At 48.2% G+C, this 96258-nt stretch carries 92 protein-coding genes and 2 riboswitches (1 of these 94 cut by a window edge); of the genes, 34 read left to right on the top strand and 58 right to left on the bottom strand.

What is annotated here, in order from left to right; translation table 11 throughout:
• Positions 1-57: 57 nt before the first annotated feature.
• Both QMA09_RS01320 and QMA09_RS01315 read right to left on the bottom strand, forming a co-directional pair.
• Positions 58-621: an NADPH-dependent FMN reductase gene (locus QMA09_RS01320; protein ID WP_135500861.1), complete on the bottom strand. Its 564-nt coding sequence runs from the start codon at positions 619-621 to the stop codon at positions 58-60.
• 121 nt (positions 622-742) lie between these two features.
• Positions 743-2566 carry a cation:proton antiporter gene (locus tag QMA09_RS01315; protein WP_290211733.1) on the bottom strand — a complete coding sequence of 608 codons (1824 nt, stop codon included), beginning with the start codon at positions 2564-2566 and terminating at the stop codon, positions 743-745.
• 160 nt (positions 2567-2726) lie between these two features.
• On the opposite strand from QMA09_RS01315, the gene QMA09_RS01310 reads away from it, so the two are divergent.
• Positions 2727-2909, top strand: coding sequence for an SE1832 family protein (locus QMA09_RS01310; RefSeq protein WP_135500862.1), 183 nt, complete (start codon positions 2727-2729; stop codon positions 2907-2909).
• A 147-nt stretch (positions 2910-3056) separates the two neighbouring features.
• On the top strand, positions 3057-4616 hold the full coding sequence (locus QMA09_RS01305; RefSeq protein ID WP_135500863.1) for an ABC-F family ATP-binding cassette domain-containing protein: 1560 nt from the start codon (positions 3057-3059) through the stop codon (positions 4614-4616).
• Positions 4617-4699: 83 nt separating this feature from the next.
• Here the strand turns inward: QMA09_RS01305 and QMA09_RS01300 are convergent, their stop codons facing one another.
• The 4 genes from QMA09_RS01300 to QMA09_RS01285 form a co-directional block, all read right to left on the bottom strand.
• Entirely contained in the window at positions 4700-6151 is a 1452-nt protein-coding gene (locus QMA09_RS01300; protein ID WP_290211725.1) for a phospholipase D family protein, read from the bottom strand.
• 108 nt (positions 6152-6259) lie between these two features.
• Complete coding sequence (locus tag QMA09_RS01295; protein ID WP_290211724.1) at positions 6260-6796, bottom strand: RNA polymerase sigma factor; 537 nt, start codon at positions 6794-6796, stop codon at positions 6260-6262.
• A 348-nt stretch (positions 6797-7144) separates the two neighbouring features.
• Positions 7145-8197 carry a YkvI family membrane protein gene (locus tag QMA09_RS01290; protein WP_290211723.1) on the bottom strand — a complete coding sequence of 351 codons (1053 nt, stop codon included), beginning with the start codon at positions 8195-8197 and terminating at the stop codon, positions 7145-7147.
• A 215-nt stretch (positions 8198-8412) separates the two neighbouring features.
• The gene (locus QMA09_RS01285; RefSeq protein WP_290211722.1) at positions 8413-9666 is read right to left on the bottom strand and encodes a hemolysin family protein; all 1254 of its coding nucleotides are present in this window, start codon (positions 9664-9666) and stop codon (positions 8413-8415) included.
• A gap of 150 nt (positions 9667-9816) precedes the next feature.
• On the opposite strand from QMA09_RS01285, the gene QMA09_RS01280 reads away from it, so the two are divergent.
• The 4 genes from QMA09_RS01280 to QMA09_RS01265 all read left to right on the top strand — a co-directional run bounded on the left by QMA09_RS01280 (position 9817) and on the right by QMA09_RS01265 (position 13986).
• A complete protein-coding gene (locus QMA09_RS01280) occupies positions 9817-11190 on the top strand; it encodes a dipeptidase (protein ID WP_290211721.1) in 1374 nt (457 codons plus the stop codon).
• A gap of 88 nt (positions 11191-11278) precedes the next feature.
• Entirely contained in the window at positions 11279-11845 is a 567-nt protein-coding gene (locus QMA09_RS01275) for a glycerol-3-phosphate acyltransferase (protein WP_290211720.1), read from the top strand.
• 137 nt (positions 11846-11982) lie between these two features.
• Positions 11983-12843 carry a DegV family protein gene (locus QMA09_RS01270; RefSeq protein ID WP_135500143.1) on the top strand — a complete coding sequence of 287 codons (861 nt, stop codon included), beginning with the start codon at positions 11983-11985 and terminating at the stop codon, positions 12841-12843.
• Positions 12844-12966: 123 nt separating this feature from the next.
• A complete protein-coding gene (locus QMA09_RS01265) occupies positions 12967-13986 on the top strand; it encodes a DUF2804 domain-containing protein (protein WP_290211719.1) in 1020 nt (339 codons plus the stop codon).
• A gap of 509 nt (positions 13987-14495) precedes the next feature.
• Here the strand turns inward: QMA09_RS01265 and QMA09_RS01260 are convergent.
• The 3 genes from QMA09_RS01260 to QMA09_RS01250 form a co-directional block, all read right to left on the bottom strand.
• The gene (locus QMA09_RS01260; protein WP_135500141.1) at positions 14496-15209 is read right to left on the bottom strand and encodes a glycerophosphodiester phosphodiesterase family protein; all 714 of its coding nucleotides are present in this window, start codon (positions 15207-15209) and stop codon (positions 14496-14498) included.
• 11 nt (positions 15210-15220) lie between these two features.
• The gene (kynA, locus tag QMA09_RS01255) at positions 15221-16075 is read right to left on the bottom strand and encodes a tryptophan 2,3-dioxygenase (RefSeq protein ID WP_135500151.1); all 855 of its coding nucleotides are present in this window, start codon (positions 16073-16075) and stop codon (positions 15221-15223) included.
• Positions 16076-16148: 73 nt separating this feature from the next.
• The gene (locus tag QMA09_RS01250; RefSeq protein WP_290211718.1) at positions 16149-17000 is read right to left on the bottom strand and encodes a GNAT family N-acetyltransferase; all 852 of its coding nucleotides are present in this window, start codon (positions 16998-17000) and stop codon (positions 16149-16151) included.
• A 144-nt stretch (positions 17001-17144) separates the two neighbouring features.
• On the opposite strand from QMA09_RS01250, the gene QMA09_RS01245 reads away from it, so the two are divergent.
• Positions 17145-18194, top strand: coding sequence for an acyltransferase family protein (locus QMA09_RS01245; protein WP_183736435.1), 1050 nt, complete (start codon positions 17145-17147; stop codon positions 18192-18194).
• A gap of 57 nt (positions 18195-18251) precedes the next feature.
• Here QMA09_RS01245 and QMA09_RS01240 read toward each other — a convergent pair whose 3' ends face one another.
• The 5 genes from QMA09_RS01240 to QMA09_RS01220 form a co-directional block, all read right to left on the bottom strand.
• Positions 18252-20075 carry an ABC transporter ATP-binding protein gene (locus tag QMA09_RS01240; RefSeq protein ID WP_290211717.1) on the bottom strand — a complete coding sequence of 608 codons (1824 nt, stop codon included), beginning with the start codon at positions 20073-20075 and terminating at the stop codon, positions 18252-18254.
• The gene (locus QMA09_RS01235; protein WP_290211716.1) at positions 20068-21795 is read right to left on the bottom strand and encodes an ABC transporter ATP-binding protein; all 1728 of its coding nucleotides are present in this window, start codon (positions 21793-21795) and stop codon (positions 20068-20070) included. The genes QMA09_RS01240 and QMA09_RS01235 overlap by 8 nt, the downstream gene beginning before the upstream one ends.
• 135 nt (positions 21796-21930) lie before the next feature.
• On the bottom strand, positions 21931-22842 hold the full coding sequence (locus QMA09_RS01230; protein WP_290211715.1) for a DMT family transporter: 912 nt from the start codon (positions 22840-22842) through the stop codon (positions 21931-21933).
• 59 nt (positions 22843-22901) lie between these two features.
• Positions 22902-23951 carry a copper resistance D family protein gene (locus QMA09_RS01225; RefSeq protein ID WP_290211714.1) on the bottom strand — a complete coding sequence of 350 codons (1050 nt, stop codon included), beginning with the start codon at positions 23949-23951 and terminating at the stop codon, positions 22902-22904.
• Positions 23948-24496, bottom strand: a complete 549-nt coding sequence (locus tag QMA09_RS01220) for a copper resistance CopC family protein (protein WP_290211713.1) — start codon at positions 24494-24496, stop codon at positions 23948-23950. The genes QMA09_RS01225 and QMA09_RS01220 overlap by 4 nt, the downstream gene beginning before the upstream one ends.
• A gap of 196 nt (positions 24497-24692) precedes the next feature.
• On the opposite strand from QMA09_RS01220, the gene QMA09_RS01215 reads away from it, so the two are divergent.
• Positions 24693-26714: a bifunctional diguanylate cyclase/phosphodiesterase gene (locus tag QMA09_RS01215; RefSeq protein WP_290211712.1), complete on the top strand. Its 2022-nt coding sequence runs from the start codon at positions 24693-24695 to the stop codon at positions 26712-26714.
• A 23-nt stretch (positions 26715-26737) separates the two neighbouring features.
• Here QMA09_RS01215 and QMA09_RS01210 read toward each other — a convergent pair whose 3' ends face one another.
• The 5 genes from QMA09_RS01210 to QMA09_RS01190 all read right to left on the bottom strand — a co-directional run bounded on the left by QMA09_RS01210 (position 26738) and on the right by QMA09_RS01190 (position 32739).
• A complete protein-coding gene (locus QMA09_RS01210) occupies positions 26738-27205 on the bottom strand; it encodes a threonine/serine exporter family protein (protein WP_135500134.1) in 468 nt (155 codons plus the stop codon).
• 13 nt (positions 27206-27218) lie between these two features.
• On the bottom strand, positions 27219-28004 hold the full coding sequence (locus QMA09_RS01205) for a threonine/serine exporter family protein (RefSeq protein WP_290211711.1): 786 nt from the start codon (positions 28002-28004) through the stop codon (positions 27219-27221).
• Between the two features lie 85 nt (positions 28005-28089).
• A complete protein-coding gene (locus tag QMA09_RS01200; RefSeq protein ID WP_135500132.1) occupies positions 28090-29229 on the bottom strand; it encodes a zinc-dependent alcohol dehydrogenase in 1140 nt (379 codons plus the stop codon).
• A 93-nt stretch (positions 29230-29322) separates the two neighbouring features.
• The gene (locus QMA09_RS01195; protein ID WP_290211710.1) at positions 29323-31485 is read right to left on the bottom strand and encodes a beta-propeller domain-containing protein; all 2163 of its coding nucleotides are present in this window, start codon (positions 31483-31485) and stop codon (positions 29323-29325) included.
• Positions 31486-31542: 57 nt separating this feature from the next.
• A complete protein-coding gene (locus QMA09_RS01190) occupies positions 31543-32739 on the bottom strand; it encodes an alanyl-tRNA editing protein (RefSeq protein ID WP_290211709.1) in 1197 nt (398 codons plus the stop codon).
• A gap of 104 nt (positions 32740-32843) precedes the next feature.
• Between QMA09_RS01190 and QMA09_RS01185 the strand changes: the two genes are divergently transcribed.
• Positions 32844-33761: a diacylglycerol/lipid kinase family protein gene (locus QMA09_RS01185; RefSeq protein ID WP_290211708.1), complete on the top strand. Its 918-nt coding sequence runs from the start codon at positions 32844-32846 to the stop codon at positions 33759-33761.
• Between the two features lie 60 nt (positions 33762-33821).
• On the opposite strand, the gene QMA09_RS01180 is transcribed toward QMA09_RS01185, so the two are convergent.
• Genes QMA09_RS01180 through QMA09_RS01170 form a run of 3 tightly spaced genes read right to left on the bottom strand, consistent with a single transcriptional unit; the run spans position 33822 to position 37705 of the window.
• Complete coding sequence (locus tag QMA09_RS01180; RefSeq protein ID WP_135500129.1) at positions 33822-35015, bottom strand: acyl-CoA dehydrogenase family protein; 1194 nt, start codon at positions 35013-35015, stop codon at positions 33822-33824.
• Positions 35016-35040: 25 nt separating this feature from the next.
• The gene (locus QMA09_RS01175; RefSeq protein ID WP_290211707.1) at positions 35041-36204 is read right to left on the bottom strand and encodes a saccharopine dehydrogenase family protein; all 1164 of its coding nucleotides are present in this window, start codon (positions 36202-36204) and stop codon (positions 35041-35043) included.
• A gap of 19 nt (positions 36205-36223) precedes the next feature.
• Complete coding sequence (locus QMA09_RS01170; protein ID WP_290211706.1) at positions 36224-37705, bottom strand: aldehyde dehydrogenase family protein; 1482 nt, start codon at positions 37703-37705, stop codon at positions 36224-36226.
• Positions 37706-38402: 697 nt separating this feature from the next.
• Between QMA09_RS01170 and QMA09_RS01165 the strand changes: the two genes are divergently transcribed.
• The 6 genes from QMA09_RS01165 (at position 38403) to QMA09_RS01140 (ending at position 44914) form a co-directional block, all read left to right on the top strand.
• Positions 38403-39245 carry a MerR family transcriptional regulator gene (locus QMA09_RS01165; RefSeq protein WP_290211705.1) on the top strand — a complete coding sequence of 281 codons (843 nt, stop codon included), beginning with the start codon at positions 38403-38405 and terminating at the stop codon, positions 39243-39245.
• A 211-nt stretch (positions 39246-39456) separates the two neighbouring features.
• Positions 39457-41043 carry an ATP-binding protein gene (locus QMA09_RS01160; protein WP_135500125.1) on the top strand — a complete coding sequence of 529 codons (1587 nt, stop codon included), beginning with the start codon at positions 39457-39459 and terminating at the stop codon, positions 41041-41043.
• A complete protein-coding gene (locus QMA09_RS01155) occupies positions 41040-41717 on the top strand; it encodes a response regulator (RefSeq protein WP_290211704.1) in 678 nt (225 codons plus the stop codon). Before QMA09_RS01160 ends, QMA09_RS01155 begins: the two co-directional genes overlap by 4 nt.
• Positions 41718-41843: 126 nt before the next feature.
• Positions 41844-42869 carry a Bug family tripartite tricarboxylate transporter substrate binding protein gene (locus QMA09_RS01150; RefSeq protein ID WP_175580247.1) on the top strand — a complete coding sequence of 342 codons (1026 nt, stop codon included), beginning with the start codon at positions 41844-41846 and terminating at the stop codon, positions 42867-42869.
• Positions 42870-42919: 50 nt separating this feature from the next.
• The gene (locus QMA09_RS01145) at positions 42920-43369 is read left to right on the top strand and encodes a tripartite tricarboxylate transporter TctB family protein (RefSeq protein WP_135500123.1); all 450 of its coding nucleotides are present in this window, start codon (positions 42920-42922) and stop codon (positions 43367-43369) included.
• 18 nt (positions 43370-43387) lie between these two features.
• Complete coding sequence (locus QMA09_RS01140; protein WP_135500122.1) at positions 43388-44914, top strand: tripartite tricarboxylate transporter permease; 1527 nt, start codon at positions 43388-43390, stop codon at positions 44912-44914.
• A gap of 43 nt (positions 44915-44957) precedes the next feature.
• Here the strand turns inward: QMA09_RS01140 and trhO are convergent, their stop codons facing one another.
• The 4 genes from trhO to QMA09_RS01120 all read right to left on the bottom strand — a co-directional run bounded on the left by trhO (position 44958) and on the right by QMA09_RS01120 (position 48802).
• The gene (gene trhO / locus QMA09_RS01135; RefSeq protein WP_183736436.1) at positions 44958-45920 is read right to left on the bottom strand and encodes an oxygen-dependent tRNA uridine(34) hydroxylase TrhO; all 963 of its coding nucleotides are present in this window, start codon (positions 45918-45920) and stop codon (positions 44958-44960) included.
• Positions 45921-46048: 128 nt separating this feature from the next.
• Entirely contained in the window at positions 46049-46999 is a 951-nt protein-coding gene (locus tag QMA09_RS01130; protein WP_290211703.1) for a 2-hydroxyacid dehydrogenase, read from the bottom strand.
• A 90-nt stretch (positions 47000-47089) separates the two neighbouring features.
• A complete protein-coding gene (locus QMA09_RS01125; protein WP_135505722.1) occupies positions 47090-47707 on the bottom strand; it encodes a DedA family protein in 618 nt (205 codons plus the stop codon).
• A gap of 12 nt (positions 47708-47719) precedes the next feature.
• Entirely contained in the window at positions 47720-48802 is a 1083-nt protein-coding gene (locus QMA09_RS01120; RefSeq protein WP_135505720.1) for a metallophosphoesterase, read from the bottom strand.
• Between the two features lie 173 nt (positions 48803-48975).
• Here QMA09_RS01120 and QMA09_RS01115 point away from each other — a divergent pair, with 173 nt between their 5' ends.
• The 5 genes from QMA09_RS01115 to QMA09_RS01095 all read left to right on the top strand — a co-directional run bounded on the left by QMA09_RS01115 (position 48976) and on the right by QMA09_RS01095 (position 52374).
• Positions 48976-49317 carry a lmo0954 family membrane protein gene (locus tag QMA09_RS01115; protein WP_135505718.1) on the top strand — a complete coding sequence of 114 codons (342 nt, stop codon included), beginning with the start codon at positions 48976-48978 and terminating at the stop codon, positions 49315-49317.
• A gap of 12 nt (positions 49318-49329) precedes the next feature.
• Positions 49330-49965, top strand: a complete 636-nt coding sequence (locus QMA09_RS01110; RefSeq protein WP_290211702.1) for a PspA/IM30 family protein — start codon at positions 49330-49332, stop codon at positions 49963-49965.
• A 63-nt stretch (positions 49966-50028) separates the two neighbouring features.
• The gene (gene liaF / locus QMA09_RS01105; protein WP_290211701.1) at positions 50029-50721 is read left to right on the top strand and encodes a cell wall-active antibiotics response protein LiaF; all 693 of its coding nucleotides are present in this window, start codon (positions 50029-50031) and stop codon (positions 50719-50721) included.
• Entirely contained in the window at positions 50718-51764 is a 1047-nt protein-coding gene (locus QMA09_RS01100) for a sensor histidine kinase (protein WP_135505712.1), read from the top strand. Before liaF ends, QMA09_RS01100 begins: the two co-directional genes overlap by 4 nt.
• On the top strand, positions 51739-52374 hold the full coding sequence (locus QMA09_RS01095) for a response regulator transcription factor (protein ID WP_290211700.1): 636 nt from the start codon (positions 51739-51741) through the stop codon (positions 52372-52374). The genes QMA09_RS01100 and QMA09_RS01095 overlap by 26 nt, the downstream gene beginning before the upstream one ends.
• 63 nt (positions 52375-52437) lie before the next feature.
• Here the strand turns inward: QMA09_RS01095 and QMA09_RS01090 are convergent, their stop codons facing one another.
• The 7 genes from QMA09_RS01090 to QMA09_RS01060 all read right to left on the bottom strand — a co-directional run bounded on the left by QMA09_RS01090 (position 52438) and on the right by QMA09_RS01060 (position 59137).
• A complete protein-coding gene (locus QMA09_RS01090; protein WP_290211699.1) occupies positions 52438-52980 on the bottom strand; it encodes a hypothetical protein in 543 nt (180 codons plus the stop codon).
• A gap of 23 nt (positions 52981-53003) precedes the next feature.
• Positions 53004-54653 (bottom strand): solute symporter family protein, encoded by a 1650-nt coding sequence (locus QMA09_RS01085; protein WP_135505706.1) that lies wholly within the window; start codon positions 54651-54653, stop codon positions 53004-53006.
• 3 nt (positions 54654-54656) lie between these two features.
• A complete protein-coding gene (locus tag QMA09_RS01080; RefSeq protein WP_135505704.1) occupies positions 54657-54926 on the bottom strand; it encodes a hypothetical protein in 270 nt (89 codons plus the stop codon).
• A gap of 250 nt (positions 54927-55176) precedes the next feature.
• Positions 55177-57318, bottom strand: a complete 2142-nt coding sequence (locus tag QMA09_RS01075) for a histidine kinase dimerization/phospho-acceptor domain-containing protein (RefSeq protein WP_290211698.1) — start codon at positions 57316-57318, stop codon at positions 55177-55179.
• A gap of 2 nt (positions 57319-57320) precedes the next feature.
• The gene (locus QMA09_RS01070) at positions 57321-57482 is read right to left on the bottom strand and encodes a hypothetical protein (RefSeq protein WP_158290636.1); all 162 of its coding nucleotides are present in this window, start codon (positions 57480-57482) and stop codon (positions 57321-57323) included.
• Positions 57460-58152 carry a response regulator transcription factor gene (locus QMA09_RS01065; RefSeq protein ID WP_135505700.1) on the bottom strand — a complete coding sequence of 231 codons (693 nt, stop codon included), beginning with the start codon at positions 58150-58152 and terminating at the stop codon, positions 57460-57462. The genes QMA09_RS01070 and QMA09_RS01065 overlap by 23 nt, the downstream gene beginning before the upstream one ends.
• Before the next feature lie 118 nt (positions 58153-58270).
• Positions 58271-59137, bottom strand: coding sequence for a DMT family transporter (locus QMA09_RS01060; protein WP_290211697.1), 867 nt, complete (start codon positions 59135-59137; stop codon positions 58271-58273).
• A gap of 170 nt (positions 59138-59307) precedes the next feature.
• Between QMA09_RS01060 and QMA09_RS01055 the strand changes: the two genes are divergently transcribed.
• On the top strand, positions 59308-59538 hold the full coding sequence (locus QMA09_RS01055) for an excisionase family DNA-binding protein (RefSeq protein WP_135505696.1): 231 nt from the start codon (positions 59308-59310) through the stop codon (positions 59536-59538).
• Positions 59539-59581: 43 nt separating this feature from the next.
• On the opposite strand, the gene QMA09_RS01050 is transcribed toward QMA09_RS01055, so the two are convergent.
• From QMA09_RS01050 to QMA09_RS00975, 16 genes are all read right to left on the bottom strand, one after another.
• The gene (locus QMA09_RS01050) at positions 59582-60256 is read right to left on the bottom strand and encodes a DUF4309 domain-containing protein (RefSeq protein WP_290211696.1); all 675 of its coding nucleotides are present in this window, start codon (positions 60254-60256) and stop codon (positions 59582-59584) included.
• Positions 60257-60370: 114 nt separating this feature from the next.
• Positions 60371-61153: a hypothetical protein gene (locus QMA09_RS01045; protein WP_290211695.1), complete on the bottom strand. Its 783-nt coding sequence runs from the start codon at positions 61151-61153 to the stop codon at positions 60371-60373.
• A gap of 42 nt (positions 61154-61195) precedes the next feature.
• Positions 61196-62452 (bottom strand): hypothetical protein, encoded by a 1257-nt coding sequence (locus QMA09_RS01040; RefSeq protein ID WP_290211694.1) that lies wholly within the window; start codon positions 62450-62452, stop codon positions 61196-61198.
• A gap of 23 nt (positions 62453-62475) precedes the next feature.
• Positions 62476-63192: a YciC family protein gene (locus QMA09_RS01035; protein WP_290211693.1), complete on the bottom strand. Its 717-nt coding sequence runs from the start codon at positions 63190-63192 to the stop codon at positions 62476-62478.
• A 20-nt stretch (positions 63193-63212) separates the two neighbouring features.
• Positions 63213-63401, bottom strand: coding sequence for a hypothetical protein (locus QMA09_RS01030; protein ID WP_290211692.1), 189 nt, complete (start codon positions 63399-63401; stop codon positions 63213-63215).
• Between the two features lie 9 nt (positions 63402-63410).
• Entirely contained in the window at positions 63411-64160 is a 750-nt protein-coding gene (locus tag QMA09_RS01025; protein WP_135505684.1) for a pilus assembly protein TadG-related protein, read from the bottom strand.
• Positions 64157-64540: a TadE/TadG family type IV pilus assembly protein gene (locus QMA09_RS01020; protein WP_158290634.1), complete on the bottom strand. Its 384-nt coding sequence runs from the start codon at positions 64538-64540 to the stop codon at positions 64157-64159. Before QMA09_RS01020 ends, QMA09_RS01025 begins: the two co-directional genes overlap by 4 nt.
• Before the next feature lie 89 nt (positions 64541-64629).
• Positions 64630-66039, bottom strand: coding sequence for a VWA domain-containing protein (locus QMA09_RS01015; RefSeq protein ID WP_290211691.1), 1410 nt, complete (start codon positions 66037-66039; stop codon positions 64630-64632).
• A 42-nt stretch (positions 66040-66081) separates the two neighbouring features.
• A complete protein-coding gene (locus tag QMA09_RS01010) occupies positions 66082-66303 on the bottom strand; it encodes a hypothetical protein (protein WP_135505678.1) in 222 nt (73 codons plus the stop codon).
• 19 nt (positions 66304-66322) lie between these two features.
• The gene (locus tag QMA09_RS01005; RefSeq protein WP_290211690.1) at positions 66323-67261 is read right to left on the bottom strand and encodes a type II secretion system F family protein; all 939 of its coding nucleotides are present in this window, start codon (positions 67259-67261) and stop codon (positions 66323-66325) included.
• A gap of 9 nt (positions 67262-67270) precedes the next feature.
• Entirely contained in the window at positions 67271-68200 is a 930-nt protein-coding gene (locus QMA09_RS01000; protein ID WP_135505674.1) for a type II secretion system F family protein, read from the bottom strand.
• Positions 68191-69555, bottom strand: coding sequence for a TadA family conjugal transfer-associated ATPase (locus QMA09_RS00995; RefSeq protein WP_135505655.1), 1365 nt, complete (start codon positions 69553-69555; stop codon positions 68191-68193). The genes QMA09_RS01000 and QMA09_RS00995 overlap by 10 nt, the downstream gene beginning before the upstream one ends.
• A gap of 25 nt (positions 69556-69580) precedes the next feature.
• Positions 69581-70720, bottom strand: a complete 1140-nt coding sequence (locus tag QMA09_RS00990; RefSeq protein ID WP_290211689.1) for a CpaE/TadZ family protein — start codon at positions 70718-70720, stop codon at positions 69581-69583.
• Between the two features lie 12 nt (positions 70721-70732).
• Positions 70733-71557, bottom strand: a complete 825-nt coding sequence (gene cpaB, locus QMA09_RS00985) for a Flp pilus assembly protein CpaB (protein WP_290211688.1) — start codon at positions 71555-71557, stop codon at positions 70733-70735.
• Positions 71558-72001: 444 nt separating this feature from the next.
• Positions 72002-73015, bottom strand: coding sequence for a homoserine O-acetyltransferase MetX (gene metX, locus QMA09_RS00980; protein WP_290211687.1), 1014 nt, complete (start codon positions 73013-73015; stop codon positions 72002-72004).
• Positions 73016-73027: 12 nt separating this feature from the next.
• The gene (locus tag QMA09_RS00975) at positions 73028-74317 is read right to left on the bottom strand and encodes an O-acetylhomoserine aminocarboxypropyltransferase/cysteine synthase family protein (protein ID WP_290211686.1); all 1290 of its coding nucleotides are present in this window, start codon (positions 74315-74317) and stop codon (positions 73028-73030) included.
• A 103-nt stretch (positions 74318-74420) separates the two neighbouring features.
• A riboswitch (SAM riboswitch) is annotated at positions 74421-74536 on the bottom strand.
• A 133-nt stretch (positions 74537-74669) separates the two neighbouring features.
• On the opposite strand from QMA09_RS00975, the gene QMA09_RS00970 reads away from it, so the two are divergent.
• From QMA09_RS00970 to pepT, 6 genes are all read left to right on the top strand, one after another.
• On the top strand, positions 74670-75311 hold the full coding sequence (locus QMA09_RS00970; protein ID WP_183736438.1) for a glycerol-3-phosphate acyltransferase: 642 nt from the start codon (positions 74670-74672) through the stop codon (positions 75309-75311).
• Between the two features lie 104 nt (positions 75312-75415).
• Positions 75416-75529: riboswitch (SAM riboswitch) on the top strand.
• 139 nt (positions 75530-75668) lie between these two features.
• The gene (locus QMA09_RS00965) at positions 75669-76700 is read left to right on the top strand and encodes a methionine ABC transporter ATP-binding protein (protein ID WP_183736439.1); all 1032 of its coding nucleotides are present in this window, start codon (positions 75669-75671) and stop codon (positions 76698-76700) included.
• Positions 76690-77340, top strand: coding sequence for a methionine ABC transporter permease (locus tag QMA09_RS00960; protein WP_290211685.1), 651 nt, complete (start codon positions 76690-76692; stop codon positions 77338-77340). Before QMA09_RS00965 ends, QMA09_RS00960 begins: the two co-directional genes overlap by 11 nt.
• Before the next feature lie 338 nt (positions 77341-77678).
• Positions 77679-78515 (top strand): MetQ/NlpA family ABC transporter substrate-binding protein, encoded by an 837-nt coding sequence (locus tag QMA09_RS00955; RefSeq protein WP_135500868.1) that lies wholly within the window; start codon positions 77679-77681, stop codon positions 78513-78515.
• A gap of 19 nt (positions 78516-78534) precedes the next feature.
• The gene (locus tag QMA09_RS00950) at positions 78535-79734 is read left to right on the top strand and encodes a M20 family metallopeptidase (RefSeq protein ID WP_290211684.1); all 1200 of its coding nucleotides are present in this window, start codon (positions 78535-78537) and stop codon (positions 79732-79734) included.
• A 221-nt stretch (positions 79735-79955) separates the two neighbouring features.
• On the top strand, positions 79956-81173 hold the full coding sequence (gene pepT / locus QMA09_RS00945) for a peptidase T (protein ID WP_135500870.1): 1218 nt from the start codon (positions 79956-79958) through the stop codon (positions 81171-81173).
• Positions 81174-81316: 143 nt separating this feature from the next.
• Here pepT and QMA09_RS00940 read toward each other — a convergent pair whose 3' ends face one another.
• Positions 81317-82336 (bottom strand): STAS domain-containing protein, encoded by a 1020-nt coding sequence (locus QMA09_RS00940; protein ID WP_290211683.1) that lies wholly within the window; start codon positions 82334-82336, stop codon positions 81317-81319.
• Between the two features lie 175 nt (positions 82337-82511).
• Here QMA09_RS00940 and QMA09_RS00935 point away from each other — a divergent pair, with 175 nt between their 5' ends.
• The 3 genes from QMA09_RS00935 (at position 82512) to QMA09_RS00925 (ending at position 84242) form a co-directional block, all read left to right on the top strand.
• Positions 82512-82739, top strand: coding sequence for a hypothetical protein (locus tag QMA09_RS00935; RefSeq protein WP_135500872.1), 228 nt, complete (start codon positions 82512-82514; stop codon positions 82737-82739).
• 96 nt (positions 82740-82835) lie between these two features.
• Positions 82836-83732, top strand: a complete 897-nt coding sequence (locus QMA09_RS00930; RefSeq protein ID WP_175580264.1) for an EamA family transporter — start codon at positions 82836-82838, stop codon at positions 83730-83732.
• Positions 83733-83819: 87 nt separating this feature from the next.
• Positions 83820-84242, top strand: a complete 423-nt coding sequence (locus QMA09_RS00925) for a pyridoxamine 5'-phosphate oxidase family protein (protein WP_135500874.1) — start codon at positions 83820-83822, stop codon at positions 84240-84242.
• Between the two features lie 33 nt (positions 84243-84275).
• On the opposite strand, the gene QMA09_RS00920 is transcribed toward QMA09_RS00925, so the two are convergent.
• The gene (locus QMA09_RS00920) at positions 84276-84710 is read right to left on the bottom strand and encodes an RrF2 family transcriptional regulator (protein ID WP_135500875.1); all 435 of its coding nucleotides are present in this window, start codon (positions 84708-84710) and stop codon (positions 84276-84278) included.
• A gap of 93 nt (positions 84711-84803) precedes the next feature.
• Between QMA09_RS00920 and hmpA (QMA09_RS00915) the strand changes: the two genes are divergently transcribed.
• Together hmpA (QMA09_RS00915) and hmpA (QMA09_RS00910) are read left to right on the top strand one after the other, a co-directional pair.
• Positions 84804-85982, top strand: a complete 1179-nt coding sequence (gene hmpA / locus QMA09_RS00915; RefSeq protein ID WP_290211682.1) for an NO-inducible flavohemoprotein — start codon at positions 84804-84806, stop codon at positions 85980-85982.
• A 175-nt stretch (positions 85983-86157) separates the two neighbouring features.
• Positions 86158-87339: an NO-inducible flavohemoprotein gene (gene hmpA / locus QMA09_RS00910; RefSeq protein ID WP_135500877.1), complete on the top strand. Its 1182-nt coding sequence runs from the start codon at positions 86158-86160 to the stop codon at positions 87337-87339.
• Between the two features lie 70 nt (positions 87340-87409).
• On the opposite strand, the gene QMA09_RS00905 is transcribed toward hmpA (QMA09_RS00910), so the two are convergent.
• On the bottom strand, positions 87410-87790 hold the full coding sequence (locus tag QMA09_RS00905) for a VOC family protein (protein WP_290211681.1): 381 nt from the start codon (positions 87788-87790) through the stop codon (positions 87410-87412).
• A gap of 115 nt (positions 87791-87905) precedes the next feature.
• Between QMA09_RS00905 and QMA09_RS00900 the strand changes: the two genes are divergently transcribed.
• Positions 87906-88586, top strand: coding sequence for an IucA/IucC family C-terminal-domain containing protein (locus tag QMA09_RS00900; RefSeq protein ID WP_290211680.1), 681 nt, complete (start codon positions 87906-87908; stop codon positions 88584-88586).
• Positions 88587-88621: 35 nt separating this feature from the next.
• On the opposite strand, the gene QMA09_RS00895 is transcribed toward QMA09_RS00900, so the two are convergent.
• The gene (locus tag QMA09_RS00895; RefSeq protein ID WP_135500881.1) at positions 88622-89467 is read right to left on the bottom strand and encodes a VLRF1 family aeRF1-type release factor; all 846 of its coding nucleotides are present in this window, start codon (positions 89465-89467) and stop codon (positions 88622-88624) included.
• Positions 89468-89628: 161 nt separating this feature from the next.
• Between QMA09_RS00895 and QMA09_RS00890 the strand changes: the two genes are divergently transcribed.
• Entirely contained in the window at positions 89629-89940 is a 312-nt protein-coding gene (locus QMA09_RS00890) for a DUF3243 domain-containing protein (RefSeq protein WP_135500883.1), read from the top strand.
• 32 nt (positions 89941-89972) lie between these two features.
• Here QMA09_RS00890 and QMA09_RS00885 read toward each other — a convergent pair whose 3' ends face one another.
• From QMA09_RS00885 to QMA09_RS00865, 5 genes are all read right to left on the bottom strand, one after another.
• Positions 89973-91244, bottom strand: a complete 1272-nt coding sequence (locus QMA09_RS00885) for an MDR family MFS transporter (protein ID WP_290211679.1) — start codon at positions 91242-91244, stop codon at positions 89973-89975.
• Between the two features lie 46 nt (positions 91245-91290).
• Positions 91291-93417: an ATP-dependent helicase gene (locus QMA09_RS00880; RefSeq protein WP_290211678.1), complete on the bottom strand. Its 2127-nt coding sequence runs from the start codon at positions 93415-93417 to the stop codon at positions 91291-91293.
• A 183-nt stretch (positions 93418-93600) separates the two neighbouring features.
• A complete protein-coding gene (locus tag QMA09_RS00875) occupies positions 93601-93801 on the bottom strand; it encodes a YwbE family protein (protein WP_135500887.1) in 201 nt (66 codons plus the stop codon).
• Positions 93802-93886: 85 nt separating this feature from the next.
• Positions 93887-95113 carry a DUF2382 domain-containing protein gene (locus QMA09_RS00870; RefSeq protein ID WP_135500889.1) on the bottom strand — a complete coding sequence of 409 codons (1227 nt, stop codon included), beginning with the start codon at positions 95111-95113 and terminating at the stop codon, positions 93887-93889.
• A gap of 138 nt (positions 95114-95251) precedes the next feature.
• On the bottom strand, positions 95252-96258 hold the final stretch of the coding sequence (locus QMA09_RS00865; protein WP_290211677.1) for a catalase. The gene runs 1042 nt beyond the window's last position; the window shows 1007 of its 2049 coding nt (coding positions 1043-2049); its start codon lies beyond the right edge, outside the window — the gene reads right to left on this strand; its stop codon occupies positions 95252-95254.

Below are 96258 nucleotides of genomic sequence, written 5' to 3'. Positions count from 1 at the left end.
CCCTTATAGAGCGTATCCAACAAAAAAAACCTCCCACAGGAGGTTTTTTCAATTTGCTTATGGATTATCGATCGTTTCCTTTGATAAATGAGTGCTCATCTTCGCGTATTCTGCGAATACACGCGCCAACTCGCGCAGACGGTCATGCACGTCTTCATTGATGATGGAGTTGGTTTCGTCGAAATGGCTCGTGTGCGTGTAGACGTAGTTCGGCGTCACGAGGCAGCGGAAATAATCGAGTATCGGCTTCAGCTGGTTCTCGATGACCAGGTGGTGTTGGTATGTGCCGCCGTTTGCGACAATCGATACCGGCTTGTAGCGCATTGTGCGCGGATGCAGCATATCGAATGCGTTTTTCAAGACGCCTGGAATCGAGCCCTGGAAAATCGGCGTCGCGATGATGTAGCCGTCCGCTTCCGTGAAACGGCGCACCATTTCGCGCATGTCTTCGTTGTAATCGCCAAGCGGGCGGCCATCGACGAATTGATGCTCGAAATCACTGAGATTCATGATTTCCAACGTCAATTCGGGATTGGTCTCCTCGATATACAATTTCACCTGTTCCAGGATTGCCCCTGTTTTTCTTCCAATAATCGTTCCGTCCACCAATAAAATTTTCATCGTTGAATCCTCCTCAAATACGTATATGACAGGCGGCCGCGCCGCCCTTCTCGTAACCCTCACTTCATGATAGCAAACCCGGTTTCATTATACGCATCTAAAAACTTTCAGACAGTAGATTTCATTCTTTAGACTGAGATTCGATGCGGCTGCGATTCGATTCCAGTTTGCCTTGGACACGGATTTCCTGATGCTCTGGCGGTGAAAAGCTGACTAGGGTATCGCCTTCTTTCGGCTCGAGTTCAGAATCCGCGGTAATGAATTCAAGTTTGCCTTGCGCGCGCTTGATGAACAGCGGAATCGTGCCTTCAATAGACCGTTCCTTGAATTCTTCGTACGTGAACTGGCCAGTGATTTGCGTTTTGCGCATCGCATATCCCTGTTCAGCTTTCCAGTCGAGTTCATGGATATTCCAGTCGTTGCCGAACAGTGTCCGGCCGCTCAACGATGCATGGAAATCAGCCGGGTCGCCCGTGTGGATAGCGGTTTGGTAAAGGTTCAACCGTCCCATCTCCGGAACGTAATTATTGACGACCAGCGCGTTATACGAATCCGTCTCGGTCGCGACGACCATCATTTCATATGGCGTCAAATCGACTTCGTAATCAGTGTGTTCAGACAGGATTTCACCAGTGAAATTCGGCAATTCCGCTTGGCGCGCCTGCTGCAGCCGGCCCCATGATGGATCCATGATGAGCACTTTTTGATTCATTTCCTTCAATACCTTGCCGAGGCTAATGGTGAAGCGGCTGCCTCCGACTATGAGCACGCCTGGCGCTTCAGATGAAGCGAGCCCCAGTTTGCGCCCGAGCCAGCCAATCGTGAAACCGTGCGCGACAACGGTCGAAAACACCAGCGCAAATGTCAACGCGGTCAATAGTTCCGCATCTTCGAACCCCGCATCCAATAAGGTGCTGGCGAAATAGCCCGACACCGTCAACGCGACAATGCCGCGGGGTGCAATCCAGCCGATCAAGGTTTTCTCCTGCCAGCTCAGATCGGTGCCGATCGTCGACAGCCAAATCGACAGCGGCCGCACGATGAACAGCGTCGTCAAGACGAATGCGATGATGCGCCAATTAAAGATTTCCAGCAGCACGTCGAGGCTGAGCGACGCCGTTAGCATGACGAAGATGCTCGAGATGAGCAGCACCGAGATGTTTTCTTTGAAGTGGCGCATGTCATTGATGGACGTGATATTCATATTGGCCATTGTCATCCCCATCGCCGTGACCGCGAGCAAGCCGGTTTCGTGCATGATCAAATCTGAGACGACGAATGTCAGCAGCACAACGCCAAAGACCATTGGCGATTTGAGAAATTCGGGCACTTGCCCTTTTTCGAACATCCTGCCCATGCCGAATCCGGCGCCGACCCCAAGAATGACCGCAAACAACGAGGCCAGGAAAAATAGGCCGAATGCCGCAGCGGTTTCGTCGCCGATTGCGAACAACACGAATTGGAAAGCGAATAATGCCAGCAAGGCGCCGAACGGATCGACAACAATGCCTTCCCATTTCAGGATGGCAGCTGGCCGTGCGTTCAGCTTCGCCTGCCGGAGCATCGGCAAAATCACTGTCGGGCCTGTGACAATGAACAATCCGCCGATGACAAACGCCACCGCCCACGACAAGCCCGCCATATAATGGGCGGCAAGCGATCCTGCAATCCAGGCGATCAACGCGCCGATGGATACAATCCGCCCTACCGGCTTACTGAATCCCCTTATTTCTTTGAAGTTCAGGTTCAAACTGCCTTCAAACAGGATAATGGCTACCGCCAATGAAATAAATGGATTGAATAAGTCGCCAAAGCTTGTGGCCGGGCTGATGATGCCGAGCAGCGGCCCTGCTAAGAGGCCAGCGATCGACATTAGGACAATTGCCGGCAGCTGCAAACGCCAGGCAATCCATTGGGAAATCACTCCCAGAAAAATGATCAGCATTAAATCGAACAATAAACTATTAATGTCATGCGGCCCCCTTTCTGAAGTATTGCCTATTATATCGGTTATACCCCAATTTTTGAAAGCACAAGCCCGATGCTTAAGGATTTAAATTTTGTGGATTTGTGATACAATAAGGAAAAACTAAGGGTGGATTTCTTTGACTAGAGAAGAATTGGAATATGCAATCGCTGAACTGAAGATGGATTATGTGCGCCACCAAGGCGACATAGAGAAGCTGGAGACGACCGGACATCATCAAATGGTGGAAAAAGCGGAACAGCGTTTAGCGAAAATGGAACAAAACCTTGCGGAATTGAACAAACAACTCGCGGAATTGTAGACCGCGATTTTTTTTTGACATCTTTTATGCCGGTGCCTTTGCCAAGCGCCTGTGCCGGATTCGGCGCAACTGGATTTTTTCGGCACATCCGCATTCAAAGAATATAGAAACACCTTAATAGCGTTAAAAAATGGAGGAATTTATTAAATGGCTTTATTAACAGTAGAAAACCTTAGTCACACATTCGGTGACCGCACCTTGTTCAACGAAGTGTCGTTCCGCTTGGTTGAAGGCGAACACGTCGGCCTGGTCGGCGCGAATGGCGTCGGCAAATCGACAATGATGAATATTTTGACGGGCAAGATCATCCACGATGAAGGCCGTGTCGAATGGCAGCCGAGAACGCATTACGGCTATTTGGATCAGCATACACAATTGACGCCGGGGCGCACAATCCGCGAAACGATGCAGGATGCATTCAAGCCTTTGTACATTAAAGAAGCGGAATTGAACGACATCGCCATGCAAATGGGCGACCCTGATGCGAACCTTGAAGAATTATTGGAAGAGATGGCGGAAGTGCAGGATGCTTTGGATGCCGGCGATTTTTACACGCTTGACGTGAAAATCGAAGAAATTGCACGCGGCCTTGGCCTCGACGCTATCGGACTGGAACGCCCTGTCGAAGCTCTTTCAGGTGGGCAGCGTACGAAATTGCTGCTGGCGAAATTGCTGTTGGAAAAGCCGAAAGTATTGCTGCTGGATGAGCCGACCAACTATTTGGACGAAGAGCATATTCAATGGCTCGTCAATTATTTGAAAAACTATCCGCACGCGTTCTTGTTGATCTCGCATGATACGGAATTCATGAGCAGCGTCACAGACGTCATTTTCCACTTGGAATTCTCGCGCCTGTCGCGCTATACAGCGACTTACGAGAAATTCATCGAACTTGCGGAACTTGCGAAAAAGCAGCATATGGACGCTTATGAAAAACAAGCCGACATGATCAAGAAAACCGAGACGTTCATAGCTAAGAACAAAGCGCGTGCGTCATCTGCCGGGCGTGCAAAATCCCGCCAGAAGCAATTGGACCGCATCGATCGCATCGACAAGCCGGAAGTTGCGGCAAAACCGCAATTTTCGTTTAAAGAAACACGCAGCCCAAGCCGTTACGTCGTCGAAGCGGAAGCTTTGACGATCGGCTACGACAAAGCGCTATTGCCGCCGTTGACATTCATGATTGAACGCGGCGAGAAAATCGCTTTGGTCGGCATGAACGGCGTCGGGAAATCGACGCTGCTGAAAACGATGCTCGGCAAGATCAAACCGCTTGACGGCGACGTCATCCGCGGCGAATACTTGACGCCAAGCTATTTCGAGCAGGAAGTCAAAGCTCCAAGCCATACACCGCTTGATGAAATCTGGTCTGCTTACCCGAGCATGGAACAAGGCCAAGTGCGCGGAGCTTTGGCCCGCACAGGTTTGAAAAATGAGCACATCTCCCGTTCGATGACGCAATTGAGCGGTGGCGAACAAGCGAAAGTCCGTTTGTGCAAATTGATGATGGAAGAAAGCAATTGGCTCATTTTCGATGAACCGACAAACCATTTGGACATCGACGCCAAAGCCGAATTGAAGCGTGCTATGCAGGCGTACAAAGGCACGATCGTCCTGGTCAGCCACGAACCTGAATTCTATGAAGGATTGGCGACGAAAGTCTGGAACGTCGAAGAATGGATCGAAGCCGGAAAACAATCAATCTAAGCACCAAAATATAAAGAAGCCCCGAGATTTTTTCTCGGAGCTTCTTTTTGTTTTATTCGCAGAAATGCTTCTGCGTACCGAACTCAATAAGTCGTCAGTTTGAATATTTTCTGGAAAGCGTAGATGCCGCGCTGCCAGAAAGTGAAGTCATCCTGGTATTCTTCAACCTCGAGGGTGTACATTGCCCCTTCATTGTCCCACAGCATATTGAAATAGCTATCCACATTTTCTGTCAGCTCGCTGTCGTTCGGAGCGATGATGCGGATATCGCTTTCCAAATTGTAATTATCCAATGTCCGTTCGGTATAATTTGCCGAACCGCCGTAGATATAGGTTTCTTCCGCTGTTTTGACCATCAAAGTTTTCGTGTGATATTGGCCGACAACTGCGTTATACCAGCGCACTTTCACTTTATTGCCGGAATTCTCCAGAATTTCATTGACCACAGGCCGGTTCGGAAGGCCGGTTTTTTCCGTGCCGAAGGCATTTTCGTTCGGGTCAAGGATCATTCTGACCTCGACGCCTCTCTTCGCAGCTGCTTCCAAAGCATCAACCACTTCCGCTTGTGCGATATAGAACATGCCAAGCCAGATGGCATCCCCGTCCTGTGCTTTTTCGATATCCGCGAGAAGGCCATTCTGGATTTTCTTTTCCGTCAAATACTGCGCCTGGTACTCCCCTGTTTGTTCGTCCGCATCGATTCTTGGAAACTCCGGACCACCGGAAAACTTCGAAACGGCTTCTTCCGCTTCAAGCAGGTCATTGATGATTTCTCCGCTTACTTTAAACGCCATATTGCCATGGAGGCCGCTGGCGTTATGGGGATTTGCCGAGCTGACGATTGCTTCTTTTTCCGTAATGACCACTTTCCGGTGATTGGCTTTGATGTTCAGCATCGTTAAATAAGAGGCAATGGATAAATCCGGTGCGTCACTGGACATGCCATTCGGAACCCAGCCGCGGCCGCCCGTATCGAACCACTGAAAAATCACACGGTAAAAGCCTGAATACAGCGGCATCGAGTCGCGCAGTTTATCCAAATCCGTGATGATGATTTCGATTCCCGCCTTGTCCATCGTATCAAAAAACTGGTTTTGATAAGAGCCGTATCCTATGTTCAATGGATCGCTGATAAAATAAATCGGCATATCCGGATTTTCTTCTTTCTTTTTCAATAAATGCTCTGTCAGCAATTCCGATACGGCCGGAAACTCTATTTTCTGGTCGTTGTAATTATCAAACAAAAAAAGGTCGATTACGATAAATTCTTCCGCTTCATCAATCATCGTAAAAATTTCATCGAATATCTCCAAATGATATTCGGTTTGGGTGCCTTCTTTATCCTGTGCAAATGATAGGTCATACAGCATTTCCACGTTCTCTAGATTGCGCAATTCGCCTTCATACGAAATCCCTTCAGGCAAAGGCTTATATGTATGCCAAATGATGACGCTTATATACATTAATGCCAATATCCCTGCAGTCGCGTAGACAATTCTTCTGCGCTTGCTCCACCCTTTGACTTTTTTACGCATAAATTCGTTCCCCCTCTCCTTCATTATAGCAAGAAGATGTAGAAACAATGCATTAATTTTATGGAAAAAAAACCCACCTGTCGGAAGGTGGGTTTTGAAAATCCGGCATTAAGCTGTAACGACGTATTCGCGTGTGCGGGCGTCTTCCATCAGCATATCTTTCAGGCGCTGTTTGCCGCGGAACAAACGGGATTTAACTGTGCCGATCGACACTTTCATCGTTTCCGCGATTTCAATCAGCGATAATTGATGTACATAGAAGTAAAGAATGGTTGTGCGGTAAATCGAATCCAATTCTGATATCTTGCCGCGGATCATGTCGGAAACATCCTGTTGTTCCAATAGTTCCGCTGTGCCTGCTGAGTCAGATGGAATCAGATCCAGCAAGGAGACGTCTAGCCCTTCCGGCTGTTGGACCATATGCTTGCTGCGGCGCACATTTTTGCGGTAACGGTCACGGAAAGTGTTCATACAGATTGTCGTGAGCCAAGCTTTTACGTGGTCGACATCTTTAATCGATGATTCATAGCGCACGACTTTCAGCCACACCTCTTGCATCAAATCTTCCGCCTCAGCTTTATTGCGCGTTAATTTCAGGCATAAATGATAGATATAGCGATTGTATTCCACATAAACATTTTCCATGATCGTTTCCTCCATCCGTTTACTTACCGGTTCCTGTTTTTTCTTGTTAAGCTTATTGTGCCGCACCGCAACCTTTCCCTCTATCGCATTCACTTTCATTTCACTTACATTTATGTAATGAAGAAAAGTGCAGATGCCCACGCAAGCCCCGACAAGCGCTGGAGGACTGGGGATGAATGGCGCTTTTTGCCATTCACCTCCAGTCCGAAGCGACCTCGAGGGGCTGGGCATCGGAACTGGACAATTAGAAAAGTGCAGATGCCAACACAACCGGAAAAAAGCAGCGCCTCAGACATCCCGAATCCCGGGTTGCCAGCAGCGCTGCTTTCTCTCTTTCATTTAAAACGATTATTTTTCTTTCCCAACTTTGCGGATATCTGCCAATATCAATGCACCTACAAGGAGCAATCCCAGATAGCCGACAACCGGATAGAACCAGTTGACCAATTGCGTAAAGCCGACAAAGCTTAAACCGAACGCGATGATCCCTGAAACAATCACGAAAATTCTGAAGCGTTTCGTGCCCATTTCAGTGAATCGCGCGGAAAACGACAGCAGCAAACTGACCGCTGTGTTGTAAATCATGGCGAAAATGACGATGGCCATGACAATGCCCAGAAATGGTGAAATATTGTCTGCCAAGCGCAGCATCGGCAAATCAGAACCGCCCACAATATCCACTTTCGAGAAAATAGCCAAATAGCTCAGCAAAATCAATACGCCGAAAACGATTCCACCGATCATGCCGCCGCGGGCAGCAATTTTAGAATCTTTTTCCGCACCGCCCATGACCAGTGCCATGGAAGTCGTCAATGCGATCGACAACGAAACGTAATTGATCGCCGACATGAACCAATTCGGTGCTGCTGATAATTGCTCTTTCGCGACCGGATCGAGTTCAGTAAAGCTGGCATCCATCGTCAGCAAACTGTACGCCGCTATCCCGACAACCATCAAAATAAGGAATGGCGTGACACTGCCGATGATTGTAATGACTTTTTTAACATTCAACATGATGGTCAGGATGACGATCACCGTCATTACTGCCCGGCCAAATGCCGGAGCCAAACCGAATTGCTGGGAGAATATTGAACCCGCTCCCGCAATCATGACGACTAAAATGCCGAATAATGTGAGGATCAGGGTGTAATCGATGATCCGTCCAAGCACTTTGCCGCCGATTTTGTAAACGACTTCCTCATGGGAGACTGTTTGCAGCCTGCTTCCGAGCCCCGTCAGAACCTTCCCCAGGTAGCCGAATAATACAGCTGCCAGTGCTACCCCTGCCAGTCCCCAATAACCGAAGCTGGTGTAATACTGCAGAATTTCCTGGCCGGAGGCAAAACCTGCGCCGACCACAATTCCGATAAATGCACTTGCAATTTTTAAACTTTTCTTCATCCTATTCTCCTTCCGTTTTAAAGACATTCCAGCCGCACGTTAAACTTAGCTCTTATATCCTTTACCTTTAGAAATCAACGATAAACAATATATCGGCGATTAACTTGAAAATCGGGCTTTCTTCGTCTATAAATCCCAGTGAATCCCTATTTTCAGGCAATAGAAAAGAACCCCTCGGCGAATTATCGGATTCGCCCGGGGGTTCTCAGCTAGCTTTATAGTGAATTGGCCACTAATTCTTCATCAACGTTTTTTGTAATCGTCAAACGCATGATGCGGTTGCGGTCCATTTCATTAATTTTGACGTGAAGGTTTTCATACGTAAACTCTTCGCCTTCTTCCGGTACATGCCCGAGCTGCTGCATGACAAAACCGGCAATCGTATCGTGGTCATTCGGCACTTCGACATGGAACATTTCATTGACGTCTTCGATTTCGAGGCGCCCGTGGCACGTCAGCTGAGTGTCGGTCATTTCAAAGACCAGTTCGTCTTCTTCTTCGTCCGTTTCATCTTCAATGTCCTGTCCGATCATTTCTTCGATGATGTCTTCGTGAGTGACGATGCCGAGTGTGCCGCCATATTCATCAAGAATGACAGCCATGTGCTTTTTCTTCGCCATCATCATTTTAAAGACTTTTTCCACACTGACCGACTGAACAACGAATAACGGATTATCATCCATCAACTCTGCCAGCGTCAGGTTCGGGTTCATTGACCATTCGATCAATTTCTTTGATAAAAACAAGCCGACGATATTGTCGAGGCTTTCTTCGTAGACCGGATAGCGCGTATACGAGGAATCCAAAATTAAATCACGCACTTCTTCATACGTCGAATCGAGCGGGATGCCTACCGTATCCGTACGGTGGGTTGACATGACGTCTGAAACGTCCTTATGCGGAAAATCAAGCACACCTTTGATGCGCTCGGATTCATCTTCTTCAAACGTTCCTTCCGTCGAAGCGATGTCGACCATTGTCCGCAATTCCTCTTTGGTCATCGTCGCTTCTTTAACGGTGCCTTTTGAAATGATGCGGATAAAGATATTCGTGAATTGCGCCAAAATCCATGTCAGCGGCTTGAAAATGACAACGAGAAAAGAAATAACCGGGAACACCAAGTATGCGACTTTATCCGAGAAAGTGGCCGCAATTGTCTTCGGCAAGACTTCTCCGAAGATGATCAGCACCAAGGTCAAAATAGCCGTCGCAATTCCGACTTCCCACCCTCTTGTCAAAGCGATTGTCGTCACTAACGTCGGCAGCATAATATTGGCAATGTTATTTCCGATTAATAATGTAGTGATCATACGGTCCGGCTTCGCGATCAATTTTTGCAGCTTTTGTGATCTCACATCACCCTGCTCCGCGCGAAGATGGACCTTCATCCTATTTACAGCTGTCAAAGCCGTTTCGCTTCCCGAGAAGAAGAACGACATCGCCAAAAATAATCCCAATGCAATAAACAAATTTATTTCCTCCAGTGCCTTAAAACACATTTTTTAAACGAGCTATTTCCGTAGCAACAATTATATCACAGCCATTTTCCAAATGTCGAAAACCATATCTTGTATGTTATAATTTTTCCATAATTAAAATTTATGGAATAGAGGGATCATATGAACGCAAAGCAGATTGATCAATATTTTAAAGATTACCGAGAACAGCATCTTGAAGAATTGAAAGCATTTTTGCGCATTCCTTCTGTCAGCTCACTGTCAGAGCACAAAGACGATGTCCGCAAAGGGGCGGAATGGCTGAAAACGTCGATACAGGAAGCAGGTCTTGAAAACGCGGAAATCTTCGAAACCGATGGCCATCCTGTCGTTTACGCCGACTGGCTCCATGCGGAAGGAAAACCGACTGTTCTTGTATACGGCCATTACGACGTGCAGCCTGTGGATCCATTGAACCTGTGGGAAACGCCGCCATTCGACCCGCATGTTCGGGACAATAAATTATACGCACGCGGTGCCAGCGATGACAAAGGCCAAACGTTCATGCACGTAAAAGCGGTCGAAGCCTTGCTCAAACTGAATGGCGAATTGCCGGTGAACATCAAATTCATCGTCGAAGGCGAAGAGGAAATCGGCAGCCCGAATCTCCCGAAATATGCGGAACAGAACCTGGAGCAATTGAAAGCCGACTTGATCGTCATTTCCGATACAGGCATGCAAGGTCCGGGGCGTCCGGCTGTATGCTACGGACTGCGCGGGCTTGCCGGCATCCAGATTGATGTCAAAGGGCCAAAAGGCGATTTGCATTCCGGTCTTTACGGCGGGGCTGTACAGAATCCGCTGCATGCCATTGTTGAAATCCTGCAGTCGTTCCGCGATAAAGAAGGCGTCATTCAAGTCGAAGGCTTCTATGACGATGTTCTTGAAGTTTCTGACAAAGAACGCGCTGAATTCGCCGCTCTTGAATTCGATTTGGAGCAGGAAAAGAAAGACCTGGGCATCACAGAAGATTTCGGTGAAAAAGGCTATTCGTTCATCGAGCGCACTTGGATCCGTCCAACGCTCGAAATCAACGGCATCACTGGCGGCTTCTCCGGCGAGGGGATTAAAACCGTGCTGCCTGCCGAAGCAAGTTCTAAAATCACTTGCCGCCTTGTACCCAACCAGGATCCGGATGACATTGTCGCCAAATTGCGTGCGCACGTCGAAGCGCATAAACCAGCGGGCGTCACTGTGAACATTTCAGAATTCGATAAAGGCCAGCCATTCCTGACGCCTTACGACCACCCGGCAATCCAAGCCGCAGGCCGTTCGTACGAAAGGGTCTATAACGTCAAAACCGCTTTTACGCGCATGGGCGGATCCGTGCCGATTGTTGCCGTATTCGACCAAGTCATGGGCTTGCCGGTCGTTTTGATGGGCTTCGGCTTATCATCTGAAAACTTCCATGCGCCAAACGAACATTTCCATCTTGAAAACTTCGACAAAGGTCTTCGCGTCATCAGCGATTACTTATTCGAAGCTGCAAAACTGTAAGATCAAACCATGGCCTTCCTTATGAACAGGAAGGCCATTTTTTTGACTTTGCCTTTTTTGAATCAATTATCTTTTCCCGGAGGTAAAAATGGCCATTTATTGGATTGCATCGTATTTAATCGGAAATATTCTGACAGCCTGGTGGGTCGGCAAGTGGAGAGGGGTTGACTTGCGAAACGAACTCAGCGGCAACCTGGGCGCACGCAATGCAGGTGCTGTTATCGGCAAAACTGCTTTTTTCCTGACATTCTTTGGCGATGCGGCTAAAGTCGGCATCGTCATCTGGCTTGGCCATTATTTCGATTTCCAAACCTGGATAATTGCAGTTGGCGCGCTCTCAGCCATCTGCGGACATCTCTTCCCTGTCTGGCTAAAAGGCCGCGGCGGCAAAGGCATCGCTTCATTTATCGGCGCTGCGCTGATCTTAACACCGTCTTTATTCCTCGTGATGGCTGCAGTGTTCGCTGCTTTTTTGCCGTTCGTCAAGAGCGCAACCCTGACCATGCTGTTCAGTTTTCTTGCGTATGCCGTCTCGATGTTCTGGTTCGGCGAGTTTCCCGAGTTCTGGCCGCTGCTGGCTGCCATGGCACTGATTCTCATTAAGCACGTTCCGGATATTAAAGAATCATTCCGAATCAGATTCAATAAACAATAAATACTATCCATTCACTAATATTAGAATCTACCTAAAACCGCGTATTCACTCGATTCCAAGATAGTACTATGTCCTTAAAGCTATTCATGTTATAGTTTATTTATTCAAAAAACTTTAATGATAGGATGTTATGACACATGAAAAAACCTATTGCCTGGATCCTTGACTCGACAGGATTTGTCACCGAAGAATTCAAAGCCCATCCTGACGTATATATGGTGCCATTGAACATCCATTTCGGCCAAGAAGAATTCATAGACGATGGCGTCGATTTAACGAATAAAGAATTGTATGCGCGCATTAAAAGCTCTGCTGAATTTCCCAAGACATCCCAGCCTTCTGCCGGCAAATTCGCCGAACTCTATGAAAAGCTGAAAGAAGAATACGAATGCGCAATTGCCGTCCACGCTTCTGCTAAATTGAGCGGCACGATTGCATCGTCTACGGCGGCTGCTGAAATGACCAGCTTTAAAGTCTATGCAATCGACTCGCTGGCATTGTCTTATGGCTTGTCCGGTTTGATTGACCGCGGCCTTGTGTTGCAGAAGCAAGGCATGGAGGCTGAGGAAATTGCCGAGCGCCTGCAAAAAGAGGTACATGACCTGCGCAATTACATTTTGATCGGCAACCTGTCCCAATTATACAAAGGCGGCCGCATGAGCGGAGCCCAGTATTATATCGGCAGCCTGCTGAAAGTGAAGCCGATCGTCCAATTGAGCGCGGAAGGCGAATTGGTGCCGATCGACAAAGTCCGCTCCCATAAAAAAGCGGTCCAATATCTGCTGGACCGTGTAAAAGAAGACCATGAAAAATACGGCACCGACACGTTCCAGATCATGCACGGCAATGTGCTGGACGAAGCCGAAAGCCTGAAACAGGACATCCTGAAAATTGTGCCCGGAGCCAAAATCCTAGTCGGAGACCTAAGCTCATCGCTTGCAGTGCATGCAGGCGAGGGAACCATCGCCCTGCTTTGGAGAAAGCCGCCACAGAACTAATTGAAAGCCCCGGGCATGAAAAATGTCTGGGGCTTTTTTCCACCTTACCGACGGCTATTTTGTGAAAATTCTGCTACAATGGAATTACCATTTACAATGATCGCTGAAGGTGAGGTGGATTCAATGCAACATATGGAACGTGAAATTACGGAACATGTCATGCTATGTGATGCAAAAGGACAATTAAATCCGAATGCGATAGGTTTTGCACGCCAGCCACTGGTAGTCAGCAATCTCCGTGGCAATTTCATGCGCAAGAAAAAATGGAATTACTGGTGTGTTTTCGGTGAAGAAGTGATGTTTTCAGCGACGATCTGCCATTTGGATTACTCGACGGTGTGCTTTGTCTATTTCCTGAATTACGAAACGCAGCGTTTTTATGAGAAAACTGTCATTATGCCCTTCACCCGCCAAATTAAATTGCCCAATAAAGTTCTTGATACCAGCCACTTCCGCCATGAAGAGATGAATATAAAGTTTGAATATGAGCAAAATGAAACCTGCATTTCAGTAGAAGTGGAAGACTTCGATGGAGAGCCGCTGGAAGCTTCATTGCGAATCCGCCACCCCGAAAACCACGATTCACTTAATGTAGTGATCCCTTGGAACCGCCAGACTTTCCAATTCACAGGCAAGCACCTGTCCCTTCCTGCTGCCGGTTCGGTCAAGCTTGGCAACCGGACCTATAAAATGGATCCGGGTGACAGTTTTGCAGTCCTCGATTACGGCAGAGGCATCTGGCCGCGGGAGTCCTCGTGGAATTGGGGGGTTGCTTCGCAGCGCTCTGACGGCAAAACCATCGGCTTGAATTTTGGGGGCAAATGGACAGATGGCACCGGCATGACCGAAAACGCTTTTTTTGTCGATGGCAAGATGACGAAACTGCACGAAGACGTCCTTTTCCATTACAATAGCGAGAATTACAAAGAGCCCTGGTTTATCCAGAGCAAGTTTTCAGATGACGTTAAACTGACTTTCACGCCGTTTTTCGAGCGCGAATCGAAAACAGACTTGAAGCTGGTAAAGTCAGAAATCCATCAATTGATCGGCTATTTCAATGGCTATGTCCGTTACCCTGACGGCCGGAAATTGAAAATCTCCCAAATCCTCGGAGCGGTCGAGGAGCATTTCGCGAAATGGTGAAGCCTGCATGCACAAAGTACCCAATATGAACAATAAAAACAGGACCCGGCGCAGTTTGCACCGGGTCCTGTTTTTGTTGAGAAAGGTAAATCATTTTTCTGATGGAGTCGATATTCCGCAAAACAGCTCCGCTTGCCGCGGGCGAGCACCAAGTCTCCTCAGTCGCTGCGCTCCCTGCGGGGTCTCGGCTGTCTCGCTTTCCCGCAGGCGTCTCCGCTGTTTTGCTCCATATCTAGAGAACAGGAAAGAAACTGCAAAAAGTATATCTTTTGTGTTCTTCAGTAAAAGAAATGACTCTCTATTTAGAAATACCTTTGAATGAAGCGGAAGGCGGCGACTCCAGCGGGGACAGCACGAGCTGAAGACCCTGGACTGAGCAGAGCGAGGGAAGCGGCTGAAGCCGTGCCCGCGGAACGCGTCCGCCTGAAGCGAAATGCATAACCAACATCTAAGTTTCTCGACAACATGAAAGGACCCGGCGCAGTTTGCACCGGGTCCTGTTTTTGATATCATTTCAACTTTTCAAGCATACGTTCCGGGTAATCCGTGAAAATGCCATGAATGCCGATTTGCTGCAATTGTTCGGCGTATTCAATGGTATTGACGGTATACACGTAGACAATCGACCCTTTTCTTAAAGCATCGCTCGTCATTTTCCGGAATGCAGCCGGCAGCGAGACATGGATTTGTTTGGTTCCGATGACCCGGGCATAATCGTAAACATCCACGTAAATCTGGGAAGTCAGTATTGCCGACTTCACTTCCGTTTCACGGCAAATATGGAGGACGTCTTCGTGGTTGAACGAAGACAGCAGCAGCCTGTCCATCAGCCCCCGCTTGTTGGCAAGGTTGATGACTTTATCTACGAGCGTATCGTATGGAAAAACATCCGATTTGATCTCGATATTCAGTCGATGAGGCGTGTCTTCGAAAATTTCAAATACCTCATCAAGTGTCGGGATGCGTTCGCCGCTCCACTCTTCCGAGAACCAAGAACCCGCATCGTATTCCTGCAATTCGTCCATTGTCATGTCTTTCACATAGCCTTTGCCGTCAGTTGTCCGATTGATTCTTTCATCATGGATGACAGCAATCTCCCCATCTTTAGTCAAATGCACATCGATTTCTACACCGTCGATAGGCAATGCCGCAGCTGCTTTAAAAGCAGCCAGCGTGTTTTCCGGATGTGTTCCGGAACTTCCTCTATGTGCAAAAATCTTCATCACGTGGCCTCCTAAATTTCCGTCCGAATTTCCCATAGTTCCGGGAAGAAGTATTGGTCGAGCACTTTCTTCAGGTAGTTGACTCCTGACGAGCCGCCTGTACCTTGTTTAAAACCGATGATGCGTTCCACTGTTTTCATGTGGCGGAAGCGCCATTGCTGAAGCCAGTCTTCGATATCGACGAGTTTTTCAGCCAATTGGTATAATTCCCAATGCGTTTCCACATCGCGGTAAACCGTTTTCCACGCCTCTCTGACGCTTTCATCCGATTCATAGACTTTCGTAACGTCACGGTTCAAGACATCAGGATTGATATGGAAACCGCTTCGTGCCAGTTTCTGGATAGCCGCGTCATAAAGGCCGGGTTTGCCGAAAGCTTCCAGCAGCGTTTGATGCAGCGCATCATCTTTTTCGTAGATTTTCAACACATGCTGTGTTTTATAGCCCAAGGCAAATTCAATCATCCGGTATTGATACGACTGAAAACCGCTGGCATTTCCAAGATCTCCGCGGAATTCCATGTATTCTGCTGGCGTCATCGTTGCGAGCACGTCCCAGCCTTGGATGATCTGGGATTGGATTTTCGAAACGCGCGCCAATTGCTTGAAGGCCGGCTGGAGATCATCATTGCCGATATGGTCGATTGCCGAGGTCAATTCATGCAAAATCAGCTTCATCCATAGTTCCGACACTTGATGGATGATGATGAATAGGGTTTCATCGTGATGTCCGCTGACCCCGCCTTGTGCGTTCAGCAATTGGTCCAGATGCAGATATTCCCCATACGTCATGCTTTCTTTGAAATCCGTGCGGATGCTGCTTTCATTTGCAGCTGCAATATTTTGGCCGTTTTTGTAATCGTTCATGGATTGGGCTCCGTCCTGCTCATCTTCAGCTGTCCTCATCTGCTATACCCGCTATGCTCGTATTCCATACCAATTATGCCGCTTCTGCAGCCTTTTTCCAATAGGCCACGGTGTCTACTGCATGGAAGCCGGATTTCCCATAAACTTTCAGTGCATCGTTTTCCGTTTCGACATCCAGCAGGACTTTGCGCTTGCCAACAGCAAATGCATGATGCCTGCACCATAATAAGAAAGCCTTGCCATAGCCTTTTCCTTGCTGTTTCGGATCGACAGCGAATGCCGTCACCCATAAATCCGCTCCTTCCTCAAGAAGTGTCGCAGCAGCCACCATCTTGCCGTCCCGTGCCATCACCCAAACGTTCCGGTCGGGCGACTCGATATTATGCGAAATCACGGATAAGATCCCTTCATCAAATGCCGCCTCTAACAGCGCATCGAGTTCTTCCCGTTCGCCGTTATAGGGCCGCACCTCCAAATCTTTCGGCAATGCCATCTCCTCCATCGGTTCCGCCGCCATCAGGATTTCCTTGAAATCGAGCCTGTAGCTGAGGCTTTCCAGAAATTGTGCAGCTTCCGGCGTTTCAATGGATGCAGCCAATACACTTTCTGCCTGGCGCTGGCTATGGCCATGTTCAATGCCTTCTGCCAATGCGGTGCCAAGCGACATCCGGCGGTAATCGGTGTGCACAAGCACGGACCACTCATAATGATGCAAACCGACGATATCTGCCGAAGAAGCAAATCCTGCTAATTTCCCGTCATCTGTATAAGCAAGAACTGCAAATCCTCGGGCTTCGGGGTTTTGCCATAGCGGTCTATGGAGCACTTGGCTGTAATCTGTTTGAAATAAGGCTAAAAAATCTGAGGCATCCTGAACGGTCTTGCCATCCAACGGAAATGACTCTATTGATAGGGAAATATTCATTTTCCACCATCCCTTCGCTTGATTATTTTCATGGTATCACAAGATTACAGAATTAAACGAACTTTTACCGTTGTGTATCATCGGTTTAAAGGCGCTTTAGATAGGCTATAATGTGTTGATGAATTTATTTTCGGAGGTCAGATTATGGCGAAAGAACGTTTAACGTGGGTGGATGCAGTAAAAGGTTTCTTGATGGTGCTTGTTGTCATCGGACATTATTCAGGGCCGATGCCTGTTGAATCCCCTTTAATCACATATATATATTGGTTCCACATGCCGGCATTTTTCCTTTTGAGCGGCTTGTTCTTTAAACCGATAGCTGACAATAGCCAATTAAAACCGGCAATCCATAAACGCTTCATGCAGCTGATGGTGCCTTATCTATTTTTCCTGCTGTTATTGACGTTCTTTAAATACGGCATGATGATCGGCGATGGCACCCTTACTTCAGCTTTCCTTAGGCAAGACTTGATCGAATTGACTGTCGGCGGACGATTCTTGCGCGGCGAACATGGCGTCTTTTGGTTTGTGACGGTCATGTTCGCGACCTACTTGCTGTTCTTATGGATTACACGCCAAAAGCGCTGGCTGCAGTTCACCATCTTGGCTGCCTGTTATATCGCCGCACAGCTGGAAGGGACATTCGCTATGGGGCTCGCCTCGGAACCCGATGCTGCCTCTGCCCAGATTCCAATGATCTGGAACTTGGACGTTGTGCTTATTGCCGTTGTCTATTTTGCAATCGGCTATTATTTCAAGGCATTTTGGATGAATATCCCGAAAGCTGCAATTGGCATCGCCGCGGCAATCGCTGCTCTGGCGATGGCTGCAGATGGCATCGGATTTATCAATTACCATTTAAGCCTGAAGTTTTTGCGCTACGACCATTTCTTGCTGGATCTCATCATACCGATTGCGATGACCGCTTTAATCGTCGGCATCTTCCAGCAGATGACAGCCATCAAACGGCTGCCTTGGTTTGAGAAAATCGAGAAACATTCAATTTCTATCATGTATTTGCACATCTTCATCGGTTTTGTTGTCAAAGACATGCTCCCTTATAATATTTTGACCTATACATTAGCGGGGTTATTCGTGCCGATCGTCTTGTCCATCTTGATTCCCAAGACGATTCCGCTCGGCGAAATCCTCATCGGCCGTTTCAATCCGCGCAAACATATGCACTTGAGCTAATCAAAAAAAGACAGAACCGCAGGACTTTCCTGCGGTTCTGTCTTTTTTGTTAGAAAGTCACAGCTTCGCATCCGCGAGCATTGCTGTGTATACTCCGCCCATATCGATCAAGTCCTGCTGTTTGCCGAACTCGACCAATTCCCCCATCTCCATCACCAGCACCAAATCAGCCTGCCGCACTGTATTCAAGCGGTGTGCAATGACGAAACTGGTACGGCCTGACATGAGATGCTCAAGCGCTTCCTGTATTTTCAGCTCTGTGACGGTATCGATGCTGCTGGTCGCTTCATCCAATAACAGGATGACCGGATCTGCAATCAGCGCTCTTGCAATCGACAGCAATTGCTTCTGCCCTTGGCTGATCATCGAGCCGTCGCCTTTCAACACCGTGTCGTAGCCTTCCGGCAATGCCTCGATAAAGTCATGGGCATTGCTCCTTTTCGCAGCCTCGACCACTTCTTCGTCGCTGGCATCGAGGCGGCCATAGCGAATATTTTCCCGCACCGTTTCCTCGAAAAGGAATGGGTCTTGCAGCACAAAAGCGATTTGTTTGCGCAGCGTCTCCCGCGGCATCGCTTCGATCGGTGTGCCATCAAGGCGAATCTGCCCTTCCGCTGCGTCATAGAAGCGGGCAAGCAATTGCATAATCGTCGTTTTCCCTGCACCCGTCGCTCCGACCAATGCGGCAGTCTGGCCAACGCCTACGGCAAAACTGACATTGCGGATTGTCCATTCCTCTTCTGCGCCTTCGTATTTGAAGGACACGTCGTCAAATTCAACCATCCCACGCAGTTTCTTATCTGCATTCAATACTATTTCGTCTTTTTCTTCCGTTTCTCCCATGATTGAAAATACCCGCTCTGCACCCGCAATAGCTGATAGGACTGTATTAAACTGGTTCGCCAGGTCGTTGAGCGGACGCGTAAACTGGCGTGCATACTCGGTAAAGATGACAATGACGCCGATGGAAATCGATCCGTTCAGCGCAAGAATTCCGCCGACGCCGGCGACAATCGCAAAACTGCCGTTGTTCAAAAAGTTCATCACTTTCGGAATAAACCCAGCAAAAGTCCATGCCCAAAAGCCTGTACGGCGAAGATTCTCACTTTTCACGAGAAACTCCTCCATTACGCGCGGCTCCTGTGAAAAAGCTTTGACTATTTTCTGCCCCGAAATCGATTCCTCGATCAAGCCGTTCAATTCGCCGATGGCTTGCTGCTGTTCTTTATAAAGGCGCCCTGTGCGTTTGGTGATCCATTGCATCGCCACATACATGATTGGAATGATGACCAGCGTCAAAACCGTCAGCAGTGGGCTCAGCCACAGCATGACAATGATGGTTCCCGTCAATGTCAGGATGCTCGAAAACACCTGGATGAACGTGCTGTTGAGCGTCGTCGAGACGTTCTCGATGTCATTCGTCATGCGGCTCATCAACTCGCCATGCTGGCGTTTGTCGAAGAACGATACCGGCAAGCGTTGAAGATGCTCAAACAGCCTCGTGCGCATCCGGTAAATCACCGCTTGGGCAATCCCGACCATCCAATAGTTTTGCAGGTATAACGAAACAGAATGCCCGATATAAACGGCAATGAGCCAGAAGATGACCGTTCCCATTCCGCTGAACGTTTGGGGGACGATGAATTCATCAATGATATAACCGATCAGGTAAGGGCCAAGCAGCGCCAAAGCTGAACTGACGAACACCAAGGCAAGCACGGTCATTAATAGCAAACGGTGTTCATCCACCAGTTTCCAGATGCGCAGCAGCGTGGATTGCCAATTCTCCGCCCGCTCGCTTTTTTTGCTGTCTTTCTTTTTTAAGTCTTCTTTCCGGATTACCGGTTCGTAGCCGAATGGACGGCGAATTGCATCAAACATACTCGTCCACCTCCTGTTCCTGCTGTGAAAAGGCAATCTGCCGGTAAAGCGAAGACGCCTTCAAGAGCTGTTCGTGTGTTCCATAGGCCGAAATTTCGCCATCCTCCAAAAGCAGGATGCGGTCTGCTTTCATCGCTGTGCGGATTTTTTGTGTAACCATGAGCATCGTCGCATTTTCCCGCTCGAGCTCCTGCCACAGCGCCGCTTCTGTTTTCACATCAAGCGCGCTTGTACTGTCATCCAAGATCAGTACGGATGGTTTGCGTACGAGTGCACGTGCAATCGACAAGCGCTGCTTTTGGCCGCCGGATAAATTAACGCCTTTCTGTCCGACACGCGTATTATAGCCATCCGGAAAACGCATAACGGTATCGTGAATCTGGGCTTTTACCGCGGCATCGGCAAGTTCACTTTGCTCCGACTGCTCTTTTCCCCACGACAAGTTGTCTGAAATGGTGCCCGTGAAAAGCATCGATTGCTGCGGCACGATGCCGATGGTTTTTCGCAATGTCCGCAGCTTCCATTTCTGCACGTCGCTGCCGTGGACTTTCACCATGCCATCCGTGGCATCGTAAAAGCGGGGAATGAGCTGCAGGAGGGTCGATTTCCCTGACCCAGTCGCACCCATAATCGCCAGTTTTTCATTTGCTTTTAAACTGAATGAAATGTTTTTCAGCACCAAGCGGTCCGTTCCGGGATAAGCAAACGACACGCCATCGAATTCGACAGCTCCGCGGTGCAGCATATTGTCTTCGCCATGTTCGTCTTTTTCGCGCACGTCTTCCGCAAGCAGCACTTCTTCAATTCGCTCCGAAGAAGATTTCGCACGCGCAAACGCCATAATGATGAATGAGAACATGGAGAAAGCGCCGGTCATGCGCATTGCGTAATTGACGATCGCCACCAATTCACCGATTTCAGCACTGCCTTGCCGAATTTCAAATGCACCGAACCACAGCACTGCCAATAACGACAAGTTCATGCCAAATAAAAGAATCGGCAAAATGATTTCCATGACGCGGAATGCTTTCACGGTATCGATTTTCAGCGAATCGGCTACGCCCGAGAAACGGTTCGATTCGTGTTTGCCGCGCAAATAAGCTTTGATCAGCCGGACAGCCTGCAGGTTTTCCTGAACCATCCGGTTAAGCTGGTCGAGCCGCTGCTGGACAAAACTGAAATGCGACACCCCTTTTTTCACCATGACGTATAAAAACACCGACAGCACCGGGAATACAATCACCAGGTAAACTGCCAACTGGGCGTTGACGACAAATGCCATGGCGATGCTCCCGATAACGAGCAGCGGCGCGCGAAGCATGATGCGCAAACTCATGAACAGCACCTGCTGGACTAAGTTGACATCGCTGGTCAGCCGCGTGATCAAGCCCGACGCAGGGAAGCGGTTGAACGTTGCCAGCGAAAAAGACTGAATCCGTGCGTAAACGACCTTCCGCAAATCGAACGAAAAGCTTTGCGAGACATGCGAAGCAAAATAGGAGTTCACTACACCCGACAAAAAGGCGATGGCTGAAAGCCCCATCAAGATGATTCCGTATTCGATGATTTGATTGCGGTCGCCCGCCAGAATGCCGTCGTCGATGATTTTTGCGATGACCAGCGGCTGCAGAAGCTCCACTGTCAGTTCAAGCAGCATAAGAGACAAGGCGATGGCGATTAAAAATTTATATGGTTTGGCGTAAGAAAAAACAGTTTTCACTCGCATAGCCTCCTTGAACATTTCGATACACGAACTTTTATCTTGTTATTATGACATAATTCTCTGACAACAGACAGTATATTTCCTTGGAAATAAAAAAAACGGCGCTTCTGTAAAGCGCCGCTTTTTCTCTTATCAGACTCTGCGTTTTTTCAGTTTCACATTGCCGGCCAGCGACAGGAATGTCACAAAAACCAGCATGATGAGAGCTCCGGCCAACTGGGTTGGCGCTAGTATTTGATGGAACCAGAACGCTGAAATAATCATGGCCGTAAGCGGCTCTACCGCTGACAGCACGCTCGTTTCCACCGGTGTGATAAAGCGCATGCTGCTTAGGAACAGGACAAACGCCAGCGTCCCTGCAATGACCAATGCTAGAAAAATCAAGAGCGCTTTTGGATCCATGAGGCTTCCCCAATCATCCGCAAGGAATACCGGATCCACAATCGCAAGGAATAGTCCGCCAATCAGCATCGACCAGCCTACAACAAGCAGCACACCCCATTCCTGCATCAAGCGCGCAGGGTATAGGGTATAAAAAGAAAACGTCAGTCCGACTAAGATGCCCCAGAACAGCGCTTCACCGCTGATGGCCAGCTCATCGGGACGGCCGTTCGTCAAGAGCAGGAACAACCCCATCAGCGTGCCCGCCATGCCGATCACCTGATAAAGCGGCGGCAATTTTTTTTGGCGCAGCGCAATGAACAAGATGATGTAAATCGGCCCTAAAAATTGGAGCAGCGTTGCGACAACTGCATCACTGGCCGCAATGGCTGAAACAAATGTGAATTGCGCACCGAGCATGCCAAAAATCGAGAACAGGACAAGTGGCCGGATCCAAATGCGCCCTCTGAAAATCGATGTGACCTTCACTCCTTTCATTTTCACAAAGATGAGCAACATCACCCCTGCCAGCATCAGGCGCAGTGTGGACACAAATGTAGGCGTCAAGCTATATTCATGCATCATCCACTCCATCATCGGGCCGGTCGCTCCCCAAAATACCGAACCCGTGATGATCATCGCAATTCCTTTAATACGGTTCATGGCTAATCTTCCTTTCTACAGGAAAAACCAATCCCGGAAGATTGGTTTTCTGGCATTCGTTAAAAAGTGGTGCTCAGCATCAAACCGCCATACGCGGCCGCGATAAAACCGATGCCGAACAGCACAGAAAATCCGGCAGGCACGCTGCGTTTATAAGACAGCGGCACCATCACCAAACAAAGAAGCGCAATTCCAAGCAGCAACAGCCCATTCAATGAAAAATCCGGTACCGCGCTGATTGGAATATACACCGGCCCCATGAACGCTTCAATAAACGGCGCCGCCCCTTCAAAGCGTAATGTCTCATTGACATCGTGCGGAGGTGCTTCTTTGCTCATGAACGCGGTCAACGCCAGCGTTGCTAGAAGCAAAATGCTCTCGGCTTTCAGCCATGCCTGTTGATAAAGGCGTTTTTTATTCAAGAAGCCATTGATAGCTGCTGCCAATAAGAGCGGAATAATGCTCAAATGTTTCAACAACAGCAACTGGCCGTAAGGCAGAACCCATGAATTGGCGTAATCAGCGGGAGCCACAAAGAATAGCATGATGATAAATCCACTGATCAGCAAGATCGCGACACAGGCACTGGCAAATGGCGTGAACCACGCCAAGAACCGCTCCCATTGCCCGCCATTTGAAAACCATGCCGCCTGCAATAGTACCCCGGCCCATAACACCAGTACCAGGAAATGCACGGTATGGCTGATGAAGCCGCCCCATAAGTTGAGGGTTGAAGCGTGGCTGAAAAATCCGACAGCCAGAATCAGTGCCAGTGTGTAGTATGCAGCCATATATTTTGAGCCGCCAAAATAAATCGTGATACCAAGAAGCAGCGAAATCAATGCGGTAATCACCCAGCCGTGGCCGGTCCGGTAATCAAGAAGGATGGCAAAGAACGTCCCGAAACCGCCATCCAAAAACACCAGCAATTCAATGACCGGCGCCAGCGAAAACAGCGCAATCCCGATGACGCTTAACATCAGCAGCCACCGCGGTTCACGGATTTCCGGCTTATGGGAGTGCGGGATGAATTTCAACAACACCGAGCCCGCAATAATGGAGAATGCCACATACAGCAAAAAATCGGAAATCGAAGTAAAAAAGTTCATCGTTTCTTTTTGATCAGCAGGACAGCGCCGAACCCTATTAAAATTACAGCCGCAACAATCAATAAAATAGTCAGGAGGGTTCCGCCTTCTTCCTCGTCCACTGCAGCCCTTTGCTGATCTGCGGCGGGCTCTGCTTGAGCTGCCTCTTGTTCTATAACTTCTTCAGCTGGTTCTTCCGATACTGGTTCTTCGGCAGAAGGCGCCTCCAAACTGAATAGGATTTCCCCTTCGATCGGATGGCCATCTTCACCTATAATTTTCCACGAAATTATGTATTGACCATTCACTAACTCTTCATTGATTAAGCCTTTCATCACGTTTTCAGAAATCGAAATATCATCCAGCGCAACGTCCGTTTCCGGTCCTTTGAGCGTCATCGTGCTGCCTTCTTCGATAATTGTGCCGAACGCCAATTCAAGTTCCTTCGGGGCTTCAGCCAATTTCTGCCCTTCTGCAGGGTTAGACGATGTCAATGCTGTATGGGCATGCGCCGTGAAAGGCATCACGAGCATCAGCAGCAATGCTGCCACAATTATTTTCTTCATTTTTTTCCCTCTTTTTCTTTATTTTCATTTTTTCTTTCCCCATTCTCTCATGCTTGTTAAAATAAGCATAGTCATTGTATCTTACAAAAAAATACGGGTAATATTTTGAAAAGGATGACGATAGTCCTTTTCTTCTTTATAATGGAATTAGACTACGGATTAATGGAATTAATTTACGGAGAAGGAGCGTCATGGAATGAGTGAATTACAAGAACTGTTAGCGGATAATCTCGTTTTTAACCATATCCCTTTTCCCATTATCATTATGGACAAAGACGGACTTGTTGTATGGTGCAGCCGCCATGCAGAACGTGTTTTCCAAATCGAAACCGATAAAATCAAAGGCCAAATTTATCCATATATGAATCCAGAAAGAGCTGCTCTTTATAAGCATTCTTGGGAAACGGTTATACATAGTAAAGATCCGATACGGTTTGAAGATGTAGAAGTCGGGTTAGGAAGCGGAACGCTGACGTATACGACCATCGTCACAAAAGCGTTCACTGCTGACAATGAACCATTCATCATGGCGATTTTCGAAGTGGATGATGCTGATGAAGAAGGTTCGGCAAACCGTGAATTGAACAGCCTGCGGAGCGGATTGGATAATTCGTTCATGCTCTTATACTTTGATGAGGAATTTTTGATTACTTATGCAAATCCTTTATTCCTGAAGCTGAGCAAGTGGACGCCAAAACGGATTCTCGGTAAACCGGTCTGGCAGATGTTCGGTGAAGAAAGCGCGGATATCCGTTTTGTAGAAACGCTTGTGGCCACATTGAAGAGCGGCAATGTCTGGAACGGACAAACACGAAAAGTGAAAAAAGACGGCGAAGAATACTGGGTTGACCTGACTGCAATTCCGATGCAAATCAAAGGCGATGACACTTATTACATATTCCTTGAAAAGGATATCACCGCTGCTAAAAAAGTTCAGCTCCACTTGGAAGAAATCGCCTTCATCGATCCTATCACAGGATTGGAGAACCGCCATCGCTTAGAGCAAGTGGTCAATGAATTCATCGAAGAAAAGAAAAACTTCTCGTTTGTTTATCTCGATATCGACCGTTTTTATACACTTCGCGATGTGTCGGACACCGATACTGAAAACGAATTACTCATCGAATTCACGAAGCGGCTGCGCATGTATTTCTCAGATACCATCATCACCCGTGCGGGATTGCATGAATTCGCATTAGTGACACCGCTCAGCAACTGGTTTATCGAAGGGTTCCTCTACTACCTTCAGCAGCACCCGATTTATATTGACGGTCTGTCGATTCCAATGACCATCAGCGGTGCCATCACGCGCTATCCTGAAGACCAGCAATCGTTCGTGCACCTGATTAAAGCGTCTCACGCCACTATCAAAAAAGTCAAAGAACGGGGCGGCAGCGCCATTTCTGCGCTGACTTCCGATGACCATGAGCGCTTGAGCCGGAAATCACTGATTGAAAAACGCTTGATCCACGCGCTTGACCGGCATAATTTGCATTTGCTGTACCAGCCGCAAGTCAATTTGAAGACCGGCAAAGTGGAAAGTGTCGAAGCGCTCGTGCGATGGGAAGATTCCGAAATCGGCATTGTCACGCCGGACGAACTGATTCCGATCGCCGAAGAAAATGGCATGATCAACGAAATCGGACTTTACGTCCTTGAATCGGTGTGTACGCAGCTGAAAGACTGGCAGAATCGCGGAATCGATATGAAAGTCAGCATTAATACGTCCATCCGGGAGTTCCGTGATAAGGATATGGCAAAAATTTTCCTTGAGCAGATCCAGTTGAATGGCTGCGACCCTTCTTCGTTGGCGATTGAAATCACCGAACGCTTCGCTTTGGAAGCAGAAGCCGAACGGTCAATCGTTAAGCAGATGCAGCAGCTGAACGCAGCCGGCATCTCTTTCTCACTCGATGATTTCGGAACGGGCTACGCTGCATTCCGCTATATGCTGATGCTGCCGATCACCAACTTAAAAATCGACCGTTCCATTATCAAGTCCATCACGAAACAGGAAAAAATGCAGAAGCTAATTAAAGGCATGATCCAATTCGGCAAGAGCTTGGACCTCCAAGTCACTGCGGAAGGCGTCGAAACGAACGAACAACTGGAATTATTGCGCGCCATGGACTGCGATTTGATCCAAGGCTACATTTCCGGCTACCCGATGACAGCGGCAGATCTGGAGAAATGGCTGAAAGTTTCAGAAACAACATGATAAAAAAAATCGGCATGCCCCAGTCAATTCTGGGTCATGCCGATTTTCTTTTGGACGCGCTTGGCCATTTGCTTAAAGACTATTTGCATCAATACTTCCGCGAATACCAACCCCATCGCGACAGCGCCTGATATCATCAATGCTTCAGAAGCAAAGGTTATGGCCTCCAGATAATTATTCTCCACGATATTGCGCATGGCATTATATGCCTTGCTGCCCGGCACAAGCGGGATGATCCCTGCCACACTGAAAATGATCATGGGCATCTTGAATTTTTTCGCCAGCAGATGCGCTGCCAGCGCCACGCCGAATGCACCCGCAAAAGTCGCCTGTACGGGGTCGTCGAGGAAAATGACGCCTGTCCGGTAAATCAGCCAGCCCGTCATGCCTACCAGCCCACAGCTAAGCAACGTCCTTCTCGGCGTATTGAAAATAACGCCGAACGACGCTGCTGCCAGAAAACTTAAAAACGCTTCTAATGGCCAGTTCATTGAACCCCTCCTTTTAAAATGACAATACAAGCGCGATGCCGGCTCCAATGGCGAACGCTGTCAGAAATGCTTCCGCTCCTTTGGAAAGGCCCGAAACGAAATGCCCAGCCATCAAATCGCGAACAGCGTTTGTAATCAGCAGGCCCGGTACAAGCGGCATAATCGAACCGATAATGATCGTGTCCAGATTTTTGCCGAAGCCGGAATAGACGGCTAGCAGCGCGAACACACCAATGGCCAACGCTCCGACAAATTCCGCAAAAAATTTCACCCGCGTTTTCTCCAAAATTGTTTCCACTATGATAAAGCCCGTTCCGCCGAAAACAAAAGCGAACGGCAAATCACTCCAATTGCCGCCCAGCAAGATCAGGAAACATCCGCTCGCCGTCGCAGCCGCCAGAATCTGAAGCCATATATTGAACATATAATTGGTCCGGTCGATAGTTTTCAATTCTTCGTATGCCTCTGCCAGCGACAATTCACCAGCCACCAATTTCCTGGACACCGAATTCACTAATGCAACACGCTCCAGGTCGGTGCGGCGGCTATTGATGCGCACAAAGCGCGTCGCCAGCTCGTCACTCGGGGAAAACATGAGGCCGGTGGGTGTTACAAAACAATGGGAGTCTGTCATTTTCTGTGATATGGCCATGCGAATCATTGTATCTTCAACACGGTAAGTTTCCGCGCCATTCTCCATCAACAGCTTGCCGGCCAACAGAAAACAATCGAGGGCAAGCTCGCGTCTAGTTTCACCTATTTGAGTCACAGGCTCTCCCCCTTCTGTATTATTCCTCATGATAACGCATCCGGACAAAAATTAAAACGCTCCGCATAGGCGGAGCGTTTTTTTAGATTATTGGGAAACTTGAATTCTATTGAGCTTACGGTTTCAGGACGACCTTCGTGCAGTCGTCTGTGTGGTCATTGAAAATCTTATAAGCATCCGCTGCCTGTTCAAGCGGCATGATGTGCGAAATGATTTCACGCGGATCAAATTCGCCTTTCTCGATTTTCTCGTACAGCATCGGCATCAAGTGGATGACCGGTGCTTGGCCCATTTTCATCGTTACGTTGCGCTCGAAAATATTGCCGAGCGGGAATTGGTTGTATTTCTGGCCGTAGACGCCGGTTAACTGGATTGTCCCGAATTTGGCGACTGCATCTTTTGCGATATCAATTGCGCTCAATGTACCGCCCTGCAGCATTAATTTCTGCTGGATTGCTTCTGCCGCCGATTTTTTGCCATCCATGCCGACGCAATCAATGACTACTTGCGCGCCGCCGCTTGTCAGTTCATGGATGTGCGCACCCATATTGTCGTATTGGCTGAAATCGAACACTTCCACGTTATTCATGCGTTTGGCTTTTTCCATACGGTATGGAATTTCATCCACTGCGATGACGCGTTTTGCGCCTTTCATCCAAGCGAATTTCTGGGTCATCAAGCCGATTGGCCCACAGCCAAGAACCACGACTGTGTCACCCGGTTTTACGCCGGCATTTTCAACACTCCACCAGGCAGTCGGCAGAACGTCCGAAAGGAATAGCACCGATTCATCTTCAAGCTCGGAAGATTCAGGAATGACAAACGGCATGAAGTTGCCGTACGGCACACGCAGGTATTCCGCTTGCCCGCCGGAATAATCGCCATAGCGTTCAGTAAATCCGAAATAGCCGCCGGTATCGAAATGAGGGTTGCCATTTGAATTGTCGCATTGGCTTTCCATGTCATGGTCGCAATAGAAGCAGTGGCCGCAGCTGACGTTGAATGGCAGCACGATGCGGTCGCCTTTTTTCACTTTTGTCACTTCGGGGCCGACTTCTTCGACAATGCCCATCGGTTCATGGCCGATGACGTAATCTTTTCGCGCAGGCAAGGCGCCTTGATAAATATGCAAATCCGAGCCACAAATAGCGGAAGAAGTTATTTTGACAACAATATCGTCTTTTTTCTCAATCTCTGGGTCCTTGACGTTTTTCACTTGCATGTCTTTTACACCTTGGAACGTTACTGCTTTCATCCAATCGCCTCCAAAATTTTTAGAATACTATAGTACTTCCCTGATTTTCTGAATAAAAAACCGCACATCCGGAAATTCCGGATGTGCGGACGGCTAATAGGCCAATGTGTCTTTCAATTCAAAGGTTTCGAGTTTATAGCTTTTCACTTCGCTATTGGCCACGGTATAGAGGTTGTCGCCGCTATACAGGATACGCTGCACGCTTTTCGCCCAATCTTCATATTGCATATCGGACGGTGATATTAGATTGGCCGCTTCTGTAATGCCGTCAGGAGTTATCGTGTAAATCATCGCACCTTCACCTTCGAACTCCACATACTTGCCATCTGTTTCACTGTACATCGTCAGCGGAAAGCCGTATAGGTTCTTTTCCGGATGGATGAACAGCGCTTTGTGGTCGTATTGCAGCTGGGAATAAGTTCCGGGACCGCCAATGATTTCGTTGTCTTTTTCCTGAGGGTTCGAAAAATCACTGATATCAAAAAGCGAGATTTTCATGCCGCCGGTCACCACCCGCGGCTCTCCGCCTTTCACCGGTTCCAGCTTCGTATCAGCACCAAACCCGATCAAGTGGTTTTCATCCAACGGATGAAGATAATTCGAGAACCCGGGAATTTTCAGCTCGCCCAGCACTTTTGGCGCGGATGGCGCGGATACATCGATGACAAACAAGGGATCGGTTTCTTTGAACGTCACCATATATGCTTTGTCTCCGATAAAACGGGCTGAATAGATCCGCTCTCCTTTTGCCAAATCTTCCACTGCTCCAACCTGTTTCATGCCAGCATCCAGAATGAACAGATGGTTTTTCGAGGGTTCATTAACATTCCAGGCAAACCCTTCAGTTGTTGCTATACGGAAATAGCCATTGTGTTCATCCATGGAAAACTGGTTCAAAAGTGAACCCGCCACTTCGCTAGAGGCTATGAATTGGACATCTGTCCCTTCCAATGCAAATTTGAAAATCTCTGTATTTGCCGTCTGCGGCATCCAGATTGCAATGTCGGCATTGCTGTCGGTCACTGTGCCGTCTTCGCTTTCTGCTGGAATATAAGCGGCTGCTGTCAAATAGAGGTGGTCTTTCGACATATACATTTGCTCGCTGCCGCCTAAAAATCCTTTCGTGCTAATGTCGTTCTGGGAAGGCTCCGCCAAATCGATAGTTGATATGACACTATAGCTGCCTTCCATTGTTCCAGGCAGGATGGAAAGGCTGTCATAGGGCATCGGTGTCAGCGTACCGCCATTTTTCGAGTCGTAGGTATGGGGACGCAATTCCGCATCATTTTGCTGCTCCATGATCCAGAAATCCGGGTAGACATTGGTGACATAGTATAAGACATTGCCAGCCAGCCTTGCGCCATTCAAATTTCCTTCCGTCCCGAACTCCCTCAGCAATTCCGGCGATGCCGGATTATCAATGTCGTAAAGGTGTACGGTTGTCATTCCCATATGCGGAAAATATTCACGTTCCATGCCATCCATCGGCATAATCGAATACTTGCTGCCGATTACCACAAGAACGCCATCGTTCAAGAACAATTGCTGCGGATATAATTCTTTCTCGAAAACCAGTTCATCCGCCACAGCCAATTCGTCCGGATTTCGGACATCCGTAATAATGACGCGATTTTCGCTGATTGAATAAATGAATGACCCATCGGTTTTCACCAAATCGGCTTCATCCACACCTTCAACTTGTTTATTGGTGGTCGAGTAATCGCCGCCATTCCCGCCTTCTCCGCTGGCTTCTCCGCTTCCGCTGTCCGCAGACTCTTCTGTGGCACCGCTTTTGTCTGTGAAAATGCCGTCTTCTTCATTGCTTTGCTGCAGCGCCAGTACTTGGGCGAAATATGCTCTCAACTCTTCAGCATCCGTCAATGTCTGGATTTCTTCCTGGACAGAAAAAGTGAGCTCTTTTCGGTCAAGTGATTTGAAAAAGCTTCCTTTGATTGCTGATTCCTTGATGTGAAGCTCGTATTGCCCAGCCGGAAGCTGCGAAATTTCAATGGTTTTTCCATTTGGCCGCAATTCCATTGAAGCTTCCACCCGATTCCCTTCCGCATCCGTCAGATAAATATCACCTTTTTCGATCGCATTTCCTTGGACTGCGGATGAGAAATTCGCGCGCCATCCTTGCTCAGTCAAAGCGAGCGCGGGTGCATTGACAGTCACTTTATCGAACATCAAAACGCCTGCAATTGCGATGGCCGCAAACAATACTGCAGCCAATAGCCATATCCCTCTTTTCTTCACAACCGACCCCGCCTTTCAAGGCTTCTTTTCCAATTAGACACTAGCCACAGGAAAAAGTTACAGATTTTCCCGGAACTTTTTTACAGCCTTTTGGAATGTGCAGATAAACTGCTCATTTTCGCACTCCGAATTCCCGCCGCCTTGTACAAATCCCGGATTTCCGCCGCCTTTGCCATCCGTCAATGCCAGCAACTCTCCCAGCACCTCCCGCATATCTCCCTGTGCCTCTTCCCCTTTTGCACAGACAAATCGCACGCCTTTGCCTTCTGCCGATAAAAGGAGTATGTATGAATGTTTTTCGCGCGCTGCAACCATACGCGCCAATTGCTGGAGTTCTTTTACTGGGCGGTTGTAAAATATACGCTCTGCAGTAGCCGTATTTGCCGCTGATTGTATGCCGAAAGATTCCGCTTCCAATAATTTTGAACGCGTGTCTTTTAATTCTTTTTCGATTGCCGCTTTTTCTTCAAGCAACGCATCAGCAGCACCCGGCAAATCCTTCAACGGGGAATTTAGCTGGCGCACCAGTTCATCAGTGGTTTCAATCAGCAATTTGAAATGGCCGAATGCCCGCCCTCCACATAAAAAATAAACCCGTGTGCCGCCTTTCGCCTTCTCAGCAGTAATAATTTTAATGAGGCCTATGTCAGAAGTGTTTTTAGGATGGGTGCCTCCGCAGGCGTTCAAGTCGACACCATCGATTTTTACGAGCCGAATGTCTCCTTTCACTGCAGGCGGTTTTCTTAAGGGCATGGATTTAGCCTGCTCTTCCGTCACCCACTCCGTAGTGATCGGCAAATGGCGGCGTATGACATCATTTGCCGCAGCTTCCGCAGCAGCGAGAACTTCCTGTGGAATTTCAGCAGCGTCCAAATCAATCGACACACGTTCTTCCCCAAGATGAAAGCTCGTAGTATGCAAATTATGCCGGTCAGCAAACACGGCACTCAGCACGTGCTGGCCAGCATGCTGCTGCATATGGTCAAAGCGCTTGTTCCAGTCCAGCTGCGCCGGGTATTCCCCGTTGCTAAGCGACATATCCGTATAATGCCGGATCTCCTCCTGCGAAGATTGGACGTCCAGTACTGCAGCGCCGCCAATGAAGCCGGTGTCTGCAGGTTGTCCGCCGCCTTCCGGATAGAAGATTGTTTGGTTCGTTAGTATGTATTGCCCTTTTTCGTCCTGTCCCGACCCAATTACTTCCACTGTGGCCTGCGCAATTTCCGGGTCGCCATAATACATTTTCAATGTCATTATCGTTCCTTCTTTCCGCTGCTTCAGTATGCAGCCTTCTGTTGTTTAGGGATCTCCGTTTAGTGGAAATGAATCATTACAAGAGATTTTAGGAGGTAGCAAGCATGCCGAGATTTGAACGTTCCATATTATTGTATAACGGCGCAGCTGGAGCGGCAACGACAGACACGGTAATCCCTTTGGCTGTTCCCGCTCTCGCGCGGGCGTCAAAACATCTTGAGCTGATTCAAACAGCATCACCAGAAGAATTCGAAGCGGCATGCCGCAACTCCTGCAATAACGCCGATGCGCTTTTTGTCGCTGGAGGAGACGGCACCGTACACATTGCGGTACAAGTGCTTTCCACCATGGACGCTCCTCCAGTACTTGGAATCCTTCCAAGCGGAACGTGCAACGATTTTGCCCGGACACTGGAGATTCCATTGCTGCTTGACCAGGCGGCAGAAACTTTGGCCGCTGGAGATATTCAGGACATCGACACCGCACAAATCAATCATCGGATTTTCCTGAATTTCGCCGGCCTCGGATTGATTACCGATACGTCTTTGAACATTGACCCTGATTTAAAAGAGCGCTACGGTAAAATCAGTTATTTCATGAGTGCGCTGCAGACAATGCGCCAATCGATTCCTTTTCCGATCCATCTCGAAATCGATGGCGTCCAATCCGTGGAAGAAGGGGTTGCCGCATTGATCATGAATGGAAAATCCATCGGTACACATATGTTTCCGATGGATTCGATCAGCCCTTCCGACGGCTTGCTTGATGTGTTCATAATCCAGTCTTCGACACTCACTGCGATCCGCGAATGGTTTTCGCTTGCCAAACCTGATGTGACGCCAGATGAACTGGAGCACATCGCGCATTTCCAAGGACAGCACATCAAAATTTGGACAGATGAAGAAAAAGAAGTGGATACAGACGGTGAAATTTACTTGAAGACGCCGCTCGATATTCAAATCCAACCGAAGAAACTTCAGATGCTGGTGCCGAAGCCTTCATTTGACAGCATTCCTGATTAATCGATTCCATAGAAAAAGCCGTACGCCAAGTCATTTGCCATGACCTGGCGTACGGCTCTTTTATTCTTCAAACGGCCATTGCGGCAGCATGTGATTCAATTTCTTGTCCTGGCGGTTGCCGAGAACATAATCCGCTTGCATGAGCGTATGGATTTCGCGCGTGCCTTCGTAAATGACCGGAGCTTTCGAGTTCCGCAAGAAGCGGGCAACCGGATATTCGTCCGTATAGCCATAAGCGCCGTGGATCTGAACCGCATCATCCGCCGCTTTATTGGCAAAATCACAAGCCTGCCATTTTGCCAGCGATGTTTCCCGTGTGTTGCGCTTTCCTTGATTTTTCATCTCGCCTGCGCGGTAGACAAGCAGCCTGCTCATTTGATAGCCGGCCTCCATATTGGCGAGCATCTGCTGGACAAGCTGGTGCTCGCCGATCGGTTTCCCGAATGTCGAACGGCTATGGCAGTATTTGACGCTTTCCTCTATGCAAGCCATCAGCAAGCCGCAAGCACCAGCAGCAACCGTAAAGCGGCCATTATCAAGCGCCGACATGGCGATTTTAAAGCCTTCTCCTTCTTGCCCCAACAAGTTTTCAACCGGCACCCGCAAATCATCGAAGAATAATTCTCCGGTATTGCCGGAGCGGATGCCGTACTTTCCTTTTAGCGCTTTAGAAGAAAACCCTTCCCATGTCCGCTCGACGATAAACGCGCTGATTCCTTTATGCTTTTTCTCTTTGTCGGTATAAGCGAAAACGATGAAATGGTCGGCAGCGTCGCATAACGAAATCCAGGTTTTCTGGCCATTCAAAATATAATGCTCGCCGTCTCTCACTGCTGTCGAAGCCAAAGCCGCGACATCTGAGCCTGCGCCCGGTTCCGTCAGGCCGAATGCCCCGATTTTCTCACCTTTTGCTTGGGGAACGAGGTATTGCTCTTTCTGCTGCTCGGTCCCCCATTGCAAAAGGGACATCGAATTAAGGCCCGTATGGACGGAAACCGCCGTGCGGAAAGCCGTGTCTCCCCGTTCCAATTCTTCACAAATAATCGCCAGCGAATTATAATCCATGCCGCTGCCGCCGTATTTTTCCGGTATGCATACACCCATAAGGCCCATATCTTTCAGCCGCGTCCAGATGGCCGGATCAAAAGCACCGGCTGCATCCCATCCAGCTATATACGGAATGATTTCTTCATCGACAAAATGCCTGACGGTTTTCCGAAGCAGCTGCTGTTCTTGAGTGAATTCGAAGTCCATAGCCGTTCCCCCTTATGCGGTTTTTTTAATTCTGATACGCGGAACGATGCACTGTTTCTTTGATGAGAACTCCGCGCTTCGCCATTTCCGCGATGTATTCATCGCCTGGCACGATCATTTCAGGCGGATAAGAACCTCGCTTATCGATAATGCCGCTGCCGATCATCTGCGCCACAACTGAAATCGTATAGGCAGTTGCCCGCGCCATAGCGGTGACCCCCGCATCTTCCCTCATTGTGATCATATTGTATTCATAGGTAAGCCCTTCGCCTTCTTTGGTGCCCGACACCATAACGCGCAATAAAACAGCATCCTGTTTATCGCCAAGTTCCGTAAGCGGCTTCAGCACTTCACGCAAAACGTCCCGCGGCTTCACGATAAGCCCGTTCACATTTACCGTTTTTTCCCGATCCGTGAATCCGAGGTCGACGAGGATTTGGAACTTTTCGGCATGCCCTTTATAGCGAACCGTTTTATACTCCAATGTATCGACGTCGCTGAACGTGTCGATAAGCGTAGATGTTCCGCCAGATGTATGGAAAGCTTCAAGTTCCCCAAAACCCTCGAATTGGACAAACTCGATTTCCGACAGCGAAGCGACTTCCTGTTCACGCCCTTCGCGGATGACAAACGACGGGTCCGTATAATGGTCGAATACGCCTTCCAATGAAAAAACATGATTGTACATTAATGGCGGTTCGGGTTTCACCGGTATTCCGCCGACAAAAATCCGGATTTCATGGACTTGATCCAATTTACTGGCTCCATGCCCAACCAATATATTCATCATTCCGGGAGCCACACCCAAATCCGGAATGAGCGTCACGCCGCGCTGCTCCGCTTGTTCATGCAGCGACAAAACGGCGTCAGTAGCTCCGCCGATATGGCCGCCCAGGTCCACAGAATGGACTCCGCATTGCACGGCAAGACGGGCTACCTTCTCATTGAAGGTGTAAAATAAGGCGTTGATGACCACGTCAGCCTTTTCCATGATGGCCAAAAGCTGCAGATCGTCATGAGCATCCAAGTAAAGAACTTCGACTTTATCGCTGCCCAGCTGTTGCTTGAACAGCTCAGCCTGGGCTGGATGGAGATCTGCCAAAAACACTTTTTCCACTTCGCTATTGGCAGCCAAGTCCCCTGCTGCCTGCTTGCCCATCAACCCTGCACCCAATACCGCGATTTTCATGCCGACGCCTCCTCTTTAATCAGATTTCGTTGTCGATTTGCGCACGCTGCAACTTGCCGCTGAAATCAATGTATACGCTCTTCCACTCTGTAAAGACGTCGAGCGCCGCAACCCCTGAATCGCGATGGCCGTTGCCGGTCCCTTTCGTCCCGCCGAATGGCAAATGGATTTCCGCGCCAGTGGTCCCTGCGTTGATGTAGACGATTCCCGTATCCAAATCCCTTTGCGCTTTGAAAGCCCGATTGACATCGCTAGTGTAAATTGAACTGGATAAGCCATATATGACGCCATTATTCACTTCAATCGCCTCTTCAAAGCTCGACACCTCGATGATTGATACGACCGGACCGAAAATTTCCTCTTGCGCGATCCGCATATCCGGCAGCACATCCGTAAACACTGTCGGAGCGTAATAGTTTCCTTTATCCAGCGGTGCATCGTTCAAAACCGCTCCGCCCACCAGCAATTTTGCACCTTCCTGCTGGCCGATCTCTACATAGGAATGGATTTTCTCTAATGCTTTTTTATTGATGACCGGGCCGACTTTGACCGTTTCATCCAATCCATCTCCTACCGTTAGCATTTCCACTTTTTCAAGCAGCCTTCTTTGCAGTTCATCTTTTATGCCCTTATGGACAATGACCCGGCTGCAAGCTGTGCATCGCTGGCCAGCTGTTCCGTATGCGCTCCATAAGATTCCTTCGACTGCAAGATCCAAATCTGCGTCGTCCATGACAATCACGGCATTCTTGCCGCCCATTTCCAGCGATACTTTCTTCAGGTTCCGCCCTCCGGCCTCAGCCACTTTGCGGCCAGTCTCTGTTGAACCTGTAAACGAAATCACTTTGATATCCGGATGTTCGATCATTGCTGTGCCGACTTCAGCGCCAGAGCCGAATACAATATTCGCCACGCCTGGAGGCAAACCTGCGGCCTCGAAGATTTTAGCCATTTCAAAAGCCATCATCGGCGTTTCTGTTGCCGGCTTCCAGAGAAACGCATTGCCCGCTACGATAGCCGGAAACGACTTCCATGTCGCAATCGCAACCGGAAAGTTCCAAGGAGTGATCAAGCCGACAACCCCGATTGGAGAACGGACGCTCATCGCAAATTTGTCTGCCAGTTCAGATGGCGTCGTTTCGCCGAACATGCGGCGCCCTTCGCCAGCCATGTAAAAAGCCATGTCTATGCCTTCCTGAACTTCGCCGCGTGCTTCTTCGATGACTTTGCCCATCTCCTTGGTCAATACTTGCGCCAAATGTTCTTTATCTTCCTTCATCAACCGTCCAATTTCATATAAATAATCCGCTCGTTTGGGTGCTGGAACTTTCGCCCATTTCTTCTGCGCTGTTTTTGCCGCCCGGGCCGCCGCTTCTACATCTGCAGCTGTAGACATTTGGACTTGAGCCAATTGTTCGCCCGTTGCTGGATTCAGTACTGGAGTAAAATCTGAATTAACCGCTTCCTGCCATTCGCCGTTCACGTAATTCGTCAATTTCATTTCCCATTCCTCCTTGGCACGCCGTATTTGAAACCCCTATCATAGTCATTATTTCATACGGATTTTGAAACTGCCAGCTTTAATGAGAAATATTAGAATTTTCTTTCTATATAATATTTCTAGAAATTGAACAAAAGAATAAATATTTTATACACCGCTTCGGACGCTTTAGGCAGAGCAAAGACAATTGCTCCTGCGCAAGCTCGTCGCAAAGGAGTTGCCAAGCCCTTTGACGCGCCTCAGCTAAGATATCTTTCGATATGGAGCAAAACAGCGGAGAAAACCTTTCTGCTCCTGCAGCGCTTGGCGCTTCGTCGCAAAGACATGGCCTCGCTAGCTTCGGCCAATATCTTGCCTGCGGGAAAGCGAGACAACCGAGACCCCGCAGGGAATGATTGGCCAAATGGAATTTAGCCAATCATTTGCGACGAAGCTAGCGAAGCGATGCAGGAGCACCGGTTTTCGAAGCGACTGAGGAGGCTTGGCGCTCGCCCGCGGCAAGCGCAGCTGTTTTGCGGAATATCAGCAATTAGAATCTATAGTTCACCCTGCGAATATTAATTAAGATAATAGACCCGAATTAGAAAGTGCGTTCCCCTGCCGGGTTGTGTAGTTTGTGCCATTTAAAAGAATTTCTCCGTATTCTATTGACACTAACGGTTCGTCATAGTCTAATCAGTAATTAGAGGTGATAGTCATGTACAAAGTACAGGAAGTGGCAAAGATTGCAGGAGTCAGTGTTCGCACACTCCATCATTACGACAGTATCGGGCTGCTCAAGCCCTCAAATATCGGTTCTAACCGTTACCGTTACTATAACGACGAAGATTTGAAGCTGTTGCAGCATATCCTGTTTTTCAAAGAACTAGGCTTCTCTTTGAAAAAAATACAGGAAATTGTAGCCCAGGGCTTTGATGCGAACTTCGCATTGGCGCAGCACATTGAGTTTTTGCGCTTGAAAAAAGAGCGCATGGAATCACTGATTCAAAGCGCAGAAATGACGTTGCTGGAAAATGCAGGTGCGGAAACACTTTCCAATGAAGACCGTTTCGCAGCCTTCGCTGACAAGAAAAATGGAGACGATATCTCAAAATACAAAATGGAGATCCCAGAACTCTTGGAAGATGAAGTGTCTGAAGAAAGCATTGATGCTGCAGAAGAAGCGGAAGTACTTGTGAATATGGCAGTAATCGACGAAGCCGCCGCGATCGAAGAACCTGAACAGGTGGAAACGGCAAAGCCTGAAAAAGAAGAAGAAGATTTGGATGAGATCAACCGCGAAGGAAACCGGATTTATAATGCGGTTGCAGCATTAATGCATCTGCCTGCCGATGCGCCAGAAGTGCAGGTTGAGATGAAGGCGTATTACACGCTCTTAAACCGCTTTTACGATTGCACGCCACGAATGTTCCGCGGCCTTGCAGATTTATACGCGTCTGACAGCCGTTTCGCAAACAATATCGACCAGCATGGAAAAGGCCTTTCAACTTACTTGAAGGAAGCCATGTACGTTTACGCGGCTGCTTTACAAGATGCGTGAACTCATCGGCCCCTGCAGCAATTGCGGAAAAGACATCTTTTGCCTTGACGGCTTTTTGAACGGCGTCTACATAGACGGTGAGCTCTTTTGTTTTGACTGCTCAGAGGAAGAGGAGGAAATGGCACAAAAGTAGACACTTTTGTGCCATTTCTTTTCCGTTCTTGCAAATTCAGAATTTTATTTCATCTTTCAAAGAAATGAGTGGCGCATCATGTCTCTTCAAAAAAGAATATTCTTATACGGCGCTTTATTCATTTCCGCCATCATGGTACTGGCGGGCTGGCTTTTTTACGTCACCATATCCGGCGCCATTGAAGAGCAGGTCGGCCAGCGGGCTTTGGATATTGCTGTCACTTCCGCTGAGCGTCCCGATATCATCGAAGGGTTCAGCGCGAGCGACCCTGCGGCGGAGATTCAGCCGATCGCTGAGAAAATCCGTGCCCAAACCGGCGCTGAGTATGTTGTGGTCGGCAACACGGAAAGCATCCGCTATTCCCATCCCGTTGTTGGCAGGCTTGGCCAGAAGATGGTCGGCGATGACAATGAAAAAGCGCTGCGGGACGGCGTTGCTTATATTTCTGAAGCGACTGGTTCCCTCGGCCCCGCATTGCGCGGAAAAGCCCCTATCTTTGACCAAAATGGCAGCATCATTGGCGTCATTTCAGTCGGTTTCTTAAAAACGGATATGGCCGGCACATTCCACGCGTATTTAGATTCCATCAGCAGCATCGTCTTGGCTGCAGCTGTTATCGGCGCGTTCGGTTCCATGCTGCTCGCACGCAGCATCAAGAAAACCTTATTCGGCCTTGAGCCTGCTGAAATCGCAAACCTGTACAATGAACGGAACGCGGTAATTGAATCGGTCCGTGAAGGGATCATCATGGTGAATAAATCCGGGGAAATTACGATGGCCAATGCTTCAGCGCACGAGATGCTTGCGCTGCCCGAAGACTTGAGCCTGCTGGGAATCCCCATCGAAGACATTTTGCCGAACACGATGCTTCCCCAAGTGCTCGAGACCGGCGAATCCCAATTTGACCGCCCGATGACGATTCGCGGCAAAAAAACCATCGTTAACCGCATCCCGATCAGTTTTGATGATGAAATCGTCGGGGCCGTTTCCAGTTTCCGGCTGCAATCGGATATTGAAGGCCTGCGCAGCGAACTGTCGCAAGTCACGCAATACGCTGAAGCGCTGCGTGCCCAGACCCATGAGCACCAGAATTTCCTTTACACGATATCGGGTTTGATCCAGCTCAACTCGCTCGAAGAAGCGATGCAGCTGATCCACCACGAAACAGAAGAACAGCAATCGCTCGTCCAGTTCGTGACGCAGCGGCTCCAAGATCCATTTTTGGGCGGCTTGGTCATCGGTCTGTTCAATCGCGCGCGGGAACTGAAAGTGAAGCTGCTGCTTGATGAAGAAAGCAATATGAAACAATTGCCTCCCCACCTTGAAAAAAGTTTATTTGTGTCGATACTCGGCAATTTGATCGTCAACGCATTTGAAGCGGTCGAGCATTTGCCGGAAAACGAACGTACCGTGCGTCTTCTGCTTGTGGATAACGGCAGCGAGATTTTGATGGAAGTGGAAGATTCCGGGCCTGGGCTGGATCCCGAATTGATGCCTCTTCTTTTCAAAGAACGCGTCTCCACTAAACAAGGCGGCGACCGCGGTTATGGCATGGTCAAAGTGTACGAAAGCGTCCGTGACCTGCACGGAGAAATCGCTATCGAAACCGGCGATTTGGGCGGTTCACTATTTATCATTTCAATAAAATCGGAGGAACTAGCATGATTGAGATTCTAATCGTTGAAGACGATAAACGCATTGCTGACATCCACAGGCGCTTTATCGAAAAAATGGACGGTTTTCAAGTTGTCGGCTCTGCCCATAACGGCGCGGAAGCAAAAGATTGGATCCAGGCGCTCCAGCCTCAGCTGGTTTTGCTGGATGTCCATTTGCCTGACATGAAAGGCACGGAATTATTGCCGTTCATCCAACAGGAAAGCCCCGATTCGGATATCATTTTCATCACAGCGGCTTCTGAAACGGACATCGTGAAAAAAGCGTTCCGAGCCGGTGTCGCCGATTACATCCTCAAACCGCTTACTTTCGCCCGGTTTGAAGAAAGCCTGGTTGCTTATAAGGAAAAAAGACGGTCGTTGGAAAAAAGCGGCTCGCTGGATGAGGAGTCGATCCAAAAATTATGGAATTCGAACCGTACTGCCTTAAGCGAACCTTTTGCCACACCGAAAGGCATCGATCCGAATACCATGGCCCGCATCAAAGAACGTTTGGCACTTGCTGAACTGGGAATGACTGCGGAAGAAATGGGCTCCGCGTGCGGCATGAGCCGCTCTACTGCCCGCCGTTACCTGGAACACTTGGTTTCTGAACGTTTGGCGGCGGCAGAATTGCTTTACGGCACAATCGGCCGGCCAGAGCGCCGCTATTTTTCGCAGCCGTGAACTTTATGAACAAAATTGATTAATTGAACAATATCCCTCTTATTTCCATAAACGATCAATTGAATAAAAGTTCTGATAAATTAAAGACAGCGCATGAAAGCGCTGTCTTTTACTATTTCAAAGGGGATGATTAATGTGTTGAAAAAAATGATTTCTGTTTCATTGGCCGGTGTCTTGGCTTTAAGTTTGGCAGCCTGTTCTTCCGGAGGGGAAACACAAGGCGCGAAAGAATCAGCGAATTATCCAGAACGCGGAATGGCAATTGTCGCCCCTTCAGGAGCTGGCGGCGGATGGGATTTGACAGCGCGGTCCATTGCTAAAACCATGAACAATACAAAATTGATCGAAGAGCCGATCACGGTTGAAAACAAACCAGGCGGCGGCGGTGCAGTATTCATGGCGGAATATGCCACAAAAGAAGTTGACAACGATTATATGCTGATGGTGAAATCTCCGCCAATTTTGATCAACAACAATAAAGCTGAAGGCAATAGCCCATACGGCTATAAAGATACAACTCCACTGGCGCAATTGACGCGTGATTACGGTGCAATCGTTGTGAAAGCCGATTCGGAATTCAATACGCTCGAAGAATTGCTGGAAGCCATTAAAGCGGATCCAACTTCCATCACTTTGGCCGGCGGGTCAGCTCCCGGTTCAATGGATCATCTAGTCGGCATCCTGCCTGCGTTCGAGTATGGCATCGATCCAAAGTCAGTAAAATACGTATCGTATGACGGCGGCGGTGAAGCAGTGGCATCATTGCTGGGCAATAACGCAGACGTCATTGCAACAGATGCTTCGACGATCGCTGAATACGTTCGTTCAGGCGACGTGAAAGTTCTTGCAGTCAGCTCTCCTGAAGCGCTTGAAGGCGAATTGAGCGATGTCCCTACTTTTAAAGACGCTGGAATCGATGCAGAATTCACGATCTGGCGCGGAATTTTCGGACCTAAGAACATGTCAGATGGTGCAGTCGATTATTGGTCTGGAAAACTGAAAGAAATGTCTGAGTCAGAAGAATGGACAAAAGAATTGGAACAGAACGGCTGGCAGTCTGAATACAAAGATGCCGCTGGTTTTGAAGAATACTTGAAAACACAAGAACAAGTGATTGTTGAATTATTAACAGCGCTTGACATGCAAAAATAATGAAGGAGCGGCTTCGGCCGCTTTCTTGATTTTGAAAGGAGTAGAAAGCAATGAGTAAAACGTTCGACCGCTTTGCAGGCATCACCTTCTTGCTGATTGGGCTGCTGTTCGTGCTGGAAAGCCGGAAAATATCCGAAAGCTCATATGGCTCAGAAGTGGGACCGGATATCTTCCCGATCGGCCTTGGCATCCTGTTAATTTTATTGAGTGCACGGTTGATTTATGAAACTTTCCGCTACCAGGTGAACCAGGGAGAAATGGAAAAAGTCCAATACGGCAAGTTTATCGTGCTGTTTGTCAGTGCCGTACTTTATGCAGCACTGCTTGAGCCCCTCGGTTATGTCATTACGACTTTCCTGTTCCTGGTAATTGCATTTCAGACGATGGAGCGGGGCAAATGGATTCAAACCCTTGTCATCGCCAGCGTTTTTTCTTTCGGAGTCTATTATTTATTCGCTGAATTCCTAGGCGGTTCGTTGCCAGGGTTTCCAGTATTCTAACTTGAGAGGCGGAGAATTATGAGTACATTACAATTTCTTATGGATGGATTCGGTGTCGCTTTTCAATGGCAAAATATCCTCTTTGCATTTGTCGGCGTGTTGATCGGAACAGCGGTCGGGGTGCTTCCGGGCATCGGCCCGATGAGCGGTGTTGCGCTGCTGATTCCTGTTACAGCTACCTTGACTGCTGGCCTCCCTCCTGAAGCTGCCGCCGCCAGTTCCATCATCCTATTGGCAGGCGTATACTACGGAGCGATGTATGGCGGTTCAACAACCTCCATCCTGCTGAACACTCCTGGAGAATCCTCATCAGTCGTCACTACGCTCGACGGCTACCAAATGGCACGGCAAGGACGCGCTGGTGCAGCATTGTCCATCGCTGCCATCGGTTCGTTCGCCGCAGGCATCATCTCACTGATCGGCCTTGTGCTGTTGGCAAAACCATTATCGAACATCGCATTGGAATTCGGTCCAGCCGAATACTTCTCGTTGATGCTCCTCGGACTTGCCGCAGTCAGCGGACTTGCCGGAAAATCAATGACCAAGGCACTGATGATGACGGTCTTCGGCCTTATGCTCGGAACCATCGGCATCGATGCTGTTTCCGGCATTGCGCGCTTCACTTACGATTTGCCGATTTTGTATTCAGGACTTGAATTTTTGACCATCGCTGTCGGCTTGTTCGCGTTAGGGGAAGTATTCAAGACAGTCCTTGAACGCGATCAGGAAGAAGGCGCTATCGCTAAAATCGGCCGCATTTTGCCGACCAAACAAGATTTAAAAGACAGCACCGTACCCATATTGCGCGGTTCGTTCCTGGGCTTCTTCATCGGTGTTTTGCCTGGCGCCGGCGCTACATTGGCTTCATTCTTCTCTTACATCACAGAAAAGAAATTCAGCAAAACGCCTGAAAAGTTCGGCACTGGCGCAATTGCCGGTGTAGCGGGCCCGGAATCGGCTAATAATGCTGCTTCCGGCGGCGCGTTGATCCCGTTGCTGACACTTGGGATTCCTGGATCAGGCACAACCGCCATCCTTATGGGCGCATTGATCATGTACAACATCCAGCCAGGCCCACTGCTTTTTGATGACCATCCTGAAGTCGCTTGGGGATTGATCGCCAGCATGTTCGTCGGGAACTTGATGCTGCTGGTGCTGAATATGCCATTGGTAAAAGTATTTGCCAAGATTATTCAAACACCGAAGAAATACTTGCTGCCGATTATCATCGCCATTTCGTTCTTCGGCGTATACGCCGTGCAATACACGACATTCGATTTGTATTTATTGCTTGCTTGCGGTGTGCTCGGCTATCTGCTTGTGCGCAATGATTTCCCGGTCGCTCCATTGGTTCTTGCATTGGTGCTTGGACCGATGATCGAAAACAATATGCGCCGCGCATTGACGATTTCGAACGGTGACTTCTCGATTTTTGCCACCAAACCGATTTCGCTTGTGCTCTTGATCGTCGCTGCTGCTTGGTTGCTCGTCCCTTTGCTATTGAAATTCAAAGGCCGCGCCATTATTGTCAATGAAGAAGATTGAAACAGAAAAAAGCCGCCCCTAGGGACGGCTTTTTTTCTGCTTCTTACACTTCAGTTGTTGTTTTCAATGCGTCAAGGCGCTCCTGGACTTGTGCTCCATCCAAGCCATGCTCGAACGCATAGCGGTTGCGCGGATGTTCACGGCATTCATCCGAACATGACCGCATATACTTGTGTTCATTTTCTTCTGAAGCAAGGATTTTCGCGTTGCATTCAGGGTTGGCGCAGTTTACATAGCGTTCACAAGGTTCGCCTGTAAAATGGTCTTTGCCGACGATGACATGTTCTTTTTGGTTGACGGGTACTGCGATGCGCTCATCAAACACGTAAAGCTGCCCGTCCCATAGTTCGCCTTGCACTTCAGGGTCTTTGCCGTAAGTAGCAATCCCGCCGTGCAATTGCGATACATCTTCAAAGCCTTCTTTTTTCAGCCAGCCAGAGAATTTTTCACAGCGGATTCCGCCTGTGCAATACGTCAAAATTTTCTTGCCTTCGAAGATTTCTTTATTGTCGCGGACCCATTCAGGCAAATCGCGGAAGTTTTCAATATCCGGCCGCACCGCACCGCGGAAATGGCCAAGATCGAATTCGTAGTCATTGCGTGCATCCAGAACGATTGTGTCTTCTTCCTGCATCTGCTTGTAGAATTCAGCAGGCTCCAGGTATTTCCCGGTCAATTCGTTCGGGTTGATATCATCTTCCAAGCCCAGATGGACAATCTCTTTTTTCGCACGAACATGCATTTTTCTGAAAGCATGGCGGTCAGTTGCGTCAATTTTGAATGGCATATCCGCAAAGCGCCCGTCTTGTTTCATCAATTCCATATAAGCGTCTGTTTGTTCGATCGTGCCCGAGCACGTACCGTTGATGCCTTCGTGTGACACAAGAATGCGGCCTTTCAAGCCGATTTCCTTGCAGGCAGCCAAATGCTCTGCAGCAAATGCTGTTGGATCTTCGATTTCTACGTACTTATAGTACAGTAGAACATTGTGTGTATGATTTTGCATGAATCATTACCACCCTACTCTTTTCAATTTGTTCTCGTCACCGGAATGGCGTTAAAAACCTAGACTATTTTATAATAAATTCCGGCAAACTTCAACTTTCTCATAATTGAAAACAGCTTCACCAAATTCTAACAGACACGGTTTTCCACCGATTTGCCTTCAAGGCATGCAGCAATTGCTTGTGCATTCATTTCCATCATCGCCAATCGCGTCTGGACGGTAGCGCTCCCGATATGCGGCAGCACCGTCAAGTTCGGCAATGACAGCAGTGGATGGTCAAGCGGCACTGGCTCCGTTTCAAAGACATCTAGGCCTGCGGCCCAGATTTTCTTCGCCTTTAGTGCTTCGTATAAGGCTTTTTCATCAACAATTCCGCCTCTCGCAACATTGATGAGGCAAGCGGTTTCTTTCATCAGAGACAATTCACGTTCCCCGATCATGCCTTGCGTTTCCTGCGTCAGCGGCGTCAAAATGACGACATAATCCGATTGCTGCAGCAAATCATCAAGCTTCGCGTATTTGACGTCTTCAAAGCTGCGCCGTGTCCGGTTATGATACAGCACGTTCATGCCAAAGCCCTGCGCGCGCCGAGCAACCGCTTCACCGATGCGGCCCATGCCAACGATGCCAAGTGTCGCGCCTCCGACGTTGCGCCCCGCCATTCCCATTGGCGACCATGATTTCCAGTCGCCTGAACGCACGGATTGCTCCGCTTCGATAATGCGGCGAGCTGTCGCCAGCAATAATGCGAATGTCAGATCCGCTGTACTTTCCGTCAGGACATCGGGCGTATTCGTTACCATGACGCCTCGTTCATGGGCTGCGTGGATATCGATATTGTTATAGCCAACAGCTAGATTCGAAACGATTTTCAAATTCGGTGCGGCTTCGAGCAATTCGCGGTCCACCTTATCGGACAGCATCGTCCATAAAGCATGTGCTTCCCCAGCCTGTTTCATGATTTCTTCCCGCGGCGCCGGCGCTTTCTCATCGTGCCACATGCGCACTTCGTAAGACTCATGCAAGCCCGAGACTGCTTCATCCGGTAATTTCTGTGTGATAAAAATGATAGGTTTCATTGGGACCCTCCGTCTCTTTATTATCAAACAATTATATCAATTTAAAAAACTGCTGGCAATTGCCGGCAGTTTTTGGAAAATCTATTTTGTTCAGTCCATTGGCCGGCTGCGGATTTTTTTCACGTAGAACCATACTGCCGCTAATGCCACGAGAACGATCAACACATAAACGACGTTGGAATAAATATCGAATTGCTCCATAATAGCTGCACGGTTTTCCCCGACTGCTTCGCCAATAAAAACGAGGACCGTGTTCCAGAGCAAAGTACCGAGCGTCGTGAAAGTGATAAACAACCAGAATTTCGTGTTCGCCATGCCTGCCGGGATCGAAATGAGGCTGCGGATCAGCGGAATCAGGCGAGCGAAAAAGATGGTCCAAATGCCGTAGCGGTCGAACCAGGCATCCGCACGGTGAATGTCTGCCCGTTTGACGCGCAGGACGCGCCCGTATTTATCGACGATTTTCTCCAGCCGCTCAACATCAAGCAGCAGGCCGAGTCCATAAAGGACCACTGCGCCACTCACCGAGCCCGCTGTTGAAGCCAAAATCACTCCGGGAATCGTCATATTGGTAGTGGTGGTCATAAAGCCCCCCACTGTCAAAATGACTTCCGAAGGAATTGGCGGAAACACATTTTCCAACATGATAAGAAAAAATATACCAAAATAACCGTAATCAGACATGACGTCTATAATCCATTGTTCCATTTGCTGTCTCCTTTACTGCTCTTTCCCGAACTTCATTTTTACCGACCATAATTCCGAGCGGCTGCCAATCCGAATCGGCGGCCCCCAGAATCCGAATCCCGAAGAAACAAGAAAATGGGTTTTCTCGATCAAGCGGTGGCCATAATCCAACTCGAACACTTTTTTGGTGATCCAGCCATTCGGCCACATCTGCCCTTTATGGGTGTGGCCGGAAATGTGAAAGTCCGCTCCCAGCTGCACCGGCATTTTCAAATCCGATGGCGTATGGTCCATGACAATCCATGGAAAGTCTTTTTTTGGCTCGAGCGTCTTGAGCGGATGGCGTTTTCCATTGGTTCGGTCTTCCCGTCCCGTTAAATAAAAACGTTCCGCAACCAAAATAGTTTCATCACGCAAAATCCGGACTCCGGAATCTTCCATCACTTTGACGAGCAGCGGAATTTTACGGCCGTAATATTCATGGTTGCCCAGAACGCCGTATACGCCGAAGAGCGCAGTCAATCGCTCCATTTCTTCCTGCATGCCGTAGCGTGCGTACCATACCGGATCGTCATCGACCAAATCCCCCGCTAAAAAAACAGCATCCGGCTTCAACGCATTTGCCCTGTCGACAAAACGCTTTAAATGCCGTTTCCCTGACAATACGCCCAGATGAAAATCCGAGCCTACGACGACATGCAGCGGTTCTGCCGGCACATCGCCAACCGTTATCTCCAGCTCGCGCACAGCCGGGCTATATGCTAAATAAGAGCCAATCAGTAAAATCCCAAGCATTATTACCGCAACGGCATTGCCGATATAAAATGCTTCACGCGGCCACTCCACCAAAACGCTCACCAAGTTCGCGACAGGAAACAACACGATTGCGTATTGCAAAAAGGCAAACCAATATGAGCCGATGACGGTAAATGCCAACCAGTTATGGCCGATGCGGCCGATAAAGAAACTGAAAGCAATAATCGCCCATAGGCCAGCAAACAGCCACGGTTCCAAGGAGATCCATGAAGCAACCCATAAATACGTATTCCATCCCAAATAACCGATAAGTGCCATATAAATGCTCAAAGCACCAGCAATGGCGACGAACTGTTTCATACACTTTTTCCTCTTTTCCTGCTGTCTAAAAATTATTATAGCACTTACTTGAAAAAGTACCTTCCCGAACACCACTACACCCCAAGACCTAGTCAAAGATGCAGTCAGGGTCCGTATTCTGAAAACGGTGTGCTTGTTAAGATGAAGATACAAATTGAGAGGAGGAAATAACAATGAATAAGTTTTGGATGATCACACTCGGCATCATCGCCGGAATCATCGTCTTGTCGAATCTGGGGGCAATTGTCGGGCTTGCAGTATCCGCGTTGATCCTGTATGCAGGGATCCATTATTACCTGCGAAGCATTTCACTTGCCGCTAAAATCTGGTGGGGCATCGTCGGTGCCGTCGGTGCAATTTCAGCCATTTCGAATGTCCCTGCTTTGCTTGGCGTCGCGGCAGCAGCCGGCCTATGGATGATTTACCGCAACTGGAACGGACGCCCTGTTGCGTTTCAAGACGCAAAAGACCCTTTCACAAACTTTGAAAACCAATGGCAGAAACTAAACAAATAAGGAGGAATCGGCATGACAACTTTATGGGAACGCTTAAAATTCGCTGTAGCCACTGACATGGACATGGTGATGACGAAAAAAGAAGAAAAAAATCCACTGGCTGCTTTGAACCGCTTTATTGCGGAAGCCCAAAAACAGACGGAAATGACAGGCAAATGGGTGGAACGCCAAGCCCAGCTGACAGTGAAACTGGAACAGGAGCTGGCGGAAGCATCCGCGATGGCTGAGAAGCGCAAGGCGCAGCTCGAGCTCGCACAAGCTTCAGGTGAAAGCGACTTGTCAAGGTTTGCTGAACTGGAAGTTGCAGCTTATTCGAATCGTGTCAGCGAATTGGAACATAGCCTTGCAGAAAATCTTGAGGAAATCACCCGTCTGGAGCAGCGATTCGAAGAAATGCAGCATAAAGTAAAAGACATGAAATTGCGTCAGCTGCAATTGATGGGGAAAGAGAATGCTGCTCGCGCGCATTATCAGATGGACAAAGTGCTGGCTTCCGGCTTTGAAGCGGAAACTTTGGAATCAGATAATATGTCCGCATTCATCGGCGGCCTCGGCAGCGAAGCCGAAGAGGTGCACCAACGCTCAACGATGGAGCATCGCTTGGAATCACTTGAAAAAAACAGCGCACAGCAAAAAGAAATTGGGTAAACTAGAGTGAGAAGAAGGTTTCCTTCTTCTCGCTTTTCCGCTGCAAAGAAGGAGGCAAAAAACATGTTGGACCACTTGACCACCAATAAAAAAGCACTGATTTTATGGAGCGCTTTATTGCTCATTTTTATAGAAGTTGCCTTTTTCGGAAATGGCAGCATATTTTTGGTTCTTCTTGGCCTCGGAATCTTGTATTACGCGATGAACAAAGAGCAAGAGTCCCGCAAAGCTTATGTTTGGACCGCCGTCATCTTAATCGGCATTGCCGTGCTGTCGATGTGGAGTTTAAGGCTGATCGTTTTTGCGGTGGCCATTTACTTGCTGATCCGCCTTTGGAAAGGTGAGGAGTGGGAGCAGCAGCTGCCAATCGGCGGCGTTGACAAAGGGCTGATTCAAAATAAATTTTTCGCAGCCCAGCAAACACCGATTGAAGCATATGAATGGAAAGATATACACATCCAAGGAATTGCCGGCGATCTGCTTATTGACGCAACCCAGACGGTGCTGCCAAAACGGACATCGTTGATTTCGATTCGCCAAGGCTTCGGCAAAGTGAAAATCATCGTTCCCTATGAAGTTCCGGTACGCGTCTACTACTCTGCCATTCTTGGCGATGCCCGCTTTTTCAACGGCGCCAAAGAACGAATTTGGAACGGTTCGCTTCATGCAGAGGATGGCTATCCTGATGACGGCAAAGTTGAAATGATCATTTCAATCACTACGTGGATGGGAGATGTCGAGGTGATCCGCCGATGAGACAGATCCTGCCGCGCGGCCTTTTCTTCATGGCCTTGTTCGCTTTTATCGTATTTTGCATCCTGGCAGTGCTGCTGGGGCTTCCTACCTTCACTGCCTGGTCCGTGCTGTGGGAAGATTTCGTTGCCGGTCTGCCGTTCGGCATTTGGCTGCTCGTGTTGGTACTTGCACTCTCAATCGGCATTGCCTGGTGGTCGGAATCGATGTCACGCGCAAAAGTGCAGGATATCGAGGAAATTTTCCAAGCTTTGCTGCGCAACGAAGACCACATTGTCATTGAAGCTGCTCATATGAAATCGCTGCCTGCCAATTTGGCTTCTTCTATTTTAAAACTCCAGAAGTTGCTGGAATCTCAGCGCAGAAGCTTAGCGCGCATTTCCAATGAACGCGCGGAAACCCAGGACAAAGTGATTCAGGAACGCCTGATCATGGAACGCCAGCGGCTGGCGCGCGAATTGCATGATTCGGTATCACAGCAATTATTTGCCGCATCGATGCTCCTGTCTTCCATGACAGAGCGTGAACAGGCTGCTCCCGCACTATTGCAGACGGAAAAAATGGTTCAGCAGGCACAATTGGAGATGCGCGCGTTGCTGCTCCATCTCCGCCCGGCAGCGCTGCACAATAAAACCTTGCGACAGGGATTGGCTGAACTGATCGCCGAACTAAAGGAGAAAGTCTATTTCGACATCGATTCCAAATTGGAAGAAGTCCCTTTGCCAAAAGGCGCAGAAGACCATCTCTTCCGCATCGCCCAGGAAACGCTTTCGAATACACTGCGCCATTCGAAAGCCACTGAAGTCCATATCCTTTTTGTCGAACGGGATAATTTCGCTATTCTGCGCATCCAGGACAACGGTGTCGGCTTTGAAAGCGACCAATCAAAATCCACTTCATATGGCTTGAAGCATATCGAAGAACGGGCCATTGAAATCGGCGCCGTCAGCAAAATCGTTTCTGTGCCTTCTGAGGGCACAATCATTGAAGTGAAAGTCCCTATTGAAAGGAAGGTTTCCGATGATTCGAATCTTATTAGCCGATGATCATGAGATGGTCCGAATCGGCGTTTCCGCCTATCTCCAATCGCAGCCGGATATGGAAGTCGCCGGCGAGGCAGTAAATGGTGAAGAAGCTGTAAAGATGGCGCTCGAATTGCGGCCGGATGTTATTTTGATGGATATGGTCATGCCCGTCATGAACGGCGCAGAAGCGACCGACGCCATCATCACCCAATGGCCGGAAGCGAAAATCATGATTGTCACCAGCTTTCCTGACGACGACAAAGTTTATCCTGCATTGAAAGCCGGTGCGGTCAGCTATATTCTGAAAACGTCCAAAGCATCCCGCATCGCGGAATCCATCCGCTCGACGATGAATGGCACACCGGTCCTTGAACCGGAAGTGATGACCAAGATGATGAAGCAGATGCGCCACAGCCATGTTCCTCATGAAGATTTGACAGACCGCGAAATGGAGATTTTGCTGCTGATTGCATCGGGCTACAGCAATCAGGAAATTGCGGATAAGTTGTTCATCGCGCTGAAAACAGTCAAGACCCATGTCAGCAATCTGTTGGCGAAGCTCGAAGTCCATGACCGCACCCAGGCGGCCATCTATGCGTATCAGCACCGCCTCATTTCCCCTCCACAATGAGGGGTTATTTTTTTACAAAAAAAAAGCTGGAAGCATGGGCTTCCAACTTTTTTCAGATTCCATTTAAGACGGCACGACGATGTAATAAACGCTTGCTAAAAATAAGAACGCCAGGAATGCCGCCAAATACGCTTTCTTATTGGTGAAGTTCTGTGTTGTTTTCAAGATTTTTGCACTGACGAAATACATCCATACAATGCCTGCCACCAGCAGAGCGGCGACAATGAAGGTGCCTTCTCCCCAACCGGCTAAGTATGGGACACCCAGCAACCCGGGAAGCAGCGCAACAGGGGAAGCCAGATTGATTTCCTTGAACAGCGCTTTGCCGCCCAACCCTTTTGCCCCCGCCCATAGCAGCAGCGCAAGTCCGATTTTCGTGATAAACGCCGACAATAGGCCAAAAAGGATGAAAATCAGCGGCACTAGGACATTTTGCAGCACGGGTGAATCGAAGTTCGCTATGTATGAGGCATTCGACGCGATTGATATCGCGCCGTAGCCCACTCCGGTAAGCAGCAAAATGAGATTGCTGATCACTTTGATGTTCGGTGAGTTTAAAAATGCCCCAAAATATGTTTCATTCAACACCACCATATTTCTGACCATTTTAATCACTCCTTTTTCCATTCTTACATGCCCCAAGGCATCAATGCCCAGACAGCAACAACCGCGGATAATACGACCGTGATGCCCGCACCGACTTTGCTGTTGTAGCGGTAAGTTTTAATGTCTTTCCAGCCGTGGATCCGTTCGACCAATTCGATATCCGATTGCTTGGTCAAGTTTTTCGCCAGTGACGGCATGCGGTTCGTGATATACGACACCACAATCAGCAAGATAAAACTTACGGGAACGGCAAGCATTGCGCCTGAAAGCCCCATGCCGTCTGTCACAGCATGTCCTGTCAAGACAATGCTCGGGAAGACGAAAGGCGACACGACAATGTACAGAATGCCGCCGACGATTGAAGCCGCCATAGCACCGTATTTATTGGCTTCTTTCCACCATACGCCGACGATGATAAGCGGCGCGTTCGTCACTCCAGCAAGGCCGAATGCCCACAGGATACTGACCACCAGGAATGCGGGCGGTTGGATTGCCAATAGAATACTGACGACGCCGCCAAGGAAAATCGCCACAAACCCGAGTCGCAAATTCACACGCTGGGAAATATTCGGCTTCAAAGTAGCGACAATGTCTTGGGACAGCAAAGCGCCGATTGCCAGCAAGTTTCCGCTCAAGGTAGAGACACCGGCTGAAATGGCTCCGGCGATAACCAATGCTGTAACCCAGTCAGGGTTATAAACCAAATTGAGGATGATCGTCAATTTGTCCGCATCTTCTGGAGAAATCTGCAGCCCTTGTGTGGTCGTTGCAAAGACTCCGACAAACCCCATCGCGTAAGTGGCTGAAAATACCAATCCGAGGATAAAGGCGAACCAGACCATCGCTGCCCGTGCGCTCTTCAGGTTTGAAGCCGTGTAAACGCGCATCGCTAAATGGGGAAGCCCCAAAGCACCGATTGTCAGAGCCGGGATGATTGAGAAATACCATTTTGGTGAAAATTGATAATCGAAGAAAGTCGGCAATGCGTCCAGCATTGCCGGAACCATATCTGCGTACAATAATGGCGGGAAATACCAGCCAGTGCCGCCGACTGCTTTCATGATTGCCCCTAAAGGAACGATGAACATCAAGGCCATGATAACCATCTGGATTGCCGCGTTATTGGTCGCTCCTGCCATGCCTCCTACTGTGATATAGCCGACAATAAGCAATCCGCCGACGATCAAGCCCGTCAAATAAGGAATGCCCAATAATGTTTCGAACGTCACGGCGATGCCGATCATCTGCCCGAGAGCATACATGATGGAAACGAGGATCATGAACAGCGCGGCAATGATGGAAGCCGATTTGCCGTAGCGGTCGCGGATAAAGTGCGTCGGCGAAAACGCACCCATGCGGCGCAGGCTTGTGCCGTAAATGATCGTGATCAGCGGAATTGCTAAGATCAGCTGGATCCACAGCATGATAAATGGTACCTGCAATTGAAGAATAAGTGCTGTAATTCCTAGAAATGTCGCTAAACTCATATACGTAGCCGACATTGCCAAGCCATTGACAAGCGCTCCTGTATTTGAATTGCCGACATATAATTCTTTAGCGGAAGTACTTTTGCGGTTCGATATAAAACCGACTATGTAAAATAACAGGAACGTGGCGATAATGACGCCCAATCCCATCCAAGGATTATCTAATTGCCAGTTTTGGTTTTCCATCCGTTACACCCCTTCCGTATCGCGGGAGTTGTCGAGTAAATCATTTTCTGCGTCGATTTCATCATCGATGCGATTGCCGATAATACCTGCAACAATCGTTAATAGGAACACACCGAACCACCCCATTAGGATCGGCAAAATGTACTTTAATGGAAACCCTAAGAAAATTGCATCGGTTGGAAATATCGAGAAAATTAGCCCAACATTTCCTACCAGGATGAAAGCCGCTGTCATCCAAATAGTGAACTGCACTTCTTTTTTGTACGCCTTCATATACTCTCCCCCATTTCGTGAAATAAACTACTGCCCCTTTGCATAAACAGCTGAGCGAACGCTCAGTTTCAACCCAGAAATTCCCTCCCTTTCTTTATTTTAAGAGTATTGACATTTTGATTGTAACCGCTTTCCCAATTTTAAGTCAATCGAATTTTCTAATAATTATAATAACTTATGTATACTTCATAATCCGAACTAAATAGAAGCCAGCCTATAGCAGGGGCTATAGACTGGCTTCTTCTAGCTATTATGCACTTTTAATGGTTACTGTCACTTTGAATAAATCCCCGTCTACTTCGATCTTTAAGGCTCCGCCGTGAAGATCGACAATCGATTGCGCAATAGCAAGGCCCAAACCTGAACCCTCGGTCTGCCTTGAAGCATCGCCGCGCTTAAAGCGTTCAAATAGCTCATCGGGATTTTCGCCCAGCTCATAGCGGGTGATGTTTTTGATGATGAATTCCGCCTCACCGCCCGTACCGTTAAGCGACACGAATACACGGGTGCCCGGAAGCGCGTACTTCAGCGAATTCAAAATCAAGTTATCCAGCATCCTCCACCATTTTTGCCCATCCGCATAGATGTACAGTGGCTTGTCGCCGATCGATACACGGAAATCCAAACCGGATTGCTCAATATCTTCCGCATGCTCAGCAAGCGCCTGTTGCAGCAATTGTGCAAAATCAAGCTTTGAACGATGCAGCTCGATATTGCCGCTGGCCATTTTGGATACTTCAAACAAATCTTCAATCAGTGTTTTCAGGCGCTGTGATTTGCGGTCGAGTATGCCAGCATAGGACAAACGCTCTTCATCCGACAATACCGGCGCTTTCAACAAATCAGTATAGGTGATAATCGAAGTCAGCGGCGTGCGCAAATCATGGCTGACGTTTGTGATCAATTCCGTTTTCAGCCGCTCGCTTTTCGCCTGCTCCGACATCGATATCTTGACGCCTTCTTTTAAGCGGTTCAACTGCCGTGCATGATTGGCAAGCGGCGAAGAGCCGCGGATTGGCACCGCTTGGTTCAGCTGCCCCCTCGCCATCGCTTCTGTCTCCTGCATCAGCACATTCAAATAGCTGAAGCGCTTCAACATCAACACAAGTACCGGGATGCCGATGAACAGCGTCGCCGGCAGCCATACCAGCAGGATTCCTGGAATGATAATCGACATCATCGTGCCGAATCCCCAAAAGAAAATCACCGTCAATAAAACCAGCGATTGGACGCCGATCGATTTGTTCAAGAAAACCTGTTTCAACCCCTTCACATTGCGGTGGATAACGCTCTTTTGAAACTCCTGTTTGAACAAAGCAGGCGTTTTGTAATAGGCAGCCAGCCAAATCACCTGCAAAATCGCAAGCGCAGTTACCGCTAATGCGACGATGAACTCGCCACCAAGGCTAAGCCCATAGCTCGCGTAGTTGGTCGACCAGCTGTTCATCAAGCTCGTGTTGAAGTTTCCTGCAGCGAATAAGGCATATACTACCGTAAGGAAAGCTGTGAGCAGCCGCCATTCCATCCGCCAGCCCGTCCATTTTTCAAACAGCGGGCTGAATGTGAACCATTCCCAGCGGAAAGGCAAAAACATCATCACGGCGATCATTACTCCCGCTACAGCTATAGACAATAAGTAAGTAACCGACTTGATAAAATTGAATTGATTGAAGCTGCCGTTGCTATCTGACGCTGCGAGCAGTTCGCGATCGATTTGGATCACGCCTTCAAAAGTTGCTTCGTTGACTGCCCCATATAAAACCGGCACGAAATAATCGGGTTCACGGTCACTCAACGGCCTTGCTGCTGTATAGTTTTTCTCAAACACTGGATTTTCCGAAAGTTCTCCTTTTGTGAAAACTTCCCCAGTTTCGGTATTTTTCAATTCATAGGCATAATAGGCGTAGTCAGCATTGAATGCAGGTTTATTGGCATTCAAATCTCTCAAGGAATTGGCGATTTCTTCCTGCCTTTCATCTTTTATTTTTCCCTCCACGACTTCATTGTCCGAAAAATTGCTTTGGATTGCCGCTATTTTGCGATCGCGTTCTTCAAGAAGAATTTTTTCTACATCTTCATTTTTTGCAGCTTTGGCCTCTTCAATATCGGCTGCATATTGGCTTTGGATATTCTCGACTTGTTCAGCGAGCGATCCGTAGCGGTTGCGGTATTCTTCTATTTCACTTTGCGTTACCGGCCGGTCTGCCAATTCTTCTGCATCAGGCGGCGCAAGTTCATAGGTGATCAAGCTATCGGTATAATAGGCGTAATCCATTTTGAATTCATCGGATTCGGTGTATTGCTTGCCAAAATAACCGGGAACCGTTTCCATGAGAATAAAAAGGCCGAGAATAACAAAAGCCGTTGCTGCCAGCCATAACCATTTCTTCATCTTCAAATATCCCCTTTCGACAACAGGCGCAGCGATGCCAGCAAGTCAGCAGTTGATGTATTTTTAATCATATCCAAGATGAATGAGCAGCAGTACAGCAAAGAGAATAACGCAATAATGACTGCTGTAATCGACCATAAATCATTTTTCCATTTTGTAGCCAATGCCCCACACCACCTTCAAGTATCTTGGATTTTTTGGATCTGCTTCGATCTTTTCACGGATTTTCCGGATATGCACGGCCACGATGTTTTCTGCATTATAGGCCGGTTCGTTCCAGACGCGTTCGTAAATTTCCTGGATGGAAAAAACACGCCCGGCATTCGCCATCAATAACTCGGTCACTTTGAATTCAATCGGCGTCAATTTAATTGCCTCATTGTGCAGCGACACTTCTTTGGATTCGGAATCGAGTATAAGCCCGTCGATTTCAATGCGCTGTTTTTTATCTTCGTATGTGCCAAGGCTGACGTAGCGCCTTAACTGTGATTTCACTCTCGCCACCAGCTCCATTGGATGAAAAGGCTTCGTGACGTAATCATCTGCACCGACCGAAAGACCATGTATTTTATCGGAATCCTCCACTTTCGCACTGAGCATAATGATAGGAATATTACGTTGTTCACGTATTTTAAAAGTAGCAGCGATACCGTCCATTTTTGGCATCATGACGTCAAGGATGATCACATGCACATCATTGACGTCCAACAATTCCAGTGCTTCAAGGCCGTTTGCCGCTTTCAGCACCTTATATCCTTCGTTTTTCAAATAGATCTCGATGCCATCCCGGATATCCTGGTCATCGTCAGTCACCATTACAGTAAATTGTGCCATTTCCCCACCTCTTTCATCTCTGTAATTTATTGTAAACGAAATTTCTTAAGGGCAACTTAGGAATTTTATGAAGAAATTCTTAAGAAAACAGCGGCAATCCATAGGATGCCGCTGTTTCTCAAGAAATGGGTTTCTTTTTGGCCAATGTTAAAATGAGAATTCCGCCCAATAACAGCAGGACGCCAGCCCACGAAATCCCACTCAACCGTTCACCGACGATGAAAACACCGAGCAGCGCGGCGGTCAATGGTTCTCCGAGCGATAATGTGACTGCAGAGGAAGACGGAATGTTTTTCAAGCCGTGTGAAAAAAGAATATACGATAAGCTTGTCGCACCGATGCCCAAATAAGCCAGGACCGCCAGATTGCCTGGTTGCGCCAAATAGGAAATGTCCAGCACCCCTAAAAACGGCAGCAATGCTAATGCGCCCAGCGAAAAAATAACGGCCACCGCTGGCACCGCATCCATTCGGTCGAGCACTTTTTTACTTGAAATTGCATATCCTGCGAAAGACATGCCCGCGCCCAGCGCCAGGACAATGCCGAGGGGATCAATCACTGCTGCTTGCTTGTCGGAAAATAACAGCAGGCACCCTGCAATCGCCGATGCGGTCGCAGCGGCCCATACGCGGTCCGGCCGCCTTTTCAAGATGAGCCATTCCAATAACCCGGAAAATACCGGTGCACTGCCGATTGACGCCACCGTGCCGATGGCAATGCCAGTCAGCTGCACCGAAGAAAAGAACAGCGGCTGAAATAGCGCCATCAATGCCGCCGACACCACCGCCGCTTTCCACGGAATCTCTTTCCAACTCAATTTTTTCGCAAGCAATACAAAAGCCAGCAGCGTAAAGCCGCCGATTCCAAGCCGCATCGCACCGATTGTCAGCGGATGCGCGTTTCCTTCGATGAAACTTTGGGCAGTGCCAGTCGTGCCCCACAGCATTGCGGCCAGCAGCACCCATATGTATGGTAAATAGTTCATGAAATGCACCTCTAGGTAAAGCAAGCACTCCCGCTCGCTTATTTATTATGTATGAAAAGCCATTATCCTTGTCTGTGCCAGCCATTCTGCCATTAGCTTATCATTAATTGAATGGTTTGAGATAGCTCCCTTTTTCCATTATAATAAAAGAAAAAAGAGGAGATGATCCCATGTATATGACAGTCTCGGAAACTGCCGCTTTTCTGTCGATGCCTGAAGAACAGGTAGCTCGCTACGTGTTAGAAGGCCGCATACGCGCAGTCCATGACGGTGAACAGTACTTGGTCAACACCTCTCAGTTCGACACGCATTTCCAGCAGCTGGAGCTTGCCAAACAAGCCTTGGAAGAATGGCAAATGACACCGATTCCAGAAGACGTGGACATTAAAGACGAAGATTGACAGCTAAAATGAAGCATCCCGGCACACCAAGCCGGGATGCTTTTTACTGCTCTTTCTCTAATAAATTAACATGATCCGTCGAGCCATTTCCCCCTATGACAAACTGCAGTTCATAATCGCCTACGTAATAGATCAAGTTGGTTTCTCCCGTATCCGGAATTTTTCTTTCGGCATCAGGTTCCCCTTGCTCTTGGAGCAAATCTTCCCGTGTAATCCCCCCTAGATTTGTCTGCCGCTCCACATTTGTTCCGAAGTACCTCGCTTCTTTCATCACATCATTTTCATCAAAGAGAATTTTATAAGAAGCTTGCCCCATCGATCCATGATAGTAGTCGTATCCTCCAATCCGTTCTTCAGGTTCTGAAATTTGTGCATAGACTTCACTGCGTGTACTTTCTCCAATTGTAAAGCCGGATGACAACCTGTAAACTATGCCCTGTTCTGCATCGTTGAAAATCGCATTCAGCACATCAAGGGCCATTTGTTTCTGTACGGGTGAAATCTCTTCTCCGCCTGTCTCTCCCTTGTCTTCACCAGCATCTTCTGCTCCTGTTTCCCCACTGGTGATCGGTTGTTCTGGAGAATTATTATCCTCTGCCTCTTCTGCAGGCTCTTCCGGAACGGGTTCGCCTGCATTGCCGGCCGGTTCGCCTGAACAGGCGGAAAGCCCAAGAACCAGTATCACGATTAGGCTTACAGCCCTTCCTTTCTTAATCATGCAGACCCCTCCTACTTTTTCACCTTTATAGCAGTAGTTGTTTCTGATCCAATATGGTTTCAATATGAAGTAAAGCATCCTGGCATTTTTCGCCGGGATGCTTTTTCTTTCAGACTATTTCGGATAGCGGATATACTGACGCTGGCCTTCGATGATTTTCTTATTGTCTTCAATCATTTTGCCGTAATTCAACTTTTTCATTTCTTTAAAATCTTCAACGATAATAAGATCGAGACCCTCTAAATTTTTACGCATTTTGTCGATGTTTTCGGTTATTCCTTTAACAAATATCCGTTCATCTTTGGTCAAATCGCTCCATCCATTTGTGCGTTCCAAGGAATTAATAAACGATCGAATCTCAGCGTTTTGGTCCAATAAGGTTTTTAACGTCAGATATTGATACATATTAACCATGATGGCTGTTTCTTGAGTTTTGCTGATATCTTCCTCAGTTATGCGGCCTCGAGCCAATACATCATCATAATAATTTTTATAGTCTTTCACTAACGCTTTGAATTTCTGCTGAACTTCCCATAATTGGACGAATGCTTCTCGGCCCTGCATTACTGCAGGCTCTTTTTCTGTGATTGCAATCCCTAAAGGTTTCGTATAAAAAGCAGCCTCTATATTTGTCCGTTCTGCTCCAACCGAAAGAATATTGGAACTTAAATCAGCGAAAAGAGATAATTTGGGCTGGGCAATCAAAGCTTCTTCAAGTTTTTCTTCTCCAGTGGTTAAGTATGCACTCGCTACGGGCTGATTATTTTTTGTAAAGCCTGCCATGTAATAAGGCGTGCCATTCACTTCCCAATAAATCGGATTAACAAAGACGGTTTCTGTCCATTTTTTATGCTTTTTCACTTTTTTTAGGAGCAAGTTAGTTGTTTGATCGTCCATGAATAAATCTCTCCTTTACTAATAGGTAGCTAAATCATAGCATTAACCAAACAAGCCGGTAAACGAATTCCATCCATCAGCTATCTTACTTCCTACTTTAGAAGCTGTACTTTTAATGCCTGTCCAATTATTCGCTACATATCCAGTGAGTTTGGATACTCCCCAAAGCGCCGCTCCTCCAATAACCAGGCCGGCGCCGATAGCCTGTCCCCCCGGAATTGCAGCAGCTACAACTCCAGCACTCATCAACGTAGAACCGAAACTTGCAGTGGCATCGGAAATTTCAGCTGTTTTTTTTGCCCCACTGGCATTAGAATCATGCCAAGTATCGTATGCTCCGCCTTCTCCGAAAACTTCGCCAAATGTTTCAACTGTACCGAATACTACCCCAGCTGCTGCTGTGGCAACATTTAGCTTCCCTAAAGCTCCCATTGCCGGCGCCGCTACTGCAGCACCTTGCATTGCAGTAGCCCCGGCGGCAGATGCCTGAGTTGCCGTTCTTGCACCTTGTACCGCAGCGACTACCGTTTCGCCTTTATCATAAGCATCAATTCCGAATGTGACAGTTTCCACTACAGGATTATTTACACCTAATTTCAAGCCATTGAGCAAGACACTGGATGCAAGATATTTCATTGCGCTCCCTGCCATGCCCGAACCGCCGTCAGTCATTGACTCGCCCACTAATTCCACTTGCCCAAGCAGCACATCTTTTCCGATATAGTTGAAAACTTCATAACCTGTTGGACCTTCATTTGCATCGGTAGCAGTACCATCCGTGCCGTCTCCGCTCGTGCTGTCGCCCGACGTTCCGTCTCCGCCTGTGCTGTCACCTGACGTTCCGTCTCCGCTCGTGCCATCGCCTGACGTTCCGTCTCCGCTCGTGCCATCGCCTGACGTTCCGTCTCCGCTCGTGCCGTCACCTGAAGTTCCGTCTCCGCTCGTGCCGTCACCTGAAGTTCCGTCTCCGCTCGTGCCGTCACCTGAAGTTCCGTCTCCGCTCGTGCCATCGCCTGACGTTCCGTCTCCGCTCGTGCCGTCACCTGACGTTCCGTCTCCGCTCGTGCCATCGCCTGACGTGCCATCGCCTTGCCACGTATCGCCTTGCCACGTATCACCGGTCCAGGTATTGCCTTGCCACGGCGTCCCTTCCCAAGTGTCGCCGCTCCACGTATCACCCGTCCAAGAATTGCCGCTCCACGGTTGAACAGAAGCAGCTGCAACCGAATAGAAGAAAGATTGAGCGACAGTCAATAAAATAATCGCAATCACTACACTTCGTTTCATTAAATTCTCCATAATGTTCCTCCCTTGTTTTACTCTTATAAGCCGACTTCTTTGTTCTCAATCGTGAACAAACTCATGTCTTCTCTCCATTTCGCTGTGAATGTCGTAAGAATCAAGTAAAACAATGGAAGGAAGATCGTATTCAAGAAAATATGGCAAATAGCAATTGCCAGGAAGGAACTAGTGATATCCAAAATAAGCAACTGCAGGATATAGGAACCAATGAGTTCTGTGAAACCGAAAATTCCTATCAGCAAGACAATTTTCCAGTGATGCGCTTTAAATATCCGCGCACTTTCACGAATCGATGCCCAGACTGACTGATTGTCCATAACCGCCAGAATCGGGGCAATCGCGAATATCCCGAGCAATATCACCCCTGGCAGTATGAAGAACATAAAGCCGATTGTAATCACTATTCCTGCAACGACCGAAAACAGAAAGATATGAAAAGCTTTTAATGCAAATTGGAAAAATGCCGTCCGCAGCGGATTTTCTAAACCCATTTCTTCGTTATGCCAAAAAGCCGCAAACGGCATTAAGGTGAACAAAAAAAGCGAAAATACAATATAAGCGTTATAGACGTCCGCAATCGAAAACAATGCTCCGAATGTCGGGGTAACCGCCAAAATATAATTAGCTGCAAAAAATTGGATCAAGATGACGGGCAGCTGAATAAACAGCACCAGCAGCAGGATGCGCTCATATTTATGGCCGAAAAAAGTTAACGCTGACCGGATTGGCCGTTCCATACCAAAACCTCCATCCTTTTTTATTGTTTTTGAAGTTGAGCCAAATGGTTTTTCCGCATGAAGGGCAGTGCCAGCCCCACCGCAATGGCAGTAAATGGGAACCCTCCGTCGCCGGACAGCCATTCCAAGACCGTGACCGGAACAAATACGCCGTAAAAGAAAATCATCAAAACCAAATAAGTTCGTTGCCATTTTTTCTGTTTGCTCATTGGAAACCTCTATTCCAGGGAGTATGTTCTCCCTTCCCATCCGGGGATTTTCTGTACAAATTTCACTTCGGGCCCTTTTGATGATTTAAAGAGATTTTCTTTAACATTTGCAAAAAAGCCGTTATAGCCGATTGCACCGGCTTCATGCGACGATTCAACAACCACTTGCCCGTCATCAAATACCGTCATGACCGCGCCGTCGAGTTCACCGCCATTGGCGATGATCGTATTGCGTGCACTTTCTTTCATTGATTTGATCCAATCGAATTCCAGCTCTTCGCTCAACTTTTTCTTCAGCATGCCGTTGCCTAAACCTTTGTCCAATTCTTTGGCCAGCATGCGGTCAAGTGCTTCGTTGCGTATTTCGTTGAGTGTATAACCTGCCATCTCGCCAGCAAGCTTTTCGGTCTCTTCATCAAGCAGTTCATCAAGGGTCTTTTCTTTCTTTTCTTCCCCGGGCTCCTCGCCTTCTTCAGGTTCCTCAGGATCCGCTTCTTCTTTTGCAGCTTCCTCTTCCTCAATAAATTCTTTCAAGTCTTTTTCATAGGTGAGGATAAATCCCGGAAGTTCTTCATACAAGGCAGCAGTGGCAGCCAGTGCTGCCTGTTGTGAAGTGGACAGCGCCTGCTCTTTCACTACCAACGCGCCTGCCAAATTCAAAATCAGCAGGAAAAGGATAATCATGATGCTGATCAGCCCCAAAACGAAAAGCGCCACATTTCCTTGTTCATTTGCAAGGCGGATCCGGATTCTGTTCATTTGATCACCTTGCCAGACGTATCAGCGCTATACGAAAATGAAGGTTTGCCCCCGCCGAACATGCTGGCCGGCAGAAAGACGAAATCGATGTTGACGTTGACGGCTGCTGTAAATTCGTTGGTGCCCGAAATTGGGGCGCCGGCAAAGCTGATGTAACTGCCCCCGGCGTCCACTATGTTCTGTGCCGCAGCCGTCGCTTCTCCCGCGTCCGCTGTCACTGAATAGACCTTTGCCGCCTCGCTTGCGGCGGATTCCGCAATCATCAAGCCATGGAACCCCGCGATAAACTGCCAGGCAATCATCATGACCGTGAAAATCAATGGCACAACCCCTAAAAATTCAATTGTCGCTGAACCTCGTTCATTCATCAGTTTTTTCATGGCCTCCACCTTTGCTGGCAGACTCCCGCTTTTCCGGCTTATCTTGCAGGGGGATGCATAAATAAGCCGGAAAAAGGGGAGTCCCCTTTTTATTGTTGATCTGCTTCATCCGGATACTTTTTATCGATCTCAGTGCGCATTTTTTCAAGCCCTTGCTCTTTTACCCGGTTCAGTTCAGCAACCAGTGTTTCCCTTGACTCTTTTGCAAGCTGCTCAATTTCTGCTGCTCTCGCCGTCAAAGCGTCGACTTGTTCGAAAGTAAGGTACCCTTTCTCCCGCAACAATCCAAACACGCGGATCAGTCCTAAATGCTGCTGGTCCGTACTTGCATGCCAGCGATTTTCAAATTTTGTGATGGCCAGCCAACTGGCATTGCTGGCTGCCAGCACATCCACTTCCGAATCCACTTTCCAGGCTTCCCATCGCGCCAGTACTTCCTGGGACCCTTCGAATTCCTCTGTCAATTCCGTGCCGCTCGTGACATTCGAGAAAATGCCGTTTGCAGCCGTCGCTACATCTTTTAGCTGTTGCTGTGTTTCACTGTCTACATTAAAGCCGATGACATTGATGATCGGCGATACATCGCTTTCAGAAAATGTTTTGGCTACAGCTACCGGGTCTCCGCCGCACGTTTCAATGCCGTCGCTGACAAGATACACCAGGTTTGTATTGGTTTTCGCATCAAGCCCGGCAAAACTTTCTTTTGCCGATTCCAACGCTCCGGCTACCGGCGTCCATCCTGCCGGCTCAAATGCATCCAATGCCTGATTGAATTTCGCCTGATCAAATGTTCCGCGCTTGTACACTTCATCGATCGCTTCGCACGAAGCGGCTTTTTGAGCTTCGGTACCGTCTCCTTCATGCCCATAAACCCGCAGCGAAACATTCGCTTCTGCCGGAACCTGGGTCATGAACTCACGGATGGCTTTTTTCGCCAAATCCATCCGGGTCTCCCCTTCGATAAGATTGGCCATCGAACCGCTTGAATCCAGGATGATTTCAACATTGTAATTTTCTTTAAAAGCAAAGCGCGGATCTGCTTCTGGTGTTCCGGACAATGCAAATTCCATTTGATCCAGGACACTCTGAGGGTCCTGAAAATCATAGGCAATGAGAGAATAAATATAATTGAAATACAAATCCATTTCTTCTTCAGAGGCATCTTCCGGCAATGGCGGAACTTCTCCGAATTCTTCCAGGAAAGCTTCTTCGACTTGCTTCCGTTCTTCTGAGCTGACGACATAGATATCATTGATTTTTCCTGAACGCTGATCGATCAAATCTTTTTCGTCTGTCGGTAGAGGCAGCATTTCCTTTTCTGCAAGAATCGCTGCCAAGCCTTCTCCATTTTCTATCGCTGCTTCTTCAGGAGCCTCTTGTGCTTTTGGCTCTTGTTGTTCTGTGGCTTCCGCTTGAGGCTTTTCTGGCTGCGCTTGTTCCTGGCAGCCTGCCAGAAACACAGCAAGCAAGCCCACCAGCAAGTATCTTGTTTGCTTCATCGGATGCTCCTTTCTAAACTGGCAATAACCAAACAGGAGGGATTAAGCCCCTCCTCCGATTTTACTGATGAATCCTTCAAATTTTGAAACGAGTGTATCGCCAAAACCTCCACCGGCGAACGCTTGGGAAACAACCCCCACGACAATGACGATGACTGCTGCAATGCCGATCCATTCCAATGTTTGAGATCCTCTTTCATTTGCCACTTTCGCTTGTACCGATGATGCCAATTGCAGGCTAAGTTCGTTTAATTTTTTTTGCATGTCAATTCCTCCTAAGTTTTTAATCCAAAATGTTGAATATGCTGTTTTCTCCGTAAATCATGTTCAAAAGCATCAGCCCCGCGATCATCATGATCGAAACCGGTGCGACGACAAATGTCGTGACGAGCGTTACTTTCGGCGATGCTTTTGCTGCCAGCTCTTTGACGCGTTCCTGCCTTAGCAAGCGCATGTCTTCTGCCTGAATCTTGAAGGTTGTTGCAATCGGCACACCCAGCTTCATGCCTTGCAACAGGGATTTGATCAGTTGCTGGAATTCTTCATTGTCGTTGCGTTCCAGCAAGTTTCGATAAGCCGTTTCACGCTGCACTCCCAAGTCTATTTCTTGCATGAAGCGCATAAATTCTTCCTGGAGCGGACCGTCGAAAAAGCGAATCACCTCCCTTAATGCCTGATCCATGCTGACCCCTGCCTGAATACTGGTGCTGATCGTATCCAGGAAATCCGGAAGGTCCCGGCTCAGTTTCTCCTGCCTCATTTTGGCTTGGCGCCTGACGATGTAGATCGGGGTGAAATAGCCGATCAGCGGCAGGAACACCAGGCCGTATTTGGAAAGCGGGAAGCCGATGACGAAAGCCAGCAGCGCCGCGAAAAAACCGATGATAAACAAAAGAATTTTCAGCCCTTGGAAGCGGGCCAATGTGAGGTTGTAGGGATTTCCTGACTTTTTCAGCCAATCCGCAACTTCAATGTTTTCGCTGAAAAAGTTAATACGCTGCCCAAGCTCTGCAAATTCATCTGCATGGCCTGTCATGCGTTGAAACAGATTCGCTTTCTGCTTCCGTTTTTTCTTCTTTTTATCAAATGCATCAATGCTGGTCAGTTCTGAGACGTGGGCCAGCACGCCGCGTTTTTCTTGCACATAGACCGACCAGTTTCGGATGCCCAGCACCACCATGAACCAGAACACAATTACCGTAAAAATTATGAGAGCATCCAAGCTAATCACCTACACTTTTATATTTGTAATCTGGCGTATGAGGAAAAACGATAGAATAATGCCAAGGCCGAATGCAATCATCAAGACAATGCCGATGGGCGTGGTCAGAGGATCTGTAAAGCCTTCTATTATGTTGTTCATGAACAATAAGATGAAAATCGGCATTGCGGGAACGATCAATGAAATATAGCGCTGTTCCGACGTCATCGTCTGAATGGTCTGGTGCAATAATTTGCGGTCTTCCAAGGTATGCGACATCGTTTCCAATGTCGTCGCCAAGTTCCCGCCCGTTCTTTTTTGTATCAATAGAGTGGCGATAAACAACTGGAAGTCCCTCGACTCATTTCTTTTCTGCACGGATCGCAGCGCTGTTTCAAATGGTACGCCAAGTTTTAATTCATTGGAGAGGCGTTTGAATTCGTCTTTTGCCGGTTCATTGACTTCCCTGGCCACCAGGTCAATTCCTTGCGTAATCGTCATGCCTGATCTTGCGGCGTTTGCCAGTAACCGGCACACTTCGCTCAATTGGCTATTCAATCGCTCTTCATACTTGTTCTTGCGGATATAAAACAATAAAAAGTGGCTTCCCACCAGAATGCCTGCTGTCAGAATGATGCTCGGCAGTGCAGCCATACTAAAAATCATGTTGAACACGACATAAAACATTAAAATGCCGAGTGCGTGCATTCCGATATACTCAGAAGCAAGCAAATTGACATTTGCGCTCTTCAATTTTCTAGCCAGCCCTTGAGACATTTCTGACTCATCAAAGCGATCGCCCCAAACGCTGATTGCACTTTTTCTTTTTTCTTCGGGATACCATGTTTTCAGCTTTTTCTTCCATTCCTGCTTTTTCCGGCGATAATCGAGAAATAGATAGCAGCCAAACAGCAATGCCAAAACTGCTGCCCCATATAAGATGCCAATGCTTAAGTCCATTGCGCCACCTCTTCCCGCTTGTTGAAGATGGCTTCATCAAGCTCGATGCCGAACATCCTCAAATGCTCCATGCATTGCGGAACATAGCCTGTCGGGGTGAAATAGCCTTGCACTTCTCCATTTTTCCCGGTACCGGTACGTTTGAAGATAAAGACGTCACGAATTTTCACGCCTTTTTCTTCATCTACATAAACCTCTGAAATGTTGACGATTTTCCGCTGCCCATCGCCCAAACGATCCGCCTGGACAATAAAATCCAATGCACCGACGATATATTCGCGGATGATCTCACTCGGCAAATCCATTCCTGCCATAATGACCATCCCTTCGACGCGGCTGATGGCATCAGCCGGCGAATTCGAGTGGACAGTTGTCAGCGAACCTTCATGCCCCGTATTCATCGCCTGCAGCATGTCGAAGGCTTCCGCCCCGCGTACCTCCCCGACAATAATGCGGTCCGGGCGCATCCGGAGCGAGTTCCGGACCAATTGGCGAATGCTGATTTCTCCTTGGCCTTCAACATTGGCCGGACGTGCTTCCATGCCGACAACACTTCCTCGGTTCAGCCGGAGTTCAGCCGAATCTTCAATCGTAATGACCCGTTCACTTACTGGAATGGCCTTGGCCACTGCATTCAATAAGGTCGTTTTACCGCTGCCTGTTCCTCCGGATATCAGGATATTCAATTTCGCTTTCACCAATGCCTGGATGAAAATGGCCATCGATTCATCTAATGAAGACAGATGCAGAAGATCAGCCATTTCAAAAGGTTCTTTGCGGAATTTCCGGATTGATAACAAGGTTCCATTCAAGCTGATCGGCGGTATCACCGCATTGACACGGCTGCCATCCGGAAGCCGGGCATCGACCATTGGCGAACTTTCATCGATGCGCCTGCCAAGCGGCGCTATCACCCGGTCAACAATATGCCGGACATGTTCTTCGTTTTTAAACTTTATGTGTGAAACTTCTAGCCTGCCGTTGCGTTCAACGTGGATTTCCTGCGGTCCATTCACCAGGATCTCCGTAACGGTCGGATCTTTTAATAATTGTTCGATCGGACCGAATCCCACCGTTTCATCAATCAGCCGGGTCAGCAGCATTTCCCGATCCGTTTTCGAAATGACCACTTTTTCTTCAAGCATGAATTGGCTGATCAGCCTTTCAATCGCCAATCGCCGTTCCGTTTCCTCGGCGGCAATCAGCGGCTCGAGGTTCGTTTCTGCCAAAAGACGGGCTTTGTAATGTTCCAGCAATTCTTCCAAAAAAGGGCTAAGGACTTGTGAAGTCTGCGTTGAAACAAGTTCGCTGACCGCTGCAGCTGTTTCGGTTCTTTTTCTCTGAAAGAGCGACATCCCTATCCTACCTTTCTAAAAACGGTTATTTTAGCATTGATACCACCCATTTCCGCATATCCTTTGCGGCGGGAGTCAACTTTTTCTCTTTTGGCATCTTACGCAGGGTTTCGCCTTTATTGATCGCCGTTTGAACACCTTTAATGTCGCGCCTGATTTCCGCCGCAACCGGGTATTCGATAAAACGTTCGAAGTCTTTTCTCGACAACTCATTTTCGCGTCCAACTTCGTTCAGCACGACTTCGAGCCGGTCAGTGGTCGGAATCCCAAGTTTCTGGAATAATTCTTCCGTATGTTTAAACACCCGGATAGAAGGCGTGTCCATCAATGTAGTGTAATAAATGCGGTCGGCTTCCACTAATGCCGTATACGTCCGTTCATCCATGTTCACTGGCAAGTCCACCACAATGAAGTCATAGGCCCGTCGGCAGACACGAAGCAAGCGAGTGATAAAATCTTCGGTAATGTATTCAGCCAGTTCTGCATCACATGGGCTAATCAGCAATTCCATTTTCGATAGCGGCTCTTTTTCAGCTACGTTGCGCAAATGCTGTTCAGTCATCTCTTTAATGACCGGCTCCAAATCCAAAATCGTGCGTGTGGTTTCTACGCCTAGATAAGATTCTCCACCGCCGTACTGAAGGTTAAGGTCGATGTACAGCACTTGTGCAGTCGATTCGAATTTTAAGGTCTGTGCAAACGCCGTGCTCAACAAAGTTTTTCCGCTGCCGCCCTTGCCGCTGTAAAAAGCGAAAACCTGGCCGCTTCCCCGCTTGAAACTTAACTGCTTCTCTTTTTCGGGAGCCGTTTGAAGGCGCGCAAGCATGATTGAAATTTGATTGGCCAAGCCATTTAAATCTTCCGGAATGACGAAATAATCGATCGCCCCTGCCCTGACTAAATCACGAAATAATTGGAAATCATGGCTTTCATGGGCAAAAACCACCGGCACATCGTCAAGTTCCTGCTGCAGGTACGCCAGCGTTTCCAAATCCGTTCCGGGATTGTGGAGCAGGAGCACCAAAGCGGGGTTCGTATTTTTCAATTCTGAACGCAAGTGAATCGGTTCAAGGCCGATGAAGTCGAATTCCTGGCCAAATTGCTGAGTCAGCAGGGTATATAGTTCATTTTTTTGTCCGACGATCAATAATTGTGATTGCTTCATGCCGTGGCCCCCTTAGTTATTCGAAGACGTTTTGGCAGCGTCATCCTGAGTTTTCTTTTCAGCAGGCTTTTTCTCTTCAGCTTTTTTTTCTTCAGCTTTGGCCTTACTTTCTGCTTCAGCTTTTGCTTTAGCCTCTGCCTCTGCCTTAGCCTTAGCTTTCGCTTCTGCTTCAGCTTTTTCTTTTGCTGCGGCAGCCGCTTCCACTTCTTCAGCTTCTTCTGACCCCGCTGTACCGACATTCGCCTTAATGATGCGTACACTGTCTGCGTAATTTTGCATATGTATCAATTTGGGTGCTTGCTCTAGTGAAACTTCGAGCTGGACCACAGCAAACTTTTTGCTGTCATTCGCTACTCTTGCCACTTTTACATCCTGCATGAAGATTTCAGTTTTATTGTCTTCTTTTTCACGCAGTGACACGATAATGTCTACGCGGTCCAAAGCTTCCAGTTCTTCATCAAAAAAGACACGCTCAGATGACATCAATGTGATCAAGCGATTATTTTCTTCCATAACCGCAGATGCCTGTTTCAACATATTTTTTGTAATCAAATCTCCGGAAGACAATGGAATGACCGACACCTTATTTTGCAAATCGTCTGTATTGGTGATATGTTCGTCGGTAACGAATTTCTTAGGGATTTTTTCTACAGTAATGTCCTTCGGGGTAATGACACTGCGTGAAGCAATATCTTGGCCAGCCGCATAAACATTGACCATCGTCCCCAAATCCGTATTCAATTCCTTCACTTTTTGCAAAGTTAGAAATCCTGCTGTTCCTGCAAGAATTGCTGCAAGAAAAAAGAAGATAATGGCTTTTCTCTTAGACTCGATCATGTTGGCACTCTCCTGGATTTTCATCGTCATTTTTTCAACTTGTTAATTCAAAAGTATCTTTGCAGTTATTCCTTTTTTCTTCAAAGTAAACGCAGCTTACTGATATCTCGGGTTTCTTCTACTATGTATGAATAACACCACTTCAAATCTTTGTCAAAAAAACCCAATTTTATAAATCAATAAAATTACTACCAAAGACCCCATGCCAAAAGGCTTAATAGCTCCCAAATCTGATTTTGACGATTTTATCCCTCGTGAAACTAGGTCATTCCTCCCCGCTTATTTTATTATTCAGCAAGTACCCGTTTTATTTAACTGTAAACATATTCCTTATTAATCATTTTCACCTATTTTTGATAAATATTATCTCGGTTTAAAGATGCATGGAACAAGGATATTTTTCCATCATTTACTTTGAGTTTAAGGCAAATAAAAAAGCTTATGCTATTGCATAAGCTGGGGAATTGGCAAGCTATTCAATTTTTTTGAAATGTGATGGTCCCATTTTTCAAATTCGACCAGAAAACCATCGTGCCCGAATTGGGTATCGACGATTCCCCACGAAGCATTTGGCTGGCACTTTAGCCATGGCACCATCCCTTCGCTCGGATAAAGCAAATCGTGGGTATAGGAAAGAGAGAAAACCTCAACTTCCAGCCGAGCTTCTGAAACATCGTGTGTATTCATTGCTTGCAGCAAAGCTACATAGCTATTGGCATCGAAGCGCTTTGCCAGCTTCTGGCCTTGATAGGCCAAATACGACTCCACTTCAAAAATTTCGCCGCGGGTTGAACGCCTGAAGCGCTCGTTGAACATTCCGCCGCTCCGATATGTCACCATCCCTGCCATGCGAGCCACTTCAAAGCCTTTCAGCTCCGCGGCGTCCCCATAGTCTCCCCCATTGAACTTCGGATCGTTGATGATTGACTGAATGCCGATAAAATTGAATGCTACACCGAAGTCACTGTAAGCCGGCGTGACAGCAAGGGGGAAAATCGCTTTGGTGAATTCCGGATAACTGCGTCCCCACTCCAAAGTTTTCATGCCGCCAAGCGATCCGCCAATGACCGCTGCAAGGCCGGTTATGCCCAACTCCTTTAAAGCCGCGTATTCTGCATTCACCATATCACGGATTGTGATGGCCGGAAATGCAGCACGGTAAGGGGTTCCAGTGTGCGGATTGATGGACAAAGGTCCAGTAGATCCGCTGCATCCGCCCAGCACATTGAACGTGATGACCTGGAACTTATTTGTATCTACGGCTTTTCCTGGCCCTGCCAAGCCTGCCCACCAGCCAGGATTTTCTGCAGTGCCGACAGCAAACTGATCGCCTGTCAAAGCATGGCATACAAGGACCACTGGGGCACCATTTTTTCCGCAGCGTTCATAGGCAAGTTCGACATTTTCAAGGATTTCTCCTGACTCCAGGACCAAAGATCCGATCGATACGCTAGCCATTCTGCATTCCTCCTATACGTTTTCCAGAACTGAAGCTTGTATCGCCTGTTCCAGGTCCGCAATCAAATCTTCCGGATTCTCAAGCCCGACCGACAGGCGGATCAACTCTTCTGTTACGCCCGATGATTCAAGTTCCTCTTTAGACAATTGCTGGTGCGTCGTCGATGCCGGATGGATGATCAACGATTTCGCATCGCCGACATTGGCGACATGCGACCACAATCCAACGCTGTCGATCACTTTCCGGCCGGCTTCACGCCCGCCTTTAACGCCGAAATTGACGATGGATCCGTAGCCGTCTTTCAAGTATTTTTTGGCCAGTCCATGTGATGGATGATTTTCAAAGCCGATAAAATTAACCCATTCGACCTGCGGATGATCTCTTAAATATTCCGCGATAGCTTGGGCATTGCTGTTATGGCGGGGAATCCGCAAATGCAGCGTCTCCAGCCCCTGTAAAAATGCATGAGCACTTTCTGCACTTAAAGAAGGGCCGAAATCACGCAGCAGCTGGACGCGCAATTTAGTTGCAAAGGATGCGCCTTCTGCATCGATTCCGTAGCGGATGCCGTGGTAGCTTTCGTCTGGCTCCGTGTAGCTTGGGAATTTCGGATTGTTCCAATTGAATTTCCCGCCATCGACGACCACACCGCCGATTGTCGTGCCATGGCCGCCAATCCATTTTGTCGCCGAGTGGATGACCACATCAGCTCCGAATTCAATCGGGTTGCTGCCGTAAGGCGATGCAAATGTATTGTCGATCAATAATGGAATGCCGTTTTCATGAGCGATAGACGCCACCTTTTCCACGTCGAAGACATTCAGGCTCGGATTGCCGATAATTTCGCCAAATAACGCTTTCGTCTTATCGGTAATTGCGCTGCGGAAATTTTCCGGATCTTTGCCGTCGACAAACTTGACTGTAATGCCGTACCTTGGCAATGTATTTGCGAAAAGGCTGTAAGTGCCGCCGTACAAATTGCTGTCCGCGACGATCTCATCGCCCGCTTCCGCTACATTCAAGATTGAAAAAGCGATGGCTGCCATGCCGGATGCCAATGCCACAGCTGCAGTGCCGCCTTCAAGCAGCGCCACACGCTGTTCGAATACGTCGACTGTCGGGTTCATGATGCGTGAGTAGATATTGCCAGCTTCTTTTAAGCCGAATAAATTCTGCGCATGCTCTGTATCTTTAAACACATAGGAAGTTGTTTTGTAAATCGGCACTCCTCTTGATCCTGTTACGGGATCGGGCTGCTGGCCGCCGTGCAATAAAAGAGTTTCAGGTTTAAAATTCGTCATTTCTATTCCTCCTAATTTTTTATAGATAGAAACCAAGGTTGAGGAGGGAACAGAAAAAGCCCTCTTCGGTTAAGAAGAGGGCCGTCATATACGGGTATACCTCCTCTCATCTGCCAGATCCCGTCGTGCCGGATCTGTAGGATTTAGCACCTTTCCAAGCTGCGCTTGTTGGTTGCTGGGCATCACAGGGCCTATTCCCTCCGCCTCTCTTGATAAGAGTATTCAGATTTAGTTTTTCATCTTGTTGTGAAGTATAAAAAGAATGGAAAGCAATGTCAAGCATAAAATTCGAATAATTTTGAAACTTCGAAGCGCCTATTGCGTTAAAATTAAAGGAAGGAGGAGAAGGCAGATGTTATTTTGGACGATTTCAGCACTCATATCAGGTTATATCATCGGTTCTTTGCACGGCTCCCTTATCTCCCAGCTGTTGACGGGCGTCAACATCAAAAAAGAAGGCGTCAAAAATTCCGGGGCATCGAATGCCGCGATCGTGCTTGGTTGGAAATACGGCGCACTCGTTGCCGTTCTCGATATTGCCAAAGGCATTCTTGCGGTTGCAGGATTCCGGCTGCTGCTGGACGCCTCCGCGCTGCCGGATGGTACGGTCTGGACTTTATTGTTCACTATTGGCGCGGGCGTCGTGTGCGGCCACAACTTTCCCATCTACATGAAATTCAACGGCGGCAAAGGAACTGCGCCGCTCATCGGTGTAATGCTGGCGCTCGATTGGAGATTCGGAATTGCCGGCTTGCTTCTATTGGTCATCGTTTCACTTGCCACCGATTACCTTGTGGCTGGTGTACTCGTTCTTTACGTCACGCTGCTCGCCGTGGCGGTGTTTCCGGCTGACGGATTCTGGCCTGTAGCCATCGCCATTCTGCTGTTTGCGATGTCGATTTGGAAGCATACAGAGAATATTGCACGCGTTAAAGATGGCACGGAAAAAAGGGTTTCTGCCGTACTGCGTAAAAAAACGGCTGGCTCTGCTTAAGCAGGTGCCGGCAGAATCGCGCCAAAACTTTTTTCGGGAATTTAGTTGACTTTTACAACAGCCCCCTTTAAAGTAAGCATTACAAATCGAATACGTACATCACTTTCTTATCCAGAGAAACCGAGGGACAGGCCCTATGACGTTTCGGCAGCGGATTCGCTTCATGCGAAAACTGTGCTAATTCCTGCAAATGCATCCGTGCATTTGGAAGATGAGAACGAGATGGTTTCATGCCGAAGCCCTCTTTTTTTCTGTTGGATTAAGAAAAAAAGAGGGCTTTTTATCGTTCACTTTTGGAAAGATTGATCCGTACCGAAAAGGTTTGCATAGAATCACCAGCTTGAGGAGGCGCTTTACATGATTCAATTCGAGGAGGTCACCAAAACCTACCAATCCGGAAAACAGGAAATCCACGCTTTGAACGGCATCGATTTGACTGTCGAGACCGGAGAAATATATGGTGTCATCGGTTTCAGCGGCGCCGGAAAAAGTTCACTGATCCGCACCGTCAATTTATTGGAACGGCCGACTACCGGACGCGTGCTGATCCACGGCAAAGACATTCTGGCCTTGTCAGGCAGTGAAATCCGGAAAACGCGAAAAGACATCGGCATGATTTTCCAGCACTTCAATCTGCTGAATTCGAAAACGGTTTACCACAACGTCGCCATGCCGCTGCTGCTGGCAAATACGCCGAAGAACAAGATCAAGGAGCAAGTGAAAAACTTGCTTGAGTTTGTCGGCTTGGCTGACCAAGCAGAAAAATACCCGGATCAATTATCGGGCGGCCAAAAACAGCGCATCGGCATCGCCCGGGCGCTGGCCACCAATCCTTCCGTACTGCTATGCGATGAAGCGACTTCCGCTCTTGATCCGCAGACGACCCAGTCGATTCTGGAATTGCTGCGCCGCATCAACCGGGAATACAACATCACGATCCTGCTCATCACGCATGAAATGGGCGTTATCCGTGAAATCTGCGACAAAGTCGCGGTGCTGGAAGCCGGAAAAGTCATCGAAAAAGGAACCGTGTTCGATGTCTTCACCAATCCGCAGCAGCCGACCACCCAGCGTTTCGTCCGCTCCGTCATGAACGATGAGCTGCCGCCGTCGCTGCTGGAGCAATTGCAGGATCCATCGCGCAGCCATTCCATTTACCGCATCCAATTCACTGGCTCATCGGTCGGGCAGCCGCTGATGTCCCGCATTTCACGTGATTTCAATTTGGACTTGAATGTTTTATTCGGCAACATTACTGAACTGCAAGGCGAACCGTACGGCAACCTGATTGTCGAATTCACCGGTCCAGCTGCCGAGATACAAAACGCGCTAACGGCAATCCGCAGCGACACCGTAAAGGTCGAGGAGGTGCAGCATTATGCTAGTTGATAACGAACAAATCTTGGAAGCGCTGTGGGAAACCGTTTATATGACCAGTGCGTCATTCTTCTTCTCCCTGTTGATCGGCTTCCCGCTCGGCATCTTGCTGGTCGTCACCCGCAAAGGCCATTTGCTCGCCAATGAACCCGTATCCAAAGTATTGAACATCGTCATCAATATTTTCCGTTCCGTGCCATTCATCATCTTGATGGTCGCCATCATCCCGCTGACGCGGCTGATTGTCGGCACATCGATCGGTACAGCAGCAGCAATTGTCCCGCTGGTCTTCTACGCCGGCCCGTACATCGCCCGCTTGATCGAAAACTCGCTGCTTGAAGTCGATAAAGGCGTCATTGAAGCGGCGCAAGCGATGGGCGCCTCACCGGCCCAAATCATCTTCCGCTTTTTGATCCCGGAAGCATTGAGCTCACTCGTGCTCGCCCTGACAATCGCCATTGTCGGCTTGATCGGCGCATCTGCCATGGCAGGCGCGATCGGAGGCGGCGGACTCGGCGACCTCGCCATCACTTACGGCTACCAGCGTTTCGACACGATGGTCATGGTCATCACCGTAGCGATTCTCGTCGTCCTGGTGCAAGGCGTCCAATCCGCCGGCAACTTATTGTCTAAACAAGTTCGAAGAAGATAAATATGAAATACAATTTGAAACAAAGAAACTAACTTTAACAAACCGCTGCGGTCGCTCTGGGCATGGCTCTCGCCATGAGCCGAGAAGAACACTCGTCTCATAGCTTCGCCTAGCCCTTTGCCGCGCCTCCGCTCAAATATCTCTAGATATGGAGCAAAACAGCGGAGAAAACCTTACTGCTCCTGCAGCGCTATGCGCTTCGTCGCAAAGACTTGCCCTCGCAGGCTTCGGGTAAGTCTTGCCCACGGCAAGCGTAGCTGTTTTGCGGAATATCGGTATCTAAAGAATATTATTTCAATTAAAATATTCAACTAAACCCACTATTGGAGGAATCTCAAATGAAAAAAACGACAGCTCTTTTATTGATAACAATCCTTGCCTTGCTGCTGGCAGCTTGCGGCAATGACGAAGAAGGCGCAGATGGCAATCGAAAAGTCACATTGGGCATCAGCGGCTCGGATACGACGATTTGGGACCACATCGCTGAGAAAGCTGAAAAAGAAGGAATCGACCTAGAAATCGTGACGTTCTCTGATTACGTAGCGCCGAACATCGCTTTGGCAGAAGGCGAACTTGATTTGAATGCTTTCCAAACGATTTCTTATTTCGATGAATTCGTTGCAGAACATAAACTTGATATCGTTCCGATCGGCTCGACCGTTATTGCACCGATGGGCCTTTACTCTGAAAAGCACGAATCGATCGACGAACTGCCTGAAGGTTCACAGATTGCCGTACCGAATGAAGCGACGAACATGGGCCGCGCCTTGCTGCTTCTTGAAGAAGCGGGCTTGATCGAACTTGCGGATGAAGCCGGTTTGACAGGCACAGCTGATGACATTACAGATAACCCGAAAAAACTTGAAATCGTGCCGATGATTTCCGGCCAAACACCGCGTGCTATGGGTGACGTTGCCGCTTCCATCATCAATAACGGCATTGCAGTCGATGCCGGCTTGAACCCTACCGAAGACCCGATTGCCCGCGAAAGTGAAACAGCGACACCGTACATCAACTTGATCGCAGCGAGTGAAGAAAATGCAGAAGATCCGGATTTCCTGAAAATAGTTGAACTTTACCAGCAGGAAGACACGAAAGAATTCATCATCGAGCACACGAAAGGCGCTCAAATCCCGACATTCGTTTCAGTTGAAGAACTTGTTGATTATCAATAATTCTTGAGGAGGAATTCCAATGATCATTGCCAAAGAAGCTTCCCAGACCATTTCCCAGTCGATTGATTCCAATCAGGCAGCATATTTTGAAGCTAGCCAAGCGATACACGTCAAACCGGAAATCGGCAACGAAGAGTTTTTTGCCAGCAAGACCTTAGTGGCGCTGCTTGAAGAGGCCGGTTTCACTGTCGAAACGGGCGTTGCCGGCCACGAAACCGCCTTTTACGCGAGCTTCGGCGGCGAGCTTCCCGGTCCGTCCATCGCTTTTCTTGCGGAATACGATGCATTGCCCGGCCTTGGCCATGCTTGCGGCCATAACATCATCGGCACGACAAGCGTTGCAGCTGCTATTGCGTTGTCAGAAACACTCGCTTCAACCGGCGGCCGCGTCGTAGTGCTCGGCACCCCTGCTGAAGAAGGCGGACCCCACGGCAGCGCGAAAGGCAGCTTCGTGAAACACGGGCTGCTCGAAGGCATCGATGCGGCGCTGATGATCCACCCTTCAGGGAAAACGGCATTGACCGGCAATTCGCTGGCAGTGGATCCGTTGGAATTCCATTTCTATGGCAAGCCGGCACACGCTGCCGGCTCTCCGGAACAAGGCATTAACGCGCTTGATGCAGTCTTGCAGCTTTTCAACAGCATCAATGCGCTGCGCCAGCAATTGCCGTCCGACGCCCGCGTCCACGGTATCATCACCCACGGCGGCGATGCACCGAACATCATTCCGGAATACGCCGCGGCGCGATTTTACATCCGCGGCGATTCATGGAAAAAAACGGCGGATACCGCTGCAAAGATCCGCGCGATTGCTGAAGGTGCCGCACTTGCAACGGGCGCCAGCGTGAAAATCGTCCGTTTCCAAAACGAAGTGAAAGACTTGGTTCCCACTCCCCTCCTGGATTCGATTTTACGCGATGAATTGGAAGCGGTCGGCGAACATGTAGCGGAGTCGCGCAATTATGGGCTCGGTTCCACGGACGCCGGCAACATCAGCCATGTCGTCCCGACGGCGCATCCTTACATCAAAATCGGTCCCGATGACTTGATTGGCCACACGCCGGAGTTCCGGGAAGCCGCAAAGTCGGATTTAGGCAATGAAGCGTTGATCCGCGGTGCCAAAGCGCTGGCGAACACCGGCTATCGTTTGTTGACAGACGCTTCTCTCTTAAGTGAAATCAAACAAGCGCACGCCCAAGCATTAGCAGCAAAAAATTAAATATTTTTAACGGAAGGCAGCGGCGACGCTGTCTTTTTTATTGGCTAGAAGCGTATTTTCCTCGTTGCAGAGCGTATTCTGCTGTTTATGGGGCGTATTTCTCGATTTGCAGAGCGTATTTCAACCGCAATAGAGCGTATTTCCATTTTCCATCGCCGTATTCCCAAAATTCTCTCTTATCATGCTAAACTTAAAGCAATACATATCTAGGGGGAACATTGATGATTGAAACTTTGATCGAGCGCCTTGTGCGCTATGCAAAAATTGATACGCAATCCGATTTTGAGAACAACGAAACGCCGTCGACTCCTGGCCAATGGAATTTGCTGCGCGAACTTGAAAATGAGATGAACCGCATCGGCCTCCAAGAAGTTGGCATGGACGAACATGGCTATCTTTTCGGCACATTGCCTGCCACTACCGATAAGCAGCTGCCGGTCATCGGCTTCCTGGCGCATGTCGACACGGCGACGGATTTCACCGGCAAAAACGTCAATCCGCAGCGCATTGAAAATTACGACGGCAACGACATTCAGCTCAGCGACACCGTGGCAATGACCGTCGCCGACTTCCCTGACTTGAAAAACTACGTCGGCCATACCTTGATCACGACTGACGGCACGACATTGCTCGGTGCTGACAATAAAGCCGGCGTCGCTGAAATCATGACAGCAATGGAATACTTGCTGCAGCATCCTGAAATCGAGCATGGCAAAATCCGTGTGGCATTCACACCGGATGAAGAAATCGGACGCGGCCCGCATAAATTCGATGTTGCCCGTTTCGGAGCAGATTACGCGTATACGATGGACGGCGGCCCACTTGGCGAATTGCAGTACGAAAGCTTCAATGCCGCTGGCGGAAAATTAACCGTCCAAGGGAAAAGCGTCCATCCGGGATCTGCCAAAGACAAGATGGTCAATGCCCAGACAGTGGCGATTCTATTCCAGGAAGAAATGCCGAAAAACGAAGTGCCTGAACGGACAGAGGGCTATGAAGGTTTTATTCACTTGAATAGTTTCAAGGGCGATGTCGAAAAAGCGGTGCTTTCGTATATCATCCGTGATTTCGATAAAGAGAAGTTTGAAGCGAAGAAAGCGCATATGAAAGCTGTTGCAGCGAAGCTGCAAGAACAATTCGGTGCCGATGCAATCACGTTGGAGCTTGAAGACCAGTATTACAATATGCGCGAAAAAATCGAACCGTCGATGGAAATCGTCGACGCTGCAGAAGCTGCGATGAAGAAACTCGGCATCACGCCGAACATCGTGCCCGTGCGCGGCGGCACAGATGGCTCGCAATTATCGTATATGGGCTTGCCGACACCGAATGTCTTCACCGGCGGCGAAAACTACCACGGGAAATACGAGTTCATCTCAGCTGAAAACATGGAAAAAGCGACACAAGTCATCATCGAAATCGTTCAATCGGCAAAATAAAAAAGCGCCCGCGGGCGCTTTTTTTATTGTCCAGCTGCAACGGCCAGATTCTCGGGTCATAAACCAGCCCAGCTATGTGGCAAAGAGCGCCACTTCGCTGGTCCGTTTTATGCCTGTCAAATCTTAGCGGCCGTTTCCGCATTTCAAATAATGGTTCTCCCGTTTTGTGCTAAGGCGTAATGGATGCCATGCTGCAAAGTATGGAAGCATTGAAATTTCGATAAATTCAAACCGGTTTCCGTAATGATCATGCTCATATGTGGGGATATTCCGACCAGGATGGCTTGGCTGCCGATCAATGAGGCTGTGGTGCCCAATTTGTCGATTAGGCCAGCCGCTTGATGCGTGAATTCTGCATTCAGCCCTGTCAAATCCAGTACGAGGTATTTCGCTTTGTATCTTGGCAGGTTCTGCAATGTTTTCACAAGCAGTTCTTCCGCGCGCGCTTCATCATAAGTGCCAAGCAGCGGCACGACGACGATATCATCAAGCACCGGAATGATCGGCGATGAAATTTCCCTAATGAGCGTGTTAAGTTCCGCGGTCTTTTCCTCCACTTGGAGTTCCAGACGCTGAATTTCCTCGGCTTCCTTTTCACGTGCCAAGCGATGGATATTCTTCTCGATGTTTTCTTCGGAAGGGTAATATTCAATAAGCGTTTCGTTAAAACCCTCTATCTGGTGGTGCAGCACCCGGTACCAAATGTTTTCTCCGAACAACTCGGTGAAAATCCCAGCATAATGGGCAGGCAGGAAACACCCGCCTGTTTTCTTCCCTTGCGCTACATTGATTTTATGTTCCCAGCTATTTTTCAAACTCACTTTCAGCGTTTTCTGCTGTTCGTCCATTTCGCTGATTTCCGCAAGCCCCCAACCGGCGGAGGCATATGTATTGGTAATGAGCCCAGCTGCGCCCGAAACCGTCACATTTTTCATCCCGGAAAAGTATTGGCCTACCAATTGCCCTTGGCGGAATCCCGTCGATTCCATAACGATATTGGCCGCATCTTTCCCTGAAATCTCTTCAATTGTATCAAAAAACATTTTTAAAGCGGTGGAAGTCCAAAATAAGACTGAATCCTGCCCTTCGAACAAAAACCGGCCTTCTTCCAGATTCCATTCGAAGCTTAATCCACCGACAATCAATGAAGGTTGTGTAGCCATTTGAAAACTCCTCTCGTACTTGATTCTATTTTACCATATTGTTAAACAAGTGATAAAGCCTGTTCCTCAACCACCCTTTCGTCTGCTATAAACTTGAATTTTATGATGGATATGTTTTAAATCCGCCATTTAAAGGAATAAAGAGATAACACATTAAAAGGAAGAGGTGCTTTCTTTGCCAGATAAAAAGCCATTTGAAGAAGAACGCGAAAAACAGCCAGGCACGCCGATGGATAACCCAGAGCAAGTCAAGACTGATAAGAAAACCATGCATGAAATGTTTAAGGAAGAAGAAACTGTGGATTCCATCCCACTTGAAGATTTGAAGCAGGATATGGAAGATGAAGGAAATCCTCGCTCAACGAAGGACAATTCCTCCAGCGAAGAAAAATTCCCTGGATAAAGCGGCAGAATAGACCCACTTTTCTGAAGAACAGTCCGGCTGACGCCGGGCTGTTTTTTTGTGATATGATATCCTGATGAACAGGAGTGGCTTATCATGAAAAACTGGATTTACCCGGTCATGGTCGTTGTTGCGGCAAGTTGTTATGGCGTTCTTTCCACCATTATTAAAGTGGCGATGCAGAACGGTTTTACTGCTGCCGAAGCGGTTACCAGCCAATATTTTGTGGGCTTCTTTTTAGCAGCCCTCTTATTTGCAGTTACACAACGCAAATTCCCGCGCTTGCGCGGATGGAAAATACTCGTATTATCCGGATCCTGCACAGCGGCGACAGGAATGGTCTATGGCCAATCACTGGAGTACCTGCCAGCTTCCCTTGCGGTCGTCCTGCTTTTCCAATTCACTTGGATCGGCATGTTTCTGGACTGCATCGTAAAACGAAGACGGCTGAAACGCACTGAAACGCTTTCCCTTATCTTATTATTCGGGGGAACACTGCTCGCAGCCGGTGTCATCGATGCCGATCTTAGCGGAATTGCATGGCAAGGATGGGCGTGGGGAATTGGCGCGGCTTTCTGCTTCTCGGCGTTCATGTTTTTCAATGGAAAAAAGGTCGAAGGAATGGATACCTCCGCGCGGCTTTTCTATGTTTCGCTGTTTGCGGCAATCGTCGTCGGCATGTTCCAGACGCCGGAAATCGTCTGGAACGGACAACTCTTTTCTGAAGGCTTATGGATTTACGGATTGCTTCTAGGATTTTTCGGCATTATCATGCCGATCTATTTCTTTTCCATCGCGGTCCCTCATACCGGTTCCGGCTTAGCTTCTATTTTAAGCGCCATGGAATTGCCAGTAGCTATTGTCGCATCCGTACTGATTTTAAGTGAGACGCTTACCCTTCTCCAAGTAGTCGGCATTGGCGTCATTTTGGTCGGCATGGTGCTGCCAAGCGCATTCAACCGAACACCAAAAATAGTCGAAACTATTCATTAAGCCCGCGCTCTGCGGGCTTTTTATGTTTAGCATTGGGTTAAACAGGAATAACAGGAATATCACATAAAATCAAAGGAGTGGAAAAAAATGAATCAATCTGAATTAAAAAAGCAAGCGCTCGATATTTTGGATGCTAGCCGCGTAGGTGTCCTGTCGACGGTGAAGGACAGCAAACCGCATTCTCGCTATATGACATTCTTTAATGACGAATTCACTTTATATACGCCAACCAGCAAAAAGACACAGAAAGTCGATGAATTGGAAAATAACCCGAATGCCCACATCCTTCTTGGCTATGAAGGCGAAGGCGTCGGGGATGCTTTCCTGGAAATCGAAGGCCAGATGGGCATGCACGACGATGCCGGCATGATTGATAAAGTCTGGAACGACCATCTAAAAGGCTGGTTTACAGGTCCGGATGATCCGAACCTGCTGATACTGGCGATCAAGCCGACACGCGTCCGCCTGATCAATAAAAAAGGCGAAGAGCCGCAGTCAATCGACTTGTAAAACACAAAAACGGCTCGAATAATCGAGCCGTTTTTATGTATTCAAAATCTGGCGCAGCCCTTCGCGGTTGAACAGCAGATCTTCTAATGTGTATTCATCAAGAACGGCCAGATAGGCGTGCAGCGCTTTTCCAAGCACGCCCCGCAGTCCGCATACCGGCGCAATCGGGCAGCGGTTATGCTCGCGGTCGAAGCATTCGACCAAATGGAAGTCATCTTCCATCCTGCGGACGACTGTGCCGACATTGATGTTCTGCGGCAGATCCGCCAAGCGGATTCCGCCGCCGCGGCCGCGCACGGTATGGATAAAGCCGGCTTTGCCGAGTTCGAACGTCACTTTCATCAAATGATTTTTCGATATATTATAAGCATCGGAAATTTCTTGTATCGTCGATAATTTCCCATCTTGTTTCGAGCCCAAATACAGCAATACACGCAACGAGTAATCGGTGTACATTGTCAGTCTCATCTTTTCACCTTCCCTGCCTCTTCATTATACGCATTTAGGGATCGGCGGAAAAGAAATCCGGATTGGCGCATCATATATGAAGGAGCGGATTTCATGTTATCTGAAGAAACCAGAACAATCATCAAATCGACTGCCCCTGTTTTAGAAGATCATGGTGTTACGATTACAACCCGTTTTTATCAACGCTTATTTGAAGAACATCCCGAATTGCTGAACATTTTCAATCATGCGAACCAGGCGCAAGGACGCCAGCAGACAGCGCTTGCGAAAACAGTTTACGCCGCGGCAATTCATATTGATAACCTGGCAGAAATCATGCCAGCTGTTATCCAGATCGGCCATAAGCATGTCAGCCTGGGTGTTAAAGCGGAACATTATCCCATTGTCGGTGCCCATCTTTTGCTCGCTATGAAAGAAGTGCTTGGCGATGCCGCGACAGATGAAATCATCCAAGCCTGGTCGGATGCTTACGGCGTTATTGCAGACGCCTTTATCAGCGTCGAGAAAAGCATGTACCAGAAAACAGCGGCGCAGGAAAATGGCTGGATTTATTTTAAGGACTTTACGGTTGCCCGGAAAGTGAAAGAAAGTGAAGTGATCACTTCATTCTATTTAAAGCCTGCCGATGGATCGAACGTGCCGAAATACACGCCGGGGCAATACATCTCGGTACGCGTCCTGATTCCCGGTGAAAAATATACGATGATCCGCCAGTATAGTTTGTCGCAGGCTTCAAAGCCGGATGAATTCCGCATTTCCGTCAAGCGTGAAGCCGATAACGATCCAAACGGCGTCGTGTCGAATTACCTGCACAAAGAAATTGAAGCGGGCGGGCAGCTTGAAGCCAGCGCCCCTGCAGGCGTCTTTGTCCTCGATGAGACAAAGACAAGCCCTGTTGCATTTATCAGCGGCGGCGTCGGCATCACACCGATGATGAGCATGTTCGAAAGTGTCGCCGATTCTTCTCCGGAAAGAAAAACCACTTTTCTTCACGGCGCAAGAAACCGAAGCCAGCATGCATTTGATGAAGATATCCGCAAATATGCCGAAGGAATGCAGGATGTTACCTATAAAACCGTCTATTCGGATGAACCGGATGGCTTTATCACGCGCGCTTTGCTTGAAGAAACGGTGGATCCCACAGGTGAAGCCTACGTCTGCGGGCCCGTTCCTTTCATGGTCAGCATGATCCGGGAACTGCGCAATATCGGCATGCCGGAAGACCATATCCATTATGAGTTCTTCGGCCCCGCGATGGACATGCCAAAATGATAAATACGAATTTGAGATGAGCCATATATAAGCAGTCTGTATTGAGCAGGCTGTTTTTATGTGGCTTTTTTGTGAATGCAAATGTGTCTAAATTTTAAAGATGTATTTTAAATATATCTTTAATTGTCCATGAGGTATATAGTCAAGATATAGAAAACAAAAGGAGCGATTGACAATGTTATCAGCAGAGACAAAATCAATTATCAAAGCGACAGTACCTGTATTAGAAGAACACGGCACAGCGATTACAACGGTCTTTTACAAAAATATGTTCGAAGCACATCCGGAACTTTTAAATATCTTCAATCATGCAAACCAAGCAAAAGGGCGCCAGCAGGCCGCTTTGGCAAATACCGTATACGCGGCAGCGGTGCATATTGATAATTTAGAAGCCATTCTTCCAGCAGTTGTGCAAATCGCCAATAAACACGTGAGCCTTGGCATCAAACCCGAACATTATCCGATTGTCGGCGAGTATCTATTGAAAGCGATCAAAGAAGTATTGGGCGATGCTGCGACTGACGACATCATCAATGCTTGGGCAGAAGCATATGGCGTGATTGCTGACGCATTCATCGGCGTTGAAAAAGATATGTATGAAAAAGTGGAAAGCCAGGAAAATGGCTGGAAATTCTTCAAAGACTTTATTGTTGCACGCAAAGAGAAAGAAAGCGGCAATATTACTTCGTTCTACTTGAAACCGGCTGAAGGTTCGAATGTCCCTGCTTATCAGCCAGGCCAATATATTTCAGTGCGCATGTCGATTCCAGGTGAAAAATACACGATGATCCGCCAATACAGCTTGTCACAGGCTTCCAAGGAAGACGAGTTCCGCATTTCCGTCAAACGCGAAGCGGATAACGATCCAAACGGGCGCGTTTCCGTGTACCTTCACGAAGAAGTAAATGTCGGCGACCGCCTTGAAGTCAGCGCGCCAGCAGGAGAGTTCGTTCTCGATACGGAGAAAAAATCTCCGGTGGCTTTCGTCAGCGGCGGCGTTGGCATCACACCAATGATGAGCATGTTCGAAACGGTTGCTACAATGACACCGGAACGCCCAACTGCTTTCTTGCACGCTGCACGCAATGAATCATTCCATGCATTCGACCAGGACATCCGGAAATACACAGCGTCCATGGACAACGCAACTTATAAAACGCTTTACTCTGATGAGCCTTCAGGCTACATCACACGTGAGCTTCTTGCGGAATACGTCGATGTTTCAGGCGAAGTGTATGTTTGCGGACCTGTACCATTCATGGAAGCCATGATTCAGGAACTGCGCGCACTTGGCATGAACGAAGATCAGATCCACTTTGAATTCTTCGGCCCTGCTGTAGCATTGCAGACTGTTTAATATCTAGCTGAAAACGAATAAAAGCTTGCCTTCCCGCCTGTTAATCGGCGGTGAGGCAAGCTTTTTCCCTTTACTGGGAAGCCATCGCTTGTTTCAGAAATTCCAGGCGATTGCCGAATGGGTCCGCTGCGAAAAATCGGATGCTCCCCGGAATGCTTGTGTCATCCTTCACCGCTACCCCTTTTTCCAGCAGATGAGCTTTCAGTTCATCAAATCCTTCTACGACAAACGCAGGATGTGCTTTTTTCGCCGGTTCGAACGGTTCTTCGACACCGACATGAAGCTGAAATCCCGGAAATTCAAACCACGCCCCGCCTCTTGCCTGCAGCGGTTCGGGCTTTTCCAATTCCTTCATCCCTAAGATTCCGCTATAAAAATTGCGTGCTTGTTCCTCGCAGCCTTTGGGCGCGGCTACTTGCACGTGATCAATTTTTGTAATATTGAATGCCATTCCATTTCCTCCTCCAGCTTCTCTATACTTCTCGAAGCTCTTTATTGTTCTTCGCCTTTCTGTTTTGCAAATCCTTCCCGCATCCCGTAGCATATAAAAAAAGGAGTGACCACAGATGGCTTTTCCGCAACAGCTTAAATACACACTCGCCGCCCAATCGGTTTCGATCGACCGTGAACCGCAGCAAGCGCTATCAGGCGATTTTCCAAGTTTAATCATGGAATTGAAAGAATGGGCCCAGACAGACAACGACGGTGTGGCAATTTCGTATTTCTTCCGCCAATACGCACTTTTCATCTCTGCCCAGTTCGATCTGCTGGCACATCAGAATGCTTATTTCGCTTGTTCCTGGCGTGAGTTGAAATTTGACCGCAGCTTCAACTACGGCTTTCACTTGCTGCAGACCCATGCCTCTTCCCTTTTCTACACGCACGTTCAACCCGCTCAACGCTATGAAGCGATGCATGATGTATTGGTCGAGCAAGTCGATTCATTGATACAAGAGTTTCGGCAACACGCCAAAATTTCACCCATCATCTTATGGGAGAACATCTTGGGATCCATCATCTGGCTTTATGCCGGAATTGAACGCTCAAATCCCAGAAAAGCCGCAGAAGATATGGAATGGCTGTTGGAACCCTCTAATTGGCAGCCTATCAAAACATCTTATTTGAACAAGCTGCTGGGAGATGTTCCACTCGGCCGCGCCGTTTCTGGTCCGCTTCGCAAGACTTGTTGCCTTTATAAGGAACTTCCTGAATTCGGACCCTGCACATACTGCCCTCAGCCAAATTAAAAGCTCCGGCGCATTATTGCCCCGGAGCTTTCAGCTTAGACTTCAAATACTTCGTGCAGGATTTTCCCTGGATCGTTGTTCATCAGATTTTTATAGACACAGCTTTTCGGCTTGTCTTGAAGCGATTTGGCAAAGGATTTAGCATGTTCGGCGTCTCCGACGACATGCACTTCTTCCCATCTGCGCTCTTTTTTCAGCTTTTCGATTTTGCCGCCCATGTCTTTATAAAAGCGGTCAAGATTTTCTTTCAAACGGTGGTCCAGCTCATCCACCGGGCTCCCGCCTCCACTGACCGGCGTGCTGCCGCCGGATGCGCCGCCTCCGGAAGACCCTACACCAGAAACCCGCCCAGAACTTCGGACGCCTCTCTGCTCCGTCCAGACCTCAAGGCCCGAATCGAATTCATAAAAGAACTCTTCGTTGATAATGCCCATCGACGTATCCAGTACCCGGATCCCGCGCAAGCTCGGCATGACGACTCCTGCATAAGGATACGCTTTATACATATAGCGCAATTGGTCCAATTGCGGCGTTTCTTCCCAATGGAAATTATTTTTCACCGGAATCTGGACATAACGCACCCACCATAAATTCTCATGAGGCGAAGCGAAAATGACGACCCCTTTCAACAATTCTCCTTGATGATCGGTAATTTCACGTTCGACTTTTTTCTTCAATTCCCGATAAGCATTTATCTCTTTTTCATCGCGCGAAGCGGAAAGGTATTCATCAAGCTTTTTCAGGCCGTTTTTCAAATGGATTTTCCAAGCGCCGTTCTGGGCTTCTGAATCTGCAGGATTGGTATTTAGATAGATACTCAGTACACAGCGATCATCACAACGGAACGCTTTCAACTCCTGAATTTCATCATATAATGTCATATAATCCTCATCCTCCTTAAAATCCGTGCTATTTAACTCCTTACCCTATGAGTTCTATATTAAACTGTCGTTCACCTTCTTTTTTTCATTATTCAGACGTTTAAATTCTGTCCAATGAGGTAAATAAAGAGTGCAATGAAAATTAAAGGAGCGTGTAAAAATTGGAAAATGTAGACAAACAAGTTGAAGATAAGTTAAAGCATTTTGATGACGAAAAGAAAGAAGAAATCTTAGCCAATTTTGATCACTTTAAGAATTACCTCGGATCAAAAGTTGAACTGGGCGAAAAAATGGGATTGAGCGAAGAACGCCTAGCTCAAATCACTGAAAAAGTCGCGGGCTACCTAGCGAAAAACGAAGACCCTAAAAACCGTGAAGAATATCTGCTTCAGGAATTATGGAAAGTCGGCTCAAAAGAAGAGCAGCATATGCTGGCTCACATGCTTCTGCGCATGGTTAAAAAAGACTCTTAAAGTTAAAAATACGCATAAAAAACAGCCTTCCCTTATAAATGGGAAGGCTGTTTTTCAAATAGCTGGAACATCCAGTAATAGATGACGCCGCTTGCGAATGCCAACAGCGCCAAAATGGTAAACGTCCAGCCGAAGCCGAACCATGCTGTCATCGGAATCGATAACGGCGCAATCATGCGCCCGATCGTGTACCGCAGACTCGCTGCCGCAAAATACTGGCCGCGCATTTCTTCCGGCGCCAGCTTCGAGATAAAGCTCTGCTGGACGCCGACAACCATCAATTCCGCAAAAGTGAAGACCGCCATCGCCAACACGAACATCCAAAACCATGACGTAATCGGGAAAATAAGCATCGAGACGCCATAGAGAATCGCTGACATGAAGAAAACCCATTTTTCTCGGAATCTGGTCATCCATCTGGTGATGATGACTGTAAACAGCGCAACCAGCAACCCGTTCTCAGACAATAGGACACCGAATGATGTTTCACCCGTCACTGTCAGTTCACGGCCCATGAATGCAGCAACGGTCTGTTCATCGATTGTTTCCTTCAAGAAGACAGGAATCAGCAAGTCCAGTTGCATGAACGTCTGGGCGCCCAGAATGCCGGCAATGACGAATAACAGGAAAAGCTTGTCCTTGAAAATGACGCCGTATTCCTTCACTTGCTTCCCTACTGCTCCGAGCACGCCGACTGATTCTTCCCGTTGCCATTTGTCTATGACGCTTTGCGGCAAGGTTTCATTGGTATAAAGCCTTAAGACAGTGCCGAGGATCATCGAAATGACCGCAACAATCAGCAGCAATTCAAAACGGTACGAGAAGAACAGTACCGCCCCGAACAATGGCCCGACCACGACTGCAATATTCAAGGTAGTATAGAAAATCGCAAAGACATCGCTTCTGTATTTCTCCGGAATGACGTCCGCAATCATCGCCTGGCTGGCCGGCCAATAGAGCGAACCGCCCATGCCTGCTATCGTAAAGGCGATAAACCCGAGAATGGGTGATTCGAGCCAAGGCGAATTGGCATAAGCGAACAGCAAAAACGCAAAGCCTTGGCCGATCGATGCTACGACGAGCATTGTGCGCCGCCCGAACCTGTCTGCGCAATATCCGCCGACTAAATTAGCAGCTACTGAAAAAACTTGCGACAAGACAAGCAGCAAGCCGGCCGTACTTTTCCCGAATTCTTCCGCAAAGTAAATAGCGAGAAACGGGAAGACCATCCAGTAACTTGTATTCATGAAAAATTCGCCGACGAGGCGAACTTTCAAATTCCTATTCCAATCTCTAATCTTCATTTTTCAGTTCCCCGCGTTCTCTGATCTCTTCTAGGAGCCTGGCTAATTACCCGATGACTTCAAGCAGCTTGTAGCTCACGCAAATATCGATTAACAGCTCTTTCCGTTCTTTGGCAAATTGGATGACCAGGCGTTCATGGTCACGTTCGACGATTTCACCTGCCCCGAACACACGATGCCGTACAGTTGCTCCCGCCACTAGTTCACCGCCATCCTTTACAGCATTCGGATTGTCAGGCACTTTCACTTTGACAGGCTGCTGCACTTTTGCGGCAGCCTTCTTAAGAGCTGGTTTTGCTGCAATCGCCACATCCCGCACTTCATCGACAAAACGGGATTCACTGTCGTAGCTGATCAATTCCAGGTGCTTTCTCGCGCGGGTCATCCCGACATAAAACAGCCGCCGCGCCTCTTCAAGAAGATCCGCCTGCTCTGTGTCTTCTTCTGTCGGGATGATCCCTTCCACCAGGTCGATCATGTATACCCGATCAAATTCCAAACCTTTGGAGCTGTGAAATGTCGAAAGTGTCAGCATGTCATCGGTTTTTTCGGCTTTAGCTGCCTGTGTCACTTGCTCCAATTCCTTCAGGCGCTTCGCAAATTCCATCATGCTGCCAAGCGGGGCTGCTATCTGCTCTAGTGTTACCAGGATTTGCTCCAGGTATTGCAGCCGCATCCCGAATTTTTCCGCGCGGCTTGCGAGCATCTGGTCATAGCCCAGATCTGCCCGTATGGTGCGGATGACTTTCAGCGGCTGCATGCCTTTCAGCGCTTCGAACCACTTCTTCTGCTCGCCCAATATCCGGATTTGGTAATCCTTCAAAGTGATGTGGCGGTTGATTTCATCAAAGGCATTGGTTTCCGACGGCTTCATCTTCGCCATGAACTTCAATTGGCTTCCTGACCAATAGGCATTGGTTTTAGAAGCGATTTTCGAATATATATCGATGCGCTCCGGCTTTAAGCTGAAACGCATAAAATTCAGCATGTCTTCAACAATCCAATGGGAGAAGAACCGGTTGTCCCCGTCTTTCATATAGAACGGGATGCCCATCCGGTCGAGTTCGCTCATCAATAACGTGGATGATGAATTATTGCGGTACAAAATCGCTACTTCGCCGAAATTGTCCAGTTCTTTCAATTCCTTCATCAGGTATTTGAATTGTGCATCTTCTGAAACCAGCCGTTTGATGACGATTGGCTGGCCTTCCGGCTGTTTGGTGAACATATTCTTGTCATGGCGCTTCTTATTCGTCTTGATGAATAAATTCGCGGCATCGACAATATTTTTCGTGGACCGGTAATTGCGTTCCATCTTCATTACGTAAGCGTTCGGATAAACCGTTTTGAACTTCAATAAATAAGTGGGCTCTGCCGCGCGCCACGTATAAATCGATTGATCGTCATCAGCGACAACGCAGAGGTTTTGATGGCGCGCCACCAGCTTTTCGACGATGGCGTGCTGGATCATCGATGTGTCCTGGCTTTCATCGGTCATCACGTAATCCCATCGCTGCTGGTATTTTTTCAGGAGCGCTTTGTCTTTTTCCAACGCTTCGTTCGCGAGCGACAACATATCGTCAAAGTCCACTAACCTAACGTCATAGTTTTCTTTGAATGCTTCATAAGTCTTTAGTATTTCAATGGCGCCTTCAAAAGGTGCCTTCAACTTTTTCCACTCGCTGCGCGGTGTCATTTTGTTTTTCACAAAGCTGATGAATGAAGTCAATTCGTCCAATTGGTCTTCTGTTATGGGTTCCCCGACTTCGGTTTCAAACATTTCCCGCAGCAGCCGTTTTTTATGGAGTCCGTTGCTTTCGCTGCCTTCAATCATGACATAGCGCAGTTCCGACAAATACTCGCGGGTGATTTGGAAAGCCAGGCTGTGGATGGTCGAGAAATCCACAGGTGCAAGCGCAGGGAAAAACCGTTTATAGCGTTCCTGCATATCGACAGCTGACGCTTTGCTGAATGTTATCGCTTTGATGCGCTGTGCCGGCACCTTTTTTTCTTCGATCAAGTAGCCGATGCGCATAATCATTGTGGTGGTCTTGCCGGATCCCGGACATGCCAGAAGAAGCAAAGGGCCTTCAGTCCGCTCCACTGCTTTGCGCTGTATTTTGTTCAGCTCGACGCCGAGCTGTTGTTGTTTGCGTTCAAAAAAATCGCTCATACGGCAGATACTCCTTCGCACTTTCATTCCTTCTATTTTACCATGGCTGCGCGATAATTATTTGCTGTTTTTTAAGATGCAGGGAAAACTTGAAGTCCGCCGGCAAATAATTTTCTGACGTAAAAAAGGGTTCATGTGAATGAACCCTTTTCCGCAATGCAGCAAGCACTGCCTGTATGCGGTTTATTTCGGACTGATGATTTCACAGACCCTGCCAACTTGGCCGTCTTGGAGCCTCACCTTGATGCCATGTGGATGCGTCGCGGAATTGGTCAATAAATCTTTAACGATGCCTTGGGTTTTTTTGCCGCTTCGCTGGTCTTGTTTTAAAATTACATTGACTTCCAGCCCAGGTTTTACGTCACTTCTTTTCTTGCCGTCCATTCAAAATCCCTCCTGCCTTTCTTCCAGTATACATGTTTGCATGCAAAAAGGCGGGGATTCCCCCGCCTCTCTTTGCATGCTCTGCTTAAAAATGTTCTTTGCGGTTGCCGTCTAAATCGTCATCATCAAGATCGGACAAAGTTGTGTCTTTTTTGTTTTTATTGGTGAAAGAAGCACCTTCGTCAATATCCGCTTCTTCTTTGCGGACAGTTTCACGAACTGTTTCCGTGTCTTGGACTTTCTTTTTACCGACTACGATTTCTTCACTGACCACATCCGTTTTTGAAACATTGACGCGTTCTTCTGTCAATGGAATGTGAATGTTATCGCCTTCTTGGTAAGCATCTGCTGTAGCGCCATTAACTTCTTCGTTTACCGGACGCCGTTCAACATATATCTCTTCGCGTTCTACCGGTACGTCAATCGTCTGTTCGTTTTCCACTGTGTGTTTGCCGACATTAACTTCTCCGGTCTGTACACGGTCTTTGTTCACATGCAAACGTTCTTCGTGAAGGCGCAGACGTTCTTCTTCCGTGCCAGAGAAATCAGCTGCTGTTCGATCTGTATCTGTATAGCGTTCGTTGTCTCTATTCAAGGTATCGCGCTCCATTCCATTTGTAGTGTCAAACCGGTCTGTATCACGGTCTTTGCTAGTTTCGCCATCTACTGAAACACCTGGCCCTAAACCGAAGCCTGTTCCTCTGTCTTCGCCGACTCCAGCGGTTTCGTTAGTATTTTGACGCTCTGAAGCGGCCAAATCATCGTCATCTGTCAGGCCGCGCTCACCGCGTTCCCGGTGGTAGTTGACGTCGTTCGATTCGTTTGTATCCACTGTCAAGCCGTCGCGCCCTACCATTCCTGAGTCGCCATAGCCGGCAGTTCCACCGGTTGCGCCGACATAGCCTGCGGCACCTGTTGTATTATTCCCTGGATCGCCGTACACATTGCGGTCGATATCACTATCTTTTGAGTCGTAATTCGTACCGATCTCCTGATCGACAAACAGCAAAATCTTGCCATTCTGGACATCCTGGTAATAACGGTCTGCTTCCTGGTCATCTACACCCATGCCTGAGAATGCTTCACGAACCGGTTCATTGCCTGAAAGGAAGCCCATGAATTTATCCATCCAGCCGCCTTCTGCAGATTTGTAATCCACGTCCGTGCGCCCTCTTACCATGGACAGCTGTTCTTTATCATGCGCCATGACGTACATATGATCTTCAGAAATGCCTTGCTCTCTCAATTCTTCGATTTTTCTTAATACCTCTGATTCAGTGTCGAAAGTTCCCATAAATTTATTGTTGGCCATTTTCTATTCCTCCAATTTTTTTATGTGTACCTAAATTTTTGTATTGCGAAAAATCTTGCCTAGTCTTGGAATACCCACCTCAAAATCACTCAAACACTTTATTGCATTTTAAGGACTAAAGGATTATAATGCGAAATCTTATTCTACTTGGCGGTCCCAATGGCGATGCTTGGTGATCGCAGCAATAAAATCAGCTGCAAAATTGTCGGCTGCCGCTCCAGTAATAACACCCGGCTGCCCTTGAATATGGGCCGCTTCAATCCACTTCATGCCGTCATGAGTAGCTCCGACAGGTTTGTAATGGTCAAATGCTTCACCGACATATCGCGCCGCTTCTTTAGCGAATTTCCGGCTGACGTTTTCGCTGCCTACTGCGTAAATTGCATCATATAGCACAGGATCCGCTGTAGTAAACGTATGGTCCACTTCAAATTCGCCGCCGTTCTTGCCTGTGACCATGCCTTGCATTTCACTGACAATCTCCACTTGAAGCCCTTTAGCTTTCAATGCGTCGAATACTTTCGATACTTCTTTATCTTCAAAGCCGTCTCCCAGCAGGACGCCGACTTTACGGGTCGCTGGCGTTTTGATCGTATTTTCCTGGCTTAACGCCGGAGAAGTTTTGCCGATCTCGGTGTTACCGCTTTCCGGCGGCACTGCCCCGACATTTTTCGCTACGGTCTGAGCCATTTCAAGGTTTACATTTGCGAACATGTCGACCGCGTTTTGGCGCACCACTTTCTCTTTACACTTTCCAAGTTCGAAACTGAACGCCTCGATGATATGCTCTTTTTCAGGCGCGGACATACTATTCCAGAACATCGCAGCCTGTGAAAAATGGTCTTTGAAGCTTTCGCTGCGCGCACGCACTTTGCGCCCTTCCATTTTTTCCTGGTAATGTTCGAAGCCGCCATCCGCCGGACTTGCTGGTGCAGGAGTATTATTGGCTAAGCCATTTTTATGGTAGGAGACTTGCCCGCGGTTGATCGTCTGGCGCCCGTAGCCATCGCGCTGGTTGTTATGGAATGGGCAAACCGGCCGGTTAATCGGCAGCTCATGGAAATTCGGACCTCCAAGGCGGATCAATTGCGTGTCTGTATAGGAGAACAAGCGACCCTGGAGCAATGGATCGTTGGAAAAATCGA

Source organism: Planococcus sp. APC 3906 (assembly GCF_030407685.1).
GTDB lineage: Bacteria > Bacillota > Bacilli > Bacillales_A > Planococcaceae > Planococcus > Planococcus koreensis.
This window is presented reverse-complemented; position numbering and strand designations above follow the sequence as displayed.

Excerpts from the sequence above, each read along its gene's own strand:
- QMA09_RS01320 (WP_135500861.1), bottom strand. The coding sequence starts at position 621 with ATGAAAATTTTATTGGTGGACGGAACGATTATTGGAAGAAAAACAGGG.
- QMA09_RS01315 (WP_290211733.1), bottom strand. The coding sequence starts at position 2,566 with ATGCTGATCATTTTTCTGGGAGTGATTTCCCAATGGATTGCCTGGCGT.
- QMA09_RS01305 (WP_135500863.1), top strand. The coding sequence starts at position 3,057 with ATGGCTTTATTAACAGTAGAAAACCTTAGTCACACATTCGGTGACCGC.
- QMA09_RS01300 (WP_290211725.1), bottom strand. The coding sequence starts at position 6,151 with ATGCGTAAAAAAGTCAAAGGGTGGAGCAAGCGCAGAAGAATTGTCTAC.
- QMA09_RS01295 (WP_290211724.1), bottom strand. The coding sequence starts at position 6,796 with ATGGAAAATGTTTATGTGGAATACAATCGCTATATCTATCATTTATGC.
- QMA09_RS01290 (WP_290211723.1), bottom strand. The coding sequence starts at position 8,197 with ATGAAGAAAAGTTTAAAAATTGCAAGTGCATTTATCGGAATTGTGGTC.
- QMA09_RS01280 (WP_290211721.1), top strand. The coding sequence starts at position 9,817 with ATGAACGCAAAGCAGATTGATCAATATTTTAAAGATTACCGAGAACAG.
- QMA09_RS01275 (WP_290211720.1), top strand. The coding sequence starts at position 11,279 with ATGGCCATTTATTGGATTGCATCGTATTTAATCGGAAATATTCTGACA.
- QMA09_RS01270 (WP_135500143.1), top strand. The coding sequence starts at position 11,983 with ATGAAAAAACCTATTGCCTGGATCCTTGACTCGACAGGATTTGTCACC.
- QMA09_RS01265 (WP_290211719.1), top strand. The coding sequence starts at position 12,967 with ATGCAACATATGGAACGTGAAATTACGGAACATGTCATGCTATGTGAT.
- QMA09_RS01260 (WP_135500141.1), bottom strand. The coding sequence starts at position 15,209 with ATGAAGATTTTTGCACATAGAGGAAGTTCCGGAACACATCCGGAAAAC.
- kynA (WP_135500151.1), bottom strand. The coding sequence starts at position 16,075 with ATGAACGATTACAAAAACGGCCAAAATATTGCAGCTGCAAATGAAAGC.
- QMA09_RS01250 (WP_290211718.1), bottom strand. The coding sequence starts at position 17,000 with ATGAATATTTCCCTATCAATAGAGTCATTTCCGTTGGATGGCAAGACC.
- QMA09_RS01245 (WP_183736435.1), top strand. The coding sequence starts at position 17,145 with ATGGCGAAAGAACGTTTAACGTGGGTGGATGCAGTAAAAGGTTTCTTG.
- QMA09_RS01240 (WP_290211717.1), bottom strand. The coding sequence starts at position 20,075 with ATGTTTGATGCAATTCGCCGTCCATTCGGCTACGAACCGGTAATCCGG.
- QMA09_RS01230 (WP_290211715.1), bottom strand. The coding sequence starts at position 22,842 with ATGAACCGTATTAAAGGAATTGCGATGATCATCACGGGTTCGGTATTT.
- QMA09_RS01225 (WP_290211714.1), bottom strand. The coding sequence starts at position 23,951 with ATGAACTTTTTTACTTCGATTTCCGATTTTTTGCTGTATGTGGCATTC.
- QMA09_RS01220 (WP_290211713.1), bottom strand. The coding sequence starts at position 24,496 with ATGAAGAAAATAATTGTGGCAGCATTGCTGCTGATGCTCGTGATGCCT.
- QMA09_RS01215 (WP_290211712.1), top strand. The coding sequence starts at position 24,693 with ATGAGTGAATTACAAGAACTGTTAGCGGATAATCTCGTTTTTAACCAT.
- QMA09_RS01210 (WP_135500134.1), bottom strand. The coding sequence starts at position 27,205 with ATGAACTGGCCATTAGAAGCGTTTTTAAGTTTTCTGGCAGCAGCGTCG.
- QMA09_RS01205 (WP_290211711.1), bottom strand. The coding sequence starts at position 28,004 with ATGAGGAATAATACAGAAGGGGGAGAGCCTGTGACTCAAATAGGTGAA.
- QMA09_RS01200 (WP_135500132.1), bottom strand. The coding sequence starts at position 29,229 with ATGAAAGCAGTAACGTTCCAAGGTGTAAAAGACATGCAAGTGAAAAAC.
- QMA09_RS01190 (WP_290211709.1), bottom strand. The coding sequence starts at position 32,739 with ATGACATTGAAAATGTATTATGGCGACCCGGAAATTGCGCAGGCCACA.
- QMA09_RS01185 (WP_290211708.1), top strand. The coding sequence starts at position 32,844 with ATGCCGAGATTTGAACGTTCCATATTATTGTATAACGGCGCAGCTGGA.
- QMA09_RS01180 (WP_135500129.1), bottom strand. The coding sequence starts at position 35,015 with ATGGACTTCGAATTCACTCAAGAACAGCAGCTGCTTCGGAAAACCGTC.
- QMA09_RS01175 (WP_290211707.1), bottom strand. The coding sequence starts at position 36,204 with ATGAAAATCGCGGTATTGGGTGCAGGGTTGATGGGCAAGCAGGCAGCA.
- QMA09_RS01170 (WP_290211706.1), bottom strand. The coding sequence starts at position 37,705 with ATGAAATTGACGAATTACGTGAACGGCGAATGGCAGGAAGCGGTTAAT.
- QMA09_RS01165 (WP_290211705.1), top strand. The coding sequence starts at position 38,403 with ATGTACAAAGTACAGGAAGTGGCAAAGATTGCAGGAGTCAGTGTTCGC.
- QMA09_RS01160 (WP_135500125.1), top strand. The coding sequence starts at position 39,457 with ATGTCTCTTCAAAAAAGAATATTCTTATACGGCGCTTTATTCATTTCC.
- QMA09_RS01155 (WP_290211704.1), top strand. The coding sequence starts at position 41,040 with ATGATTGAGATTCTAATCGTTGAAGACGATAAACGCATTGCTGACATC.
- QMA09_RS01150 (WP_175580247.1), top strand. The coding sequence starts at position 41,844 with ATGATTAATGTGTTGAAAAAAATGATTTCTGTTTCATTGGCCGGTGTC.
- QMA09_RS01145 (WP_135500123.1), top strand. The coding sequence starts at position 42,920 with ATGAGTAAAACGTTCGACCGCTTTGCAGGCATCACCTTCTTGCTGATT.
- QMA09_RS01140 (WP_135500122.1), top strand. The coding sequence starts at position 43,388 with ATGAGTACATTACAATTTCTTATGGATGGATTCGGTGTCGCTTTTCAA.
- trhO (WP_183736436.1), bottom strand. The coding sequence starts at position 45,920 with ATGCAAAATCATACACACAATGTTCTACTGTACTATAAGTACGTAGAA.
- QMA09_RS01130 (WP_290211703.1), bottom strand. The coding sequence starts at position 46,999 with ATGAAACCTATCATTTTTATCACACAGAAATTACCGGATGAAGCAGTC.
- QMA09_RS01125 (WP_135505722.1), bottom strand. The coding sequence starts at position 47,707 with ATGGAACAATGGATTATAGACGTCATGTCTGATTACGGTTATTTTGGT.
- QMA09_RS01120 (WP_135505720.1), bottom strand. The coding sequence starts at position 48,802 with ATGAAACAGTTCGTCGCCATTGCTGGTGCTTTGAGCATTTATATGGCA.
- QMA09_RS01115 (WP_135505718.1), top strand. The coding sequence starts at position 48,976 with ATGAATAAGTTTTGGATGATCACACTCGGCATCATCGCCGGAATCATC.
- QMA09_RS01110 (WP_290211702.1), top strand. The coding sequence starts at position 49,330 with ATGACAACTTTATGGGAACGCTTAAAATTCGCTGTAGCCACTGACATG.
- liaF (WP_290211701.1), top strand. The coding sequence starts at position 50,029 with ATGTTGGACCACTTGACCACCAATAAAAAAGCACTGATTTTATGGAGC.
- QMA09_RS01100 (WP_135505712.1), top strand. The coding sequence starts at position 50,718 with ATGAGACAGATCCTGCCGCGCGGCCTTTTCTTCATGGCCTTGTTCGCT.
- QMA09_RS01095 (WP_290211700.1), top strand. The coding sequence starts at position 51,739 with ATGATTCGAATCTTATTAGCCGATGATCATGAGATGGTCCGAATCGGC.
- QMA09_RS01090 (WP_290211699.1), bottom strand. The coding sequence starts at position 52,980 with ATGGTCAGAAATATGGTGGTGTTGAATGAAACATATTTTGGGGCATTT.
- QMA09_RS01085 (WP_135505706.1), bottom strand. The coding sequence starts at position 54,653 with ATGGAAAACCAAAACTGGCAATTAGATAATCCTTGGATGGGATTGGGC.
- QMA09_RS01080 (WP_135505704.1), bottom strand. The coding sequence starts at position 54,926 with ATGAAGGCGTACAAAAAAGAAGTGCAGTTCACTATTTGGATGACAGCG.
- QMA09_RS01075 (WP_290211698.1), bottom strand. The coding sequence starts at position 57,318 with ATGAAGAAATGGTTATGGCTGGCAGCAACGGCTTTTGTTATTCTCGGC.
- QMA09_RS01065 (WP_135505700.1), bottom strand. The coding sequence starts at position 58,152 with ATGGCACAATTTACTGTAATGGTGACTGACGATGACCAGGATATCCGG.
- QMA09_RS01060 (WP_290211697.1), bottom strand. The coding sequence starts at position 59,137 with ATGAACTATTTACCATACATATGGGTGCTGCTGGCCGCAATGCTGTGG.
- QMA09_RS01055 (WP_135505696.1), top strand. The coding sequence starts at position 59,308 with ATGTATATGACAGTCTCGGAAACTGCCGCTTTTCTGTCGATGCCTGAA.
- QMA09_RS01050 (WP_290211696.1), bottom strand. The coding sequence starts at position 60,256 with ATGATTAAGAAAGGAAGGGCTGTAAGCCTAATCGTGATACTGGTTCTT.
- QMA09_RS01045 (WP_290211695.1), bottom strand. The coding sequence starts at position 61,153 with ATGGACGATCAAACAACTAACTTGCTCCTAAAAAAAGTGAAAAAGCAT.
- QMA09_RS01040 (WP_290211694.1), bottom strand. The coding sequence starts at position 62,452 with ATGGAGAATTTAATGAAACGAAGTGTAGTGATTGCGATTATTTTATTG.
- QMA09_RS01035 (WP_290211693.1), bottom strand. The coding sequence starts at position 63,192 with ATGGAACGGCCAATCCGGTCAGCGTTAACTTTTTTCGGCCATAAATAT.
- QMA09_RS01030 (WP_290211692.1), bottom strand. The coding sequence starts at position 63,401 with ATGAGCAAACAGAAAAAATGGCAACGAACTTATTTGGTTTTGATGATT.
- QMA09_RS01025 (WP_135505684.1), bottom strand. The coding sequence starts at position 64,160 with ATGAACAGAATCCGGATCCGCCTTGCAAATGAACAAGGAAATGTGGCG.
- QMA09_RS01020 (WP_158290634.1), bottom strand. The coding sequence starts at position 64,540 with ATGAAAAAACTGATGAATGAACGAGGTTCAGCGACAATTGAATTTTTA.
- QMA09_RS01015 (WP_290211691.1), bottom strand. The coding sequence starts at position 66,039 with ATGAAGCAAACAAGATACTTGCTGGTGGGCTTGCTTGCTGTGTTTCTG.
- QMA09_RS01010 (WP_135505678.1), bottom strand. The coding sequence starts at position 66,303 with ATGCAAAAAAAATTAAACGAACTTAGCCTGCAATTGGCATCATCGGTA.
- QMA09_RS01000 (WP_135505674.1), bottom strand. The coding sequence starts at position 68,200 with ATGGACTTAAGCATTGGCATCTTATATGGGGCAGCAGTTTTGGCATTG.
- QMA09_RS00995 (WP_135505655.1), bottom strand. The coding sequence starts at position 69,555 with ATGTCGCTCTTTCAGAGAAAAAGAACCGAAACAGCTGCAGCGGTCAGC.
- QMA09_RS00990 (WP_290211689.1), bottom strand. The coding sequence starts at position 70,720 with ATGAAGCAATCACAATTATTGATCGTCGGACAAAAAAATGAACTATAT.
- cpaB (WP_290211688.1), bottom strand. The coding sequence starts at position 71,557 with ATGATCGAGTCTAAGAGAAAAGCCATTATCTTCTTTTTTCTTGCAGCA.
- metX (WP_290211687.1), bottom strand. The coding sequence starts at position 73,015 with ATGGCTAGCGTATCGATCGGATCTTTGGTCCTGGAGTCAGGAGAAATC.
- QMA09_RS00975 (WP_290211686.1), bottom strand. The coding sequence starts at position 74,317 with ATGACGAATTTTAAACCTGAAACTCTTTTATTGCACGGCGGCCAGCAG.
- QMA09_RS00970 (WP_183736438.1), top strand. The coding sequence starts at position 74,670 with ATGTTATTTTGGACGATTTCAGCACTCATATCAGGTTATATCATCGGT.
- QMA09_RS00965 (WP_183736439.1), top strand. The coding sequence starts at position 75,669 with ATGATTCAATTCGAGGAGGTCACCAAAACCTACCAATCCGGAAAACAG.
- QMA09_RS00960 (WP_290211685.1), top strand. The coding sequence starts at position 76,690 with ATGCTAGTTGATAACGAACAAATCTTGGAAGCGCTGTGGGAAACCGTT.
- QMA09_RS00955 (WP_135500868.1), top strand. The coding sequence starts at position 77,679 with ATGAAAAAAACGACAGCTCTTTTATTGATAACAATCCTTGCCTTGCTG.
- QMA09_RS00950 (WP_290211684.1), top strand. The coding sequence starts at position 78,535 with ATGATCATTGCCAAAGAAGCTTCCCAGACCATTTCCCAGTCGATTGAT.
- pepT (WP_135500870.1), top strand. The coding sequence starts at position 79,956 with ATGATTGAAACTTTGATCGAGCGCCTTGTGCGCTATGCAAAAATTGAT.
- QMA09_RS00940 (WP_290211683.1), bottom strand. The coding sequence starts at position 82,336 with ATGGCTACACAACCTTCATTGATTGTCGGTGGATTAAGCTTCGAATGG.
- QMA09_RS00930 (WP_175580264.1), top strand. The coding sequence starts at position 82,836 with ATGAAAAACTGGATTTACCCGGTCATGGTCGTTGTTGCGGCAAGTTGT.
- QMA09_RS00925 (WP_135500874.1), top strand. The coding sequence starts at position 83,820 with ATGAATCAATCTGAATTAAAAAAGCAAGCGCTCGATATTTTGGATGCT.
- QMA09_RS00920 (WP_135500875.1), bottom strand. The coding sequence starts at position 84,710 with ATGAGACTGACAATGTACACCGATTACTCGTTGCGTGTATTGCTGTAT.
- hmpA (WP_290211682.1), top strand. The coding sequence starts at position 84,804 with ATGTTATCTGAAGAAACCAGAACAATCATCAAATCGACTGCCCCTGTT.
- hmpA (WP_135500877.1), top strand. The coding sequence starts at position 86,158 with ATGTTATCAGCAGAGACAAAATCAATTATCAAAGCGACAGTACCTGTA.
- QMA09_RS00905 (WP_290211681.1), bottom strand. The coding sequence starts at position 87,790 with ATGGCATTCAATATTACAAAAATTGATCACGTGCAAGTAGCCGCGCCC.
- QMA09_RS00900 (WP_290211680.1), top strand. The coding sequence starts at position 87,906 with ATGGCTTTTCCGCAACAGCTTAAATACACACTCGCCGCCCAATCGGTT.
- QMA09_RS00895 (WP_135500881.1), bottom strand. The coding sequence starts at position 89,467 with ATGACATTATATGATGAAATTCAGGAGTTGAAAGCGTTCCGTTGTGAT.
- QMA09_RS00885 (WP_290211679.1), bottom strand. The coding sequence starts at position 91,244 with ATGAAGATTAGAGATTGGAATAGGAATTTGAAAGTTCGCCTCGTCGGC.
- QMA09_RS00880 (WP_290211678.1), bottom strand. The coding sequence starts at position 93,417 with ATGAGCGATTTTTTTGAACGCAAACAACAACAGCTCGGCGTCGAGCTG.
- QMA09_RS00875 (WP_135500887.1), bottom strand. The coding sequence starts at position 93,801 with ATGGACGGCAAGAAAAGAAGTGACGTAAAACCTGGGCTGGAAGTCAAT.
- QMA09_RS00870 (WP_135500889.1), bottom strand. The coding sequence starts at position 95,113 with ATGGCCAACAATAAATTTATGGGAACTTTCGACACTGAATCAGAGGTA.